Raw genomic sequence first — 113642 nt, forward strand, 5'->3', positions numbered from 1 at the left:
CGAGCAAGAGCCTGCCGGCGGATCTGCTGGAGCGGGCGATGACCGATGTCGACGGGCTGGTCGAACTGCCAGAGTGAAGAGCAAAAGATCGCAGCCTGCGGCAGCTCCTACAGGATGAATGCAAATCCCATGTAGGAGCTGCCGCAGGCTGCGATCTTTTGCTTTAAAGCGGCACATACCGACTCAACAACGCCCGCAACGCCGCCGGTTTCACTGGTTTGGCCAGATAATCCAGCCCTGCCGCATGCACCTGCGCCACCGTCTCCGGGCGGCCATCGGCGCTGATCACCACCCCCGGCACCGGCTCGCCTAACGTGGTGCGCAGCCACGCCATCAGCTCGGTTCCGGTATCGCCGTGGTCGAGATGATAGTCGACCAGTGCCAGTTGCGGTCGTACGCCATCGTTGAGCAACGCCGCGCATTCCTCGCGATTGCGCGCCGTCCACACCTGACAGCCCCAGCGGGTGAGCAGGCTGTTCATGCCAATCAGAATGCTGTCTTCGTTGTCGATGCACAGCACTTGCGCGCCGCTGAGCAACTTGCCGTTCAACTCCACCGCGGCGTTCTGCGGCAGCGCTTGCGTCCGGGCCAATGGCACGCTGACGCTGAACACGCTGCCGCGTCCCGGCCACGAACGTACGCGCAGGGTATGGCCAAGCACGCGACACAAACCGTCGGCAATCGCCAGGCCCAGGCCGAGGCCTTTTTCGGCGCGGGTCTGATGGCTGTCGAGGCGTTTGAATTCCTCGAAAATCACTTGTTGTTTGTCTTCCGGAATTCCCGGCCCGCGATCCCACACTTCCAGACACAGCTCACTGCCGCGTCGACGCACGCCCAGCAACACTGGCCCTTTGGCATAGCGGAAAGCGTTGGTCAGGAAGTTCTGCAAGATCCGTCGCAGCAGCTTGATGTCGCTGTCGATGCGCAAATGACTGCCGCGCACCCGGAACGTCAGCCCTTGTTCCTGCGCCAGCGCCTTGAATTCGGCGCCGAGGGTGTCGAACAGCTCGTTGACCGCGAACGGCTTGCGATCGGGGTTGATCTTGCCGTTTTCCAGGCGGGAAATATCCAGCAGGTCGCTGATCAAGTCTTCTGCCGAACGCAGCGAACTGTCGAGGTGTTGCACCAGTTTCTGTGCCTCGCTGCTCAAACCGTCGTCCTGATGGGACAGGGCGGCAGAGAACAGGCGCGCGGCGTTCAGCGGCTGCATCAGGTCATGGCTGACGGCGGCGAGAAAACGTGTTTTTGACTGATTCGCGGCCTCGGCATGGCCCTTGGCTTCGGTCAGTGCAACGTTGAGCTGCGACAGCTCTTGGGTGCGCTCGCTGACCCGTTGCTCCAAACCTTCGTTGGCCTCGGTCAGCGCCTGCTCGGCTTCGCGGAACGCGGTGATGTCGGTGAAACTCATGACGAAGCCGCCGCCGGGCATCGGGTTGCCGATCAGCTCGATCACCCGGCCGTTGGGGAACAAGCGTTCGGAGGTGTGCGCACGGCCCTGACGCATCCAGTGCAGGCGCCGGGCAACGTGGACCTCCGCCTCGCCGGGGCCGCACAAGCCGCGTTCGGCGTTGTAGCGAATGATGTCGGCAATCGGCCGGCCGACGCTGATCAAGCCGTCCGGGTAGTTGAATAGCTCCAGATAGCGCCGGTTCCAGGCCACCAGTTTCAGCGACTGGTCGACCACGCTGATGCCCTGGGTAATGTTTTCGATCGCGCCTTGCAGCAAGGCGCGGTTGAACTGCAGGACTTCCGAGGCTTCGTCAGCGATTCGGACGACGTCTTCCAGCTGCATTTCCCGACCTTCAATCGCGGCTTTTACTACCGCGCGCGTCGACGAAGCGCCGAGCACACCGGCCAGCAGACGTTCGGTGTGGGCGATCCATTCGCCGTCAGCATTCTGGTTCGGGTTGAAGCCCTTGCCCTGGCGGTAAGCGAAACGAATGAAGCTCTGCCGCGCACGCTCTTCACCGACAAAGCGTGCCGCCAGTTGCAGCAAATCATCAATCTGCACCGCAAGCATCGAGCGCGCACTCGGCCGAGCACTGATTTCCTGGCCGATGAAGCGCCCGGCCTGCCAGTGTTCCGAGACCCGCGTGCGCGACAACACCGAGACCCATGCAAACAGCGTGAAGTTGCCCGCCAGTGACAGCACCACGCCTTGGGTCAGCGGGGTGATCGGCAGGTTCAGCGGGTTACTGTGCAGCCACGAAAGGCCTGGGAACGTGCTCAGCGACCAGCCGAGGCTGTGGGCGGCAATCGGCAGGATCAGCGTGTAAAACCAGAGGAACGTACCGGCGGCCAGACCGGCGAACACCCCACGGCGGTTGGCCTGTTTCCAGTACAGCGCGCCGAGCATCGCCGGGGCCAGTTGGGTGACGGCGGCGAAGGCGATCTGGCCGATGGTTGCGAGGCTTGCGGTGGAGCCGAGCAATCGGTAACTGACGTAGGCCAGCAACAGAATCAGCACGATGCTCACGCGGCGCACCGAGAGCATCCACTGGCGGAACACTTCGAACGGGCGCTCGGCGTTGTTACGGCGCAGCAACCACGGCAAGAGCATGTCGTTGGAAACCATGGTCGACAGCGCCACACTGGCCACAATCACCATACCGGTGGCCGCTGACGCACCACCGATGAACGCCAGCAACGCCAGGGCCGGATGGGCCTGGGCCAGTGGCAGGCTGATCACGAACGAGTCCGGGAGTACGTGGCTCGGCAGCATCATCTGCCCGGCGAGGGCGATCGGCACCACGAACAGCGCGGCCAGCGCCAGATAAGCCGGGAACACCCATTTGGCCAGGCGCAGGTCTTGCGGGTCGATGTTCTCCACCACCGTGACATGAAACTGTCGTGGCAGGCAGATGATCGCCATCATCGCCACACCCGTTTGCACCACCATCGACGGCCAGTTGATGGTTTCTTTCCAGTATTGCTCCAGTCGTGGCGCGAGCATGGCCTGATTGAACAGGTCGTCGAAACCGTCATACAGGCCAAAGGTGACGAAGGCGCCGACAGCAAGAAAGGCGAACAGCTTGACCAGTGATTCAAAGGCAATCGCCAGCACCATGCCGCGGTGGTGCTCGGTGGCGTCGAGGTTGCGCGTGCCGAAGACGATAGTGAACAGCGCCAGCACCAGCGACACGATCAGCGCGGTGTCCTGGGCGCGGGTGCCCATGGCGTCGGCACCGGCGCCGATCAACAGGTTTACACCGAGGACGATGCCTTTGAGTTGCAGAGCGATATAAGGGAGAACGCCGACCAGACAGATCAGCGCGACCACCACTGCCAGCGATTGCGATTTGCCGTAGCGCGCGGCGATGAAGTCGGCAATCGAGGTGATGTTCTCCTGTTTGCTGATCATCACCATTTTCTGCAGGACCCACGGCGCGCCCAGCAACAAGAGGATCGGCCCGAGGTAGATCGGCAGGAATGACCACAGCTGTTCGGCGGCTTGGCCGACGGCGCCGAAGAACGTCCAACTGGTGCAATAAACCGCCAGCGACAGGCTGTATACCCACGCGCGCATCCGCGGCGGCAACGGCGTGCTGCGACGGTCGCCATAGAAGGCGATGGCGAACATGATGGCCATATAGGCCAGGGCGACGGCGGCGATCAGCCCGGTGGACAGCGACATGCAACACTCCCGACAAAAGACTCCCCGGCAATCCTGCCCGGGCGGACAGTCTCGCATGAGTGCGGCGGTTAGTCAGTGTCGACCAAGGTCGTGGCGTGGCGGGGTGTCGCAGGTTTGAAACCGGGTGGTTTCTCGGGTGACCGGTCGGGCCCCATCGCTGGCAAGCCAGCTCCCACAAGGAACTCCAGTGGGCACATATTTTGTGAACATCACAGACCCTGTGGGAGCTGGCTTGCCAGCGAAAGCGTCAGTCCTGTTTCAGCGCGATATCGATCAACCGATGCAGCTCATCCACCTCCAGCGCCGCCGCCGAAAACAGAATCCGGAACACCACCGGGGCCACCACCAGATTGATCAGATGATCAACGCTCGGCGCCGGCTCGTCAGGGTGACGCTCGATGATGGTCTGCAACTGCGCGCCAAGAATCGTCACGCAGTACCCCGGCGTGGCGCTGGCCTGCACGTCGCGCATCATGTTGCGCCCCGGCTCCGAACTCATTTCGTCCAGATATTGCTCGGCCCAGGCGCGGATATCACCGCGCAGGTCACCGGTCACCGCCGGTTCACTGTCCGGGCGCATGCGGGCGAGGGCGACGTCGGCGAGCAATGCTGCCAGATCACCCCAGCGCCGATAGATCGTCGACGGCGTGACCCCGGCGCGCGCCGCGATTTGCGGGACGGTCACGGTGCTGCGCTCCTGTTCTTGCAGAAGTGCGCGGACTGCCGAATGAATCGACTCTTGCACCCGGGCACTGCGGCCGCCGGGGCGTAAACCTTCTTTAATAGCCATGCGCCAGACCTTAACACAAAGAATTTGCTTTAAGCCAAAGCCGAGAGCACACTCCGCAAAAGCAAAAAATTAGCTTTTGCGGAGTGTGCCCATGACCAGCCTTGCTTCCAACCGTGGCAGCCTGATTTTTCTGGCGATCACCTTACTCAGTTTTCTCGCCGCTTCCACAGCGCCGACGCCGTTGTATCACCTGTATCAGGATCAACTGCATTTCTCGGCAGCGGTGCTGACCCTGATTTTCGGCGTGTATGCGCTGAGTCTGCTGGCGGCGCTGCTGACGGTCGGATCGCTGTCCGATCACCTGGGACGTAAACCGGTGATTTTCACTGCCGTGCTGCTCAATGCGCTAGCGATGTTGCTGTTTATCAGCGCCGACAGTGTTGCCTGCCTGATCAGTGCCCGCGTATTGCAGGGTTTTGCCACCGGCATGGCCACCGCTGTTTTGAGCGCGACGCTGCTCGACACCGACCGTCAGCAAGGGCCGTTGATCAACAGCGTCGCACCGTTGCTCGGCATGGCGCTGGGCAGCATGGGCTGCGGCTTGCTGGCCGAGTTCGCCCCGGCGCCGTTGCAACTGACTTACTGGCTGCTGCTGGCGCTGTTTGTGTTGCAGGCGGTGTATGTCTGGCGTCTGCCGGAAAGCGTCACTCCACAATCCGGGGCTTGGGCTTCACTGCGGCCGACCCTGCATGTGCCTGTTCAGGCGCGTTCGACCTTATGGCGTGTGCTACCGCTGAACACCGCAACCTGGGCCCTCGGCGGCTTTTTTGCCTCACTGGCACCGTCGCTGGTGCGCACTGCTACCGGTTCGACTTCGAACCTGATCGGCGGCGCTACCGTTTCGGCGTTGACCGTGACCGGTGCGCTGATGATCTTCACTTTGCGCAATCGTCCCGCCGGCAAAGCCCTGCAAATCGGCGCCAGTCTGCTGCCTGTCGGCGTGCTGCTGATTTTGCTCGGCGTGCACAGCGCCAGTCTGGCGCTGTTTTTCCTCGGCACACTGGTTGCCGGTTGCGGCTTTGGCTCGGGTTTCCTCGGCGCGGTGCGCAGCCTGGTGCCGTTGGCCCTGCCGCATGAACGGGCCGGTTTGATGTCGGCGTACTACGCGCTGAGTTATCTGGCGTTCTGCCTGCCGGCCTTGTTGGCCGGGCATTTGACCCGAGCCTATGGGTTGCTGGCGACCACCGACGGCTATGGCGCCGGATTGATCGTCCTGGCCGTCGCCGCGCTGTTGCTCAGCCTGCGCCCGCAAGCAGTGAAGGCTTGCAGCACTCCATAAACGTGATGGTTTCAGTTACCTTTGTCCGGCCTTCTTTTCACGGATCGACAGATGAAGATTATCCGCAGCAAGTCGTTCACCGCCGAGCGAGCCTGGGGCGCGCTGGACATCGCCAACATGAACGGCATCACCACGCGCCTGCACTGGACTGATCAGCCGTACAAATGGCACATCAACGACGGCGAGGAGGTGTTCGTGGTGCTCGACGGTCAAGTGCAGATGCACTATCGCGAACAGGGCGAAGAAAAGCAGGTGCTGCTGGAGGTCGGCGACATTTTCTACGCCTCGGTCGGCACTGAGCACGTTGCGCACCCGCAGGGGGTGGCGCGGATTCTGGTAATCGAAAGCGAAGGCAGTGTTTGACTGCTTATCTGCAAAGTAGATAACAGATAGAGAAATTACCCGTTATATAGATATTCGATTCGGTTCTACCATGGACTCAACCTCACCTGAGGACAGGAGTTCATGATGATTTGCCCCAACACTGCCAAACCCGGTATCAAGCCGTTCAGCCAGCTTCAGCATCCGCGTGAAGCGATCCGACAATTCACCCCGAACTGGTTCGCCGCAACCATGGGCACCGGCGTGCTGGCCCTGGCGCTGGCGCAACTGCCGGTGGCGATCCCCGGGTTGCACGCGGTGGCCGAAGGGTTGTGGCTGTTCAACATTCTGTTGTTCACCTTGTTTACCTTCGCCTATGCCGCGCGCTGGGTGCTGTTTTTCGATGAGGCGCGGCGAATTTTCGGTCACTCCACGGTATCGATGTTCTTCGGCACCATTCCCATGGGCCTGGCGACCATCATCAACGGCTTTCTGCTGTTCGGCCTGCCTCGCTGGGGCGATGGGGTGATTCATCTTGCCGAAGTGCTGTGGTGGCTCGATGTGGCGATGTCGCTGGCCTGCGGTGTGTTGATTCCGTACATGATGTTTACCCGTCAGGAACACAGCATCGACCAGATGACCGCCGTCTGGCTGTTGCCGGTGGTGGCGGCGGAAGTGGCGGCGGCCAGCGGCGGTTTGCTCGCGCCGCATCTGGCCGATGCTCACGCGCAACTGGTGGTGCTGATCACCAGCTACGTGCTTTGGGCATTCTCTCTGCCGGTGGCGTTCAGCATTCTGACCATCCTGTTGCTGCGCATGGCCCTGCATAAACTGCCTCACGAAAACATGGCCGCCTCGAGCTGGCTGGCCCTCGGCCCGATCGGCACTGGTGCGTTGGGCATGTTGCTGCTGGGCGCTGATGCACCAGCGATCTTCGCCGCCAACGGGCTGCCGGGTATCGGTGAAATCGCTGCAGGCGTAGGGCTTGTCGCCGGTATCACCCTGTGGGGCTTCGGCTTGTGGTGGATGTTGATGGCGCTGCTGATCACCGCGCGTTACCTGCGTAACGGCATCCCGTTCAACCTCGGCTGGTGGGGTTTTACCTTCCCGCTGGGTGTGTACTCGCTGGCGACCCTCAAGCTCGCCAGCACGCTGAACCTGGGTTTTTTCAGCGTGGTCGGCTGCGTGCTGGTGAGTCTGCTGGCGGTGATGTGGCTGATCGTCGGTAAACGCACCGTGCAAGGCGCGTGGCGCGGTGAGCTGTTTGTCTCACCTTGTATTGCAGGGTTGAAGAAATAACCTGAAAAGTTTAGGTAAGGTGTGGCCTGGATCGCGGATCGAGATTCCAATAAGCAGATCCAGGCCATTCTCTACCGACCTCAGGGAAACACGGAAGATGAGTCACCCCTCACAGTTCAACCTGCTTCGCACTCGGCGCTTTCTGCCGTTTTTCATCACCCAGTCACTGGGCGCGTTCAACGACAACGTGTTCAAGCAGTCGCTGATCCTCGCCATTCTGTATCGGCTGACCATCGAAGGTGACCGTTCGATCTGGGTCAACCTGTGTGCGCTGCTGTTTATCCTGCCGTTCTTCCTGTTCTCGGCGCTGGCCGGGCAGTTCGGGGAAAAATTCGCCAAGGACGCGCTGATCCGTCTGATCAAGCTCGCGGAAATCGCGATCATGGCCGTAGGATCGGTCGGTTTCCTCTTCGATCACCTGTCGCTGATGCTGGTGGCGCTGTTCGCCATGGGCACGCATTCGGCGCTGTTCGGGCCGGTGAAGTATTCGATCCTGCCGCAGGCGTTGCGTGAGGATGAACTGGTTGGCGGCAACGGGCTGGTGGAGATGGGCACGTTTCTGGCGATTCTCGCCGGGACCATCGGCGCCGGCATCATCATGTCCTCGACCCATTACGCGCCACTGGTGTCGACGGCGATTGTCGGCATTGCCGTGCTGGGTTATCTCGCCAGTCGCGGCATTCCACGCGCTGCCGCGGCGTCGCCGGAAATGCGCCTGAACTGGAACATCTTCAGCCAGTCCTGGGCCACCCTCAAACTCGGTCTGGGCCAGACGCCTGCGGTGTCGCGTTCGATTGTCGGCAACTCGTGGTTCTGGTTTGTCGGGGCGATTTACCTGACGCAGATCCCGGCCTACGCCAAGGAGTGGATGCACGGCGACGAAACCGTGGTGACGCTGATTCTCACGGTGTTTTCGGTAGGCATTGCGCTGGGTTCGATGCTGTGCGAGAAGCTCTCCGGGCGCAAGGTCGAGATCGGTCTGGTGCCGTTCGGTTCGTTCGGCCTGACCGTGTTTGGCCTGCTGCTGTGGTGGCATTCCGGTGGAATCCCGGAAAGCGTCAACGGCCACAGCTGGACCGAAGTGCTGGGCTTTGCGCATACCTGGGCGGTGCTGGTCGACATTCTCGGCCTCGGTATTTTTGGCGGCTTCTATATTGTGCCGCTGTACGCGTTGATCCAGTCGCGCACCGCCGAGAACGAGCGGGCGCGGGTGATTGCCGCCAACAACATTCTCAACGCTCTGTTCATGGTGGTGTCGGCGATCGTTTCGATCGTGTTGCTGAGTGTGGTCAAACTGTCGATTCCGCAGCTGTTCCTGGTGGTGTCGCTGTTGAACATCGGCGTCAACGCCTACATCTTCAAGATCGTCCCCGAGTTCAGCATGCGTTTCATGATCTGGCTGCTCAGCCATTCCATGTACCGCGTCGAGCACCGCAACCTTGAGGCGATCCCGGACGAGGGCGCGGCGCTGTTGGTGTGCAACCACGTGTCTTTCGTCGATGCGCTGCTGATTGGCGGCGCGGTGCGTCGGCCGATTCGCTTTGTCATGTATTACAAAATCTACAACCTGCCGGTGCTGAACTTTATCTTCCGCACGGCGGGGACGATTCCGATTGCCGGACGCAACGAAGACATCCAGATCTACGAAAAAGCCTTCACCCGGATTGCCCAGTATCTGAAGGACGGTGAGCTGGTGTGCATCTTCCCGGAAGGCAAGTTGACCACTGACGGCGAGATCAATGAGTTCAAGGGCGGGCTGACGCGGATTCTCGAAGAAACGCCGGTGCCGGTGATTCCGCTGGCGTTGCAGGGGTTGTGGGGGAGTTTCTTCAGCCGCGATCCGAACAAGGGACTGTTCAAGCGGTTGTGGTCGCGGGTGACGTTGGTGGCGGGTTCGGCGGTGGCGGTGGAATCTGCGGAGCCGGCGAAACTGCAGGGGTTGGTGGGGGCGTTGCGCGGGGCCGTCAAGTAGTTGTTGCCTGAATTGGCCCCATCGCTGGCAAGCCAGCTCCCACAGGTTTTATGGATTTACACAAGATTTGTGTTCACCGGAGATCTCTGTGGGAGCTGGCTTGCCAGCGATGGGGCCATTGGCTTAAGCGCTTACTTTAAGGCCAATCAACCCGGTAATGATCAACGCCACACTGGCCAGCCGAATCAATGCCATCGATTCACCAAACAGAATGATCCCGGCAATCACCGTGCCCACAGCGCCGACTCCGGTCCAGATCGCATAAGCCGTACCCAGCGGCAATTCCTTCATTGCGAGACCCAGCAGGCCAAGGCTGATGGCCATGGCCGCCACGGTCAGGACGGTGGGGAGCGGGCGGGTGAAGCCGTCGGTGTATTTCAGGCCGACGGCCCAGCCGACTTCGAACAGGCCGGCGAAAAACAGAATGATCCAGGACATGAGAGACCTCCATCGATTGATGGGGCCGTCCCCAGATTGATAACTCGATCGAGCCGCAGGGTCGTCCCCGCGTAGCGCAACAGTCTGCCGAGCATTAATCCGGGGATCAAGTTTCCCGGTCAGTCGGCCGGCTGCTGCGCCAGCGCCTCACGGTCTTGCTTCTCGCTCATGCGCCGGAACCAGGTCGAGAGCAACGCCCCGGAAATGTTGTGCCAGACGCTGAACAACGCGCTCGGCACCGCCGCCAGCGGCGAGAAGTGCGCACTCGCCAGCGCCGCGCCCAACCCCGAGTTCTGCATGCCGACCTCCAGCGCCAGCGACTTGCGCTGCGCCAGTGGCAACTTGAACAGACGTCCGGTGAAGTAACCCAGCAGGTAGCCGAAGCTGTTGTGCAGCATCACCACGGCCATGATCAGCAGGCCGGATTCGGCGATCTTCGCCTGACTGGCGGCCACCACGGCGGTGACGATAATCACGATGCTGACCACCGACACCAGTGGCAACACGTCCACCGCGTGGCGCACCTTGTCGCCGAGCACGCGTTGCGCGACCACGCCGAGCACGATCGGCAGCAACACCACTTGCAGGATTGACCAGAACAATTCCATGAACGAAACCGGCAACCACGCCGAAGCCAGCAGCCAGATCAGCGCCGGGGTCAGCAGCGGGGCGAGGAGGGTGGTGACGGCAGCAATCGCCACCGACAGCGCCAGATCGCCGCGGGCCAGCCAGGTCATGACGTTGGAGGAGGTGCCGCTTGGGCAGCAGCCGACCAGAATCACCCCGACCGCGATTTCCGGTGGCAGATGGAAGATCTGGCAGAGCAACCACGCCACACCGGGCATGATCACAAAATGTGCGACCACGCCCAACGCCACACGCCACGGATGGCGGGCGACGGCAGCAAAGTCGTCAAGTTTGAGGGTCAGACCCATGCCGAACATCACCAGCCCCAGCAGCGGCACGATCGCACCCTTGAGACCGAGAAACCACGCCGGTTGCAGGAACGCGATCACGGCGAAAATCAGAACCCAGTAAGCGAAAGTGTTGCCGACAAAGCGGCTGAGTGCAGCCAGTGCGCGCATGGCGTGTTCCTTATTATATGAAAGCGTTAGGAAGCTAAGCATACGGTGCCAGCAAAAAGATCGCAGCCTTCGGCAGCTCATACAGGAAAACACATTCCAAATGTAGGAGCTGCCGAAGGCTGCGATCTTTGCTTTTTCAGGCGCCCTCAATAAAGGAGGGCGCCGGAGAGAGGTTTAGATCCCCTGCGGAGTCTCTTCCCCACCCAACGCTTCCACCAGTGCCGGCAGGAAGTCGCCGAAGGTCAGCATCATCAGGGTGAAGCTGGCGTCCAGTTGGCCCAGAGCCTCGTCGCCACCGTCCTGTTCCGCCTGATCCTGCAGCAGGTCTTCGAACTTCAGGCGTTTGACGGTCATTTTGTCGTCAAGCATGAACGACAGCTTGTCCTGCCAGGCCAGCGACAATTGGGTGACCACTTTGCCGGTGCTCAGGTGCAGCTGGATTTCTTCGCTGGTCAGATCCTGACGCTTGCAACGCACGATGCCGCCGTCTTCGTGGGTATCGCGCAGCTCGCATTCGTCCAGTACGAAGAAGTCCGGTGCTGCTTGCTGGGTGGTGACCCACTCGGTCATCACCGCGGTCGGTGCGGTTTTCACGGTCAGCGGACGCACGGGCAGGGTGCCGAGCACTTCACGCATTGTGGAAAGCAGGTCTTCGGCACGTTTCGGGCTGGCCGAGTTGACCAGGATCAGGCCCTGTTTCGGCGCGATGGCAGCGAAGGTCGACGAACGACGGATAAAGGCGCGCGGCAGGAACGCCTGGATGATTTCATCCTTGATCTGATCGCGTTCCTTCTTGTAGACCTTGCGCATCTGCTCGGCTTCGATCTCTTCGACCTTTTCCTTGACCGCGTCGCGCACGACGCTGCCCGGCAGAATACGTTCTTCCTTACGCGCAGCGATCAGCAGGAAGTCGCCGCTGACGTGCACCAGTGGCGCATCTTCGCCTTTGCCGAATGGCGCGACGAAACCGTAGGTGGTCAACTCCTGGCTTGCACATGGACGCGCCAGTTTGGTGGCCAGTGCAGTTTCCAGCGCCTCGGCATCGACAGGCAGGTCTTGGGTCAGGCGATAGATCAGCAGGTTTTTGAACCACATGGGGTGAGTCTCTCCTTTATACAAAGGGGGGCATTATTGTCTTCGCCGTGGCATAGGCCAACCCTTCTCTAAGCCTTTGGAAGGCCTGAGAAAATTAATTAAAAAAGTGCTTGCCAGAGGTTGGGTCGCTCCGTAGAATGCGCGCCACACCGAAGCGAAGGGTGATTAGCTCAGCTGGGAGAGCGTCTGCCTTACAAGCAGAATGTCGGCGGTTCGATCCCGTCATCACCCACCATTCGTTTCAAGTGTTTAGCGCAGCGGTAGTTCAGTCGGTTAGAATACCGGCCTGTCACGCCGGGGGTCGCGGGTTCGAGTCCCGTCCGCTGCGCCATATTCGGTCACCTGGACCACTGAACGCCAGGTCACCACGGAAAAACCCGCTGAAGCGGGTTTTTTTCTGTCTCACGTTTGTACCTTGTTCCATCGGGTTTGTGTCGTTTCACCGGTTTTCGGATTTATTTGAAAAAAACTTCAATTAAATCAACACTTTACGAAAACTTGTGGCATAATGCGCCCCGTAACGAAGCGAAGGGTGATTAGCTCAGCTGGGAGAGCGTCTGCCTTACAAGCAGAATGTCGGCGGTTCGATCCCGTCATCACCCACCATTCGTTTCAAGCGTTTCGCGCAGCGGTAGTTCAGTCGGTTAGAATACCGGCCTGTCACGCCGGGGGTCGCGGGTTCGAGTCCCGTCCGCTGCGCCATATTCGGTCACCTGGACCCACTGAACGCCAGGTCACCACAGAAAGCCCGCCTAGTGCGGGCTTTTTGCTGTCTGCGATTTGTGAAATCACTCGATCTCCTCTGTAGGAGCTGCGGCACGCTGCGATCTTTTGATCTTGCTTTTAGAGATCAAAAGATCGCAGCCTCGTTTCACTCGACAGCTCCTACAGAGGAATTCTCACTATTCGGCATTGCGACTGTGCCGATAATCGCTCACCGCCTCATACACCGCTTTACGCAAGCGATTGATCCCGCCAATCGGCCGATGCGCCTCGATACCAAACCACGGATTGAACGACAGGTTGTCGCATGCCAGATTCAGCGCTGGCGTGTCGAAGTCCTGCGCCGGCAGGGTGATCCGTGCCACTGTTTCGAACCCTGAATCCTGCTCGCGCCACTCGATGCTGGTGTCCTCAATAGGCATGTACTTGTTCGCATCCTGACGCTGAATCTGCAGCACAAAACACGCCGGCACCCGATCTGTGGACAATTGCTGATTCAACGCACTGCGCAGGAAATTCGGCAGGTCGTGATTTTGCGCGGGCAGGGTGTAGGTTGGGCAGTTGTCTGGATCCGGCGCAACCCGAAACTTGGCATTGGCCTCGCCAAATTTGTAAGGCGATACCGAAAAGTAGGTGGTCGCGGTCGGGCTGTCCGGCGGCGGTGACAGGGTCGCCAGGGCGATGAACAGGTGGCGTAACTGCCAGGTGCGCGGATCCCAACCGGGGAAAAACGCCCTGATTTTTTTGCCGTCAGCCTGAGCTGCCACATTCTGACGGTACTCGGCGACATCGCTGACGAAGAAGTTCGGGTGGCTGAACATCACGAAGTCTTGTTCACGGCGCACCTGACGGTCGCCGAGCAGCTGCTTGCCGGGGACATCGAGCAGCTTGATCGCCATCCCCCGGGCGTCGCGGATGCTGTCGAACTGCGGGTAGGCGTTGCCATTGGACAAGCGAATCAACGCCTGCCAGGTTTTGCCCGGTTCGGTGAAAACACCTTGGCGCAGCGCTGGTGTCAGTTCCGGCAGCACCGTCATTTCAGCTTTCACGCAACCATGGGCCTTGGCATGCGCATCGCGCAGGTAGCGTGTGCCTTCGCGGTGCTGATCGACGATGCGCACGGCAGTCTGGATCACGTCCTGGGTCATGGCCGCTTCACCGGCGGGAATCTGTTCCTGCGCCGACACCGGACCTCTGTGTTGCCAGATGAACCACGCGCTCGCGATGGCCCAGCCCAGCAGGCCGACAATCAGCAGGGCCAGCAGGGTTTTGCCCAGCAGTCGTCCCAGCCACAGCCAGATGCGGGCGAGAAGGGAGGGTTTTTTGTACGAGTTGATCATCATGGCAGTTGCGCCTCCAAAGGCCCGCCCAGGACTTTCAGGTACTCCAGCAATGCCCAGCGTTCTTCGGGTTGCAGCAGGCGGCCGATAACCCCATTGCCACGCTCGCCGGCGCGGAATTCGTGGCCGCTGTTGTGGTTGCCGGTGATACGCGTATCGAACAAAAAGCCGTTGGTGAAGGCTTCGGTGCGATAACCCAGATGGCGCGGGTCATACTCGAACGAACCCTTATAGAAAGTCGTCGCGCGCTCATCCTGCGGCGACAGCAACTGGTAGAGGCTTGGCACCGAACCGTTGTGCAGAAACGGCGCGGTGGCCCAGACACCGGCCAGTGGTCTGGCCTTGTAGGCAACCTTTTCACGCACACCGATCGGCAGGCCGAAGCCGTCGAGTTGTGGCTTTTCCTCAGCGGTGACGCCGGCCTCGCGATAGGCGCGCTTCTCGACGAATGCGGTGACATAGGCCAGGCCCTTGGCCACCGATAGCTGGCTCAGATCCAGTGGTTCGGTGGGCGTCGGATGCAACTTCACATCCATTTGCTCAAGTTCTTTCGGGTCCCATTGCAGCGGCGTCAGGTCGAAACGGTGAGTGGCAATGTTGGTCGCGGCATTCGGGTCGGTGCCGATCACCTCCAGCGGCAACATGTGCAAGTGCTGCACCCAGCGCTCGCCCTCTTGAGTCTTGCGCGGCACGTGGCAACCGGCGCAGTTCTCGGCAAACAGCGTGCGGCCCTTGGCGGCCAACGGTTTGTCGATGGCGCCCAGGACATCTTCCGGCCAGGCTGGCGGTCGCAGGCGTTGCAGGGTTTCCTCGATTGTGTGCAGATCGCGTACGCGGACGCTTGAGGCATAACGCGCATCGCCTTGCAGCGGCTGGCCGTTGCTGTCGAAGAAATTCAGCGTGGCGCCGACGCCCAACGCCTCACCGATGTTACGCGCCATCGGTTGCTGCGCCGAGCCGTTCCACTGCACCCAGTCGAAAGTCCACATGTCCCACAGTTGCGGGTAGTCGACCGGGGCATTGGCCACGCGGTAGTTGGCGGGGGAAATCGCGTCGCCGAAGGTGGCGTTGGCAATGCGGCCGAACGCATCGGTGCGTCCAGGGCCTTCCTCGGTCGGGTAGAGGCCGCGATGGGTATCGTTCCAGGCGACTTTCAGGAAGGTGTTCAGCGATTGCTTGAAGTCTTTGCGCAGTTGCTCGCGGCGCAGCTCGTAGCCATCGCCCAGAACATTTCTGGCGAAGCGTTCGAATTTCCACGGGTTGTAGTAAGTCGAGGTCAGACTGGCGACCAATGCCTGCCCGAAACTGCCACCGCGCAACGTAGGAACGCTGGAAGGCAAAACATGCTGCGCCGACCCGCCGTCGATCCGCACGGCCTGGCCGTTGAAGCGCAATTCACCGGTGTGGCAGGCGGCGCAGGTGATATCGAGGTATTGCTCGGTGCCGCCTGGGTTCGGGTGGCGGGCGAAGCCGACCGGCAGATTGCCGGGGTTGTTTGGCGTGGCTTTTTGCTGCGGATCAACCAGAAAACCGAAGCGTGCAAGGTATTCCGGGGACGCGAAACGTTGCTGAGAGAAGGGCAGCTCGAGCGCCTGGAACCATTCATAGCGCAGGCCTTTGACCTGCGTCCCTTGCGGGGTGAAATAGTAAGTCTGGCGCTCCTCCTCGCTCCACTGTTGCAGGTAATGCACCTGTTGGGCCGGGGTATAGAAGGGCAGTTTTGGGTTGGCGACGTAGTACAGAATCACGGCCAGGACCAGGCCCAGCAGTACCACGATCAGAGTCAGCACACGGAATAAGAGGCGCAAGATAAACATCCTTGTCGAGTTGTTGCGCTGTTATGCCTCAGCTGCTGCGGGTGCGGCAAGTGGCCATTACGCCAACTGTCGTAGGAAGTCTCGTCAGCCCTTGTCAGGCCCAGATGACAGAAGCTTCATCGTCGCTTTGCCCGAATGCGTTTTAATCCCTGAACTTATCGGACGTTTCCTGCTCTCATGCCGGTAGCCATTGGTCGTGGCGGCCTGATAAGCTCGCGGCTTTACTCGATTGCCCTTTCGGCGCATGAACAAGGAAATAGCATGAAACAGCATCGGTTGGCGGCGGCGGTAGCCCTGGTTAGCCTGGTCCTCGCGGGTTGTGATTCGCAGACCAGCGTAGAGCTGAAAACCCCGGCGCAAAAAGCTTCCTACGGTATCGGCCTGAACATGGGCAAGAGCCTTGCTCAGGAAGGCATGGATGATCTGGACTCCAAAGCGGTAGCCCAGGGCATCGAAGATGCCGTCGGCAAGAAAGAACAGAAGCTGAAAGACGAAGAACTGGTCGAAGCGTTCGCCGCGCTGCAAAAGCGTGCCGAAGAGCGTATGGCCAAGATGAGCGAAGAGTCGGCAGCCGCCGGCAAGAAATTCCTCGAAGAAAACGGCAAGAAGCCTGGTGTCACCACCACCGCTTCCGGTCTGCAGTACGAAGTGGTCAAGAAAGCCGATGGCCCACAGCCCAAGCCGACCGACGTAGTGACTGTTCACTACACCGGCAAGCTGACCAACGGCACCGTGTTCGACAGCTCCGTGGAACGTGGCAGCCCGATCGATCTGCCGGTCAGCGGTGTGATCCCGGGATGGGTTGAAGGTCTGCAACTGATGCACGTTGGCGAGAAGTACAAACTGTACATCCCTAGCGATCTGGCCTACGGCGCGCAATCGCCAAGCCCGGCAATCCCGGCCAACTCGGTTCTGGTCTTCGACCTGGAACTGCTGGCCATCAAGGATCCAGCCAAAGAAGACGCCGCTGCCAAGTAACAGGCATCGGTAACGGCTTCGCCAACAACGCCTCGCTTATGCGGGGCGTTGTTGCATCTGAAGGATGGCGCAGTTAAACAGAGCGAACGGATGCCGCTGACAGCAGTCCTAGAGATTGAGGCCGCCGTGGGTAGACGTCCTGAGCCGCCAAGTCAATGAAATATTGGGATTTTTTATGTGAGTAAAAAACGCCCGATCTGAGCGAAGCCCTTATGAAACGGGGCTCTCAGCGCTGAAATGCAGCTCTGTTCACAAGGTTATCCACAATTTGTGTGGATAACATTTCAACGGGAGAAATAGATGAAAGCGCCGTGGAATTTCGCCCGGTTTCTGCCTCTGGCGGGACGCCTGCTGGCCCGTGGCCGCCTGCCGACTCTGCTGTTCGCCGTGGCGAGCAAGGGCGCTGCGCAAGGTAATCGCCTGGGCAAGCTCAAGGATGATCTGCGCTTGCTCCAGGCATTGTGTCTGGCTTACTGGCGCGGCGAGTACCGGGCGATCAGTCCGAAAGCCATCGTTTCGGTGGTGGCAGGGTTGATGTATTTCCTCAGCCCGGTGGACGCGATCCCGGATTTCATCCCCGTATTCGGCATGCTCGATGACATTGCTGTTCTCGCCTGGCTGATGAAAACCCTCGACGACGAACTCGCTGCCTTCCGGCTCTGGCGCAATCGACAACAGCCGAAAAAACTCGCAGTGGTCGAGCGTTTGCCCGATACCCCCGAGCAACTTCAACTGCAGGGTCCGAAAAAAACCTGATTCACCTCGCCTGCAGGCAGATTGATACCCCCCGCGACCTTGGCCGCTGTTAGGATTACACTTCTAGGGAAAAGTGCCGACTCGCTAAGTGTTGTTGTCCTACGGGGTAGTCATGGATATTCAGATAATTGCACGCGATGGCGAACCCGAATACGCGGTTCTGCCATGGGGCCAGTATCAGGCTCTATTGAAAGCAGCAGGCATCAACGACATACCGCAGCAGCAGGCGCCAGCGCCGGCCGCCGCAGCGCCAGACCCGATTCTTCCAGGTCTGGATCAACTACGCAGTCTGCGCGAAGGGAAGGGCATCGCCTTCGAGGCGCTGGCCCGCACGGTAGGCATCAGCCCGTCTTATCTGGCCATGATCGAAAGCGGCGAGCGTCAACCTGACGCCGCGATTCGCCGCAGCCTGGCCTGGGAACTGACGGTGCCGGGTTGGAGGGATGAATCGTGAGCGTACGCATCAGTCGTCAACATTGGGACGGATTGCTGGGGGAGCTGGATCAGGCGCGCAGGCAGCGCCATCTGTTGACCTATCGAGCCTTGCTCGAACGTTTGCAACTGCCGACGCCGGCGATGCAGACGCTGACTGCGGCACTTGAGCATCTGGCTGCACTGGACGCCAAGGCCGAGCAGCCATTGCGCAGCTCGCTGGTGATCAGCCAAGGGGCCAGCCGTTTGCCTCGAACCGGCTTTTTTGAGTGCGTTGAACGTCTCGGGCGTTTTTCCGGGCCATCCGATGGCGTTGCGGCTGCCTCTTGGCATGCGTCGGAAGTGGTCAGGGTTTTCGAATACGAGTACCCGGAATCGGCGGAGGCCTGAGTGTTCTTTCGACTCAAGGCGTCGACCAGTTACTGGTTGGCCCGCAGGCTGTTTCACTGGTCGTGGTTCGTACGCCAACCCAGAGGCTGGCGCTGGCTCGAAGGGCAGTTTGCGCGTATGGCCAATCTGGGCGATGTCGGCGCGCAAAGCTTTTATGGGCACATTCTGACGTTTCGCGGTGTTGGCCTGGGCGCCCGCGAAGAGGGTGTGCGACTGTTGCGTCTGGCGGCGCTCGCCGGCGATGGCAAAGCGGCTTATCAGGTCGGCGTGATCAGCCTGGCCGGTACTCCGGGCAAAGCGCCGGATCCGGCAGAAGCGGCGCGCTGGTGGACGCTGGCCGCCAAGGCCGGCCACCCGTTGGCCGAGCTCAAACTCAAAGAGTTGAGCGCTCGGGATTAAACCCAGTAAATCATTTTGTATCGTTGGATAAACGTGGCGTGAGGGAAACCTCACGCCACGTTTGCGTTTGTCGCCATACGTTTTGTAGTAATCAGTCCTTTGCAGAATAGTCCTACAGCAAAAGCCTACTCGCCTGACTTCTTTCCTGATTGATCCCCCGCAAAGTCCCCGCGCCTAATTTTTGCGCGAGGGAACGCTCATGTTTGACCCGGTTTTTCATTCCACCCCGCATCGTTGCGTGCGCTGATGGAAGCCGTCAGCCGTATCGAGCAGGAACTCGACAGCTTTCCCGACACCCTCAGCCTCTATCGCCAGCAGCTTGAACATTGGTTCAGCAGCGCGGCGGATCAGGTCAGCCACGCGGCGGACTTGCCGTCGCTGATGGGCATGGAGCGGATCATCCGTTTCGGTGATCGCATCACCGCTGTCAGCACAGGAGACAGTGAGTTTGCCTCCGGCGTCGTGCAGTGCCCGAAAAGCGGGTTGCTGACGATCGAGAGCAAATTCGAGTCGGTGTACGACATTCCGCTGGGCGACATCGTGGTCGATGTGGTGGCGGTGGATGATGGCCAAGTCCTCCCCGTCGGACTTGATGCGCAAGGCCTGGGAACATTCACCGGGACGCCCGGCAAGTTCTATCGCGTGCAGGTGCACAGCGACGTTACCTCGGCGCAGATCGAGGCGCTGTTCAAGTCCTACGACGGCTTGACCGGCAATCTGGAGGGCTGGCTGCGCAGCGAGTGGCAGGGGTTCAAGCCGCAGTGGTCACAGTCGGTGGCAACCGCGGCGGGCAACGGCATGCTCGCCGGGAGTTGGGCGGCGATTGAGGGCGTGTGGGACAGCATCGGCATGCTGTCGGAGATTCTGCAGGATCCAGGGGCGTTTGCCGAACGCCTTGGAAGTGGTGCGGCCGATCTGATCCGCCTCGCAGAATCAGCTCCGGATGTCATGCAAAAGCTGCAGTTGCTGGTCAGCGACGAGGCGGCGCTGTGTTTGCTGCTGCGCAGTGCGAGTCTCTGGCTGGAGATGCTGCCGCCCAACCAGATCGCCGGCAAAACCGCTGAAGTGGCGTCGATGATGATCGTGCAGGTGCTGATCGATGTTCTGATCGGCGTTGTGTTGACATTCGTCGGGGCTGGCGCAGGGATCGCTTATCTGACGCTACGCCTGGCGGATCGCGCCGCCCAGCTGCTCACGGTTGTGAAACGCTTGATAAAGGCGATGTTCGGCATCGTCAACACGTTCATCCATTACGTCGACCAGTACAAAACTGTCGCCGCGCGGGGCATTGCCGCCGGCGTTAAAAAGGGCCGCATGCAGTTGCGCTGGGATGCGAAGCGCAATGCCGCCCTGAAGAAAAACGAGCATCACGACGACTCGCCGGAACAAGCGAAAAACCCCAACGGCGACAGCGCCGATTGCGCGCCGCTGACCTGCACCAACGGTTGCCCGGTGTCGATGGTCACCGGCGAAGAACTGCTGACCCTGACCGATGGCACGCTCGATGGCTTGCTGCCGTTTGAGTTCACCCGGTTGTACCGCACCAGCGCGGTGGAGATCGATGTCGGGCTGGGGTTTGGCTGGAGCCATTCGCTGGCGCATAGGCTGGAGTTCGATGGCGAGGCGGTGGTCTGGGTCGATCACGAGAACCGGCGCACGCGGTTCCCATTGCCCAGTGTTGAACGGCCGCAGATCCACAACAGCCTGTCACGGGCGGCGATTTTTCTCGGCGATGAGCCCGAGGAACTGATCCTCGCGCTGGCGGGGGATGCGGCGCGGTTTTATCACTTTCGTGCCGGGCGACTGACGGCGGTCAGTGATGGGTATGGCAATCGTCTGACGGTGCATCGCGATCATTCCGAGCGTCTGCAGCGCCTGGATAACGGGGCCGGGCGCTCGCTGCTGTTGCGCTACGACCGGGCGCATCTGGTGGCAGTTGATTACCAGGTGTTTGAGGCGGGTGGCTGGCGCACCGAGCAAACGCTGGTCAGTTATTGCTTCGACGCCCGTCAGCGATTGTTGGCCGCGACCAATGCCGTCGGGGACAGCGAGCGTTACGACTACGACGATCAGCACGTCATCCTGCAGCGGCAACTGAGCGGCGGCGCGAGCTTTTTCTGGGAGTGGGAGCGTTCCGGCAAAGCCGCGCGTTGCGTGCGCCATTGGGCCTCCTTCGCGCAGATGAATACGCGGTATGTCTGGGACGACAGCGGCCGCGTCACGGTGCATTACGTTGATGGCACCGAAGAAACCTACGTCCACGACGACAGCGCACGGCTGGTGCGCAAGGTCGAGGCCGATGGTGGTGAGCACCTCAAGGCTTATGACGATCAGGGCCGGCTGATCGCCGAGCAGAATCCGCTGGGTGCGGTCACCGAATACCGCTACGACGATGTCGGACGGTTGATCGCGCTGCTTCCTCCGGACGAAGAGCCGACGTCCTACGAATACCGCAACGGTTTCCTGCACAGCCGTTCTCGCGGCGAGGCGGTGTGGACGTTTCGGCGCAACGCCGAGGGCGATGTCACCGAGGCGGTCGATCCCGACGGTCAGGTCACCTATTACTACTACGACACGCGCGGGCAGTTACTGTCGATCCGCTATCCGGACAGCAGTCGGCACAAGTTGTCGTGGAATGACCTCGGCCAACTCATCGAAGAAACCCTGCCCGACGGTGGTGTACGGCGCTTTTCCTACGATGCGCTGGGGCGACGGACGACCACTTGCGACGAACACGGTGCGATCACTCGCCAGCAGTGGGATGCCATTGGCCGACTGGTTCAGATGACTTTGCCTACAGGCGCCACCCGCGCCTACAGCTACGGCGCGTACGGCCAGGTCACGGCCGAGCGTGACGAACTCGGGCGCATCACCCGCTACGAGTATGACGACGACCTGCACCTGGTCTCGCGCAGGATCAATCCCGACGGCACGCGGGTGCAGTACCGCTACGACCATGCGCAACTGCTGCTGACAGAAATCGAGAACGAGTCCGGAGAAAAGTACCGCCTGGACTACACGCCCACCGGACTGATCCGACAGGAAACCGGCTTCGACGGCCGGCGCACCGCGTACGCCTACGACCGCAACGGGCACCTGCTGGAAAAAACCGAGTTCGGCGATGACGGCTCGACGCTGGTCACTGCCTACGCGCGTGATGCGGCCGGGCGTCTGCTGCTGAAAACCCTGCCGGACGGGGTTGAGGTGGCTTACACCTACGACCGCCTGAGCCGATTAACCGGGGTCGATGATGGCCAACAACATCCACTGGCCTTTGAATACGACCTGCAGGACCGGCTGATCACCGAGCATCAGGGCTGGGGCACCTTGCGTTATGCCTATGACGCCTGCGGCCAGCTCAAGCGCCAGCGTCTGCCGGACAACAGCACGCTCGACTATCACTACGCCAAGGGCGGCGCGCTGACCGCCATTGACCTTAATGGCACACGGCTGACCAGCCACGTCTATCAATCGGGTCGCGAACAACAACGCCAACAAGGCCTGTTGCTCAGCGAATATGCCTACGACGACCAGGGCCGTTTGCTGGCCCACGCTGTAGGTCATCAACACGCTTCGCTGTATCGGCGCGATTATGCCTACAGCGCCAACGGCAACCTCGAGCACATTGCCGACAGCCGTCACGGTCAGCGTACCTACGGCTACGATGCCCTCGACCGACTGATTCGCGTCCGCCACTCGCGCGACGAACTGCCCGAAGCCTTCGCCCACGACCCGGCCGGCAACCTGCTGATGCAGGACCGTCCCGGCCCCACGCGAATCAAGGGCAACCGCCTGCTGATGCAGGGCGACCGGCATTACGACTATGACGCCTTCGGCAACCTGATCCGCGAGCGTCGTGGCCGCGACCAGCAACTCGTCACCGAATACCGCTACGACTGCCAGCACCGCCTGATCGGCCTGACCCGCCCCGACGGCCAAACCGCGTCCTACCAATACGACGCCTTCGGCCGACGCATCCGCAAGACTGTCGACGGCCATGCCACCGAGTTCTTCTGGCAAGGCGACCACCTCGTCGCCGAAACCAGCAAAACCCACCACCGCAGCTACGTCTACGAACCCGGCACCTTCCGCCCGCTGGCGCTGCTCGACGGCAAAGGCCCGAAAAAGGCCTGCCCGTTCTACTACCAACTCGACCACCTCGGCACGCCGCAGGAACTGACCGACTACAGCGGCGAAATCGTCTGGTCGGCGCAGTACGACGCCTACGGCAAGGTGTCGGCGATCACCCTCGCGGGCGAGGACTACCTGGACCAGCCGCTGCGCTTCCAGGGGCAGTATTTCGATGCAGAAAGCGGGCTGCATTACAACCGGCATCGGTATTTCGACCCGAGGTTGGGGCGGTATCTGACGCCGGATCCGATCAAGTTGGCAGGTGGGTTGAATCAGTACCGGTATGTGCCGAATCCGACGGGGTGGGTGGATCCGTTGGGGTTGAACTCCAATTGTCCGCCGCCGAATAGGCCGGGCTGTGAGGTGCCGGGTGGGATTGGTGGGGCTACGGTTGATGAGGGGGAGCCAGCGCTGCCGAAGATGACGGCGCAGGAACGGAGGGCGAGGATTGATGAGTTGGCGGAGGAAAATGCGAAACGACGGGTAACTGAATATGAAGATCTTTATGACATGCATACTGTAAAAAAGCACAGTTCCGAAATTCCCGATCGAGCCCTAAAACAGCGAGCTATCAATGGCGCCGATCCTCACACTGGCGTCGTTCCAAGACCACCCAGAGGAAACCCAAGCTCACAATTTCATAATTGGCGAATGCATTTAGGTGCATTAAACAAGGCGATGACCAGGAATAAAGATGGCTTAATTATGCATACGGGGCAGGATCAGAATGACAATCCGATAGTCAGTTTCGAATTGCCTGGTGCAGGGCGAGGCTACAAACCGAACAGGAAAGATCCGCAAAATCCGATTCTGAATGCGAATATGAACTGGTTTGAATTTAAATTTGATAAGACAAACACGCAAGAGCCGTTTACAGGTTTTCCTTCGGAGAGAAAGTGATGTTGAAAGATCCGTATTTAAATAAGCCTTTCAATCCAAGATTTAGCTGGTTTGTTGGCGTTTTTGATGTCTATGACCGAGAGGATACTCGAGGTGTCGAACTCGGTGTATATAATCCCAATATTTCGGATGATAGAGAGGAGCTTATAAGGAGGTATTGTCTGAATCTGCCGTATCTATCATATAGGCATAAGCTGGTTTTATTTGAGGCTTTAGAGTCAGCGTTAGAAGATTCAAACTATGATTTCAGTAGATTGTTTGATATTGATGAGTGCGAAACATCCAGCTGGCCTAGGGGGGAATGGTACTCGTTAAACAGCCCTCGTTGTTTTTTTGAAGAGATCTACCGCTTGGCGAAAGAGGTTTGGGGGGAAGATCTTGAGAAGGCTGCTGGTGAGGATAGATCTACATGGTGAGGACGCTATTTTAATAGAAAATTGGCACTGTTGATTTTGCTTGTTGAACTAATATCAATTCGCTATTTAATCAACGTTGTCCGATTAGCTGCGGTCGATGAAGTTCGGAAGCACTGAGACTATCAATCACATGCACGCTATACCCCGGAACATTCTTCGCATGATGCTTCGCTTGCGAAGCCATTTCCGCGAGTTGGCTGGCATCCAGTTCTGTGCAGGCCTCGGGTTGCAGGTGGACGACGCCGATCGATAGCGAGAGCAGCGGAAACTCCTGCCGCACACCCTGGCGATTCGGCGCGATAAAGCATCCCGCTTCAAGGTGCTCCGGGCGATAGAAACGGCGGCATTGGCTCTGGAAGTCGTCGAGTAGTTGATTGAGGCGTTTGCGCCAGTCTTCCGGGCCGAGTACCAGCAGGAAGTCGTCGCCGCCGATGTGGCCGACGAAGTCGCGGGACGGGTCGACGCGTTCGTTCAGGCATTGCGCCAGGCACAGCAGGACTTCGTCGCCACGGCCGTAGCCGTAGATGTCGTTGAAGGGTTTGAAGCTGTCGATGTCGACGTAGCAGATGATCGATTCGCGGCCCTGTTGCAGCAGGCGGGTCAGGCATTGCTGGATCGGCACGTTGCCGGGCAGCAGGGTCAACGGGTTGGCGTAGCGCGCCTGCTGGATTTTCAGTTCGGTGATCAGTTTGAGCACGTCGATTACCCGACCGAGGCCGAGATAGCCGCCGTTGAGGGTGATGATGAAATCTTCTTCGATGCGCTGCCGGGCGCGACTGGTGATCAGGCGGCTGACCTGTTGCAGCGACTGGCTCATTTCCACGGCGAGGAAGTCATCATTCATCAGGCGGCTGATCGGTTTACGTGCGAACAGGTCGGTGGCGAACGGTTTGAGCAGCGCGTCGGACAACGAATGGCGATGGACGATGCCGCACGGCTGGCCCTGTTCGTCGAGCACTGCCAGTGAATTCAGATTGGCCTGGCGGCGGAAGGCTTCCAGTACGGTGGCAGTCGGTGTGTCGCGATGCACCGCCGGTTGCTCGTTGAGCAGGGCGCTGAGGTCGCTGCCTTCGTCGTTCAATGCGACGGTGCTGCTGTCGTGTTTCGGCATCAGGGCCCGGGCATCGCGGGGTGGATGCTCCTGCGGACGACCGAGCAGGTAACCCTGCACCAGATCGACGCCCATCTCGGTCAGCACCGCCAGTTCCTCTGGCAACTCGATCCCCTCGGCAATCACCTGTGCCCGTGACGCCTTGGCGATTTGCAGGATCGAGCCGACGAACTCGCGTTTCAATGCGTCCTGATGGATGCCGTCGATGAAGTGGCGGTCGATTTTCACATAGTCCGGACGCAGCTCCGACCACAGGCGCAAGCTCGAATAACCGGCACCTAGGTCATCCAGCGCAATCGAAAAGCCCATCGCCCGATAGTGATGCAGGGCAGTTTGCAGCAACTGGAAATCGTCGATCGGCGTCTGTTCGGTGAGTTCGATCACCACTTGACTCGGTGGGATGCCGAAGTCTTGCAGCAGTTGCAGGGTACGCCCCGGTTGGTGCGCGGCTTCGAGCAGGGATTCCGGTGAGACGTTGAGGAACAGCTTGCCCGGCAGTTGCTGCTCGTTGAAACGACGGCAGGCCGACTGGCGGCAGGCGATCTCCAGTTCGCTTAAACGCCCGGCCTGGCGCGCCACGGCGAACAACGCAATAGGCGAATGCAGTGGGCTGTTGGATGGGCCTCGGGTAAGGGCTTCGTAGCCGAGAATGCGACGCTCGGAGAGACAGATGATCGGCTGGAACAGGCTGTGCAAACCGCTTTGAGTCAGGATCGAGCTCAAGGCACTCAGCTGTTCGGTCGTGGTCATGGCAATCTCTGGCGATAAAAAAAGGACTGGGAGCGCTCTTGCTTGAAGAGGCGCTCCCAGTCCTTTATTTCACGACAGAATGATGACTGTTTGATGACGCTCCGGGGAGCCTCACCATTAAATTGCCATCATCTTACTTCTTGGCCACCTGATTGCTCAGCTTCAGGTAATCCAGCAGCACGCGCCCGGTTTCGCTCAGGTAGGCGTCGTCTTCCGGTTTGACCTTGTCCGGCTCGGCTGCAGCCAGCGCGTCTTCGTCTTCTTTCTTCAGCTCTTTGAGCGGTTCTTCGCCTTTGGCTTTGCGACGGATGTTTTCCATCGCCAGTTGCTTGGCATCGATGTCCGCGTGCTGGGCACGGCGGTCGGCTTCGTTAAGGCTGACGGTTTTTTCTTCCATCAGCTTCTGCGCCAGGGCCAGCTTGTCGCGGATGAACACGAACTCGGCGTCTTTGGCGCTGCGTGCGTCGTGCTCGGACTTGAGCTGCGCGAGGAACGGTTTGAACGGATCGGAGGCCGGCTTGATTGCCGCCTTGATGGTGTCCCACGGCATGGCTTCCGGCAGGGCACTTTCGCCGATTTCCTTGGTGTCGATGATCGACGGGTAGTCGATGTCCGGCAGTACGCCCTGATGCTGGGTGCTCTGCCCGGACACCCGGTAGAACTTGGCCAGCGTCAGTTTCAGTTCGCCATGGTTCAGCGGCTGAATGGTCTGTACGGTGCCTTTGCCGAAGGTCTGGCCACCGATGATCAGTGCGCGATGGTAGTCCTGCATGGCGCCGGCGAAAATCTCCGAAGCCGACGCGGACAGGCGGTTGACTAGCAGTGCCATCGGGCCTTTGTAGAACGCGCCCGGGTTTTCATCTTCGAGGACATCAACTCGGCCATCGGCGTTACGCACGAGTACGGTCGGGCCCTTGTCGATGAACAGGCTGGTCAGCTCGGTGGCTTCCTGCAGAGAACCGCCGCCGTTGTTGCGCAGGTCGATGACCACGCCGTCGACTTTCTCTTTCTGCAGTTCGGTCAGCAGTTTCTTGACGTCACGGGTGGTGCTCTTGTAATCCGGATCACCGGCACGGAACGCCTTGAAGTCGAGGTAGAAAGCCGGGATCTCAATGACGCCGAGCTTGTAGTCCTTGCCGTCCTGTTTCAGGTTCAGCACGGACTTTTTCACCGCCTGGTCTTCAAGCTTCACCGCTTCGCGAGTGATCGGCACGATCTTGCTGGTCTGGTCGTTCGGCGCATTGCTCGCCGGAATCACTTCCAGGCGCACCACGGTGCCTTTCGGGCCGCGGATCAGCTTGACCACTTCGTCCAGACGCCAGCCCACCACGTCGACCATCTCTTTGTTGCCCTGGGCAACGCCGATGATCTTGTCGGCCGGTGCGACCTGTTTGGTCTTGTCGGCCGGGCCTGCCGGCACCAGACGCACGACTTTCACTTGATCGTTGTCGCTCTGCAACACGGCGCCGATGCCCTCGAGGGACAGGCTCATGTTGATGTCGAAGTTCTCCGCGTTATCCGGCGACAGATAGTTGGTGTGCGGGTCGTAGGACATGGCGAAGGTGTTGATGTACGCCTGGAAAATGTCTTCCGCGCGAGTCTGATCGAGGCGCGCCAACTGGTTCTTGTAGCGCTTGGTCAGGGTTTCCTGGATCTGCTTGGAATCCTTGCCGGCAATCTTCTGCCGCAGCACTTCGTCCTTGACGCGTTTGCGCCACAGGTCGTCGAGTTCAGCGGTGGATTTGAGCCAAGGGGCGTCCTTGCGATCGATCAGCAAGGTCTCCTTGGTGGTGAAGTCCATCTTGTCGACGCCCTTGTTCAGCTCCGCAATGGCGAAGTCCAGACGCGCCTTGACGCGGTCCAGATAGCGCTTGTAGATGGTGAACCCGGCGTTGAGGTCGCCGCTCTTGAGGAAGTCGTCGAACTGGGTCTTCCATTTGTCGAATTCGGCGATGTCGCTGGCCATGAAATAGCTGCGCGACGGGTCCAGCAGCTTGATGTAGCTGTCGTAGATGATCACCGAGCGCGCATCGTCGAGCGGCGGCTTGCTGTAGTGGTGACGCTTGAGCAACTCGACGACGTTGAGACTGGCGATCACTTCGTCGCGATCAGGCTGCAAGTTGTCCCAGCTGTTGGCTGCGAAGGTTTTGCCCGACATCGGCAACAAGCCGATACCGATGAAAAGAGCGAGGGCGGTGCTGGGGAGCAAATGCTTCATGCTGATTCGACGCGGGGACAATTGATAACGCATATTAGGCCGTCTTTGAAGTCGCCGGTTCTACGAGAGCCGGTCGCATAATGCAAAAAGCCCGGCGCTACAGCTTCGGGCTCAGTCCAGACTCACTATGGAGGCACTGTGAAGGCATTGCAAGGCGTTGAAGGTCAAGTGGCATGGGTTGAAGAGCCGAGTCCGGCATGTGATGTAGGACAAGTGCGCATTCGTGTGGCGGCAGCCGGCCTCAATCGCGCCGATTTATTACAGAAAGCCGGGCTTTATCCACCGCCGCCCGGTGCCAGTCAGGTGCTCGGTCTTGAGTGCTCCGGGGTGATCAGCGAAGTTGGCGCCGGCTCGTCGTGGCAGGTCGGCGACCGGGTCTGCGCGTTGCTGGCCGGGGGCGCAATGGCTGAAGAGGTGGTCGTCGACGGACGGCACGTGCTGCCGGTGCCCGAAGGTGTTTCGTTGATCGAGGCCGCAGCATTACCCGAGGTTTATGCAACGGTCTGGCTCAACGTGTTTCAACTGGCGGCGTTGAAACCGGGCGAGAAGGTTCTGCTGCATGCTGGCGCGAGTGGAATTGGTTCAGCCGCCATTCAGCTGTGCAAGGCGTTCGGCAATCCTTGTTGGGTCAGCGTTGGCTCGGCCGAGCGTCTGGCCTACTGTGAAGCGCTGGGCGCCCAGGGCGGAGTGGTGCGCAGCGATGACCTGGAGAGTCTGCGCGACTTCGGTCCGTTTGACGTGATCCTCGATCCGGTCGGCGGTAATTACGCCGCGCTCAACCTCAAGCTGACGGCGCTGGACGGTCGTTGGGTGCTGATCGGCCTGATGGGCGGGCGTGAGGCGAAACTGGACCTGGCGCAGGTTCTGGCCAAGCGAGTGCAGTTGCTTGGTTCGACGTTGCGCAGTCGCGATGATCAGTTCAAGGCCGATCTGTTCAGCGACTTGAGCCAGCATGTGTGGCCCCTGTTTGCCGAGGGGCGGTTGAGTCCGCAACTGGCGAAAACCTTTCCGGTGAAAGACGCCGAGGCGGCGTTTGCCGAGCTGGCGAGCAATACGGTTTCGGGGAAAGTGGTGCTGGTGATTGACGACAGTCTGAGCTGATTGGAAGGGCAAGATCAAAAGATCGCAGCCTGCGGCAGCTCCTACAGTGGGAGGGTGTACACCCTGTAGGAGCTGCCGCAGGCTGCGATCGTTGTTTTTACTTCCAGAGATGGATCGGCCAGCCGGCTTTTTCGGCGTGCTCCAGCAACACCGGATCCGGATTCACCACATGCGGGAAATCGACCTTCAGCAGCAACGGCAGATCATTGCGTGAATCTGAATAGAAACTCGCGCCTTCCAGGTTCTCTTCCTCAGCATCCAGCCATTCCAGCAGGCGGGTGATCTTGCCTTCGCGGTAGGTCAGGGTGCCGACGGTCTGGCCAGTGTAAACGCCGTGCGCGACGTCCAGTTCGATGCCGAGAATTTCATCGATGCCCAGGCGTTCGGCAATCGGTTTGACCAGGTGCGTGCCCGAGGCCGAGATCACCAGAATCCGGTCACCGGCCTTGCGATGGGCGGCGATGGTTTTGGTCGCGTCGCTGAAGATGATCGGTTCGATAAAGTCTTCGACCCATGGGCCGACCAGGTGCTCGAGCTCTTCCGGGGTACGCCCGATCATCGGCTCGAGGCTGAACGCCATGAATTCTTCCATGCGCAATTTGCCATGGCTGTAGGCGTCCATCAGCTCGTTGTTCTTGCGCATGAACGACTCGGGATCGACCCAGCCCAGGCGCCCCATCTGCTCGCTCCAGAGGGTGGCGCAGTCGCCGTGGATCAGGGTTTCGTCCAGATCAAAAATTGCCAGGGCCATCAGTGCAGTTCTCTCTTCAACGTCAGCAAAGTCATCAGGCTACCTCACACAGGGCCGTCGGATCGATGGAAAGCGCCAGACGCTGACCGTCGGGATGCAGATCCGCCGCCGAGCGGTTGAGCACGTCGACCAGCAGTTCCACGCCGCGTGCTTCGACCCGGTAGCGGATCACGTTGCCGAGCAGGCTGTGGCTGCGGATCTGCGCGTCGAGTTCGCCATTGAGGCTCAGTTCGATGGCTTCCGGGCGAATCGCGATGCGGTGGCTGATCGGCCGTTGCAACAGCTTTGAGGCACTGTCGGCGTCGAGCAGGTTGTAGTTGCCGATGAAGCCGGCGGCGAACACATCGACCGGTGCGGTGTAGAGGGTTTCGGCGTCTCCGCTTTGCACGATCTTTCCCTGGTTCATCAGGAAAATCCGGTCGGACATGGTCAGCGCTTCTTCCTGGTCGTGGGTGACGAAGATGGTGGTCAGGCCGAGTTCGCGCTGGATCTGGCGGATCTGTTCGCGCAGGTGTTTGCGGATTCGCGCATCCAGCGCCGACAACGGTTCATCCAGCAGCAGTAAGCGTGGGCGAGTCACCAGCGAGCGGGCGAGGGCGACTCGCTGGCATTGGCCACCGGACAACTGATGCGGATAGCGGCTGGCGAAGTCGTGCAGTTCAACCAGTTTCAACACTTCGCTGACGCGTTTGTGACTGTCGTCAGGATTGACCTTCTGCATGCGCAGGCCGAAGGCGACGTTCTGCTCGACGGTCATGTTGGGGAACAGCGCGTAGCTCTGGAATACCATGCCGATCCCGCGTTTCTGCGGGCTCAGCGGCACGATGTCGACGCCATCAAGCAGGATCTTGCCGCCATCCACCGGCGTCAGCCCGGCGATACAACGCAGCAGGGTGGACTTGCCGCAACCGGACGGGCCGAGCAGGGTGACGAACTCGCCCTTGTTGATCTCGCAGTTGATGTCGCTGAACACCGTGGTGCCCGCGTAGTTTTTCTGCAGGTGTTGGACGCTGACATAGCTCATTCGCTTTTGTCCTTGTTCAAGATGTTGGCGATCCAGGTCAGGACCAGCACGAAAAAGAAGTACGAGATCACCAGCGCACTGGTGAAGTGGCCGCTGCTGTTGCGCATGTTGTTCAGGTACACCTGCAGGGTTTCGTAGCGCGTGCCGACGAGGATGTTGGCGAACACGAACTCACCGAACAGGAACGAGAACGACAGCAGCAACGCGACCATCAGGCCTTTGCGCAGGTTCGGCAGCACCACCAGAAACGCCGCCTGAAAGGTGCTGGCGCCGAGCAGTTGCGCGGCGTCCATCAGGTCGCGCAGGTTGATCGCCTGCAGGTTGTTGGTGATCGCCCGGTACATGAACGGCAGCGCCACGGTGAAGTAGCAACCGATCAGGATCCACGGCGTACCGACCATCGCCAGCGGCCCCGAACCGTACAGTTGCAACAGGCCTACCGACGACACCACTGGCGGCACCGCGAAGGGCAGCAGGATCAGGATGTTCATCAGCGCATCGAGTTTCGGGAAGTGGTAATGCACCACGAACAGCAACGGCAGGATCAGCACCACCGACAGCACCAGCGCGCCCACGCACACCAGCAGCGACTGGCCGAAAGCATGCAGAAAGCGCGGATCGCTCCACAGCTGGAGGTACCACTTGAAGGTGAAACCGCTGGGCAGGATGGTCGCCGACCAGCTGCTGGCGATCGAATAGATCAGCGTGCCCACCAGCGGCAGCAGCAGGATCGCGAACAGCAAATAAACCACGACGCGGTGGTAGACGCCGGCCGGGCCGGATTCAGCGCGAGACATGGTAGCTCCTCTTCAGCAGCAATTGATGCACGACGGTGACGAGGGTCATCAACGCCACCAGCACCACGGCCAGGGCGCTGGCCAGATTCGGATCGAGGGAAATATCCCCGGAAACCATTGCCGCGATGCGGATCGGCAGCACGTTGAAGTTACCGGTGGTCAAGGCGTACACCGTGGCGTAGGCGCCGAGAGCGTTGGCCAGCAGGATCACAAACGTACCGAGCAGTGCCGGGGTCAGCACCGGCAGACCAATATGCCGCCAGAACTGCCAGCCGTTGGCGCCGAGCAGCGCAGCGGATTCGCGCCAGTCTTCACGCAAGGCGTCGAAGGCCGGGTAGAGCAGCAGCACGCCGAGGGGAATCTGGAAGTAGGTATAGAGAATGATCAGGCCGGTTTTCGAGTACAGGTTGAAGTCCTGAATGATCCCGGCCTGCTTGAGCATGATGGTGATGCTGCCGTTGAAACCGAGCAGGATGATGAACGCGAAGGCCAGGGGCACGCCGGCGAAGTTGCTGGTCATGTTGGCGAAGGCATTCACGAAGTTGCGCAGTTTCGAGTCGACCCGGCGCAGGGAATACGCACCGAGCACGGCGATGATGATGCCGAATACGCTCGACCAGAAACTGATCTCCAGGCTGTACTGAATCGCCTGCAGATAGAACTTGGAACTGAAGATCTTGCTGAAGTTGGCGAAGCCCCAGCCGAATTCTTCCGATTGCAGGCTATTGATCATCACCCAGACCAGCGGGGCGATTTCGAACATGATAAAGAACAGGGCGAACGGCACCAGGCACAGGGCTGCCAGCCATTTGCCGCGAGTCATGGCATTCACTTGAGCAGCTCCCGGCATACAGGTTTGTCGTGGGGGGCGCCGAGCAGTTCGCAGACGGTGCCGCAGATCTCGGTTTGTTTCGGCGCGGCATCAATATTGAAGCTGAAGGCGTCACCGAGAACGAACAGCGGCACCTGGCGTTCTTCCGGCAGCAGGCCGTTGTGCGAGCGGTCGTTGTTCATGCCGTGGTCGGCGGTGACCAGCACCTGATAGCCCGCATCGAGCCAGCCTTGCAGGTAGTCGGCGAGGATGATGTCCGCCGAACGTGCGCTGTTGCGGTATTGCGTGGAGTCGAGGCCGTGCTTGTGGCCGGCGTCGTCGATGTTCATCGGGTGAATCAGCAGAAAGTTCGGCGCATGGCGCAGGCGCAGGTTTTCCGCGTCGGCAAACAGGTGCGAATCCGGGTAGTGATCACTCCAGTAGAAGTGGCCGTGCTGGATCGGCAATGACAGGTTTTCGGTGTGCCGGTCGCGGGCCACGACGAACGGCGAGCGGTTATACAGCTCGCTGACCCAGTGATAGGCCGCTGCGGCGGTTTTCAGACCGGCGTCGCGGGCGTAGTGATAGATGCTGCGCTGGTTGGACAGACGCGCGACGTTGTTGTGGACGATGCCACTGTCGATCGGCGGCACGCCAGTAAGGATGCATTCGTAAAGCGGTCGGGACAGGGCCGGCAACTCGCACTCCAACTGATAGAGTGCGGCGCGTCCTGCGCCAACGTAAGCCTGCAGATGCCCCATGGCGTGACGCGCGACCTCGTAGTTGAGACCGTCGAGCACGACAAGGATGACGTTGTGCTTCATAGGGGCAAAAACTCCGAAAACAAAACTTGGATCGTTCAATGTAGGAGCTGCCGCAGGCTGCGATCTTTTGACTCTGCCTTTTAAAAGCAAGATCAAAAGATCGCAGCCTGCGGCAGCTCCTACAGATGAAGGATTACTTCATCTCGACGATGACTTCTTCGTTCCACTTCTGCGGCAGGGCCTTGGAGGTTTTTTCCCACGCGTCGGCGTCCTTGATTGGCGTGACCTTCTTGTACTGCTCGTTTGGCAGCAGCTTGGCCTTCACGTCTTCCGGCAGTTGCAGATGTTCGGCACGGATCGGACGGGCGTTGCCGCGCGCCAGGTTGGTCTGGCCGGCGTCGCTGAAGATGTATTCGCGGGTCAGCTTGGCGGCGTTCGGGTTTTTTGCGTACTTGTTGATGATGGTGGTGTAGCCGGAAATCACCGAGCCGTCGGACGGGATCAGCACCACGTAGTCATCCGGGTTGGCCATCTTGGCCTTATAACTCAGGCCGTTGAAGTCCCAGACCACGCCGACTTCGATCTCGCCTTTTTCCATGGTGGCGATGGTCGGATTGGCCATCGACAGGCGACCTTGCTTGGCGATGTCTGCAAACAGCAGCAGGGCCGGCTGGAGGTTCTTCTCGTCGCCACCGTTGGCCAGGGCAGCGGCCAGTACGCCGTTGGCGGCTTGCGCGGCGGTGCTCACGTCACCGATGGAAACCTTGTATTTGCCACCCTTGAGGTCAGCCCATTTGGTCGGTACTTCGGAACCGTGCAGCAGCTTCTTGTTGACGATGAAGGCGATGGTGCCGGTGTAGGCCAATGCCCAGTTGCCGTCCTTGTCCTTGGCCCAGGCCGGCACCTGATCCCAAGTGCTCGGTTTGTACGGTTGCACCACGCCCTGCTTGACCGCGATCGGGCCGAAGGCGGCGCCGACGTCGCCGATGTCGGCGGTGGCGTTGTCTTTTTCAGCGGCGAACTTGGCGATTTCCTGGGCCGAGCTCATGTCGGTGTCAATGTGTTTCAGGCCGTAGGTCTTGGCCAGGTCTTCCCAGGTGCCTTTCCAGTTGGCCCAGTCATCGGGCATGCCGACGCTGTTGACGGCGCCTTCCGCTTTCGCAGCGGCTTCGAGGGTTTTCAGATCGGTGTCGGCCGCCATGGCGGCGGTGCACATTGCAATGGTCGAGCCTAACAGTGTTGCCAGGAAAAGCTGTTTCATTCCGAAGCTCCTTGGTCGTGTTCAACGCTGCGATTGCGGTTTGTGTTGGTCTAGGTCAGCAATACCTGAGCCAATTTAAGCGGGCTGGATGACACTTTGATGTCGGCGGTCGCCCGGCAGGCCTTTTATTTGCCCGGTTTCGGCGCTTGCCCGCTAAGCGTAGACCAAGGTCAAAGCCCCGGCAGACAAGGCACTTGGCCGATGTATTGCAAGTCATGAAGGCGACCGTCGGGCGGGTTTGTCATCTCTCGGTCATCTGCACTGCCTAGGCTTGCAAGACATGGAAACGGCTTGCAGGCCGTACGGTTTTTGCCCCGAAACAGTGCTGGTCTAGTCCAGATAGGTAACGTTGATGCGCGATGAGGCAACAAAAGCGGTGACAGCCATCGGCCAGGTGCTGCAGGAGCAGTTCGATCATGGCCTGTTGGCGCCGGGCAGCAAGCTGCCGGCCGAGCGCAAGCTCAGTGAGTTGTTCGGCACCACGCGCATCACGGTGCGTGAGGCGTTGTTGCAGCTGGAGGCGCAGGGGCAGATTTATCGCGAGGAGCGCCGTGGCTGGTTCGTTTCGCCGCCGCGTCTGGCGTACAACCTGATGCAGCGCAGTCACTTTCACGCGATGGTCAGTGCGCAGGGGCGGGAGCCGTCGACCGAGGTGATTTCCGCGCGGTTGCAGCCGGCGTCGGTGGCGGTGTGTGCGTTGTTGCAGTTGCCTGCCTTGTCGAGCGTGATTCAGATTTGCCGGTCGCGGCGCATCGACGGGCGGCTAGTGTTGTATGTGGAGCATTATCTGAATCCGCAGTATTTTCCGGGGATTCTGGGGTTTGATTTGAATCAGTCGATGACCGAGTTGTATGCGCGGCATTACGATTTGCGCTATGGGCGGGTGCGGTTCGAGATTGTGCCGACGTCGTTGTCGGTGGATGCGGCGGCGGCTTTGCGGGTTTCTGTCGGGAGTCCGGGGTTACGGATTGCTCGGGTCAATTATGATCAGCATGAGCGGTTGATTGATTGTGATCTGGAGTTTTGGCGGCATGATGCGATTCATGTGGGGGTTGATGTGGTTTGACCTTGGCGGCCTTTGGGCCGACCAGGCTGTTGGGTTCTGTGTGAATATCCGTTGCTTCGGGTGCTGCCGCTGACGGTTTCGCTCTTACAGCGAGTCCCTTTGGCAAACGCCCCAAAGGAACCAAAGGTCTGTGCCCTGACGTTCGGCCCGCTCGCTAAAGCTCGGGGTTCCTTCGCTCCGGTATCGATCCGGGCGCATCGCCTCCGGTTTGCTTCGCTGCACCTCCTCTCGATGTGTTCGACTTCGTCGAACGGTCGCTTCGCTCCCACCCCCGGATCAATCCCTCCGCTCAGCCTGCCGACGGGCCGGTGAGTCAAGATCAAGAGCTTTCGGCGAGCTGACACTCGGCCATTGAGTGGTGAAGAGCCTGCGGTCGGCTTTTGCTTTGCTGTAGGGGGTGAGCCTGCTCGCGATGGCGGCCTGAAAGCCGACCAATCACCAACTGCCTGCACTCAATCCAACTGTGGGAGCTGGCCTGCCAGTGGTGGTGACCTCCCAGCCGACCAACTCCAACAGCCCACACCCAATCCACTGTGGGAGCGAGCTTGCTCGCGAAGGCGGCCTGACAGCCGACCAATCTCCAACTGCCTGCACTCAATCCAACTGTGGGAGCTGGCTTGCCAGTGATGGCGGCCTGACAGCCGACCAATCTCTAACTGCCTGCACCCAATCTCTCTGTGGGAGCTGGCCTGCCAGTGATGGTGACCTCCCAGCCGACCAATCTCCAACTGCCTGCACTCAATCCAACTGTGGGAGCTGGCTTGCCAGCGATGGCGGCCTGACAGCCGACCAATCTCTAACTGCCTGCACCCAATCTCTCTGTGGGAGCTGGCCGGCCAGTGATGGTGACCTCCCAGCCGACCAATCTCCAACTGCCTGCACTCAATCCCACTGTGGGAGCTGGCTTGCCAGCGATGGCGGCCTGACAGCCGACCAATCTCTAACTGCCTGCACCCAATCTCTCTGTGGGAGCTGGCCTGCCAGTGATGGTGACCTCCCAGCCGACCAATCTCCAACTGCCTGCACTCAATCCAACTGGGGGAGCTGACTTGCCAGTGATGGCGGCCTGACAGCCGACCAATCTCCAACCGAATACATCCAATCAACTGTGGGAGCGAGCCTGCTCGCGAAGTCGCCCCCACAATCACTTCATCTCTATCTGGCCAGCTCAGCATTCCCATACAAATAATCCGTCGCCAGCGACGCCATCGTCCTCACCCCAACCACCAGCGCCGACTCATCCACAAAGAACCCCGGATTATGATTCGGCGCGGCCTTGCTCATATCCTGATCCCGTGGTGTCACGCCGAGAAATACGAACAACCCCGGCACTTCCTTGGCGAAGAACGAGAAGTCTTCCGCGCCGCCCACCAACGGTGCATTGACCACGTCATCCTTGGCTGCCCACTTCAACGTCGGCAGCATTTTTTCCGTCAGTGCCGGGTTGTTGATCGTGGGGTCGTATTTTTCGATGATGGTCACGTCGGCTTTCGCGCCGCCGCTTTCGGCGATTTTTTCGATGGTCTGGCGTACGTCGGCGTGGAGTTTCTGGCGGATGCCGTAGTCGTAGGAGCGGATGGTGCCGCTCATGTCCACGGACTCGGGGATGATGTTGTAGCGGGTGCCACCATTGATGGTGCCGATGCTGACCACCGACGGATAGGACGAAATATCGGTACGGCGGCTGACCACGGTTTGCAGGCCGACGATGGTTTGCGCGCCGACGGTGATCGGGTCGATGCCGTCCCACGGGCGGCCGGCGTGGGTTTGTTTGCCGAGGATTTTGATGCGCAGGTCGTCGGAGCTGGCCAGGGTGGCGCCGGGACGATAGGCGATCTGGCCGGCGGGGACGCCGGCCCAGACGTGCAGACCGAAGACGGCGTCGGGTTTGGGTGATTTCATCACGCCTTCCTGCACCATCATTTTCGCGCCCCAGGTGTTTTTGCCGTCGGGGATGAAGTCGCTCGGGCCTTCTTCGGCGGGCTGGAAGTAGAACACCACGGTGCCGGGCAGGGTGTCGCGCATGCCCGTGAGAATTTTCGCTGTGCTCAGCAGGATCGCGGTGTGGGCGTCGTGGCCGCAGGCGTGCATCACGTCGACTTCTTTGCCGAGGTAGGTGCCTTTGGCTTTCGAGGCGAAGGGCAGGTCGGCGACTTCCTTGACCGGCAATGCGTCCATGTCGGCGCGCAGGGCCACGGTCGGGCCGGGCAGGGCGCCTTTGAGGATGGCGACCACGCCGGTGCGGGCGACGTTGGTTTTGACCTCCAGGCCCATGGCCTTGAGCTGTTTGGCGACCAGTTCAGAGGTGCGTGTTTCGGTGTTGCCCAGTTCCGGATGCGCGTGGATGTCGCGGCGGGTTTCCAGCAGCTCCGGTTCAAGTGCCTTGGCTTGCGTGGCGATCTGTTCGCGGGTGCTGTCCAGGGTGGCGGCGCTGGCGGTGCCGGCCAGCAGGGTGAACAGAACGGTCTGGGCGATACGTGTCAGCTGCATCGGGTTTCTCCATGGTTGTTGTTTTTCTGGCTTCCCTGCCTGTGACCCGACTGTCTGCGCGAAGTGCTATTCCTTCGGCTGGCCACCGCCGGCAGTGATGACCTGCACACTCATGCGTGGCGTCGCCAGATCGAGTCCGGCTTCGTCCAGATGGCGTTTGAGCGACAGGTTGAACGCGCGGGAAACTTCCCATTGTTTGATCGGCGCGGTCTTGAACCGCGCGCGCAGAATCGCGCTGCCGGACTCGAAACTTTCCACGCCCTGAATCTCCAGCGGTGACCAGATGTTGCGCCGTTGCAGCGGGTCGGTGCGCATTTTCTGGCCGACTTCGCGCATCAGTTTGATCGCGTCGTCGATTTCCATGTTGTACGGCACCGCCACGCGGAAAATCGCGTAGCCGAACTCGCGGGAGTAGTTCTTGATGCTTTTGATTTCGCTGAACGGGATGGTGTGAACGATGCCGTCGATATCGCGCAGGCGCACGGTGCGGATGGTCAGGCCTTCGACGGTGCCGAGGTGGCCGCCGACATCCACGTAGTCATCAATGGCCAGCGAGTCTTCGATGATGATGAACAGGCCGGTGATCAAATCCGCCACCAGCGACTGCGCACCGAAACCGATGGCCAGACCGATCACACCGGCACCGGCCAGCAGTGGCGTAACGTTCATGCCCATGTTCGCCAGGGCGACGATCAGCGCAATGATGAAAATCGCCACGAACAGCACGTTGCGGATCAGCGGCATCATCGTCTGTGCGCGGGCATTCGCCAGGCCTTTGCGCGAGCGGGTGAGGGCGTGATGCACGGCGGTGTCGGCAAGGATCCAGATCAGCCAGGAGAAAATCAGCGTACCGATCAGGCTGAACAGTTTGACGCTGACGTCGTGCCCTTCGCCCTCGGCAAAACCGATCAGCGATTTGCCCCATACGCGCAGGCCGAGTTCGATGAAGGTCAGCCACACCAGCAGGTGGGCGAGGGTGTAGAAGAAGCTTTTCAGACGCTCCGAGTACAGCGCATGGCGCTTCGGCCCGCGTTGCGGTTTGAGTGAGTGCCGGCGCACGAGACCGTTGATCACCATGCACATCACCAGCAGCACCGTGCAGATCAGTGACTGGCGCAGGGCGGTGCTGGTGTCGCCGGCGGAGACGAAGGTGGCGAACAGCGAGATCCCGACCAGCACCAGCGCCGGCACGTACCAGAAGGTGCCGAGGATATCGATGGTGTCGCTGAGGGCGCGGCGGGTCAGGCGACGGGACAACGGCTGATTGCGGATCAGATGGGCGATTGGCCGGCGGAAACGCAGGATGAACAGCCCGGTGAACAGCGCCGCCAGGACATTGGTGACGGTCGCGGTGGTGTGCGCCAAATGCACGCCGAGGCTTTCCACCAGGCGCGGATCGTTAAGCGCTTCACCGAACGCGGCGAAGCTGCCGATCAGCCACAGCGGACGGAAGGCCTGATGCCGCAGGATGTACAGCGCCCGATGCCGGTGCGGGCCGTCGAGCAGCGAGAAGGCGATCACGCAGATCGCCGAGAAACAGGTGCCGACCACCAGCGCATACGCCAGCACCATCGCCAGGCTCTTGCCCAATGACGAGGGCAGCGCGTAGCTCATGTAAACGGTGATGACCAACGCGATCAACCATGGCCCGAGCTTGCGCAGGGCGAAGCGCAGCATGTCGAGGGCCTTGGGGTGCTGCGGCAGTTCTTCGGTCAGGCCGAAGCGCATGCGCACCCGGTGACCGAGCCAGATCAGCGCGGCGGCGAGCAGGCTCCAGACCATCAGGATCACTGCGAAGCCGAAGATGATCGGCAGCCACTCGCTGGCCGGCAACATCAGGTTATCGAGTTCGTCCCTGGCCAGATCGAACTCGTCGGACCAGCGGGTCAGCGGACTGTCGTCGCCGGAGAACTGCTTCTCGAAACTGGCCAGCGTGCCGCCAATCAGGCCCAGCACGCCTTCTTCCGGTGAAACCTGGGCTTTCTTGGTGGCGTCGCGCAGCTTTTTCAGATCGCTCAGCAACTGTGCGCGTTGCTTGTCGTTTTCCAGCGACTTGATGACTTCATCCAGCGACTGTCCCAACGGTTCCTGCGCCTCGGGCTGCGCCTTGGTGGAGTTGAGCAGCCCCGGCAAGCCGACCGCGTGGGCAGGGGCCAGCGGCAGCAGCGTCATCAGGCAGACAAGGAACAGGCAGGGCAGAGCAAACAGACGAGCGAACACTAGGCGGTCAACCTCGCAAAGGGGCGAATTGAGCGAGTGTACGAGGCAGTCAGAATCAATGCGAGCCGGGCGCGGATTTATTCGTTGAGTTTGGCGAGGATCTTGTAGACCACGGTCGCCAGGATCATAAGCATGCCGATCCACATGGCGAAGACGCCGGCGTTCTTGTCGCGGAAGTTGAAGCCGATGGCCAGCAGGATCATCCCGCTCAGGATCGGGACGAGCATGGCGTGGAACGAAGACATCGAGATCATGGAGACTGCCTTGTCGAAGGGGATGATGTAAGTCTAGGTCGGTTTCTTTGAAACTGTATTGATCTGTCTAGGAGCTGCCGCAGGCTGCGATCTTTTGATCTTGCTTTTGAACTGCAAAAAACAAGATCAAAAGATCGCAGCCTGCGGCAGCTCCTGCAGGGATTTGTGATCATCCCGAAAGATGATCGTTTAGCGATTACGGCAACTCGCGGGAGGCGTAGAACGCGCTCAGCACTTTGACCAGGTGTGCCAGGTCATGGCTGCCGCACAGTTCGCGGATCGAGTGCATGGCGAAGGTCGGCAGACCGATATCGACGGTGCGCACGCCCAGATGGCTGGCGGTGATCGGGCCGATGGTCGAACCGCAACCCATGTCGCTGCGCACCACGAAGCTCTGTACCGGCACTTCTTCGGCCATGCACAGGTGGCGGAAGAATCCGGCGGTTTCGCTGTTGGTGGCGTAGCGCTGGTTGCTGTTGACCTTGATCACCGGGCCGGCGTTGAGTTTCGGGCCGTGGTTGGCGTCGTGCTTCTCGGCGTAGTTGGGGTGTACGCCGTGGGCGTTGTCGGCCGAGACCAGCAGCGATTTTTGAATGGTGCGCACGAACTCGTCGCCTTCCGGCAGCAGGCGGCGCAGGGTCTGTTCGAGCATCGGGCCATCGGCACCGCACGCCGAGCAGGAGCCGACTTCTTCGTGGTCGTTGCACACCAGCACGCAGGTTTCTTCGGTGTCGGCGCTGAGCAGGGCTTGCAGGCCGGCGTAGCACGACAGCAGATTGTCGAGGCGCGCGCCGGCGATGAAGTCGCCATGCAGGCCGATGACCGCCGCGCTCTGGGTGTCGTAGAAACTCAGCTCGTAATCCAGCACCACGTCGGCGTTCAGGCCGTGTTCGCGAGCCAGTTGATCGGTCAGTACCGCACGGAAGTCGACGCGCTCGTCACCGGCAAACTGCGCGAGGATCGGCGGCAGCTCGGTCTGTGCGTTGATCGCCCAGCCTTGGTTGGCTTCACGGTTGAGGTGAATCGCCAGGTTGGGAATGATCGCGATCGGCGCCTTGAAGTCGATCAACTGGCTTTCGACCTTGCCGTCGCGACGGAAGGTGACGCGACCGGCCAGCGACAGATCGCGGTCGAACCACGGCGCCAGCAGTGCGCCGCCGTAGACTTCAACGCCCAGTTGCCAGAAGCCCTGACGTTGCAGTTCCGGTTGCGGCTTGACCCGCAGGCACGGGCTGTCGGTGTGGGCGCCGACCAGGCGGATACCGTCGTGCAGCGGCGAGTTGCGGCCCATTTTGATCGCGACGATCGAGGAGTCGTTACGGGTGACGTAATAGCGGCCGTTGACCTCGGTGGTCCATGGCTCGCGCTCGTCGAGGCGCACGTAACCGGCGGCCTCCAGACGCTGAACAAGGCTGGCGGTGGCGTGGAACGGGGTAGGGGAGGCCTTGAGGAAGTCGATCAGGCCTTGGTTCAACTCTTCGCGCATAAGAAGCTCCAGACAGCAATGGGCGCGAGTTTAACGCATCGGCCGGGGAATTGAATCCGAACCGGATCCCTGTGGGAGCGAGCCTGCTCGCGAAAGCGCTATGACATTCAACATTGGTGCTGACTGATCAATTGCTTTCGCGAGCAGGCTCGCTCCCACATGGGTTCGGCGGTGCTTGTCAGAACGGCGCAGGGCACTCGAAGCGCAGACGCTCGCCGGTTTGCGGATGGGTGAAGCTGAGCATGCTGGCGTGCAGGCACAGGCGCGGCCAGGCGGCGAGGGCCTGTTCGTGGGCGTAGAGCCCGTCGCCCAGCAACGGGTGCCCGATGGACAGCATGTGCACGCGCAACTGATGCGAGCGCCCGGTGATTGGCGTCAGTTCGACGCGGCACCAGTCGCCGCAACGTTCCAGTACGCGCCAGAAGGTCAGTGCGTGTTTGCCGAATTCGTGGTCGACCACGTGGCGCGGTTTGGTCGGTGGGTCGTAGCGCAGCGGCAAATCGATGCTGCCGCTGTCCAGTTCCGGCTGACCCCAGGCCAGGGCGGTGTAGGCCTTTTCGGTTTCGCGGTCGTGAAACTGCCGCGACAATTCGCGGTGGGTGTCGGCGTCACGGGCCAGCAGAATGATGCCGGAGGTTTCCCAGTCCAGACGATGGACGATACGCGCTTCCGGGTAGCCGTTTTCCTGCAGGCGGGTGATCAGGCAGTCCTTGTTGTCGTCGGCACGACCGGGCACCGAGAGCAGCAAGGTCGGCTTGTCGACCACAAGGACAGCGGCGTCGTGATGGATGATGCGGATGTTGGACAGCGGCATTAAAACAGCCTCGTAACAAATGCCAACGGCGGCTCAGACTGCTGATAACCCTGTAGGAGCTGCCGAAGGCTGCGATCTTTTGACGTTGAAGATCAAAAGATCGCAGCCTTCGGCAGCTCCTACACGAGCATCAGCAGCCCGAGCCGCCGTAGCGACTGCCGGATCGACTCAGCGATCAGGCAGGGTGATGTTGAGTTCCAGAATCGAGCAACTGCCCTGGCTTTCCAGTGCAACATGTACGTCGTCGTTGCCGATGTTGACGTACTTGCGGATCACGTCGACCAGTTCCTTCTGCAAGGCTGGCAGGTAATCCGGCGTGCTGCGCTGGCCGCGCTCATGCGCCACGATGATCTGTAGACGCTCTTTCGCTACCGAGGCGGTACTTGGCTTTTTGTTGGCACGAAAGAAGTCAAAAAGGTTCATTACCTACCTCCAAACAGGCGCTCGAAGAATCCCTTCTTCGTAACATCGAGGAAACGATGTTCTTTTTCTTTGCCCAGCAGACGATCAACGGCATCGCTGTAGGCCTGACCGGCATCGCTCTGGTCGTCGAGAATCACTGGAACGCCCGAGTTGGAAGCCTTCAGGACCGCCTGCGACTCAGGGATGACGCCCAGCAGGGTCACGGCCAGGATTTCCTTGACGTCTTCGACGCCCAGCATTTCGCCATCGCTGACGCGCTGCGGGTTGTAACGGGTCAGCAGGAGGTGTTCCTTGATCGGCTCTTCGCCGAGTTCGGCACGACGCGATTTGCTGGCCAGCAGGCCGAGCATGCGGTCGGAGTCACGTACCGAGGACACTTCCGGGTTGGTCACGATGATCGCTTCGTCGGCGAAGTACATCGCCAGGTGTGCGCCTTTCTCGATGCCTGCCGGGGAGTCGCAGACCACGAAGTCGAAGTCTTCCTTCAACTGCATCAGGACTTTTTCCACGCCTTCCTGGGTCAGCGCGTCTTTGTCGCGGGTCTGGCTGGCGGCCAGCACGTAGAGGTTTTCCAGGCGCTTGTCTTTGATCAGGGCCTGCTGCAGGTTGGCTTCGCCGTTGACCACGTTGACGAAGTCATACACCACGCGACGCTCGCAACCCATGATCAGGTCGAGGTTACGCAGGCCCACGTCGAAGTCGACGATCACTGTTTTGTGGCCGCGCAGAGCGAGGCCGGTACCGATAGCGGCGCTGGTGGTGGTCTTACCCACACCACCCTTGCCGGATGTAACCACGAGAATCTTGGCCAAGGTGTTTCACCCCTAAGGAAGAAGGACTGTTTAGCCCCTGAAAAACATCTCTTGAAAACTACTGCAGTCGGACAGCCTTGGCTGGAATTCGGCGCAAGTCGCAATTGCCGGGGGCAAACGCTCCTTGATCCTTTTTCCTACTTCGTTTGAGCCGTTTTCGCTACGTTTTAGAGATGCTTGGAAAATGCGGCAGTATCCGTTAAAGCCGAATGATGTTCAACACGTCGGCCGACAGGCTGACCTGGACGCCGGAGCCCCACAGTGGATCGCGGCGCAAATCTTCGGAAACCTTGTAATGCCCGGCGATGGAGATCAGTTCAGCGCTCAATTGCTGACAGAAAATCCGGGCCTTGGTGTCGCCTTTGACGCCGGCCAGTGCGCGACCGCGCATCGGGCCGTATACATGGATGTTGCCATCGGCCAGAAGTTCCGCCCCCGGACTGACCGAGGACACCACCACCAGATCGCCACCCTGGGCATATATCTGTTGGCCACCACGTACTGGCGTGGTGATGACGCGGGTCGGTTTGACCGTCGGCTCCGGCGGCTTTTCCGGCTTCTTTTTGACTTCCGGTTCCGGCGCTTCCAGCGGTCGCTCGCGGGCGCCGGACGGCGGCAGCACCGGGATGTCGATGGCGATGGCGGCAGCGATGTCTTCGATACGGCTGGCGCGGATTGCCAGGGTGCGCAGGCCATGTTGGCGGCACACGCGCATCAGCCCGGGCAGATCGACCGCGCCTTCGCCGGGTGGCAGTTTGTCCAGCGCCAGGACCAACGGTGCATTGCTGAAGAAATTCGGTGCCTGGGCGACTTTGGCGGCCAGTTGCCGATCAAGGCTGTCGAGGTCGTTGCGGGACAGTTCCAGCACCGTGATGGCCAGCATGCTGCCCTTCAACTGGAACACGGGATCTCGGTCTGGCGATTCGTTTTGGCTCATATCGGCATACAACGGCTTGTCACTAAAAGTGCCGAGACTTATAACGAGAACGCCCGCGAGCCGCAAGCCGGGTCGAACGATGTAGAATGCGCGGCCACTGAATTTACGGAAGCTTTAATGGATCGCCCGCGTTTTCGAAGAGCCTATCTTTCTCCCCGCTTCTGGCCGCTCTGGTGCGGTCTGGCGCTGTTGTGGCTGGTCGTGCAGTTGCCCTATGCGGTCTTACTGACGATCGGTCGTGTGCTGGGCGCATTGATGTATCGCGTGGCCGGCGACCGGCGGCGCATCGCCAAGCGTAATCTGGAGCTGTGCTTCCCGGAAAAATCCGCTGCCGAGCGCAAACGCCTGCTCAAAGAAAACTTCGCCTCCACCGGCATCGCCTTCTTTGAAATGGCGATGAGCTGGTGGTGGTCCCGTGAGCGTCTGGCCAAACTGGCCCACGTCGAAGGCCTGGAGCATCTGCAAAAAGCCCAGCGCGAAGGCAAGGGCGTGATCCTCATGGCCGCGCATTTCACTACCCTGGAAATCGGTGCGGCACTGCTCGGCCAGCAGCACACCATCGACGGCATGTACCGCGAGCACAAAAACCCGTTGTTCGACTTCGTCCAACGTCGCGGCCGCGAGCGGCACAACCTCGATTCGCTGGCGGTGGAGCGTGACGACGTGCGCGGCATGCTCAAGCTGCTGCGTTCGGGCCGGGCGATCTGGTACGCACCGGATCAGGACTATGGCGCCAAGCAAAGCATCTTCGTACCGCTGTTCGGTATTCAGGCAGCGACCGTGACCGCGACCACCAAGTTTGCCCGTTTGGGTAAAGCGCTGGTGGTGCCGTTCACTCAGGAGCGTCTGGCCGACGGCAGCGGTTACAAGCTGGTGATTCATCCGCCGCTGGAAGACTTTCCGGGTGAAACCGAAGAGGCCGACTGCATCCGCATCAACCAGTGGGTGGAAAGCGCCTTGCGCGCCTGCCCTGAGCAATACTTGTGGGCGCACCGCCGCTTCAAGAGCCGTCCACCGGGCGAGCCGAAGCTTTACCCGAAACGGCGCGGCTGATTCACTCACCCTTTCAAGCACCACGGAGCGTTGCGATGAGCCCAGCTGAACCGGTCACAGGTTTGATTCTTTCCGGCGGCGGGGCTCGGGCGGCGTATCAGGTGGGGGTGCTGGCGGCGATTGCCGAATTGCTGCCGCTGGGCGCGGACAATCCGTTTCCGGTGATCGTCGGCACTTCGGCCGGGGCGATCAATGCGGTTAGCCTGGCCAGCGGCGCCACCGATTTTCGCGCGGCCATCGAACGTCTCACTCTGTTCTGGCAAGGCTTTCGCAGTCATCGGGTGCTGCGCAGCGATTGGCCCGGGGTGATCCGTCAGGCCAGCCGCTTTGTCAGTCACAGTTTGCTCGGCATCGGTCGGCAACTGCCGGTGGCGCTGCTCAACAGTTCGCCGCTGCGCGACCTGCTCAATGAAAAACTACACATGCCCGGCATCGCCGAATCCATCGCCCGCAAGCAATTGCATGCGGTGGCGGTGACCGCGTTCGGCTACGAGTCGGGGCAGGCGGTGACCTTCTATCAGGGCGGCGGCAAGATCGATGCGTGGTTGCGCCATCGACGGATCGGCGTGCCGGCGCAATTGTCGGTGGACCATTTGCTGGCCAGTTCGGCGATCCCGTTGCTGTTTGCCCCGGTGAAAATCGGTGAGGAATATTTCGGCGACGGCGCGGTACGTCAATCGGCACCGATCAGTCCGGCGCTGCACCTGGGCGCGAGTCGGGTGCTGGTGGTGGGTGTGAGCGGCAACCCGCGCGGTTTTGATCCGCAGCAGCCGCTGGAGCGTGCCTACACCGGGCAGCAGCCGACGCTGGCGCAGATCGGCGGGCACATGCTCAACAGCACGTTCATTGACAGTCTGGAAAGCGACATCGAGTTGCTCCAGCGTCTGAACCAGTTCAGTCGACTGATGCCCGATGGCGTGCCGACTCGTGAGTTGGGCGTGGCGCCAGTGGACGTGCTGGTGATTTCGCCGAGTCAGCCGATCGACGAGATCGCGGCGCGGCATCGCCAGGAGTTGCCGGCGGCGTTGCGTTTGTTCTTGCGCGGCCCGGGGGCGACGAAAACGAGTGGGGCAGGGGTGCTAAGTTATCTGCTGTTCGAGGCGGGGTATTGCAGCGAGCTGATCGACCTGGGACGGCGCGATGCGTTGGCCAAGCGTGAGGAATTGTGCCGGTTTCTCGGACTATCCGAGTCGGTGGTTACAGCCTGAGATTTGCGGTGAAGCCTTCGCGAGCAGGCTCGCTCCCACATTGGAACTCGGTCGAATGTGGGAGCGAGCCTGCTCGCGAAGCTTTTAAGATCAGAAGTGGAACTTCACCAGGAAGCTGGTCACGTTCTGATTGGTGGTGAAGCCACGGGTGTCGTCGATCCCGTACTTGTCTTTCCAGTAGTCGTATTCCACACCGACGTACAGCTGCTTCTCGCCGAAATGCAGCGCCTTGCCCAGGTCGTATTTGACCTGTGGGTTGAAGTGCAGGTTGGCGTGGTATTCGCCTTTGCTGTTGACGTCGTTGTCGACCACCCAGTCCATGTAACCGTCGATCAGCACGTTCGAGCTGCCGACCGGGATGGTGTAGGACCAGACCGGCGTGATCTGCCAGACGTTATCACCCGGACGCGAGCCGTCGGTGTGGCGCTGGTAGAAGTTCAGCTGGAAGTAGTCGAAACCCGGGATCGCCAGGTCGAAGCCAGGACCGATCAGGTACGACTCGACGTCGCCTTCACCGAACTCGTAAGTCATCGCCAGCAGCACATCCTTGACCGGACCGAATTCGATCTTCTGGTCGAGGATCTTGCCCAGCGACAGGCGTGGGCTGAATTCGCCATAGTAAGTGTTGTTGCCGACGCCGCCATCCGGCTTGCCGTTGTAGAAGATCTTGTCGACGAACAGGAAGTTGTCCCCGTACTTCCAGGCATCGGCGTGCTCGAAGGTGACGGTCTGCTGGATCGCCGGGTTGACCTTGAAGTCTTTGCCGTAGAGATAGGTCAGGCTGTTGTTCTGCCATTGCAGCAGGCCGTCGGCCATGGCCTGGCCGCCGGCCAGCATCGATCCCGCGAGCATCAGGCTGGTGCACATACGTTTCATTCGGTTGCTCCCAAAGTAGGTGTTCCACGTTTATTTTTTTAAGATCGGCGCTCTGGTGTGGCGCCTTTTTTCGTTGCTGCAAAAGTCATCCGATCGGTCAGCTTCGCTGGTGATAGCAAGAGCTGGGCCAACGCTTTCGAAAAGCAAAAAAACGCCCGTTCGGCTGCTGAAAAACAGTCGATTGCGCGTGTTTTCGGGATGCCTCGGTACTGACCGGGGCCGGGATAAGTTGGCCCGTCGGTCAGGAATTAAATCCGGGCTTTTTTTTAGACCGAATTCAAGAGGCCGCGGAGAATACTGACTCCTCGGCCAGCTCTCAAGTGCCCCGCAACAGAGCACCGACGACAGGTATGGGGCACGGTTGCGGGCCATCTCAGAAGTGCACCTTCACCAGCAGGCTGGCGGTGTTCTGGTTGGTGTCGAGGTTGTGACTGCTTTCGACGCCATATTTGTTCTTCCAGTAGCTGTATTCGGTGCCGACGTACAGCTGCTTCTGGCTCCAGCCCAAGGCTTTGCCGAGGTCGTATTTGATCTGCGGATTGATGTGCAGGTTGGCGTGGTAAGTGCCGCGCGAGTTCTGATCGTTATCGACCACCCAGTCCAGATAGCCATCGATCAGCAGGTCGGAGTTGCCCAGCGGCACGCTGTACGACCAGCCCGGAGTGATCTGCCACACGCCGTCGCCAGGGCGCGGGCCTTCGGTCTGGCGGCGGAAAATGTTCAGGGTCACGTAGTTGAAACCGGGCACTTTCAGGTCGAAGCCGGGGCCGATCAGGTAGGCTTCGCTGTCGCCTTCGCCGTACTCGTAGGTCATCGCCAGCAGCACGTCCTTGATCGGCCCGAACTCGATTTTCCGGTCGAAGATCTTGCCGAACGAGAAGCGCGGAGTGAATTCGCCGTAGAAGGTGTGCGGGCCTTTGTTGCGGTCTTCCTGGCCGTTGTAGAAGATCTTGTCGACGAACAGGAAGTTGTCGCCGTACTTCCACTTGTCGGCGTGCTCGAACGTCACCGTCTGCTGGATCGACGGGTTGATCGCGAAGTTCTTGCCGTACAGGTAACTCAGGCTGTTGGTCTGCCACAGCAGTAAATCGCCGGCCATGGCCTGACTCGCGGCCAGCAGGCCGCCACTCAACAGAACGTTGGTTTGCGTGCGAATCATCTGTTGCTCCCTCTTGTTTTTATTGTTGAGGCAGGGTGTTGCACAATCCCTGTGGGAGCGAGCTTGCTCGCGAAGAGGGCGTGTCAGTCGCCATCACTGTTGAATGACACAACGCTTTCGCGAGCAGGCTCGCTCCCACAAGGTTTTGTGGTGACTTGGTTAATGCTGGTGTGCGTGGCAGTCGTTGATCGCGGCGCGTTCGGCGCCGCCGAGGATGTTGAACAGCAGATTCAACGTCAGCGCGCTGAGCGTGGCCATGGCGATGCCACTGTGGGTGATCGGGCTCATCCACAGCGGCAGATGCGCGAAGAACTCCGGACGCACCACCGGGATCAGGCCCATGCCGATGCTCACCGCCACCAGCAATTGATTACGCCGGTCGCCGATGTCGGCTTCTTGCAGGATCTTGATCCCGGTGGCAGCAACCATGCCGAACATCGCGATCGCCGCACCGCCCAACACCGCCGGCGGAATCGACGCCACCAGGAATGCGGCTTTCGGCAGCAGGCTGAGCACGATCAGCAGGCCACCGGCAACGATGGTCACCGAACGGCAACGCACGCCGGTCATCTGCACCAGGCCGATGTTCTGCGCGAACGAGGAGTGAGTGAAGGTGTTGAAGAAACCGGCGACGAACGAGGCGCCGGCATCGCACAGCAGGCCGCGACGCAGCATCCGTGGGCAGACTTCCTGACCGGTGATTTTGCCCAGCGCGAGGAACATCCCGGTGGACTCGACGAAGATGATCACCACCACCAGGCACATCGACAGAATTGGCGCCAGTTCGAATTTCGGCATGCCGAAGTGCAGCGGGGTGACGAACTGAACCCATGGCGCGTTGGCCATGCCGCTGAGGTCGACCATGCCGATGGCGCCGCAGAGCACGTAGCCCAGGCACATGCCGATCAGCACGGAAATATTGACCCAGAAGCCGCGCATGAAGCGGTGGATCAACAAAATGGTCGCCAGCACCAGCGCGGCGATGGCCAGATAAATCGGTGAGCCGAACTGCGCCGCAGCGGCCCCGCCACCGGCCCAGTTCACGGCCACGGGGAACAGCGACAGACCGATCGAAGTGATGACCGTGCCAGTCACCAACGGCGGGAAGAAGCGCACGACCTTGGACATGAACGGCGCGATGAGCATGCCGAAGAATCCGGCGGCGATGGTCGCACCGAAGATCCCTTGCAGACCGATACCGGGCATGCCGGCCATGGCGACCATGCTGCCGACCGCCGCGAAACTGGCGCCCATCATCACCGGCATGCGGATGCCCATCGGGCCGATCCCGAGCGACTGGACGATGGTGGCGATACCGGCGACCAGCAGGTCGGCGTTGATCAGGAAGGCGATTTCTTCACGACTCAGGCCAGCGGCCTGTCCGATGATCAACGGCACCGCGATGGCACCGCCGTACATCAGCAGAACATGTTGCAAACCGATCAGGATCAGTTGCAAAAGGGGCAAACGCTGAATGGCGGGTGCGTCGGGGATGCGCGCTTTGGACAGCTCGGACATGCAACACCTCGGATCTTTTTATTCTTGTGATTAACAGCTGTCGGGTTGCTCACAGCTGTTTCTTTGCATCATTCATATGCCTGGCTGGAGGCATTTTGTGGCGAGGGGATTTATCCCCGATGGGCTACGAAGTAGCCCCAAAACCTGCAACCGCGTACATCAGGCAGATTGCGATTGCCAGGTTTGCGACGGCTGCGCCGCCGATCGGGGATAAATCCCCTCACCACAGGTAAATCCATCCACCTGAAAAGCCTGCTTTTACACAGACTTTTGTCTGGCTCAGTTTGTCTGGGCTCCCTGGGCGATCCATGCACCGATCAGGTCACGTTCCTGCTGGGTCATCTGCGTGATGTTGCCCAGTGGCATGATCTGCGTGGTGATGGCTTGCGCCTGGATCCGCGCGGCGTTCTGGCGGATCTGCTCGGGGGTGTCAAACATCACACCAGCCGGTGCCGCGCTGAACAACGGGCTGGTCGGTTTGGCCGAATGGCAGACCGCGCAGCGTTCCTGGATCACGTTGTGCACCTTGTCGAAGGCCGGACCTGCGCTGGACGCTTGCGCCGGTGCCGCAGCCGGGGCTGCTGCTGGCGCTGCAGGTGCCGCCGCTTCAGCCGGTTTCGCGCCACCACCCAGGGCCGTTTCCGGCAGCGGTTGGTACTCGATTTTCGCGGGTGCCTTGGCCACGTCCGGTGCGGTCGGCATCGGCGCCGGGCCGGTGACGTACGCCAGGGTGATCATGCCCACCGCTGCCACGGGCAGGGTCCAGGCAAACTTGTGGCTGTCGTGACGGGTGTTGAAGTAGTGACGTACCAACACCGCCAACACCGCGATCCCGGCCAGGATCAACCAGTTGTACTGGCTGCCATAAGTGCTCGGGAAGTGGTTGCTGATCATGATGAACAGCACCGGCAGGGTGAAGTAGTTGTTGTGACGCGAACGCAGCAGGCCTTTGGCCGGCAGCGCCGGGTCCGGCGTACGGTTCTCGGCAATCGCCGCCACCAGTGCACGCTGCGCCGGAATGATGATGCGGAACACGTTGCCGACCATGATGGTGCCGATGATCGCGCCGACGTGCAGGTACGCACCACGACCGCTGAACACCTTGCTGAAGCCATACGCCGCGCCGATGATCAGCACGAACAGGATGAAGCCGAGCAGGGCGGGTTTCTTGCCCAGAGCCGAATCGCAAAGGAAGTCGTAGATGAACCAGCCGGCGATCAGCGAACCGATGCCGATGGCCACGCCTTCAGGGCCGGTCAGGCCGCTGCCGGGTGCCACGAGGTAGAGCACGGGATTGGAGTAGAACACCACGCACAGCAGCGCGATCCCCGACATCCAGGTGAAGTAGGCTTCCCATTTGAACCAGTGCAGGTTCTCCGGCATCGACGGTGGGGCCAGTTTGTATTTTTCCAGGTGATAGATACCGCCGCCGTGGATTGCCCACAGATCACCGGCCAGACCGGTTTTCGGGTTGACGCGGTTGAGGTTGTTCTCCAGCCAGACGAAGTAGAACGACGCGCCGATCCAGGCCACGCCAGTGATCATGTGAACCCAGCGCACGCTCAGGTTCAGCCATTCCAACAGAAGTGCTTCCACAGTCTTTACCTCTCGCCTGTCACTCTTGTTGTCGAGTGATCAGACCTTCTCTTATTGGTGGGGGGCGAGGATCAAACGCTCATCCTCTTTGAAAAAATGCTCATCGCAGTTATTGCCTGTGCCACTGCGATCAACCACCAGGAAGTCATCCCGCTTTTCGATCGTCAGCACCGGGTGGTGCCAGACGCCGCGATGGTAATTGATGCCCTGCCTGCCGTTGGTGACGAAGGCGCGGACCAAGCCTGATACAGGTACATCGCCAAGTGGCGCGACCACGATCAGAAAGGGGTTGCCGAGCAGCGGGATGAAAGCCTGGCTGCCCAGCGGATGGCGTTCCAGCATGCTCACGGTCAGCGGCATGTCCTGCGCGTCGGCGCGGAAGATGCTGATGATCGCGTTGTCCTCAGGCGTAGCGGTTTCGACCGTCGCCAGTTTGTGGAAGCGCATGGTCGAACCGTTGTTGATCATGAAGTGGTCGCTGCCGTCGGTTTCGATCACGTCACCGAAGGGGGCGAAGGCTTCTTTGGTCAGCGGTTCAATCTGTAGTGTGCGCATGCTGTTCTTTTCCGAATTCTGTGTTGTTCAACTTTTAAGTGCGTCTTGCGCGATCCCTGTAGGAGCTGGCGAAGCCTGCGATCTTTTGATTTTGCTTTTAAGATCAAGATCAAGAGATCGCAGCCTGCGGCAGCTCCTACAGGCTCAGCATTACTTCGCGACCTTGCCGAGTACGCGCAGGCGACTCACACCACCATCCGGGAACACGTTCAGGCGGATGTGGGTGATTGGGCCCAGTGCCTTGATCTGCTCGACGAAGGTGTGTTCGGCGTGCATTTCCAGCTTCTGGCTCGGCAGCAGTTCGCGCCAGAACAGCGACTGGGTTTCGATCTGGCTGTCGGTGCCGCCCTTGACGAACGCGCCCTGGATCGAGCAGGTGTCCGGGTAGTTGCCCTTGAAGTGCAGGGTGTCGACGATGATTTTTTCGATCTCGCCCGGATGGCCCAACGCGACGATCACCCAGTCATTGCCCGGGGTGCGACGACGTGCGGTTTCCCAGCCGTCGCCCATGTTGATGCCACGGCCTGGGTTGAGGATGTTGCTCATGCGGCCGAAGTGTTCGTCGGAGCAGGCGAGGGCGCGGCCGCCGTTGAGGGCTGCAGCCAGATCGACTTGCTCGTTGTCGCCCACCGCGGACCAGTCGCGGAACGGAATACCGTACACGCGCAGACGGGCCACACCACCGTCCGGGAAGATGTTGAAGCGCAGGTGACTGAACGCTTTGTCGTTGCTGATTTCATGGTAGTGGTGGCTGTTGCCCTGCAGCTCGACGGCCGACAGGACTTCAGTCCACTGGGTGTTTTCGTCTGGCTCGCCCGAGGCCAGGAAGCATGCTTCCAGCGAGGCCGATGGCGGGAAGTTGCCGGTGAAGAATGAAGTGTCGATGTCCACGCCTTTGATCGAACCTGGTACACCCAGGCGGATTACCGCGCTGTCGTAGCCTTCGAAGCGCTTGCGGCGCGATTCCCAGCCATCCATCCACTTGCCGTTGTCGTCGAACACACCCTCCTTCCACACGGCCGGGGTCGGCTGAAACAGACGATTGGCGTCTGCGAACCAGTCATCGGTGACCGAGATGATTTTGGTGCCCAGACGGGCATCGGCCAGGTTGACGAACTTCTCGAAAGGTACGGCGTAAGCTTTCATTCTTCTTGTCTGCCTTTAATAAGTTGGCTGGGGATGCTTGCAAGGCCCTGGGTGCTCTCCGCGTTTGACGCACTCGGGCCAGGCTTCGCTAGAGAGTCAGTAAACGGAACAGGGCGATCTTGTTGATCTCCGCCAGCGCGCATTTGAATTCGGTGTCGACCGAGTTGTGAATGCGCGTTTCGAACGCCGCGAGGATCTGATGCCGGTTGCTGCCTTTTACCGCCATGATGAAGGGAAACTTGAACTTGGCCTTGTAGGCGTCGTTCAGCTCGGTGAAGCGCTGGAACTCTTCGGCCGTGCATTGGTGAATACCGGCGCCAGCCTGTTCATTGGTGCTGGCTTCGGTCAGTTGGCCCTGGACGGCGGCTTTGCCGGCCAGGTCCGGGTGAGCATTGATCAGTGCCAGTTGACTGGCGTGATCGGCGCTCAACAAGATGTCGCTCATGCGCTGGTGCAGGGTTTCGATCTCGTCGATCGAGGCGTCCGCTCCCAGGTCGTAGGCCTTCTCGGCTACCCATGGCGAATGTTCGTAGATGTCGGCGAAAGCGTTGACGAAAGCGTCGCGACTCAGGGTCGACGGTTGCAGGGTTTGAAAGCGGCTCATTTGGCGGCCCCTTGATACGGATGGGTTTCGTGCCAGTGGCGCGCGATGTCGACGCGACGGCTGAACCACACCTGTTCATGACTTTTGGCGTATTCGATGAAGCGCTTGAGCGACGCCAGACGCGCCGGACGGCCGATCAGGCGGCAGTGCAGACCGATCGAAAGCATCTTCGGCGCTTCGGCGCCCTCGGCGTAGAGCACGTCGAACGCGTCTTTGAGGTATTCGAAGAAATCGTCGCCCTTGTTGAAACCCTGCACCTGGGTGAAGCGCATGTCATTGGTGTCGAGGGTGTACGGGATCACCAGGTGCGGCTTGCCGGTCGGGTTGTTCGGTTCCCAGTAGGGCAGGTCGTCGTCGTAGGTGTCGCAGTCGTAAAGGAAACCGCCTTCTTCCATCACCAGGCGCCGGGTGTTCGGGCCGGTGCGGCCGGTGTACCAGCCCAGTGGGCGTTCGCCAGTGAGTTCGGTGAGGATGCGGATCGCTTCGAGCATGTGCTCGCGCTCCTGCGCCTCATCCATGTACTGGTAGTCGATCCAGCGGTAGCCGTGGCTGCAGATCTCGTGACCGGCTTCGACCATCGCGCGGATCACATCCGGGTGGCGCTGGGCGGCCATGGCCACGGCGAAGATGGTCAGCGGAATGTCGAATTCCTTGAACAGTTTCAGGATCCGCCAGACGCCGGCGCGGCTGCCATACTCGTAAAGCGATTCCATGCTCATGTTGCGCGCGCCTTGCAGCGGCTGAGCAGCAACCATTTCGGAAAGAAAGGCTTCGGATTCTTTGTCGCCGTGCAGGATGTTGCGCTCGCCGCCTTCTTCGTAATTGAGCACGAAGGACAGGGCGATGCGCGCGTTGCCCGGCCAGTGTGGGTGAGGAGGGTTACTGCCGTAACCGATCAGGTCGCGTGGGTAGTCAGCGCTCACTGCAGTCTTCCTTCTTATTCGTTGACAGGTTTGTGTAACGGCCTGCGCAGGCTGGCGTCACAGCGATGGGCTGATTGTATACAACTTTATTCGCAATTTGTAAGCCTGAATTTTCGCATTTTTCACCGACTGTCATCTTTTGCTGCTAATGGCGTAAGCCTGCAAGAAACCTGCCTGATCAGTCAGCTAATGGCTGTGAGGTTCAATACTCATGCGCCTGAGGAGCAGATCAAGGTGAAACACCCGAATGGCGGGGGTGGTGCGAAAAATGTCGTTTTTATTGTGTACAATTTTTTTGAAAAGTGTCTTAATCAGTCGCTCGCCGCAGCTTTTCGTGCTCCGAATCGGTGCGGTCTCCTTATTACCTGACTTCGGGAGGCGCGAAGTCTGACTGCTCTTTGCGGCCAGGCGCGCAGAATCAATGGGACGTTTGACAACACACGTTTTGGACGCTGCACACGGTTGCCCGGGCAGCTCGATCAAGGTCGAGCTGTACCGCGTTGAAGGTTCGCACCTGGAATTGGTCGCCAGTGCCGTTACCAACAGCGATGGTCGGGTCGATGCGCCGCTGCTGCAAGGCGATGACTACCGCACGGGGGTTTATCAAGTGCAGTTCCACGCCGGCGATTACTACCGCGCCCGTGGTGTGCAACTGCCGGAACCGGCGTTTCTGGACGTGGTGGTGCTGCGTTTTGGCATCTCCGCCGAGCAGGATCACTACCACGTGCCACTGCTGATCTCGCCTTACAGCTATTCCACCTACCGGGGCAGCTGACCCCCAAGCAGCAGCCCCCACCGGGAAGCGACTGCGCATATAGCTTCTTTGGTCTTTCGCCCGCTCACACTGCGGGCTTTTTTTTCGTCTGCCTTAAAGTCAAAAGATCGCAGCCTGCGGCAGCTCCTACAGTTTGGAATGCAATCCCCTGTAGGAGCTGCCGCAGGCTGCGATCTTTTGCTCTTTAACGGCTCAACAGCGACGCAGCGCCCGCACCACTGAACAACCCGGCACTCACCCGGTTGAACCAGCTCTGCCCCTTGCCGCTACGCAGATAGCGCGCCGCACCATGCGCACCCAGCCCGTAAGCCAGTTTGCAGCACAGGTCGAGCACCACCCAGGTCGCGATCATGATCAGCAGTTGCGGCAGGAACGGTTGTTGCGCGCTGAGGAACTGCGGCAGAAACGCGGCGAAAAACAGAATGTCCTTTGGATTGCTGGCGCCCAAGACGAAGGCCCGGCCAAACAGGGTGCGGAAACGTGGCACCGGTGCGGCCTGCGGCACTTCGGCGCCCACCGCTGGCTGACGCGATTGCTGCCAGCTCTGCCAGGCGAGGTAGAACAGGTACAGCGCACCGACGATTTTCAAGGCGCTGAACAACTGTTCTGACGCCAGCAACAGGGCGCCCAACCCCAGCGCCGACGCACTGAGCAGGCAGATCGAGGCGATCACGCCGCCGAGAAACGCCGGATAAGAGCGGCGCAAGCCGTAATTCAGACTGTTGCTGATCATCAGCAAAGACAGCGGCCCCGGAATCAGGATCACCACCAATGCAGCGCCACTGAACAGCAGCCAGGTTTCCAGACTCATCACTTTGCTCCTTTTTTTGTTGTACTCAAGAATGTGCAAAGCCCCACCCGCGAGGGTGAGGCTGGTTTGACGCTTGAACCGCGTGACGCTTACAAGAAGATGAACTTGGCGATGAAGATCGCGCAGAGCACCCACAGGCTGACGGAAATTTCCTTGTACTTGCCGGTACCGGCTTTCAACGCCACGTAGGTGATGAAGCCCAGCGCAATGCCGTCGGCGACCGAGAAGGTCAGCGGCATCATGATCGCGGTGACGATCGCCGGGATGGCGTCAGTGGCTTCATCCCATTCGATGTGCGCCATGCCGCCCATCATCAGCATCGCGACGTAAATCAGTGCACCGGCGGTGGCATAGGCCGGAATCATCCCGGCCAGTGGTGCGAAAAACATCGCGGCTATAAATAGCACACCCACGGTGACTGCGGTAAGACCAGTCCGACCACCAGCGGCTACGCCAGCGGCACTTTCCACATAGCTGGTAACAGGAGGAACACCGACCACCGCGCCGAAAACACTGGAGGCACTGTCGGCTTTCATCGCGCGGGAGAGGTTTTCGATACGCCCGTCAGCGTTGACCAGATTGGCCCGCTGGGCGACGCCCATCAGCGTGCCGGCGGTGTCGAACATGTGTACGAAGAGGAAAGCCAGGACCACGCTGATCATGCTGACGTTGAACACGCCCGCGACGTTCATTGCCATGAAGGTCGGCGCCAGGCTCGGCGGGGTCGACATGATGCCGGAGTAGTGCACGATGCCCAGGCCCCAACCGGCCAGGGTCACGGTGATGATGCTGATGAGGATCGCGCCGAACACCTTGTGGTAGCTGAGGATCGCGATCATCAGGAAGCAGATCGCCGCCAGCAGCGGGCCGGGTTCACGCAGGGAGCCGAGCTTGATCAGCGTCGCCGGGCTGTCGACGACGATACCGGCGGTTTTCAGACCGATCAGCCCGAGGAACAGACCGACACCGGCGCCCATCGCAAAGCGCAGGCTGACCGGGATGCTGTTGAGCAGCCATTCGCGAATCCGCGAGAAGGTCAGGATCATGAACAGTACACCGGAAACGAACACCGCACCGAGCGCGGTTTCCCAGTTGTAGCCCATGGTGCCGACCACGGTGTAAGTGAAAAATGCATTGAGGCCCATGCCCGGTGCCAGGCCCACCGGCCAGTTGGCGTACAGGCCCATCAGCAGGCAGCCGAGTGCGGCGGCGATGCAGGTGGCGACGAAGGCTGCACCGTGATCGATCCCGGCATCGGCCATGATGTTCGGGTTGACGAAGATGATGTAAGCCATGGTGATGAAGGTTGTCAGACCGGCAATCAGCTCGGTCTTCACCGTGGTGCCATGCAAGCTGAGTTTGAAGATGCGCTCCAGCACGCCTGTGCGTAAGGGCGGCGAGAGTTCCAGCGTCGATGCTTCGGATTTGCGGCTTTCCACAGCGAGTACTCCTCAAGAGTTTTATTGTTATTTCCAGGGCCGGACCCATGAGGGGTGGCAGCAGCCCTTTGAGGCATACGCGAATTTGTTGACCATGCGGTCAGGAACTCGCGCGCAGTGGATTATGCTTTTGTGTACAAATAAAGCAAGTATTGTTTTTGGTTTTGTTTACGAAAGGTCAGGCGATAGGGATATATCGCCCTCAGAGGCCCCATCGATGGCAAGCCAGCTCCCACAGGTTTTGTGTACGCTGCCGATCACTGTGGGAGCTGGCTTGCCAGCGATCAGGCCGGATCAGTCAATCAAGATGTGACTGAGTGCTCCCAAGCGCCATATTCACCGCCAACCACCCATTCACCGCCGCCTCCCCAGCCTCGGCAAACACCCGCTCAAGCAACTTCACCTGCTCACGGCGCAACGCCTGCTCAAACTTCTCACCTTCAATAGTCAGCTCCAGCAAGCGCTTACGCTTGTCCGCCTCCGACGCCACGCTGTCCACCAAGTGCATTTCCTGCAGCTGGCGCAACGGCATGTTCAGCGCCTGCTTGCTCACGCCGAGCAAACCCAGTAATTCCTTCACGCTCAAATTCGGATAACGCGCGATGAAAAACACAATCCGCTGATGCACCCGGGACAGGCCGCGACGTTCGAGCATTTCGTCGGCCTTGGCGGTGAACGCCTGATAGCCGAAGAAAAACGCTTCCATCGCCTGCTGCTGGCTGGCGGGGTTTTTAAGGTCAAGCATGTTGACGTACTCGCTCAAGCTGTCGTAGTTTCAGTCAACCAGTTTGACTCATTTTTCCCAGGCCTCGCTACCGGTGACTCCCATGGCTTTTTCCGAACGTGTTTCGCGCCTTAAAAGTTCTCTGATCCGTGAAATCCTCGCCGCCGCCCAGCGTCCGGAGGTGATGTCGTTTGCCGGTGGCCTGCCCGCCGAAGCCATGCTGCCGAAAGTCGAATGGGCCGACATGCCGCTGTCCCTCGGCCAATACGGCATGAGCGAAGGCGAGCCGGCGCTGCGTGAAGCGCTGGCGGCGCAGGCGCGAGCGTTGGGTCTGGCGTGCACGGCGAGTCAGGTGCTGGTGGTCAGCGGTTCCCAGCAGACCCTCGATCTGGCCGCCAAGTTGTACATCGACAGGGGTACCGAAATTCTTCTGGAAGCCCCGACCTACCTGGCCGCGTTGCAGATCTTCCAGCTGTTCGGCGCCGATTGCCTGACCGTGCCGCAAGAGTCCGACGGCCCGAACCTGGCGCAACTGCGCAGTCGACTTGAGCAACATCGCCCGGCGTTCATCTACCTGATCCCGACGTTCCAGAACCCCTCCGCCGTGCGCTACAGCGAAGCCAAGCGCGCCGCCGTCGCCGCATTGCTCGATGAATTCGGCGTGACCCTGATCGAAGACGAGCCGTATCGCGAACTGACGTTCGATGGCGGCAGCGCCAAACCGATTGCCGGGCGTTTGAAGAAAGCCAGCTGGATCTACACCGGCACTGTGTCGAAAACCTTGCTCCCGGGTTTGCGCGTCGGCTACCTGATCGCCAGCCCGGACCTGTTTCCGCACCTGCTCAAACTCAAGCAATCGGCGGATCTGCACACCAACCGCATCGGCCAGTGGCAGGCGCTGCAATGGATTGGCAGTGAAAAATATCAGCAGCACCTGAGCGAGTTGCGCGGCTTTTACCGGCAGCGGCGGGATGCTTTCCAGTCAGCGCTGGAAACGCACTTTGCCGATCTGGCGAATTGGAACATGCCGCAGGGCGGGCTGTTCTTCTGGCTGACGCTGAAGCAACCGCTGGATACGCGGACGTTGCTTAACGAGGCGCTGGCCAATGATGTGGCGTTCATGCCGGGCGAGCCGTTCTTTCCCGAGCCGGATAAAAACCTCGGGCACCTGCGTTTGAATTTCAGCCACATCGACCCGGCGCGACTGGATGAAGGGTTGAAGCGACTGGCGGCGGTGGTGAGACAGGCGCAACTAGACAAAGCAGCCTGAAAAAAATAAACCGGCTCGAGGGCCGGTTTATTTTTGTCTGAGTAATGTGTTGTTCTTGCGGGCCTCATCGCTGGCAAGCCAGCTCCCACAGGTTATGTGAACGCTACAGATCACTGTGGGAGCTGGCTTGCCAGCGATGGGGCCATAAGCAACACAACATCAATATCAGACTGCAGCAAACCGCTTATCCAGATAATCAATAATCACCTTGGACTCATACATCCAGGTCGTCTGCCCATTCTCTTCAATGCGCAGGCACGGCACCTTGATCTTGCCGCCCTGATTCAGCAGGGTCTGGCGATCCTGTTCGTTGTTCTTCGCGTCCTTCAGTGCGACCGGCACATTCAGGCGACGCAGGGTGCGGCGGGTTTTCACGCAGAACGGGCAGGCGTGGAACTGATACAGGGTCAGGCCTTTGGCGGCGGCGTTGACTTGTGCCTGTACTTCGGCCGGGCGCTGCTTCTTGCCCGGGCGAGTGATGAAGTCGATGAAGATGATCAGTTGGCCAAGGCCGACACGAAGCGCTTTTACGAACACGTTGAAAGCCTCACGGTGCAAAGAGAGAAGGGCGCGCAGCTTACCCGATTTTTCACGGACGAAAAAAAACCGGCGATCAACGCCGGTTTTTTTCTGCTGCCGATTACTTGATCAGGCTGAGGAACTCGCTGCGAGTCGCCGCGTTTTCGCGGAACTCACCGAGCATCACCGAAGTGATCATCGACGAATTCTGTTTCTCGACACCGCGCATCATCATGCACATGTGCTTGGCCTCGATGACCACGGCCACGCCCAGCGCACCGGTGACTTGTTGCACCGCGTCGGCGATCTGACGGCTGAGGTTTTCCTGGATCTGCAGGCGGCGGGCGTACATGTCGACGATTCGCGCAACCTTCGACAGGCCCAGCACTTTGCCGCTCGGGATGTACGCAACGTGGGCCTTGCCGATGAACGGCAGCAGGTGGTGTTCGCACAACGAGTACAGCTCGATGTCCTTGACCAGCACCATTTCGCTGTTGTCGGAGCTGAACAGGGCACCGTTGGTGACCTCTTCGAGCGTCTGTTCATAACCGCGGCAGAGGTACTGCATGGCTTTGGCGGCACGCTTTGGCGTGTCGAGCAGGCCCTCGCGGGAGACGTCCTCGCCCAGTTGGCCGAGAATCGCGGTGTAATTCTGTTCCAGGGACATGAAACTACCTGTGGGGATTTTCGCAAAGGGCAAGGGTACGGTGGCGGACACAACCCTGCAAGTTCGGTGTAACGCGATTATTCGTCGCGGCCTTCCATCATGGTGCGTTTGAGCATCACGTACACCGCACCGGCACCGCCGTGTTTTGCCTGACATGAGCAGAAACCGAGCACTTGCGGATGCTGGCGCAGCCACGTGTTGACGTGGCTTTTGATCATCGGCCGCTTGCCGTCCAGGCGCACGGCCTTGCCGTGGGTGACGCGCACGCAGCGGATTTCGAATCGGGTTGCTTCGGCGAGAAACGCCCAAAGCGTCTCGCGGGCCTTTTCCACGTTCATGCCGTGCAGGTCGAGGCTGCCTTCGAACGGGATCTGCCCGATCTTGAGCTTGCGCATCTGGCTTTCCTGCACCCCGTCGCGGGCCCACATCAACTCGTCTTCGGGGCCGACGTCGATCACGAACTGATCGGACAGGCCATCCACGGTGGTGTTGTCGGTGCGCACGGTGGCGGACTGGCGCAGCTTGGCGATTTGCGCGCGGTCAGCCTTGGGTTTGCCGGTGTCGGCGCGGTCGTGCTTGATCGGCTTGACGCCTTGGATCGCACTTTTGAACAGGGAAAAATCGTCGTCTTGCATGTCAGCCTCCGCGAAGGGCGGCCAGTTTACCCAAGTCGAAACAAAACGGCCCGGCAAAAAGCCAGGCCGTGCAGTCAGTCGTGTTTTTTCATCAGGTGCGGGGACATGTTCAGTTCCCGCGATTGCCGGGCGCGACGCCGGCATCGACGCCACAGGGCCACGCCGAAGTACAGGAACAACAAGCCGACCGCGAGAATGATCGCCGAACCCATCGGCGTGGCATTCAAGTCGCCGAGCGCCGGCGGGCGTCCCAGCAGGCTGGCGGCACCGGCCATCGCCAGCAGCACACCGAACGTCGCCAGAATGGCGGCGATCGCTGCGCCGAATCGAAAACGCCAGTTGCTTTGGCCTTTGGGCCGCAAGCGGCGTGCGTCAAATCCATCGGATAACTTCATTCCGACCTTCCTCAATGGGTATCGGCCCTTCGACCGGGAGTTGACCGGGTTGTTCCTGAGGCTAAGGCAATTGAAGCAAATGCGAGGCTTTTGCGGATGAGCGGCGCGGTGAGCCGCTCATTCGCAGAGATCAGATCAGATCTTGAGTCAGGGCGAGGGTGGCGAAGTTGTCGGCCATGATCGCCATTTCCGCTTCCTGTACCACGGCGGCGCTGAGCACGCGGCCCTTGAACGGCAGGTCGCGGGTGGCGCATGCATCTTCGACCAGCGTGCAACGGAAACCCAGGTTCTTCGCCGCACGCACGGTGGTGCTGACGCTGGAGTGGCTCATGAAGCCGCAAACGATCAGGTCCAGCGAGCCGAGGTTCTGCAGACGGTCCAGCAGTTCGGTACCGTGAAACGCACTCGGCAGCAGTTTGCCGATGATGGTTTCATCGCCCTGTGGTTCAAGGCCGGGGATGAATTCGCCACGTTCGCCCTGTGGGTCGAACAGGCCACCGACGGTGCCGAGATGACGCACGTGCACGATCGGCCGACCGGCTGCACGGGCCGCAGCGACCAGTTGTTTGATGTTCGCGACGGCCGCGTCCATGCCGCTCAGGGCCAGCGGGCCACTGAGGTACTCTTTCTGGGCATCGATGATGACCACGGTGGCATGGCTCAGTGTGGCCGCTGCGTAACCGCGGCCGCTGAGTTGAAACATCGTTTTTGGAACGGACATTCGGGGCTCCTTGGGGTGGGGCTTTTGCGGCATTGTCCTCTGGCTGAGCGGTTCTGTGAACCGCTACCATCGTAGGCGCCGTCGTTACTGGCCTGCAGCCTTGTCAAGTTACACGTTCTGTTCAATAGCTGATGCAAAAATCAGAAAGGTCCTACTGTCGCTCCGCTGATTTTCCTGCGTCGTCGGCGGACGTTTTGGCTGGTAGAATCGCCAGTCGTTTTTTCTGGAGTTCTGCCCCGTGATCACTTCCCGACTTCGTACCCTGCGCGACCACATCCGTTGGGCCGTCAGCCGCTTCCATGGGGAGGATCTGTTTTTCGGCCATGGCACCGACAATGCCTGGGACGAAGCCCGGCAGTTGGTCCTCGGTGCCTTGCACCTGCCGTGGGAGATCGCCGACAGCTACCTCGACTGTGCGCTGGAAGACGACGAGCTGGTCAACCTGCAACGCCTGCTCAAGCGCCGCATCGAAGAGCGTATTCCGACCGCGTACCTGCTGGGCGAAGCTTGGTTCTGTGGCATGTCGTTCATCGTCGATGAGCGCGTGCTGATCCCGCGTTCACCGATTGGCGAGCTGATCGAAAACCGTTTTGCCCCATGGATCGGTGACGAACCTGCGCGGATTCTCGACCTGTGCACCGGCTCCGGCTGCATCGGCATCGCCTGCGCCTACGAGTTCCAGAACGCTGAAGTGGTGCTGGCCGATCTGTCGTTCGAAGCGCTGGAAGTGGCCAACCAGAACATCGAGCGCCACGGCGTCGATGAGCGCGTGTACACCGTGCAGGGCGATGGGTTTGACGGGTTGCCAGGTCAGCGTTTCGATCTGATCGTGTCGAACCCGCCGTACGTTGATGCCGAAGATTTCGCCGACATGCCGGACGAATACCAGCACGAACCGGAGCTGGGCCTGGCCTGTGGTGATGACGGCTTGAACCTGGTGCGACGGATGCTCGCCGAGGCGGCGGATCACCTGACCGAGAAGGGTTTGCTGATCGTTGAGGTGGGCAACAGCCAGGTGCACGTCGAAGCGCTGTACCCGGAAGTCGACTTCGCCTGGCTCGATTTCGAGCGCGGCGGGCATGGCGTGTTCATGCTGACCGCAGAGCAGTGCCGTGCTCATCAGGCCCTGTTCGCCTCCCGCGTTTAAGGGCGAAAAGCAAAAGATCGCAGGCTTCGCCAGCTCCTACACGGATCCCCTGTAGGAGCTGCCGCAGGCTGCGATCTTTTGATCTACCGGTGCGTAGCAATCCAGATCAACAACCCCGCCTGAAACACCGCAAACGCCACCAGACAGGTAATGGTAAAGCGCAAACCAGCATCTTCACGCTTGAACTTGCTGACCTTCTCTTCCTGCTTCTTCAGCTTCACTTCCTGCTCGGCCAGGTTCTGCTCGGCCTGTTGCAGCATCTGCGCCGCTTCGAGAATCTCGACGATCTGCAGCTTCTCGCTGTTCCAGTCGCCCAGCAAGTCACCGACCTGCACCTCTTTGACGCTGCCCTTCAAATGCTGGGCGTCGGCGTAGACCACGTCAAAGCCATGCACGCGCAAGAAGTGATCGCGACGCAGGCGGGTGTCTTCGTTCAGCGCGTCCTTGTTGTTCAGGTCCATGCCGTCGACGGTGTAGGCGGGCCAGCGTCTTTTCGCCCAATTGATGCCTTGCGCGGCCAGGAAGCGACCGATGCCACGGTTCAGCGGTTCGATCTGCAAGCCGCTGTCTGGGCCGAAATGCACACGCTTGCTGGTGTGATTGACCCACACATCGAGATGGTTCTGCTCTTTGCGCACGCGCTGGCCGGGCAGTTTGATCGCCATGCGCATCAGGCTGTGCTCTTTGCTGTTGCGCTCGGCATAGCCGAATTCGACAAAACGCAACGGCCGGCCACCGGTGTGACGGTCAGTCTGCAGCGGGGCCAGGCGGAGCATCTTGTGGTGCTCGACGCTGACGTCCGCCCATGGCAGCTCGACCGCTGGCGGTGCGTCTTTTTCAGCGGTGGTGTCGGGTGAAGTCGGGGTATCAGTCATAACGGCGAGATCCTGTCCAAGCCCTGCTTGTCGCCAGCCGGTACGCTGGCGACAAAGGCTTATCGGCCGTTTTTTTCAGGACTGGAGGGTAAACACCGTTTAACGGCTGCGAAGTCCGTCAATAAATTCGATGAGTTTGCCGCCCAGCTCCGCCGCCAGTGGCAAATTCGGGTCCTTGTAGGAGGCCAATTGCCGCTTCACATCGGCAGCGACGATGCGCATGACGTGGTTCATGCCGTCGATTACCACCAATTCGGCATTGGGATTGGCCGCTTTGAGCGCCTGTGCATCGCCGACGCCGACCTGCATGTCGTTGCTGCCCTGAACGATCAGCGTAGGCATCTTCAGTTGTGCAAATGCCTTGGCCGGATCCTGACGGAACAGCGAAATCAGATACGGCTGCACGCTCGGGCGGAAGATCGGTTGCAACGGCGCCGGCACGTCGGCATCGGTGTGACCGGCCTTGAGGCTGTCGAGAATCTGGTTGCTGCGCAACATCAACGGTGGCGGCAGGCTGCGCGCCAGTTGCTCGCGGATCACCTGATCCACCGGGCGCGCGCTGCCGGACAGCGAAATCAGCGCAGCGGCGTCGGCACGCGGGGCGGCGAGGGTGGCAATCAGTGCACCTTCGCTGTGACCGAGCAGAATCAACGGGCCGAAACGCGGATCACTTTTCAGCTTCTGGCTCCAGGCCACAGCATCGTTGACGTAGGCCTCCACCGACAGATTGCGCTCGTCAGGCGTGGCCGCGAAGCTCGCAGCGACACCGCGCTTGTCGTAGCGCACGCTGGCAATGTTGTGTTTGGCCAGCACCCAGGCCAGCCGTTTGAGACTGTCATTGCGCCCGCCATCGGGGTTATTGCCGTCGCGATCTGTGGGACCGGAGCCGGCAAGGATCAGGACAACCGGCACCGGGCTGTCGGATTTTGGCAGCAACAGCGAGCCGAAAAGTTCACCGTTGCCGGTGTCCAGAGAGATCGGGCGCTGCAGGACAGTCGCGTGGGCAAAGCCGGTAAACAGGGTAAGACTCAAGATCAGAACTCGCAGCATCATCACGCCATCATTCGCCAAGGTGCCGGTTGGACTCACCAACACCACTAAGGTTCGAGGATGAACTACTCGGTTAGCCTGCGTATACTGGCGCGCATCACGAATTCGGGTTTGATTTCACGGAGCGTCCTGCATGTCCGGCAATACCTACGGCAAGTTGTTCACTGTCACCACCGCTGGCGAGAGCCATGGTCCGGCGTTGGTCGCCATTGTCGACGGCTGCCCGCCGGGCCTGGAGATCTCCCTCGAAGACCTGCAGCGCGACCTCGATCGCCGCAAGCCGGGCACCAGCCGCCACACCACCCAGCGCCAGGAAGCCGACGAAGTCGAAATCCTCTCCGGCGTGTTCGAAGGGCGCACCACAGGTTGCTCGATCGGCCTGTTGATCCGCAACACCGACCAGAAGTCCAAGGACTACTCGGCGATCAAGGATCTGTTCCGCCCGGCGCACGCCGACTACACCTACCACCACAAATACGGTGAGCGCGATTATCGCGGCGGCGGACGCAGCTCGGCGCGCGAAACCGCCATGCGCGTGGCGGCCGGGGCGATTGCGAAGAAATTCCTCGCCACCCAAGGCATTGTCATCCGTGGCTACATGAGCCAGCTCGGTCCGATCGAAATCCCGTTCAAGACCTGGGATTCGGTGGAACAGAACGCGTTCTTCAGCCCGGACCCGGACAAGGTGCCGGAGCTGGAAGCTTACATGGACCAATTGCGCCGCGATCAGGACTCGGTCGGGGCGAAGATCACCGTGGTTGCGGAGGGCGTGATGCCGGGCCTGGGCGAGCCGATTTTCGATCGCCTCGACGCTGAACTGGCGCACGCACTGATGAGCATCAACGCGGTGAAAGGCGTGGAAATAGGCGCCGGTTTCGCCTGCGTCGCTCAGCGCGGCACCGAGCATCGTGATGAACTGACCCCGGAAGGTTTCCTCAGCAATAACGCTGGCGGCATTCTTGGCGGGATCTCGTCCGGTCAGCCGATTGTGGCTCACTTGGCGTTGAAGCCAACATCGAGCATCACCACCCCGGGCCGTTCGATCGACATCCACGGCAACCCGGTGGACGTGATTACCAAGGGCCGCCATGACCCGTGCGTCGGCATCCGCGCCACGCCCATTGCCGAAGCGATGATGGCCATCGTGTTGATGGACCACCTGCTGCGTCACCGTGGGCAGAACGCCGACGTGCGCGTCAGCACCCCGGTGCTGGGTCAGCTTTGATGGTTGATCGCCAAGCCGTCGCGGCCTGACCGTGGCGGCGCTCCCGTACTGGCGGCTGTCCAGTTTCTATCTGTTCTATTTCGCCTTGCTCGGTTCGACAGCGCCGTTTCTGGCGCTGTACTTCGATCACCTCGGCTTCAGCCCCGCGCGCATCGGCGAACTGGTGGCGATCCCGATGCTGATGCGCTGTGTGGCGCCGAACATCTGGGGCTGGCTCGGTGACTACACCGGCAAACGCCTGGCCATCGTGCGCTTTGGCGCCGTGTGCACGCTGCTGACGTTCTCGCTGATTTTCGTCAGCAAGACCTACGCCTGGCTGGCGATGGTCATGGCGCTGCATGCGTTCTTCTGGCATGCGGTATTGCCGCAATTCGAAGTCATCACCCTTGCGCATTTGCAGGGACAAACCTCGCGCTACAGCCAGATTCGCCTGTGGGGTTCGATCGGTTTCATCATCACCGTGGTCGCGCTGGGCCGTTTGTTCGAATGGCTCAGTCTCGATATCTACCCGGCCGCGCTGGTGCTGATCATGGCCGGCATCGTCCTCAGCAGCCTGTGGGTGCCGAACGCGCAACCCCCGCAAGGTAACCGGCCAAGCGGCGAAGGTTTCCTCAAGCAGCTGCGCAGCCCTGGTGTGCTGGCGTTTTACGCCTGCGTCGCGCTGATGCAGATGAGCCACGGCCCGTATTACACGTTTCTGACTTTGCACCTTGAGCGACTCGGTTATAGCCGTGGTGTGATCGGTATGCTGTGGGCCGTCGGTGTAGTGGCGGAAGTGCTGATGTTCATGGCCATGAGCCGGATTCTCGCGCGGTTTTCCTTGCGTCGGGTGCTGATGGTGAGTTTTCTGCTGGCGGCGCTGCGCTGGTTGCTGCTAGGTTCGTTCGCCGAATTCCTGTGGCTGCTGTTGTTTGCGCAAGTGCTGCACGCGGCGACCTTCGGCAGCTTTCATGCGGCTGCCATCGCGTTCGTGCAACGTAGCTTCGGTGCGCGTCAGCAAGGTCAGGGTCAGGCGCTTTACGCCGCGCTGGCCGGCACCGGTGGCGCGCTCGGTGCGTTGTATTCCGGTTACAGCTGGAATGCCCTCGGCGCGACATTGACCTTTAGTATTGCCAGTCTCGCGGCGCTCGCTGCTGCCGTTATCATTGCCACACGTATGCAAGAGGACAGGCCATGAGCCTTACGCGTGAACAGCTCGCCCAGCAAATCGTCGACGCCGGGCGTTTTCTTTATGGTCGCGGCTGGTCGCCGGCCACCAGCAGCAATTACTCGACGCGCCTGTCGCCGAGCGAAGCGCTGCTGACCGTGTCCGGCAAGCACAAGGGCCAGTTGGGCCTGGACGATGTGCTCGCCACGGATTTGTCCGGCAACAGCCTGGAACCGGGCAAAAAGCCCTCGGCCGAAACCCTGCTCCACACTCAGCTCTACAGCTGGCGCGCGGAAATCGGTGCGGTGCTGCACACCCATTCGGTGAACGCCACGGTCCTGTCGCGGCTGACACCGCAAGACTTTATCGAGTTCGAAGACTACGAACTGCAAAAAGCCTTCAGCGGCATCTCCACCCACGAATCCCGGGTGCGCGTGCCGATCTTCGACAACGATCAGGACATTGCGCGCCTCGCGGCCAAGGTGCAGCCTTGGCTCGACGCCCATCCCGATTGCGTCGGTTACCTGATTCGCGGCCACGGCCTCTACACCTGGGGTGCGCAGATGAGCGATGCCCTGCGGCAGATCGAGGCTTTTGAATTTCTGTTTGAATGCGAGTTGAAAACCCGCAGCGTCATGAACCGCCAAGGCTGACTTCACCAGAAGCCGCCCATTTGCCTGATGAAATGCACTGCCCGACCGGTCTGCAAGAACCGGACGGCAAGGCCGTTACCGAGGAATTGCCCATGAGCAGCCTGTCCGTTTATCACGTATCCAGCCCCGAGATTCCGAACAAGGTGCTGACCCATTTCGAAGACATCGCCTCGACGCTCGCCGAGCAGGGCGTACGCTTCGACCGCTGGCAAGCCGCGACGAAGATCCAGCCCGGTGCCAGCCAGGAAGAGGTGATCAGCGCCTATCAGGAGCAGATCGACAAGCTGATGACCGAGCGCGGTTACATCACCGTCGATGTGATCAGCCTCAACAGCGATCACCCGCAAAAAGCCGAACTGCGCGCCAAGTTCCTTGAAGAACACCGCCATGGCGAGGACGAAGTGCGCTTTTTCGTCGCCGGTCGGGGCCTGTTTACTTTGCACATCGACGATTACGTGTACGCGGTGCTGTGCGAGAAGAACGACCTGATCTCGGTGCCGGCCGGCACCAAACACTGGTTCGACATGGGCGAGCACCCGCATTTCGTGGCGATTCGCCTGTTCAACAACCCGGAAGGCTGGGTCGCCAACTTCACCGGCGAAGACATCGCCGGGCGCTTCCCGCGTCTGGAGGACTGAGCCGATGTCGATCAAAGTCATCCTCACCGACATTGAAGGCACCACCAGCGCGGTGAGTTTCGTTTTTGATGTGCTGTTCCCGTATGCGGCCAAACACCTGCCGGACTTCGTGCGGCAGAATGCCGAGCGCGCCGATGTCGCCGAGCAGATCGCCGCCGTGCGCCGCGACAACAACGAGCCGCAGGCCGATGTTGAACGGGTGGTGGAAATCCTCCTGAGCTGGATCGCCGAAGACCGCAAGGCCACGCCGCTCAAAGCGCTGCAAGGCATGGTCTGGGCGCAGGGCTATCAAGCCGGGCAGTTGAAAGGCCACGTCTACCCGGATGCCGTTGAAGCGCTCAAGCGCTGGCATCAGGCCGGTTATCAACTGTTTGTGTATTCGTCGGGTTCGATCCAGGCGCAGAAGCTGATTTTCGGCTGCTCCGAGGCGGGGGATCTGACACCGCTGTTCAGCGGTTACTTCGACACCACGTCGGGGCCTAAACGCGAAGAACAGTCCTATCGCAACATCCAACAGGCAATTGGCGTCGAGCCGGGGGAGATTCTGTTTCTGTCGGACATCGTCGAGGAACTGGATGCCGCGCAGGCTGCCGGTTTGCAGACCTGCGGCCTGGCTCGCGAGGGTGGGGAGCTGGGAAGCCATATCACCGTCGACAGCTTCACCGGCATCGAACCCGAAGCCTTCTAACCACACACAACCCCTGTAGGAGCTGCCGAAGGCTGCGATCTTTTGATCTTGATTTGGTATTAAAGATCAAGATCAAAAGATCGCAGCCTTCGGCAGCTCCTACATAAGCATTGCGTACAAACAAAAGGCCGTGGAGCAGATGCTTCACGGCCTTTTTTGTTTAATGCGTTTACATTTTTACAGCGAGTGATACGTCGGCAGGGCAAAACGCTGCTGGCTTTGCAGCATTGCAATCTGCGGCAGTTCACTGGCTTCTTCTGCCAGGTCACGACGGATGGCGCTGATTGCCCATGACAGTTGGTCGGCGTTGTGCATTTGCTGGTAGGTCAAGGCGCGCTTGAACACTTTGCCTTCGCTGCTGCGCAAGGTCAGCAAAATCCCGCCATCAGGACGCGGTGCAGTGGTGACGTTGAAGTTGGAGAACAGGGAGGTAAATTTTTCTTGAATCAGGCTCATGTCTTTCAGCTCCGTATGCACTTGAAGGGCAAGCATGCAGAGGAGGTTGCAGCGATTGTGCCAGTATTTGAAAAATAAAAAATCCTTTAAAATCAATGGTTTGAAAATCATGAAATTTGCACGGGTCGTGCAAACTGCATGAATGGCCATCGTGCATCCTGCATTTTGCGGGATTCTCTTCAGTTGGACGGAACCAAATGGCAAAGGCGCAATCTCCGCTGCCAGGCATGAGCGGGCGGATACAAAACATTGCAAAAACCGCGTGTACAGCTTGAGAAGCGCTGTCGTATTTTCGATCCCGACCTTGCCCGCAACGCAGGTCATGCCACGGCCCGAACAATAAGAAACCGGCCAGCCAGGTCGAACGGGGAACTGCCATGAGTCACGCGCCGAGCGACACGATTACCTGGAGCATGATGCTCCGCAAACTGCCGACAATCGCCAAAGCCATCCCGCGGGTGGTCAAGGGCATGAAAGTCGCCAACGTCACGGATCCGACCCAAACGTGTGGCCTCGGCTGGACCTTCGAGCAGGCAACCCTGCGTAACCCTGAAGGCCTGGCGATCCTGCAGGACAACGTCTTGCTGACCTACGCGCAGGTCAACCAATGGGCCAATCGCATCGCCCACTATTTGAGTGCGCAGGGCATCGGCAAGGGCGATGTGGTCGCGGTGTTCATCGAAAACCGCCCGGAACTGCTGGTGGCCATTCTGGCCTTGGCCAAACTCGGTGCCGTTAGCGCATTGCTCAACACCTCGCAGACTCGCGATACGCTGATTCACAGCATCAATCTGGTGGCGCCAGTGGCGATCGTGCTCGGTGAAGAACTGCAGCCGGCGTTTGCCGCGATCCGCGAGCAGGTGTCGATCCCGGCGCAGCGCACCTGGTTTATCGCTGACCGCGACACCTACAGCCACCCGGGCATTGCGCCCGAGGGCTACCTCAACCTGATCAGTGCCAGTGCCGATGCGTCCGGTGACAACCCGCCCAGCAGCGGCGAAGTGTTCTTCAACGATCCGTGTTTTTACATCTACACCTCCGGCACCACCGGCCTGCCCAAGGCCGGGGTGTTCAAGCACGGTCGCTGGATGCGCAGTTCGGCCAGCTTCGGCATGATCGCCCTGAACATTACGCCCGACGACGTCGTCTATTGCACTTTGCCGCTGTACCACGCCACGGGGCTCTGCGTGTGCTGGGGCTCGGCGATCAACGGTGCTTCCGGGTTCGCCATCCGCCGCAAGTTCAGCGCCAGCCAGTTCTGGCCGGACGTGCGTCGCTATAACGCGACCACCCTCGGGTATGTCGGCGAATTGTGCCGCTATCTGGTCGATCAACCACCCAGCGCCGATGACAGCCGTCACGCCGTGCGCAAGATGATCGGCAACGGCTTGCGTCCCGGCGCCTGGGCCGAGTTCAAGACCCGGTTTGCCGTCGAGCACATCTGCGAGCTGTACGCGGCGAGTGACGGCAATATCGGCTTCAGCAACATTCTCAACTTCGACAACACCATTGGTTTCTCGCTGATGGCCTGGGAACTGGTGGCATACGACCACGACAGCGGGCAGCCGCTGCGCAGCGCCAACGGCTTCATGCGCAAGGTCGGCAAGGGCGAGCAGGGCTTGCTGCTGGCACGGATCGATGAAAAGGCCCCGCTGGACGGTTACACCGACCCAGAGAAAACCGCCAGAGTGGTGCTACATGATGTGTTCAGCAAGGGCGACCGCTTCTTCAATACCGGCGACTTGCTGCGCAATATCGGTTTCGGCCATGCGCAGTTTGTCGATCGCCTCGGCGATACCTACCGCTGGAAGGGCGAAAACGTCTCGACCACGGAAGTGGAAAACCTGTTGTTGCAGCATCCGCACATTTCCGAGGCGGTGGCCTACGGTGTGGAAGTGCGCAACACCAACGGTCGCGCCGGGATGGCCGCCATTACGCCCGCCGAGTCACTGGCGACCCTGGATTTCACTGAATTGCTCGCATTCGCCCGTCAGCGCATGCCGGCCTATGCGGTGCCGCTGTTCCTGCGGGTGAAGGTGAAAATGGAAACCACCGGGACGTTCAAATACCAGAAGACCCGTTTGAAAAACGAGGGCTTCGACCCCGCCCAGACGGGGGATGACCCAATCTATGCCTGGTTGCCCGGCACTCAGACTTACGTGCAGGTGACGGATCAGGTGCTGACCGATATTCATCAGGGCAAGTACCGCTATTGAGATTGGCTATGGCCGGACTTGAGAAAAAGGGGGTGACAGCTATCGTCGCGCTCGGGAAACTGTCGGCTTTGCGAATAACCGAAAGTGGAGTTGCCCATGTCTGACCAAAGCCGCCAGATGACCCCTGAAGAAGCTGCCGAATTCACCGAGCAGGTTTTCAACAAGGCGCGCGAAGGTGATGCGCTGATGCTTGATCGGCTGATCAGCGCCGGTTTGCCGGTGAACCTGAAAAACAGCAAGGGCGACACGCTCTTGATGCTCGCCAGTTACTACGGCCACGTCGACGCGGTGCAGGTGCTGCTCAAGCACAAGGCCGACCCGGAAATGCGCAACGGCAACGGCCAGAGCCCGATTGCCGGTGCCGCGTTCAAAGGCGATCTGGCGGTGGTCAAGGCGCTGGTGGAAGCGGGGGCCGAGATCGAAGGCTCGTCCTTTGACGGACGCACGGCGTTGATGATGGCGGCGATGTTCAACCGCGTTGAAATCGTCGATTACCTGCTCGGCAAAGGCGCGGATCCGCAAGCCAAAGATGCCAATGGCATCACCGCGCTGGATGCGGCGCGGACCATGGGGGCGGTCGATACCACGGCGCAGCTGGAAAAGCTGTTGGGCTGATAAGGTCAAAAGATCGCAGCCTGCGGCAGCTCCTACAGGTCTCACATTCGTTCGCCAAATGGGCGCGGAACTTGTAGGAGCTGCCGCAGGCTGCGATCTTTTGCTTTGTGCGCTATCCTCCGCGCCCTCAAATTCAACCTTCCACAGGATCCGCCCTCATGAAAGCCGCACTCGTCGAACTCATTAGCAAAATCAGCTCCGGCTGCATGGGCGAGGACGAGATCCTGAACGTGGCCGACGAAGCGGCGCAGGCCTACGCCGATGCCGATGCGTTCCTCGCGGCCAACCCGGACATCAACTACGACGACACCTTCCCGATTCCGCTGGGTGAGTGGGTGGTGGTCGGCAGCCTGCCGGACACCGTGCTGTTCCAGGCCGACACCTACGTTGACCTGTTCGCGCAGATCGTCGCCTCGTTCGGCCCGGGCGTCGAATTCAACCTCAAGCCCAAGCAACTGGCCAAGACCGAGGCACTGACCGCACTCAACCGCATTCAGGTGCAGATGAGCAGCCTGAACAAGGAAAACGGCGGTTACACGCTGATGAACTTCAGTCAGCTGCTCGATGACGAGCTGCAAGTGGTGCTGGTCTACGGCAACGACGTGCCACGAGTGCTGGAGCTGTGTGCCGAAGTCGGCATCGCGGCGGCGCCGTCCCTGGAAGCGCTGAAAGTCGCCGTTCACGTCTGAACGCAATAAAAGGGAACCCTGCGCGCGACCGTCTATCCTAAAAGTGCATGCCACTAATCTGGAGTGACACCATGGGTTCCACGTTCAACGGGCTGATTGGCCTGATCATTCTTGCCCTCGACATCTGGGCCATTATCAACGTACTGAAAAGCGGTGCCGAGACCGGGATGAAAATCCTCTGGGTCCTGCTGATTATCCTCCTGCCGGTGCTGGGTCTGATCATCTGGGCGATTGCCGGGCCGCGGGGCAATGTGCGGGTCTGAAGAACACTGTAATACCCCTGTAGGAGCTGCCGAAGGCTGCGATCTTTTGACTTTGTTTTTTTTAAAACAGAGATCAAAAGATCGCAGCCTTCGGCAGCTCCTACATGGATTGTGGATTGTCGATAAACAGAGGTTCGACCTGTCATCTTCGGCAACGTAGAATGCGCGCCTTTCCCGGGCAATCGTCCCCCACGATTGGCGCCCGCGCATTCATCGGAGCACTTGACCATGACCGTCACCAAGACCAGCGAGTACCTGGAAACCCTCTACGAAGGCTACGGCCAGCGTTTTCGCATGGAAAAACTGCTGCACGAAGTGCGCACCGAACATCAACACCTGGTGATCTTCCAGAACCCGCGCATGGGTCGGGTGATGGCGCTGGACGGAGTGATCCAGACCACCGAAGCCGACGAATTCATCTACCACGAAATGCTCACCCACGTGCCGATCCTCGCCCACGGCACAGCCAAGCGCGTGCTGATCATCGGCGGCGGTGACGGTGGCATGCTGCGCGAAGTGACCAAGCACGCCAGCGTCGAGCACATCACCATGGTCGAGATCGACGGCACCGTGGTCGACATGTGCAAGGAATTTCTGCCGAACCACTCCAAGGGCGCCTATGACGATCCACGCCTGAATCTGGTGATCGACGACGGCATGCGTTTCGTCGCCACCACCACAGAAAAATTCGACGTGATCATCTCCGACTCCACCGACCCGATCGGTCCGGGCGAAGTGCTGTTCTCGGAGAACTTCTACCAGGCCTGTCACCGTTGCCTGAACGAAGGCGGAATCCTCGTGACCCAGAACGGCACGCCGTTCATGCAGATCGATGAAGTCAAAACCACCGCCGGTCGCCTGCGCAGCCTGTTCCCGGACTGGCACTTCTATCAAGCGGCCGTGCCGACCTACATTGGCGGTTCGATGACCTTCGCCTGGGGCTCGACCAACCCGGCCTACCGCAAACTGAGCCGTGAAACCTTGCAGCAGCGCTTCATCGGCAGCGGCATCGTCACCCGCTACTACAACCCGGAAATCCACATCGGCGCGTTCGCGCTGCCACAGTACGTGCTGCAGGCGATCAACAAGCCGAGCAACGACTGACGCACTATTCCCGGATCGGTGATAGATCCCCTGTGGTGAGGGGATTTATCCCCGACCGGCTGCGCAGCAGTCGGAAAATCGGCAGACGCGTTGGAACTGACACTATGCGTTCGCTGAATTCAGGGACGCTTCGCGCCCATCGGGGATGAATCCCCTCGCCACACAAGCCTGTTTCCCCATCGGTTAATTTTTTTTCATGTTCGTGCGCTGCAATCCTTTTGAACGATCAATCTCGCCAAAAGTCGAGATAGTAGTAAGCCCATTTGCGGGTTTGATCGAGGAGGCACCGATGCAAAAGTGGAAAGTCACTTTCGTGGACGATCATGGTGAAATTGTCGATGAGGTGTTCGAGCGCGCGGAATGCCCCAGTGACGACGAGGCTGCACGCCTGATCAAGGAACGGCTCCTGCCGGTGGCCGCCAAACTGGATCTGAACGATCTGGAAGGGCGAACCCCTGATGCTGGCGTCAAAAGCCTCGAAACCCAGAACAGCATCAAGATCCGCAGCATCACTCCAATCTGAAAATCTTCCTTTCATCCGCAACAACCAGGCCTTGGCAGCAGCTCTATCTTGGGGCTACTCTGCAAGCGAGATCAGCGAACGAATCGCTAAGGTCTGGTCTTGTCAGCTACATGCTTGTTTCCCGCCGGCAACCGGTTTGCCGATGTACTTCTGGCCTGTAAGGCCCGGGGCGGGAATACGGAAAGTCTATCCATCTATCCGAGGGGGACGTTTCATGAGCACAGCCTATCAAGAAGACATCAGCAGCAACGTACTGCGCCGCATGAAAGAAGGCGGTTTCGACTTTTCCCGGTTCCATCCCATCGAGTTCTACGCCATTTTTCCGGACGAGGAGCGGGCGCGCAGGGCGGCGGGCAAATTTCGCGGTGAATCCATCAATGCCCAGGTCAGTGCGCGCGAAGATGGCGCGTGGTCACTGGAACTGAGCAAAGTGATGCACGCGACCTATGACGACATTGGCGATTTCGAGCAGGGCTTTTCTGCCGTGGTCGAGCCGCTGGGCGGCATCATCGAAGGCTGGGGCGTCAAGCAGGAGGTGCGCAACCGCCATCGTCTGAACTGATCTCTGGATTCAGGTATTGAGCAACGGCTGACCTTCGGGTTGGCCGTTGTCGTTTTCAAAGATCAAAAGATCGCAGCCTCCGGCAGCTTCTGCACCAATCACCTGCAGGAGCTGCTGGAGGCTGCGATCTTTTGCTTTTTACTTTCAAAACATTTCAGAAAGGCAAAAAAAAGCCACCGGAGAGGGTGGCTAAAAGGGAAGACCGATAAGGAGAGGAAACCGGTCAGGGTTACGGCCTGCGGGGACTGCGCGGGCAGTCCGGATCAGTGGAGCTGAAGCCTTCAGTGGGGAAGTTTTCAGCGAATGCGCCGATTATCCGCAGCCCGGCGCAAGCAGTGAAATCAACTCTGACTATGCTGGTGATAGGCGATGCAGTGCGTCGCAATGAAGCGGGGGCAATCCTGTTGGAGCATTTGCCGCACAGGAATGGTGCGGTGCTTGCGGCTTGATTATCCAACCGATTGAAATCAAAGCGTTTATGCCGATGGCACGGGCCTTGCGAAGGCCTGTAGGTCCGGGTGACAAGGAGTACGGCATGATCCGCACCTATTTTGATGAAATGTACGATGCCGGCGGCCAGGTTCGCCCGCATTACCGGGAGTTCGCCCGCTGGCTTGCCGACACGCCTGACGAGTTGCTGGCGCAACGGCGGCGCGAGGCCGACCTGCTGTTCCACCGGGCCGGGATCACCTTCACGCTCTATGGCGACGAGCAGGGCACCGAGCGCCTGATTCCGTTCGACACCATTCCGCGCAGCATTCCCGCCAGCGAGTGGCGGATCGTCGAGCGTGGCTGTATCCAGCGGGTCAAGGCGCTGAACATGTTCCTTGCCGACCTCTATCACGAGCAGCGCATCATCAAGGCCGGGATCATTCCCGCCGAACAGGTGCTGGCCAACGAGCAGTACCAGTTGGCGATGCAGGGCCTGGACCTGCACCGCGATATCTATTCGCATATTTCCGGCGTTGATCTGGTGCGCGACGGCGACGGCACCTACTACGTGCTCGAAGACAACCTGCGTACCCCGAGCGGCGTCAGCTACATGCTTGAAGACCGCAAGATGATGATGCGCCTGTTTCCGGAGCTGTTCGCCGCCCAGCGCATCGCGCCTATCGATCACTACCCGAACCTGTTGCTCGACACCCTGAAAAGCTCCAGCCCGATCGACGACCCGAGCGTGGTGGTACTGACGCCGGGGCGCTTCAACAGTGCGTTCTTCGAACACGCCTTTCTGGCACGGGAAATGGGCGTCGAGCTGGTGGAGGGCGCGGATCTGTTCGTGCGTGACGACAAGGTCTTCATGCGCACCACCGACGGGCCGAAAGCGGTGGACGTGATTTACCGGCGTCTCGACGACGCTTTCCTCGACCCGCTGGCGTTCCGCCCGGACTCAATGCTCGGCGTACCGGGACTGCTGTCCTCCTATCGCTCGGGCAACGTGGTGCTGGCCAACGCTATAGGCACCGGCGTGGCGGACGACAAGTCGGTGTACCCGTTTGTCACCGACATGATCCGCTTTTACCTCGACGAAGAGCCGATCCTGAAGAACGTGCCGACCTGGCAGTGCCGCAATCCCTCGGAACTTTCCCATGTACTGGCCAATCTGCCGGATCTGGTGGTCAAGGAAACCCAAGGCTCCGGCGGTTACGGAATGCTGGTGGGGCCGGCGGCGACGGCGGCGGAAATCGATGCATTCCGCGACCGGATCAAAGCTAAACCCCACGCGTACATCGCGCAGCCGACGTTGTCACTGTCGACCTGTCCGACCTTTGTCGAAAACGGCATTGCGCCGCGCCATATCGACCTGCGTCCGTTTGTACTGTCTGGCCGCGAAACCCGGGTCGTGCCCGGCGGTTTGACCCGTGTCGCCCTGCGTGAAGGCTCCCTGGTGGTGAATTCCTCCCAGGGTGGCGGAACCAAGGACACCTGGGTGGTCGAGGATTGAAGGAAGCTTGCCATGTTAAGTAGAACTGCCTCGGATCTGTACTGGATGTCGCGTTACCTGGAGCGGGCGGAAAACCTCGCGCGGATGCTCGATGTCAGTTATTCGCTGTCGCTGATGCCGCAGGACGGTCGCGGCGACGGTCTGCACGAGCTGGCCATGCCGCTGCTGATTACCGGCACCCTCGACGATTACCTTGAGCGTCACGGCGAACTGCATGCCGAACGCTTGCTGCATTTTTTCGCCCTCGATGCGGCCAACCCGGCGAGCATCTACAGCTGTCTCGGCGCGGCGCGGGCCAGTGCGCACGCGGTGCGTGGACGAATCACCGCAGACATGTGGGAGAACATCAACGCCACCTGGCTGGAGATTCGCGGCATTGCCGAGCAGGGCCTCAGCCGTTACGGCATGAGCCGTTTCTGCGAGTGGATCAAGGAGCGCTCGCACCTGTTCCGTGGCGCGTCCTACGGCACGATCATGCGCAACGATGCGTTCCGCTTCATTCGCCTGGGCACCTTCATCGAGCGTGCAGACAACACGCTGCGCCTGCTCGATGCGCGCTACGAAATGGCTGGCGATCAGGCCGAGGCCGTCAGTGACGGCACCGCCCACGCTTACTATCAATGGAGTGCGCTGCTGCGGGCGCTGTCGTCTTTCGAGGCCTACACCGAGATCTACCGCGACGCCCCCGGCGCCCGGCATGTCGCCGAGCTGCTGCTGTTGCGCGCCGATGTCCCGCGTTCGTTGCGTGCCTGCACCGAGGAAATCGACCAGATCCTCGCCCAGTTGCCAGGGGCCAACGGCCGTCCGGCGCAACGTCTGGCCGCTGAGATGGACGCGCGTCTGCGCTACACCGGCATCAACGAAATCCTTGCCGAAGGCCTGCACGCCTGGCTCACCGAATTCATCCCGCTGGTGCGCCAGTTGGGCAACGCGATTCACAGTTCATACCTGGAGGCTGCATGAGACTTTCCATTAGCCACGAGACCACCTATCACTATGAAGATCAGGTGCGGGCGAGCATCCAGTATCTGCGCCTGACCCCGCACGACAGCGAGCGTCAGCACGTGTTGAGCTGGCAGCTCGACCTGCCGCGACCGGTGCGCGCGCAGCTCGATCCGTTCGGCAATATTCTGCATGTGCTGACCATGGATGAACCGCACGAAGCGATCATCATCGGCGCCCGCGGCCAGGTAGATATCGACGAGTTGCGCGAGGCCGAGCATGAGAGTCAGTCGGCGCTGCCGTTCCTGCGCTTCACTCGCCTGACCGAGGCGGACGAAGCGTTGCGTACGTTTGCCGACAAATCCTGCAAGCAGCGACGTGACCGCACCGCCCTGATCGATCTGATGCACGGCTTGAATCAGCACATGACCTACACGCCGGGCTCCACCGAAGTCGACACCAGTGCCGCCGAAGCCTTCGCCGGGCGCGCCGGGGTTTGCCAGGACCACACTCATGCCTTTCTCGCCTGTGCACGCAGCCTGGGGATCCCGTCTCGCTACGTTTCCGGCTATCTGTACAGCGAAGACGCCGAGCACCTGGCCAGCCATGCCTGGGCCGAAGCATGGCTGGATGACGCCTGGTACAGCTTTGACGTGACCAACCAATTGGCCCGCCCGGAGCGGCACCTGAAACTGGCGGTGGGCCTGGATTATCTGGACGCCTGCCCGGTGCGCGGCATGCGCCGGGGCGGGGGGAGCGAGCAGATGCATGCGAAGGTGTTGGTGTCGCCGACGCCAGTCATTTCCGTGCAGCAACAGTAGATCCGGGATACCGCTATCGCTGGCAAGCCAGCTCCCACAGGTTATGCGCTGACTCTGAATCCGCGGTAATCCTGTGGGAGCTGGCTTGCCAGCGAAGAGGCCGGTGATATCACCGCAACGCTTATGGCTTGATCTTCCGCCCAGCCATGTGCTGCAAATAGCCAATCAACAACTGCAAATCCCCCTCCGGCAACACCTCCGCCGAAAACCCCGGCATCTTCGCCTGTGGCCACTGGCGCAAACTCTGTGGATCACGAATGTAGCGCTTGAGGAAGTCCGCGCCGAAATACTCGGTCGGGTTGTACGGAATGTTCAGGTCCGGCCCGAACTGCGCATCGCCCGCACCGTTCAAGCGGTGGCAGGCCAGGCAGTTCTTCTGGAACAGCGCAAAACCCTGATTCACCGGGTCATTCGCTTTCAGCGCGGGATCCGGCAACAGGGCAGGGAAACGTTCGGCCACTGGCGCCATGCGCTTGATGCTTGCCACCTGGAACGGCCATTGTTCCGGGCTGATATTGCCGGCCTGCGGGTCGGTCCATACCAGATAAAACGGCCCTGCGCTGTGCTTGCCTTCGGACAGCGGCGGCCACGGCTGCGCCGGGTCTTCGATCGCCAGCCAGGCCCGTGCGCCTTTGGTATTGAGCAACGGTGCAGCGCTCAGCTCGGCGGCAAAGCCGTCCAGCGCCACCGCTTGCAGATGATCGTCCGGTTTGATGCCCGTGAGCAGCGCCGCGACCGGGACGGCGCGATAAATCATGTCCTTCTTGTAAGACACATCATTGTTGATGGTCAGGGTTTGTACCTGAGGGTGCTTGAGCAATTCCTCGGTCTGCCAGGTGTGACGAGTTGCGCCCAGCTGCAGATCCAGCTGTGCGGCAGACAAGGGCATGCTCAGCAGCAAGGCCCAGAACATAATGAGCGTTTTCAAATGATCGCCGTCCATGTCGTAGGAGTGCGCAAAGGTTGGCACAGCCACGCTGGCCCGGGAAGCGGGCCAGTCACATTGTTGATGGCAATGAAATGCACCGGCCGGCGAGTCAGCCGATGACCTTGGTCAGGTTCGGCAAAATAAGCAACAGCGTGGTGGCGAAAAGAATGAGCCCGGCTTGACGAACTTTCGGTTGTTTGAACATGGCTTGACCGCCTTTATTGTTATTTCCTGATGTTTGCCTGCATATCCATGACGGCAAACGCTGCACTTCCTGTAGAAGAACGTCGGCCCCGGCAAAACCCGACGACCCTGACGTACATTTACTACCTTAGAGCCCGCGTCACGCGCGGCTTAGATCCATTTCGTATGTATTTGCTGCTGCTGGCAATAAAAAAGACATGAGGCGTATTGCCAGCTTCTGCGCCGACCGCTTGCTAGACAACTCGCCGACCTGAACCGGTTCACCTGAGGGTGGATGACCGTCCGTCTGAGCGTGCGCGTCAACATCATTGAGCGCTGTGGTCATTGAATCCTCGACGGCGCGGGACAACAGTGAGACCACGAAATTCACTCACCGCACAGGTTCGAGGACGTCATGACCCAAGCTTTGATTTTCGATGCGCTACGTACGCCCCGTGGCAAAGGCAAGGCCGATGGCGCGCTGCACAGCGTCAAACCGGTGAATCTGGTCGCGGGGCTGTTGACCGCGCTGCAGAGCCGTACCGCGCTGGACACCAGCCAGGTCGATGACGTGGTACTCGGTTGCGTCACGCCGATTGGCGATCAAGGTTCCGATATCGCCAAAACCTCGGTGCAGGTGGCGGATTGGGACGTCAGCGTCGCCGGTGTGCAGATCAACCGCTTCTGCGCCTCCGGTCTGGAAGCGGTGAATCTCGGCGCGATGAAAGTCCGCTCCGGTTTCGAAGACCTGGTGGTGGTCGGTGGCGTCGAGTCGATGTCGCGGGTGCCGATGGGCAGCGACGGCGGCGCCTGGGCGCTGGATCCGCAGACCAACCTGCACAGCCACTTCACCCCGCAGGGCGTTGGCGCGGATCTGATCGCCACCCTTGAGGGCTTCAGCCGTGAGGATGTCGATGCCTATGCGTTGCACTCGCAGCAAAAAGCTGCACGTGCCCGGGCCGACGGTTCGTTCAACAAGTCGTTGGTGCCGGTGCAGGACCAGAACGGCATTATCCTGCTCGACCACGACGAATTCATTCGCGCCGAATCGACGATGGAAGGCCTGGGCAAACTCAAGCCAAGTTTCGAAATGATCGGCCAGATGGGCTTCGATGCCACCGCGCTGCGGGTTTACAGCCACGTCGAGCGAATCAACCACGTACACACGCCGGGCAACAGCTCCGGGATCGTCGACGGTGCGGCGCTGATGTTGATCGGTTCCGAAGCCAAGGGCCGTGCGCTGGGTTTGCAGCCTCGGGCGCGTATCGTCGCCACGGCGGTGACCAGTACTGACCCGACGATCATGCTCACCGGCCCGGCGCCGGCCACCCGCAAGGCGCTGGCCAAGGCCGGTTTGCGCGTGGAAGACATCGACCTGTTCGAGGTCAACGAGGCGTTTGCTTCGGTGGTGCTCAAGTTCATCAAGGACATGGCGGTCGACCCGGACAAGGTCAACGTCAACGGCGGCTCGATCGCCATGGGCCATCCGCTGGGCGCAACCGGTTGCGCGATCCTCGGCACCTTGCTCGATGAGCTGGAAACCCGGGGTCTGCGTTACGGCCTGGCGACGCTGTGCGTCGGCGGCGGCATGGGCATTGCCACCATCATCGAACGCCTTTGAGCCCCGAATTCAAGGAATCTTGTTATGAGCGAAGCCATTCGTTACGAAAAAGGTCAGGACGCCATCGTCGTGCTGACCATCGACATGCCGGGCCAGAGCGCCAACACCATGAACGCCGTATACCGCCAGGCCATGGGCGCCTGCGTCGCGCGGCTGGTGGCGGAAAAGGACAGCATTGCCGGGGTCATCATCACCTCGGCGAAGAAAACCTTCTTTGCCGGCGGCGACCTCAATGAGCTGATCAAAGTCGGTAAACCCGAGGCCAAAGCGTTCTATGACATGGTGCTGAGCCTCAAGGGGCAATTGCGCACCCTGGAAACCCTCGGCAAACCGGTGGTCGCAGCGATCAACGGTGCCGCACTCGGCGGAGGCTGGGAAATCTGTCTGGCGTGCCATCACCGGGTGGCGCTGGACGATGCGGCGGTGCAACTCGGTCTGCCGGAAGTGACCCTCGGACTGTTGCCGGGCGGCGGCGGGGTGGTGCGTATGGTGCGTATGCTGGGGATCGAAAAGGCGCTGCCGTATCTGCTCGAAGGCAAGAAGATCCGCCCACAGCAGGCGTTGCAGGCCGGTCTGATCGATGAGTTGGCGGCGGATCGTGACGAGTTGCTGGCCAAGGCGCGCGCCTGGATTGTCGCCAACCCGAGCGCGATGCAGCGCTGGGATGTGAAGGGCTACCAGATTCCCGGCGGCACGCCGTCGAATCCGAAGGTCGCGCAGATGCTGGCGATTGCGCCGTCAATCCTGCGCAGCAAGACTCAGGGCACGCTGCCCGCGCCGGAGAAAATCCTCTGCGCGGCGGTGGAGGGTGCGCAGGTCGATTTCGACACCGCGCACCTGATCGAAACCCGTTACTTCACCGAACTGACCACCGGGCAGATCTCGAAAAACCTGATCGGCACCTTCTGGTTTCAGCTCAACGAAATCAATGCCGGCGGTTCGCGGCCGCAGGGCTTTGAGCCCTATGTCACGCGCAAGGTCGGTGTGCTCGGCGCAGGCATGATGGGCGCCGGTATCGCCTTCGTCAGTGCTTCGGCCGGTATCGACGTGGTACTCAAGGACATCAACCTGGCGGCGGCCGAGAAGGGCAAGGCCCACTCGGCGGCATTGCTGGACAAGAAAGTCGCCCGTGGGCAGATGACGGCTGAAAAACGCGAGGCGGTGCTGGCGCGGATCCAGGCCAGCGAGAGCGATGCCGATCTGGCGGGTTGCGATCTGATCATCGAGGCGGTGTTCGAAGACCGTGAACTGAAGGCCAACGTTTCCTCTGCAGCGCAAAAGATTGTCGGTGCTGACGCGGTGATTGCCTCCAACACATCAACGTTGCCGATCACCGGACTGGCGACGGCAGTACCCGATCAGAGCAAGTTCATCGGTCTGCATTTCTTCAGCCCGGTGGACAAAATGCCGCTGGTGGAAATCATCAAGGGTGCGCAGACCAGTGCTGAAACCCTGGCGCGCGGTTTCGACTTCGTCCTGCAGATCAAGAAAACCCCGATCGTGGTCAATGACAGTCGTGGCTTCTTTACCTCGCGGGTGTTCGGCACCTTCACCAACGAAGGCATCGCCATGCTCGGCGAGGGTGTGAGTGCGCCGATGATCGAGACCGAAGCGCGCAAGGCCGGGATGCCGGTCGGGCCGCTGGCGATCTCCGACGAAGTCTCCCTTAGCCTGATGAACCATATCCATCAGCAAACGGCCAAGGACCTGCAAGCGGAAGGGAAACCGCTGACAGAGCATCCGGCGTTCGCTGTGATTGACTTGCTGCTCAACGAATACAAGCGCCCGGGTAAAGCCGCCGGCGGGGGCTTCTACGATTACCCGGCGGGTGGTCAGAAGCATCTGTGGCCGGAGCTGAAGACGCGTTTCGAGAAGGCTGACGGGCAGATTTCACCGAAGGATGTGCGTGATCGTCTGCTGTTCGTGCAGGCTCTGGAAACCGTGCGCTGCGTGGAGGAGGGTGTACTGACTTCGACGGCAGATGCCAACGTCGGCTCGATCTTCGGCATTGGATTTGCCCCATGGACCGGCGGCGCATTGCAATTTATCAATCAGTACGGCGTGCAGGACTTCGTCGCACGCGCGCAGTATCTGGCTGAGCAGTACGGCGAGCGCTTTGCGCCACCGGCGTTGTTGCTGGAAAAAGCCGCGAAAGGCGAGTTGTTTTAAGTGATCGGCTGAGCGCTGCGGGGCTTGCCTTGCCGGGGTGTTTCAAGGCAGGCTCTGGGTGTTCATTATTCCCATCACGTGTCAGGTATTTTTTATGTCGCTACGCATCTGCATTCTGGAAACCGACATCCTGCGTCCGGAACTGGTCGATCAATATCAGGGTTACGGGCAGATGTTCCAGCGCCTGTTCTCGCAGCAACCGATTGCCGCCGAGTTCACCGTGTACAACGTGATGCAGGGTGAATACCCAAGCGACGACCTGACCTTCGATGCGTACCTGATCACCGGCAGCAAGGCCGATTCGTTCGGCACCGACCCGTGGATCCAGACTCTCAAGCAATACCTGCTGACTCGCTACGAGCGTGGCGACAAGCTGCTCGGCGTGTGCTTCGGCCACCAACTGCTGGCGCTGTTGCTCGGTGGCAAGAGTGAGCGCGCCACTCAGGGCTGGGGTGTCGGCACCCACAACTACAAACTGGCGGCCAAGGCGCCGTGGATGAGCCCGGTGCGGGAAGAGTTAACGTTGCTGATCAGCCACCAGGATCAGGTCACGGCGTTGCCGGAAAACGCCACGGTCATTGCCTCCAGCGATTTCTGCCCGTTTGCCGCGTATCACATCAACGATCAGGTGCTGTGCTTCCAGGGCCACCCGGAATTTATCCACGACTATTCGCGGGCGCTGCTGGATCTGCGCCAGGACGCGCTGGGGTCACAGATCTATTCCAAAGGCGTGGCCAGCCTGGAGCAGGAGCACCATGGCACGACCGTGGCGGAATGGATGATGCGGTTTGTGGCGCACAAGCCAGAAGCTGCTTGATAGCAGATCAAAAGATCGCAGCCTGCGGCAGCTCCTACAGGGTGTACACCATCCCAATGTAGGAGCTGCCGCAGGCTGCGATCTTTTGCTTTTGCTTCCCTACAACCACCCCGACCTCTTGAAACTCGCCCACAAACTCACGCACCCCACCGTGATAAACCCCAGCACGGCGAAATAGCCGTAATGCCAGCTCAGCTCCGGCATGTTCTGGAAGTTCATCCCGTAAATTCCCGCCACCGCCGTCGGGAACGCCAGAATCGCCGCCCACGCAGCAAATTTGCGTTGCACCACACTTTGCCGTGACGCCTCCAGCAACACGCCGATCTCGATGGTCTGACTGGCAATGTCCGCCAGCGTCGTCAGGTCTTCCATCTGCCGCGTGACGTGAATCTGCACATCGCGGAAGTACGGGCGCATGTTCTTGTCGATGAACGGGAAACTCAGTTTCTGCAGCTCCTCGCCGATCTCTACCATCGGCGCTGCATAACGGCGCAGGCGCAACACATCGCGGCGCAGGCCGTGAAGTTTCTGGATGTCATGCTCGTTCAACGCACTGCACAGCACGTTGCGCTCCAATTCATCAATCTCGGCATGAATCGCTTCGCCGACTGGCTGGTAGTTTTCGATCACGAAATCCAGCAGTGCATAGAGGACGAAATCTTCGCCGTGCTCGAGCAACAGCGGCCGCGCCTCACAGCGCTGGCGGACATGCGCATAGGACGCCGAGTGGCCGTTGCGGGCGGTGATGATGTAGCCCTTGCCAGCGAAGATATGCGTTTCGATGAACTGCAAAATCCCATGCTCGCGGATCGGCGAGTAGGTGACGATAAACAAGGCGTCACCAAAGGTTTCCAGCTTTGGCCGGCTGTGTTTTTCCAGGGCATCTTCGATGGCCAGTTCGTGCAGGTTGAACTGGCGTTGCAGATTGGCCAGCTCCTGAGCGTCCGGCTCTTCCAGGCCGATCCAGACAAAATGCCCGGTTTTGCGGCCCAGGCGGCGCCTTCGTCAAGCGTGATATTGGTGACTTTCTTACCGGCGCTGTAAACCGCAGCAGCAACAACTCGACCCATGGTGGTGGTTCACTTCTTCTTGGCAGATGGCAGGGAATACAAGGCTTCAGCTTAGCCGTGTCGCTGCTTGAGAGTCAGTGAAATCTGCACAGTTCACCCGGCAAAAGAAAACCCGCACGAGGCGGGTTGGTTTTTCACGCAGCTTGCAGCTGCTGATCCATCGCGGCGATGCACTCGCGCATCTGTTCGCGGCATTGGGACATGAGCATGGGCATGTCATCCATGGTCAGCCCGGCTGTAGGAATCGCCGGCAGCGAGCGTATGAGAATTTTCCCGCTGCGCCAGCGGTTCAGGCGCATGTGCTTGATGTAGCTGCTGACGCACACCGGCACAATCGGCACACCGGCGGCGATCGCCATCTGGAACGCGCCTTTCTTGAATGGCAGCAGTTCTTCACCGAGGTTGCGCGTGCCTTCCGGGAACACCCAGATCGACGTGTCTTCGTGTTGCAAGGTGTGGGTGGTGGTGAGCATCGACTTGCGCGCCTTGTGCGCGTTCCCGCGATCGATCAACACGTTGCCTGCCAGCCAGAACAGTTGCCCGAACAGCGGCACCCATTTCAGGCTCTTCTTGCCGATGCACACAGTCCGGCGGGGTACCACGTTGCCGAACACGAACAGGTCGTAGTTGGACTGATGGTTGGCCACGATCACGCAGCTGTCGGGCTTGTTCATCAACGGGCCGACTTCAGCCTTCACACGCAAACGCAAAATACACATGGCCGGTAGCGCGTAGAGGCGGGCGCACAGTCGGCTGTTGTCCGGATTGAACGGACGGCACAGCCCGAGGATCACCCCCAACACGCCGGCCAGAATAAAGTGCAGGCCCATCAATAACATACGAAACACAAACAGCATTTTCAGGCCCCACCGGGACAAAAGGTGGCGCAGTGTACGGATGTGCACTGTTTTCGGCAATTGCTGCTATAGAGTCCGGAGATAGGCGATGTTTAAGCGCATGTTTCCAAGTTGATCGTCAGACGCGTCCTAGAGCTGTCGGCAGATGACCAACCGAACGCGCAAGAAAAAGCCCGACACGACGGTCGGGCTTTTCTTCGGCTCGGGAAGCGTGGGTTTAACCCAGATGCTCCTGATCCTGAATGATCGCGTTGTCGAGGGCTTCGAGCAGTGCCTTGCGCACTTTGAGCTTGGTGTTCTTGTGCGCGTTCATGTTGATCTTCTTCAGCTGACGCGCCGCTGCCAGGGCTGCACCTTGCAGCTCTTCGGCAGCCACCACCTTGTCGAGGAAACCGGCATCCACCGCGCTTTTCGGATCAAACATCTCGCCGTTGATCACCGAACGGTGGAACGCCGAGCGACGCAGGCGATCACGGGCCAGCTCAATGCCGGCGTGGTGCATGGTCATGCCGATCTGCACTTCGTTCAGGCCGATGCTGAACGGGCCACCGACGCCGATGCGGTAATCGGCAGACAACAGCAGGAACGCGCCTTTGGCCACAGCGTGACCAGGGCAGGCGACAATCACCGGGAACGGATGAGAGAGCAGGCGGCGGGCGAGGGTCGAGCCAGCAGTGACCAGTGCCACGGCTTCTTTAGGCCCGGCGGTCATCACCTTCAAGTCGTAGCCGCCCGACAGAATTCCCGGCTGACCGGTAATGATCACGATGGCACGATCAGTCTTCGCCTGATCCAGCGCCGCGTTGAACGCCGCAATCACGTCCGGGGAAATGGCATTGACCTTGCCGTTGTTCAAGGTCAGGGTCGCGATACCGTCTTCGAGGTGGTAGGCAATCAACTCACTCATGACGCTATTCCTTGTAAGAAAGATGGGCAGACGTTACCCACCGCCGCAGGCCAGGTAAAGCGCCGTGACTGACCCGCCAGTCACCGTTTCCGGCCGCGCCCGGCGTAGCACACCGTTCTGCTTCTATATAAAAGGGTGGCCGTCACCAGAGATTGTCCGGTTTGCCATCGCCCAGGGTGGGTCGAAACGCCTTTATGCCTTAAGCGCATGAAAATTCTGAAAAAAAGTTTGCCATCAGAAAAGCTTTCGACTACATTAGCGCGCCTCGACAGACAGAACATGTTTGAAGAGATACGGTGAAGTGTCCGAGTGGCTTAAGGAGCACGCCTGGAAAGTGTGTATACAGGAAACTGTATCGAGAGTTCGAATCTCTCCTTCACCGCCACATTCAATACACAAAACCCCTGATTTCGAAAGAGATCAGGGGTTTTGTGGTTTCTGGCGTCTGGATTTTAATCCGCCGCGCAAGTTGCGCTGGCAGTGCTCGGCCAGGATGGCCATAGCACATTACAATCGCCACTTTATCCGCTGAAAAAGGACGGTTCCCATGATCATCTCCACCACCCACGCCATCGAAGGCCGCCAGATCACCGCGTACCTGGACATTGTCAGCGCGGAGTCGGTGCAGGGCGTCAATGTGATTCGTGACCTGTTTGCCGGCATGCGCGACTTTTTCGGTGGGCGCTCGCAGACGCTGGAGCGGGCGTTGAAAGAGGCGCGGGTTCAGGCGACGGACGAGATCAAGGAGCGGGCTCGAGCGTTGCAGGCGGATGCGGTGGTCGGGCTGGATTTCGAGATCAGTATGCCGGCGGGCAAGGGCGGCATGGTTGTGGTGTTCGCGACCGGCACAGCGGTCAAGTTGCGTTGAGGTTGTGCAGGTCAGCGCCATGGCTTGGATCCCACAAGCTTCAGGGCGTCTTCGGGTAATGGGATGTTGAAGAGGTGTAGGCCATTCGTCGGGCATCGGTCGAACTGAACCGCAAGTCCAGTAATGACCGACTAGTCTCAAAAGCCTTGGAGGTCGATATTTTTTCGGGCAAAAGGGCTTTGCCAGTGTCGATCTATTGCAAAGGGGAGAGGCTATGACTGATCCGTATATCGAAGACGATGGAGCTGAGTTTTCATTCAATAACTGTGTCCGTTGCGGCCAGACGGAGTATCAATCGGGCTTTGGCGAGGACCCGGTGCAGACCGGCAAGATCAAGTCCACCGTGCCCAAGGGGCCGAAAGCCAAATTCCTTCCGAAGGTTTCGGCCCGGTCAAGAAAGTAAGGTGAGACCAAACAACCCCGTCTATGAACGGGGTTTTTTATGCCTGATGTTTATGAAAGGAAATCTCCTACAAGTGATCGGGCAGATTCGGTTTTTTTTCACAAACTTTTCACGTCCACGGACGTAGGGTGAAGCCATCCGTTAGAAAGCAAGTCTCCAGCCCGTCTCCCCAGCGGGCTTTTTTTTGCCTGCGATAAAACCTTTTGCCAAATCGCTGTCCAATCGGCGCCAAGTGCTCGGCGGCAGCTGATTTTTCTAGACTTCAGCGCGTCGGCAGCTTTCAATCTCGGCCCCTTTTGATCTCCCTATTTTTGAGGTTTTTGTCATGCGTCTAACATTGCCCGCTCTGGTTCTGGGGCTTCTGGTTGCTCAAGGTGCGGTGGCTGGTGAAGGCACTGCGGCACTCGGCGGCGGTCTGGGTGGCGCGCTGGGTAATGTGGTCGGCCAGAAAATGGGCGGCAGCACCGGCGCGGCGATTGGTGCCGGTGTTGCAGGCGCGGCCGGCAGTGCGATGGCCGCCGGCAAAGGCAGCCGCACCAAGGCGGCTATCGGCGGTGGTGTCGGCGCGGCCGGTGGTTCGGTGATCGGCAACAGCCTGGGCGGCCGAAATGGCGCGACCATTGGCGCCGGCCTGGGTGGCGCGGCCGGTGGTGCCGTCGGCGCCAACCTGTCCAAAGGTCACAAGCGTCACTGATTGCGAACGTTTGTCAGAAAAAGCCCGGCTCGACGCCGGGCTTTTTCATGGCTGAACGTTTTTCCGAAAAATGTCTCCAATCTGACATAGGCCCTGTGGGCATACCGTCCCGATTCGGGAACTGTGAGGTTCAAATGCGTTTGTCATTATCTGCACTGTTTTTCGGATTACTGGTCGCCCAAGGTGCGATGGCCGCCGGCGATGGTAGCGCCGCCGTCGGTGGCGGACTGGGCGGTGTGCTCGGTAACGTGGTCGGTGGCCAGCTCGGCGGCAGCACCGGTGCCGCGGTTGGCGCGGGCGTCGGTGGCGCGGCGGGCAGCGCGGTCGGAGCAAATAAACACAATCGCACCGAAGCCGCCATCGGCGGTGGTCTCGGCGCCGCCGGCGGCTCGGTGGTTGGTAATAGTCTGGGCGGCTCCACCGGCTCCGCCATCGGTGCCGGTTTGGGCGGTGCAGCGGGTGGTGCGGTGGGCAACAACCTGGGTGACGACGGTGGAAGCGGGCATTCCGGCGGGGGTCACAAGCACAACAAGTACAAACACAAAAACCGCCATCATTGATTGAATATTCGAAAGGAAACCCGGCCTGGTGCCGGGTTTTTCGTGTCTGGCGGTCGGACACTGGAACGATTGGCTGTAGGGCTTTTCGAACGTTATACAACCCACCAGACGTAGAGGTTTGCCATGACGCCCGAAACCGAAGGCAAGGAAGAAAAAGGCCCGAGCGGTCTGCCGTTTATCAATGATCCTGGGAACGAGGATCCGGGGTCGCTGATGGATGATGCGACGGTGCCGTTGAATGATGCGGATGAGGCTTTGGACGATTATGAAGAGGAGGAGGACGAGCAGTGATTGCTTGCCTTTCCAATGAGGAATAGCTCGGCTTCTCAGTCGCGCACTCGAAAAAAGTGCGCGGACTTTGCGGGGATCACGAGGTAAAAAAATCGGGAAATCAGGCGTTATCTGTAGGGCATTTCGCTAAACATCAGCGAGTCATTCCGCAGATCGTAAACATTGCCCGTTGCTCAATCTCTGCTGGCCTCGCTATGCTGCTGAACCCATTAATCAGATCCAAGCAGCGGCGCCAGCTGGGCCGCCCGGGATGTTTTTGATAACGGATCCGATGATGAATGCACCGATGAAGACGTTTGGCCCGATCAAGGCCGTGATTTTCGACATGGACGGTTTGCTGCTGGACACCGAAGGCATCTACACCGAGGTCACCTCGCTCATTGCCGAGCGCTATGGGCGGACCTTCGACTGGAGCGTTAAACAGAACATCATCGGTCGCGGCGCCAATGACTTGGCGAACTACGTGGTGCAGGCGCTGGATCTGCCGATCAGCGCTGAAGAGTTTCTGGTGATCCGCGAGCCGCTGATGCGTGAACGCTTTCCCAGGGCCCAGGCGATGCCGGGCGCGGAGGAGCTGATTCGCCACCTCAAGGCACACAACATTCCGATCGCCGTGGGCACCAGTTCGTCGCGGCAGTCGTTCGGCCAGAAAACCACCTTGCACCGCGACTGGTTTGCGCTGTTCGACTTCATTGTGACGGCGGACGACCCGGAAGTCGGCGCAGCCAAGCCAGCGCCGGACATCTTCCTCACTGCGGCCCGGCGTCTGGGTGTCGCGCCTGAGGATTGCCTGGTGTTCGAGGATTCACCATTTGGCGTTACCGCGGCGAAAGCGGCGGGGATGACGGCCATCGCGATCCCCGACGCGGCCATGGCTGATGAAAAATACGCTCACGCCGACGGGATTCTGCGCACGCTCAAGGCGTTCACCCCGAGTGCCTGCGGTTTGCCGGCGCTGGAGTGGGCTTGATCAGCCAATAAGCGCCGATAAAAAACGCCGCCCTCTGCAAAGAGGTGCGGCGTTTTTTGTATCCGGGATTCAGCGCAATCAGGCGCCGAAACCACCGTCGATGGTCAGGCTGGCACCGGTGATGTAACCGGCTTCCGGGCCCACCAGATAGGCGACGAAACCGGCGATTTCATCGGCAGTGCCGTAACGGCCCACCGCCATCAGCGGGATCAGGCTTTCAGCGAAATCACCGTGCGCGGGGTTCATGTCGGTGTCGACCGGGCCGGGTTGCACGTTGTTGATGGTGATGCCGCGCGGGCCGAGGTCGCGGGCCAGGCCTTTGGTCAGACCGACCAGTGCTGATTTGCTCATCGCGTACACACCGCCACCGCCGAAGGGCATGCGGTCAGCGTTGGTGCTGCCGATGTTGACGATGCGCGAGCCTTCGCTCATGTGCTTGGCGGCTTCCTGAGACGCGATGAACACGCTGCGTACGTTGATCGCCAGCGTCTGGTCGAAGTCTTCCAGTTTGAAGTCTTCCAGCGGCGCGATGGCCAGGACGCCGGCGTTGTTCACCAGAATATCCAGGCGGCCAAAGGCTTCGACGGTGGCGCTGACGGCGTTGCGGATAGCACCTTCGTCGGCGCTGTCGGCCTTGATCGCCAACGCTTTGCCGCCGTTGGCGGTGATGCTGTGCTGCAACTCTTCGGCCTTGGCGGTGGAGCTGACGTAGGTGAAGGCGACAGCGGCGCCTTCGGCGGCCAGACGTTTGACGATGGCGGCGCCGATACCACGGGAACCGCCTTGAATCAGAGCGACTTTGCCGCTGAGGTGTTGAGTGGTCATGTTCGATCTCCAGAAAATTCAAGGCGGGGTGCCTTGTTGTTGGAGCCGAGTATCGGCCTCGCATCGACAACCGTGTAGACCATGATTGCTATAGTCTGTGTAAACCAGAAGTTTATAGTGGCGATCATGGAAACTTTCAGCAGTATCGAATGCTTCGTGCGCAGCGCCGAAGTCGGCAGCTTTGCCGAAGCCGCCCGGCGCTTGAGCCTGACCCCGGCCGCCGTCGGCAAGAGTGTGGCGAAGCTCGAGGTGCGGCTCGGTGTACGGCTGTTCCAGCGTAGTACACGCAGCCTGACCCTGACCGAGGCCGGCCAGCTGTTTTTGAGTCAGGTCAGTGGCAGTCTGACGACGATTCAGAATGCGGTGGCCAATCTGTCGAGTGTGGAAGGACTGCCGGCGGGGACGTTGAAAGTCAGCATGGGCACGGTATTCGGGCGTTTGTACATCGTGCCGTTGCTGCAAGAGTTTTTACGTCGGTTTCCGGCGATCAACCCTGACTGGCATTTTGATAACCGTCAGGTCGACTTGATTGGGCAGGGTTTCGATGCGGCGATTGGCGGGGGCTTTGAATTGCCCCAAGGCGTGGTCGCACGCAGATTGGCACCCGCGCATCGTGTGTTGGTGGCGTCTGCTGACTACTTGCAAAAGCACGAGGCGATTGCCGAACCGGACGATCTGCAACGTCACGATGGCATCCTGATTCGTTCGCCGCAAACCGGTCGTGTGCGCTCCTGGCAGTTGATCAGTAGCGGCAGTCAGCTCTGTCAGCCCTTGACCCTGAAGACGCGAATGACCATGAGCGACTCCGAAGCCGCCTGCGCCACGGCAGCGCAGGGGCTGGGGATCGCGCTGGTTAGCATGCCGTTTGCCGTGGGGTATCTGGAGGCTGGCACATTGCAGCGCGTACTGCCGGACTGGTACATCGATGACGGCAACATTTCGATCTACTACGCCGAGCATAAATTGTTGCCAGGCAAGACTCGGGCGTTTGTCGATTTTGTGATTGAGCAGTTTGCGCAGCAGGGGTTGGCTCGGCGGTTCAGTGCTGTTTGAGCAGGACTTTGGGACCGAGGTGTGGCCATCGCGGGCAAGCCACGCTCCCACAGGTTCTTCGTCGTTCACATGATGGTGATACAACGCGAAACCTGTGGGCGCGAGGCTTGCCCGCGATGAACGATAACGCGGTCTACCGGGCAAACCGCTCCGCCCAGCCTATGATCTGCTTCGGCCGGGGCGTCGCATAAGTCCGCACCTTGGACGTCGACAACCCCAGTCGCACCAGCGATTCAGCAATGGTCACCGCCGCCGTCACGCCATCCACCACCGGTACCCCGGTACGGCGGCGGATCTGTTCGTCCAGCCCGGCCATGCCGCCGCAACCCAGGCAAATCACTTCGGCCTTGTCCTGGGTGACTGCCAGTTCCGCCTGTTGCACGATGGCTTCCAGCGCCCGTTGTGGCTCGTGCTCCAGTTCCAGCACCGCCAGACCGCTGGCCCGCACCGATGCACAGCGATCCCACAAGCCGGACAGTTTCAGCCGATCCTCGATCAGCGGCACAGTGCGATCCAGCGTCGTGACCACCGAATAGGCGTGGCCGAGAAACATCGCAGTGCTGGCGGCGGCGTCGGTGATGTCCACCACCGGCACGTTGAGCAGTTCCTGCAAACCTTCGCGACCGTGTTCGCCGTAACCCGCTTGAATCACCGCGTCGAAAGGCTGGTCGTAGGACATCACCCGATCCATCACGGCGATGGCCGCCAGATAACTTTCGAAATTGCCTTCCACCGAGTCGGCGCCGAAGAACGGCGTCAAGCCGACGATTTCCGTGCCGGGAGACGCGACCGTCTGCGCCGAGCGGGCGATGGCCTGGGTGATGGATTCGGTGGTGTTGACGTTGACCACAAGAATACGCATGAGAAGTCCTTATTGCGGGCAGTTCAGCGGCCCAAACCCGGGCCGCAAGGAAGTTAATGGCTGACGTTGTCGACGGCGATCGATTCGCCGCTGACGTCGGCGTAGTGCGGCTGACGTTTGGCGATGATCAGATAGAGCATCGCGGCAATGCCGGCACCCACCAGCCAGGAGAACGGCGAAATGCTGTGGAAACCCGGCACCAGCGCCAGGACAATGGCGATCAACGCTGCTGGAATGAACGCCGCCACCGCGCGGAAATTCACTCCGTGGCTGTAGTAATAAGCGCCGTTGGGATCTTCGCTGTACAACTGCGGGACGTTGATCCGGCCTTTGCGGATCAGCCAGTAGTCGACCATGATCACCCCGTACAGCGGGCCGAGCAGGGCGCCGAGACCTGAGAGGAAATACACGATCACCAGCGGGCTGTTGTAGAGGTTCCACGGCAGGATCAGCACGGCGATGGTCGCGCTGATCAGCCCGGCGCGGCGGAAGGTCAGGTACTTCGGCGCCAGGTTGCTGAGGACGAAGGCCGGGGCGACGAAGTTGGCCATGATGTTCACCGCAACGGTGACGATCAGGAACGCCAGGCAACCGAGCACCAGAAAGAACGTATTTGGAATCGAGGCGATGATTTCGGTCGGGCTTTCGATGATCCGCCCGTTGATCTGAAATTGCGCACCGCAGAGCAGGACGGTGATGGCAGCGAACACCAGAATATTCACCGGCAGGCCCCAGAAATTGCCGACCTTGATGGTCTTGCGGCATGGCGAGGAGCGGGCGAAGTCGCAGAAATTGAGGATCAGCGTGCCGTAGATCGCCAGCCACAGGGCGCCGCCGGCAAAGATATTGCGCCACATCTCGCCACCGGTCAGCGGGTCGCGGATCGACCAGGCAATGGTCGCGTTGGCCTGGGTGTACATCCACGCAGCGAGCGCCGCAACGGTCAGCAGAATCACCGGGCCGGCAAAAGCTTCGTAGCGACGGACCATTTCCATGCCGTAAGCGAGGATCGCCAGCTGCACGAACCAGATCGCCACAAAACACACCCAGCCGAGGGTCGACAGGCCGAGGATCGAGTTGTGGTCGTAATCGGCGAAACCGGGATGAATCGCCGTCAGCAGCACGCGAAACACCACCGACGCCAGATACGTCTGAATGCCGAACCAGGCGATGGCGATCACCGCGCGAATCAACGCCGGAATCTGCGCGCCGTGAATGCCGAAACTGATCCGGCTGATCACCGGAAACGGCACCCCGGTTTTCTGCCCCATGTAGCCGGACAGGTTCATGAAGAAGTACACCAGCGCCGCACCGATACCCAGCGACAACAGAATCTGCCAGCCGCCCAGGCCCAACGCATACAGGCCGATGGCGAACGAGTAGTTGGCGATGTTGTGCACATCGTTGGTCCACAGGGCGAAGATGCTGTACTTGCCCCAGCGCCGCCCTTCGGCCCGGGTCGGTGCGAGGTCGCTGTTGTGCAGGCGTGGGCTCAGTTGACACGGGTCGGCCAGACCCGCGTCGGGCGATGGCTGGTCGAGGGCAGAGGCGGGCAGATTCAACGCGATGTTGTTGGAGAGACTTGTACGCATTCCGGCAGGCTCCTGATGGGCGGGGCCGCGATGACTGTGCATGAGCTCAGGGCTCGACAAATCTTCGTCGCGGCCAGCAGACATCACTGGTTACGGGGCATCTGCAGCCTGTACGGGATAGGGCGCTTCAGGCTTGCGGATCGAAAGTGTGGATAGATGTTTTGCAGTTTTGTATACAAAACATGTATGCACCAAAGCCAGATCTGTGCCAGTTAGCGATCTATGGAGCGCTGCGCTCATTTCGAAAAGTTATCGATAAGCGCTAAGTGGTTGAAAATATTTGGTTATAAATTGACCGATTGAACAGCTATTTATTTTTTGCGGAGGATTTTGCGGAGGTGGCAAGACAGAGGCGCTTTGCCAAGGGATGTAACTTTTCAGGGCGTGAAAGCAAAAAGTGCACACATAAATGGCACCGATGGTGACAATCGTGTGTACACATTTTTTCATGGCACCACGAAGCAAATGAGGGAGCGAGCTTGCTCGCGAAGGCGTCTTTCCAGTCAACAAATCCGGTGACTGTCAGAACGCTTTCGCGAGCAAGCTCGCTCCCACAGGGGGCATCATTGAGGCAGAGATTTACGCCTTGCTGATGATATTCCCCGCATGCAGCCCGCACTCTTTCTGCGTGGCTTCTTCCCACCACCAGCGGCCTTCGCGTTCGTGCTGGTTCGGCAGGACCGGGCGGGTGCACGGTTCGCAGCCGATGCTGATGAAGCCGCGCTCATGCAGGCTGTTGTAGGGCAGCTCAAGCATGCGGATGTAACCCCAGATCTCTTCGCTGGTCATTTGCGCCAGCGGGTTGAATTTGTACAGGGTGCGTTCGGGCGTGGAGAACGCGGTGTCGATCTCCAGCACCGCCACGGCGCTGCGGGTGCCCGGGCTCTGATCGCGGCGCTGGCCGGTGGCCCAGGCTTTGACGCCAGACAGTTTGCGGCGCAGCGGCTCGATCTTGCGGATGCCGCAGCATTCGCCATGACCGTCCTTGTAGAAACTGAACAGGCCTTTTTCCTTCACGAACGGTTCGAGTTTCGTGTAGTCCGGCGACACCAGTTCGATGTCGATCTTGTAGTGCTCGCGCACCTGATCGATGAAGCGATAGGTTTCCGGATGCAGGCGGCCGGTATCGAGGCTGAACACCTTGACGTTCTTGTTCAGCTTCCAGGCCATGTCCACCAGCACCACATCCTCGGCGCCACTGAAGGAGATCCACAGTTCATCACCGAACCCGGCGAACGCGAGTTTCAGGATGTCCTGGGCGGATTTGTTGGCATAGGTCGTGGCGAGTTCCACGACATCGAACGTTGGGCTCATCAGGGCGGCTTCCTACAGGTCGGTGGCGCTGGGCGCTCTATATGGCGCCGATGGTAACAAAAAGCGGCGGAGTAAGGGGCGCCCGCTGCGTTGCGCGGTCGCGGGGGAGTCGCTAGAGTTCGGGCTCGCTCGACTCGATAATCACTACAAACGGGAGTGTCTTGTGGAAATTGCTTGCCTGGATCTTGAAGGGGTACTGGTACCCGAAATCTGGATCGCCTTCGCCGAAAAAACCGGAATCGAATCCCTCAAGGCCACCACCCGGGACATTCCCGATTATGACGTGCTGATGAAGCAGCGTCTGCGCATCCTCGACGAGCACGGCCTGAAACTCTCGGACATTCAGGAAGTGATCGCCACCCTCAAGCCGCTGGATGGCGCGGTGGAGTTCGTTGACTGGCTGCGCGAGCGCTTTCAGGTGGTGATTCTCTCGGACACCTTTTACGAATTCTCCCAGCCGCTGATGCGCCAACTGGGCTTCCCGACCTTGCTCTGCCACCGCCTGATCACTGATGACAGTGGGCGGGTGACCAGCTATCAACTGCGTCAGAAAGACCCCAAGCGTCAGTCGGTGCTGGCATTCAAGAGCCTGTACTACCGAGTGATTGCGGCGGGCGATTCGTATAACGACACGAGCATGCTCGGCGAGGCGGACGCGGGGATTCTGTTCCATGCGCCGGACAACGTGATTCGCGAGTTCCCGCAGTTCCCGGCGGTGCATACGTTTGCCGAGTTGAAGCAGGAGTTCCTCAAGGCTTCGAACCGCGACCTGTCCCTGTAACCCTCAATCCCTCTGTAGGAGCTGCCGAAGGCTGCGATCTTTTGATCTTGATTGTTTAAAAACAGGATCAAAAGATCGCAGCCTTCGGCAGCTCCTACAGGGGTTGCGTCATTCAGAGGTTTTGCAGGGTTTCGAGGAGGATTCGGACCTTGGTAATCGACTCCTGATACTCCGCCTGCCAATCCGAATCAGCCACGATCCCGCCACCCCCCCAGCAACACACCTGCCCATCCTTGACCAACAGACTGCGAATCGCGATGGAGCTGTCCATCTCGCCGCGTACGTCCAGGTACAGCAGCGAGCCGCAATACAACCCGCGTCGCGTCGGCTCCAGTTCGTCGATGATCTGCATCGCGCGGATCTTCGGCGCGCCGGTGATCGAGCCGCCGGGGAAGCTGCCGGCGATCAGGTCGAGTGCGTCGCGGTCATCCGCCAGTTCCCCGGTCACGCTGCTGACCAGGTGATGCACGTTCGGATAGCTTTCCAGGCTGAACAGCTCCGGTACCCGCACCGAGCCGATGCGGCAGGTGCGGCCGAGGTCGTTGCGCAGCAGGTCGACAATCATCAGGTTTTCTGCGCGATCCTTGGGGCTGGCCAGCAGTTCGGCGGCGTTGGCCGCGTCTTCGGCAGGCGTCAGACCGCGCGGCCGAGTGCCTTTGATCGGGCGGGTTTCCACTTGGCGCTGGCTGACTTTGACGAAACGCTCTGGCGACAGACTCAACACCGCGTCGCCGTCGGGCAGGCTCTGGAAACCGGAAAACGGTGTCGGGCAAGCCTCGCGCAACGCGCAGTAGGCCAGCCATGGATCGCCTTGGCAGGTTGCGCGGAAACGCTGGGCGAAGTTGACCTGATAACAGTCGCCGGCCTGGATGTATTGATGAATGCGCTCCAGCGCCTGGCGATAGTCGTCCGGCGAAAGATCGGCAGTCATCGGCGTGTGCAACTTGAACGGCATCAGAGGCGCTGAGGTCGGTTGGCTGAACAGCGCGATCAGCCGTTGCCGCTCGCTGTCGGCCAGGGACGGGTGAAACACCAATTGACTGGTGGCGGTCTGGTGATCGCTGATCAGCGCCCAGTCATACAGGCCGAACCGCGCGTCGGGCAGTTGCAGATCGTCCCGGGCCAGGCTCGGCAGATTCTCCAGATGTCGGCCGAAGTCGTAGCTCAGATAGCCGATCAGGCCGCCGGCGAAAGGCAGGTCATATTCGGCAGGCAGTTGCGCTTCGCCCAGGCGAGTCAGATTATCCCGCAGGCGTTGCAGGAATACGTCGCCGCTTTCATCAGGCAACACCGCCAGTTGTGCCAGCGGCCAGGCGCTGAGCAGGTCATAACGGCCACGGTCGGCACTCGGCCGGCCGCTGTCGAGCAGCACCGCACCGGGCGCATGGCGGATGGCCGCGAAGTAATCGGCGGGGTTGGCACGGTAGGGCAGCGGGTGTACGGAACAGGTCAACATGGGCGGGGCAGATCGGCCATCGAGGCGGGGTGGGGATTGTAGTCCTCTGCGGGAATTGCTCCTAGAGGGGATGTCGGGGATTGGCAGGTTGGGGGCCGAGTTGAAACCTGCGGTGACCGGCAGTCCGCCTTCGCGAGCAGGCTCGCTCCCACATTGGAACGCAATTTCCTGTGGGAGCGAGCCTGCTCGCGAAGGCGGCGACTCGGTACTGGATCAGCCCTCGACCGCCGGAATATGCCCAAACATTTCCTGAGTAAACGCCACCCGCTCTTCAACCGACTCGGTCACACCACGCGCCTTCAGCGCCTCCAGATGTGCCTCGACCGCATGCGTACGCTGAGTCAGCCCGCAGTCGTTGGCTATCTGGATATTCAGCCCCGGCCGCGCATTCAGCTCCAGAATCAGCGGGCCTTTTTCCTGGTCCAGCACCATGTCCACACCGATGTAGCCCAGGCCGCACAGTTCATAACAGCCGGCGGCGAGTTTCATGAAACCGTCCCAGTAGGGCAGTTGCACGCCATCCACCGCGTTGGTGGTGTCGGGGTGTTTGTTGATGATGTTGTTCAGCCAGGTACCGCGCAGGGTCAGGCCGGTGGCGAGATCGACACCGACGCCGATGGCGCCCTGGTGCAGGTTGGCCTTGCCGCCGGACTGACGGGTTGGCAGGCGCAGCATGGCCATCACTGGATAGCCCATCAACACGATGATGCGGATGTCCGGCACGCCTTCGTAGCTGATGCTCTTGAAGATCTGATCCGGGGTCACCCGGTATTCGATCAGTGCACGGTCGCGGTGACCGCCCAGCGAATACAGGCCGGTGAGAATGCTTGAGATGTGGTGCTCGAGCTCTTCGTGGGCAAGGATCTTGCCCGAGACCGTGCGATAGCGGCCTTCGAAGCGGTCGGCGATGACGATGATGCCGTCACCGCCCGCACCTTGAGCCGGCTTGATCACGAAATCGTTGCGCCCGCCGATGATCGCGTCGAGCTTGTCGATTTCCTTCTCCGTGGAGATCACGCCATACAGCTCCGGCACATGAATGCCGGCCTCGATCGCGCGCTCCTTGGTGATGATCTTGTCATCGACGATCGGGTACAGGCTGCGCTTGTTGTACTTGAGCACGTAGTCGGCGTTACGCCGATTGATGCCCATGATGCCCCGCGCCTCCAGAGCCTTCCAGGTCTTCCAGAAACCGAACATCAGGCGTCAGCCTTCTTCAGGAAAGCCTTGAAGCGCACCAGTTCGGTCAGGCGGTAACCGCGATAGCGACCCATCGCCAGCATGAAACCGACCAGAATCAGCAGGATCGCCGGGAAGGTAAACACGAAGTACACCAGCTCCGGCACAGTCATGATCAAGTGCGCCAGGGACGCCGCGAACAGCGTGCCGATCGCCACTTTCATGGCATGGCTGGCGCCGCGTTCTTCCCAGGTGATCGACAGGCGTTCGATGGTCATGGTCAGAATCACCATCGGGAACAGCGCCACCGACAAGCCACGCTCCAGCCCCAGCTTGTGGCTGAACAGGCTGATGGCGGCAATCAGCACCACCACGAAGGTCAACACCACCGACAGGCGCGGCAGCATCTGCAGCTTCAGGTGTTCCAGGTACGACCGTAAGGACAGCCCCAGCGCGGTGATCACGGTAAACAGCAGGATGCCGAAGCCCAGTTGCGTTTCGCGGAAGGCCAGGGCGATCAGCACCGGGGTAAAGGTGCCGAGGGTTTGCAGGCCGATCAGGTTGCGCAGGATCAGGATCACCAGCACGCCGATCGGGATCATCACCATGATCATGAACGTCTGCTGGGTCTGCAGCGGCAGGCCGTACAACGAGTATTCGAGGAAGTTGGCATCGGTGTTTTCGTCGGTCAGCTTGGCCAGACGAATCGCGTTCATCTCGCTGTTGTTCAGGCTGAAGGTCACGTTGGCTTTCTTCGCGCCGTCGACGGTGATCAGGTTTTCATCACCGGTCCACCACAGCAGACGGTCGGTCGGCAGGCCTTGCTCACCGGTTTCCGGATTGAAGTACAGCCAGTCGTTGCCATTGAAGCTGCGCAGCCACAACTCCGGGGTTTGCGGTTGATCGGCAACGAGGCGGATGGTGTGGACTTTTTCTACCGGTACGTGGGCGATCGACAACAGCAGTTCGACGATCTTCGCCTTGTGCGGCGTCGACGGATCGCCGGCCAGCAGCAGTTTGACGTTGTCGTCGTTGACGTTGTTGACGCGTTTGATCGCTTCGCCGATGAAGGTCTCGACGTCGGCCGAGTGCTGGCGGATCGGTGCGAGCAGGGCTTCGGCAGCGATTTTTTCCGGGCCTTCGATGGCGATGCTGTCGCGGAAGGTCGGGCCTTTGATCTTGGATTTTTCTGCGGTATAGCGTTTGGTCAGCACCAGACGGTAATAAAGCGTCTGGTTGCCCTTGGCCCGGCGCGCGGACCAGGTGACCTTGCGGTTGCCGTCGACGCGGTTGACCGCCACGCCGTAATTATTGGAGATAAAGCTTTCGTTGAGGCTGACGTAATCGCGGCTCAGCGGCGGCACGAACATCTGGACTTTCACCGGATCCTTGGTGCTGGCGACGAACTCGACTTTGGCGTCGATGTTCCACAGGTCGTCGGTGGCATCTTCGGTCACCGGTATGCCGAGCACGAAAATCTGATAGGCCGTAACCGAAACGCCCAGGAGCACCAGAATGGTGATCAGGATTTTCAGGTGGAAGGTTAGAGAACGCATGGAAATTACTCGGCGGTATGAGCGGCGATGGTGCAGGCGGGTTTGCCGGCAGCGTATTTAAGACTGGGGTCGACCAGCGCGTCGAAGCGTTTCAGCGCTTCGGAGCCGATCAAAAGCGGATATTGGAACGCACTACGGTCGGTCAGGTTCACTTCGATGCTGCGCAGCGCCGTGCCCATGCAGATGTCCAGCTCGATCACCGGACGCGCGGTGTACTTCTTGCCTTCTTCCGGGTCGTAGTCGCCGGCACGGCGCTTGATCTTGCTGACCCGGGCCAGCGGCCGTTCGATCGGATGCGAATGCGCAGCGTCGATCGCCAGGTAGAAACGCACCCAGGACTCGCCGTTGCGTTTGAAGCGTTTGATGTCGCGGGCACTCAGTGAGGCGGTTTTGGCGCCGGTGTCGAGTTTGGCCGCGACTTGCAGATTGATGCCGTCAAGCGATGCATATTCGTTGAGGCCGTACACGGTTTTTTCCCCCGCCGCGGCGAGGCCGGGCAGGCAAAACAGCGCAAAAAATGTGGGGAAGGGCTTGAGTCTCATAAATCCTGGTGCGCAGCGTTCCGTTTTCGGTTCAGGTTCCTGGCAAAACTTGCGCAAGCGCCTGCGTGTGCCTATCAGCTTTTTATGACAAGCCGTACAAATGGCCAGCAAATGCGGGCGGCATTCTAGCACGGTGGTTTTATGGCGCCAGCGCTCGCGCCGGTCTATAACCCTTGGGGTTGTTGGAGAGGGTTATTAGACGATTGTCGACAATGTAGATTTATCCTTTGACTGATGCGGGCTAATTGGCTAGTTTTTGCCGCATTGGATTTGAAGGTGTCGACAATCATGCTGGATCAACTCGATCCCCCGGTCATCAGCGGCGACGATTCCGAGACGCTCTCGGAAAACGTCTTCCGGCGCATCCAGGCGGCCATCGTCAAAGGTGAGATCGCCCCCGGCAGCAAAATCTCCGAGCCGGAGCTGGCGCGCACCTACGGCATCAGTCGCGGGCCGCTGCGCGAGGCCATTCATCGGCTCGAAGGCCAACGCCTGCTGGTGCGCGTACCGCATGTCGGCGCGCGGGTGGTGTCGCTCAGCCACGCCGAATTGCTCGAACTCTACGAAATCCGCGAATCCCTTGAAGGCATGGCCTGTCGGCTGGCGGCCGAGCGCATGAGCGTCGAAGACATCGACGAACTGCGCCGGGTGCTGGAAACCCACGAGCGCGACGCGGCGTTTCAGGCCGGCGTCGGCTATTACCAGCAGGAAGGCGATTTCGACTTTCACTATCGAATCATTCAGGGCAGCGGCAATCGCACCCTGACCCAGATGCTCTGCGGCGAGTTGTATCAACTGGTGCGCATGTACCGCATCCAGTTTTCCACCACGCCCAATCGGCCACGTCAGGCCTTTGCCGAACACCACCGGATTCTCGATGCCATCGCCGACCGTGACGGCGAGCTCGCGGAATTGTTGATGCGTCGCCACATCGGCGCCTCGAAACGCAACATCGCCCGTCATTACCAGGACGGCGCCGACAATAAGACAGCCACTGAACGAGGTGAGTCATGAGTTCCAAGCAGAACACTCCAGGCCAGCGTTTCCGCGATGCGGTCGCCAGCGAGCATCCATTGCAGGTGGTCGGCGCGATCAACGCCAACCATGCGCTGCTGGCCAAGCGTGCCGGTTTCAAGGCGATCTACCTGTCCGGTGGCGGGGTGGCCGCAGGCTCGCTCGGCGTGCCGGACCTGGGCATCACCGGCCTGGATGACGTGCTGACCGACGTGCGGCGCATTACCGACGTCTGCGACTTGCCGCTGCTGGTGGACGTCGACACCGGTTTCGGCGCCTCGGCGTTCAACGTGGCGCGCACCGTGAAGTCGATGATCAAGTTCGGCGCGGCGGCGATTCACATCGAGGACCAGGTCGGCGCCAAGCGCTGCGGCCACCGACCGAACAAGGAAATCGTCACCCAGCAGGAAATGGTCGACCGCATCAAGGCCGCAGTCGATGCCCGTACCGATGACAGCTTCGTGATCATGGCCCGCACTGACGCGCTGGCGGTTGAAGGTCTGGAGTCGGCACTGGATCGCGCCGCCGCGTGCATCGAGGCCGGCGCCGACATGATCTTCCCGGAAGCCATCACCGAACTTGAGATGTACAAGCTGTTCGCCAACCGGGTGAAGGCACCGATCCTCGCCAACATCACCGAGTTCGGTTCGACGCCGCTGTACACCACCGAGCAACTGGCTGGCGCCGATGTGTCGCTGGTGCTGTATCCGCTGTCGGCGTTCCGCGCTATGAACAAGGCAGCGGAAAACGTCTACACCGCGATCCGCCGCGACGGCACCCAGCAGAATGTCATCGACACCATGCAGACGCGCATGGAGCTTTACGATCGCATCGATTACCACACCTTCGAGCAGAAGCTCGATGCGTTGTTTGCCGCTAAAAAATAAAGGCGAAGATCAAAAGATCGCAGCCTCGTTTCACTCGACAGCTCCTACAGGAACGCGGTCGATGTAGGAGCTGCCGAAGGCTGCGATCTTTTGCCAACAACACCGTAATTGCAGATTCCCTAACAAATTCAAGATTGGAGACAGCAATGGCCGAAGCAAAAGTACTCAGTGGCGCCGGGCTCAGGGGCCAGGTGGCCGGGCAAACCGCACTGTCCACCGTGGGCCAGGCCGGTGCCGGGCTGACCTATCGCGGCTACGACGTGCGTGAACTGGCAGCCGACGCGCAGTTCGAAGAGGTGGCGTACCTGCTGCTGTACGGCGAACTGCCGACCCAGGCGCAACTCGACGCTTACCAGCAAAAGCTGAGCAAGCTGCGCGACCTGCCGCAGGCACTGAAAGAAGTGCTCGAACGCATCCCTGCCGACGCTCACCCGATGGACGTCATGCGCACCGGTTGCTCGTTCCTCGGCAACCTCGAACCGGAGAAAGACTTCTCCGAGCAGCGCGACAAGACCGACCGTCTGCTCGCCGCTTTCCCGGCGATCATGTGCTACTGGTATCGCTTCAGTCACGACGGCAAACGCATCAACTGCGTCAGTGATGAGCCATCGATTGGCGGCCACTTCTTGCACCTGTTGCACGACAAGAAGCCGAGCGAACTGCACGTCAAAGTGATGAACGTGTCGCTGATTCTGTACGCCGAACACGAATTCAACGCCTCGACGTTTACCGCTCGCGTTTGTGCATCGACCCTGTCCGACCTGTATTCCTGCGTTACCGCGGCCATCGGTTCGTTGCGCGGCCCGCTGCACGGTGGCGCCAACGAAGCGGCGATGGAAATGATCGAGCGCTTCTCGTCGCCGGAAGAGGCGATCAAGGGCACCCTCGGCATGCTCGAGCGCAAGGACAAGATCATGGGCTTCGGCCACGCAATCTATAAGGACAGCGATCCGCGCAACGAGGTGATCAAGGGCTGGTCGAAAAAACTCGCCGACGAGGTCGGTGACAAGGTGTTGTTCGCGGTTTCCGAAGCCATCGACAAGACCATGTGGGAGCAGAAAAAACTGTTCCCCAATGCCGACTTCTACCATGCCTCGGCGTACCACTTCATGGGCATCCCGACCAAGCTGTTCACGCCGATCTTCGTCTGCTCGCGCCTGACCGGCTGGGCCGCGCACGTGTTCGAACAGCGCGCCAACAACCGCATCATCCGTCCAAGCGCCGAGTACATCGGCGTCGAACAGCGCAAGTTCGTGCCAATCGAACGTCGCTGAATGGTGAGTACTGAACACTGATCCAGAGGTTCACCGAGGACCCTGTGGGAGCTGGCTTGCCAGCGATGACTGAGTCACATCCAACCTTGATGTCGACTGACCCACCGCTATCGCTGGCAAGCCAGCTCCCACAGGGTTTGGTGTGAACTTCAAGATCAGTGTCCAGCTCACCCTTTGAAACCACCGTGACCCGAGTCCTGACCCGATGAACACAGCATTCCGCAAAAACCTGCCCGGCAGTTCCCTGGATTATTTCGACGTCCGTGCGGCGGTCGAGGCGATTCAGCCCGGCAGTTACGACACCCTGCCGTACACCTCACGCGTGCTGGCGGAAAACCTGGTGCGTCGCTGCGACCCGGCCACGCTCACCGATTCCCTCAAGCAACTGATCGAACGCAAACGCGACCTCGACTTCCCGTGGTTCCCGGCGCGCGTGGTCTGCCACGACATTCTCGGCCAGACCGCGCTCGTGGACCTCGCCGGCCTGCGTGACGCGATTGCCCAGCAGGGTGGCGACCCGGCGCAGGTCAACCCGGTGGTGCCGACGCAACTGATCGTCGACCACTCGCTAGCGGTGGAGGCCGGCGGTTTCGACAAGCAGGCGTTCGAGAAGAACCGCGCCATCGAAGACCGGCGCAACGAAGACCGTTTTCACTTCATCAACTGGACCAAAAAGGCCTTCAAGAACGTCGACGTGATCCCGCCGGGCAACGGCATCATGCACCAGATCAACCTGGAGAAAATGTCCCCGGTGATTCAGGTGCGCGACGGCGTGGCGTTCCCCGACACCTGCGTCGGCACCGACAGCCACACCCCGCACGTCGATGCGCTGGGCGTGATCGCCATCGGCGTCGGTGGCCTCGAAGCCGAGAGCGTGATGCTCGGCCGCGCCTCGTGGATGCGCCTGCCGGAGAGCGTCGGCGTCGAACTGACCGGCAAGCTGCAACCGGGCATCACCGCCACCGACATGGTGCTGGCGTTGACCGAATACCTGCGCAAACAGAAAGTCGTCGGTGCCTGGCTGGAGTTCTTCGGCGAAGGCGCCTCGGCGCTGACCCTCGGCGACCGCGCAACCATCTCCAACATGGCCCCGGAGTACGGCGCCACCGCCGCGATGTTCTACATCGACCAGCAGACCATCGACTACCTGAAACTCACCGGTCGCGAAGACCAGCAAGTGCAGCTCGTCGAGCAGTACGCCAGACTCAACGGCTTGTGGGCCGACAGCCTGAAAGGCGCGCAATACGAGCGTGGCCTGACTTTCGATCTGTCGTCGGTGGTGCGCAACATGGCCGGCCCGAGTAACCCGCACGCCCGCGTCGCGGTGTCGGATCTGGCGGCCAAAGGCATTTCCGGGCAGTGGGATGACGTGCCGGGGCAAATGCCCGATGGCGCGGTGATCATCGCGGCCATCACCAGCTGCACCAACACCAGCAACCCGCGCAACGTGATCGCCGCCGGCCTCTTGGCGCGCAACGCCAATAAGCTGGGGCTGACCCGCAAGCCGTGGGTCAAATCCTCGCTGGCACCGGGGTCGAAAACCGTGGCGCTGTATCTCGATGAGGCGGGGCTGACCACGGAGCTGGAGCAACTCGGTTTCGGCGTCGTCGCGTTTGCCTGCACCACTTGCAACGGCATGTCTGGCGCCCTCGATCTGGTGATCCAGCAAGAGATCATCGACCGCGATCTGTATGCGACGGCCGTGCTCTCCGGCAACCGCAACTTCGACGGCCGCATTCACCCGTACGCCAAGCAGGCGTTCCTCGCTTCGCCGCCGCTGGTGGTCGCTTACGCCATCGCCGGGACCATCCGTTTCGACATTGAAAAAGACGTGCTCGGCGTGGTCGATGGCAAGGAAATCCGCCTGAAAGACATCTGGCCGAGCGACGAAGAAATCGACGCCGTGGTGAAGTCGTCGGTCAAGCCGGAGCAATTCCGTCAGGTCTACATTCCGATGTTCGCCATCCACGAAGACACCGGCCCGAAAGTCGCGCCGCTGTACGACTGGCGCGAGATGAGCACCTACATCCGCCGGCCGCCATACTGGGAAGGCGCGCTGGCCGGCGCCCGTCCGTTGAAGGGCATGCGCCCGCTGGCGGTGCTGCCGGACAACATCACCACCGATCACCTGTCGCCATCGAACGCGATCATGCTCGACAGCGCCGCCGGCGAATACCTGGCGAAAATGGGCCTGCCGGAAGAGGACTTCAACTCGTACGCCACGCACCGTGGCGACCACCTGACCGCGCAGCGTGCAACCTTCGCCAACCCGAAACTGTTCAACGAAATGGTTCAGGAAAACGGCAAGGTCAAGCAAGGCTCGCTGGCCCGCGTTGAGCCGGAAGGCAAGGTGATGCGCATGTGGGAAGCCATCGAAACCTACATGGAGCGCAAGCAGCCGTTGATCATCATTGCCGGCGCCGACTACGGCCAGGGCTCGTCCCGCGACTGGGCGGCGAAAGGCGTGCGTCTGGCAGGCGTGGAAGCGATCGTCGCCGAAGGCTTCGAGCGTATCCACCGCACCAACCTGGTGGGTATGGGCGTGTTGCCGCTGGAATTCAAACCGGGCACCGACCGCAAGACCCTTGGCATCGACGGCAGCGAAACCTACGACGTGATCGGCGCCCGCACACCGCGCGCCGACCTGACGCTGGTGATCCATCGCAAGAACGGTGAGCGCGTCGAAGTGCCGGTGACCTGCCGCCTCGACACCGCCGAAGAAGTGTCGATCTACGAGGCCGGCGGCGTGCTGCAACGCTTCGCTCAGGACTTCCTCGAAGAGTCGGCGGTTGCCGTTTAAATCAACTGATGTGGGCATGGGACTTCAAGTCCCATGCCTTCGTTAAGGAGCACCATGGCTCACGCAGCTAAGTTCGCACCGCAGATCAAAATACCCGCCACCTACATGCGCGGCGGCACCAGCAAAGGCGTGTTTTTCAGCCTCAAGGATCTTCCCGAAGCCGCGCAGATTCCCGGCCCGGCCCGCGATGCCTTGCTGCTGCGGGTAATCGGCAGCCCCGACCCGTACGACAAGCAGATCGACGGCATGGGCGGCGCCACCTCGAGCACCAGCAAAACCGTGATCCTGTCGAAAAGCATCAAGGCCGATCACGACGTCGATTACCTGTTCGGTCAGGTCTCCATCGACAAACCGTTCGTGGACTGGAGCGGCAACTGCGGCAACCTCTCGGCAGCGGTCGGTTCGTTCGCCATCAGCAATGGTCTGGTGGAGGCCAGCCGCATTCCGCACAACGGCGTCGCGGTGGTGCGCGTGTGGCAGGCCAACATCGGCAAGACCATCATCGCCCATGTGCCGATCACCAACGGCGAAGTGCAGGAGACCGGTGATTTCGAACTCGACGGCGTGACCTTTCCGGCCGCCGAAGTGCAGGTCGAATTCATGGACCCGGCGGCGGAAGAAGAGGGCGGCGGCGGTTCGATGTTCCCCACCGGCAACCTGATCGATCAGCTGGAGGTGCCGGGAGTCGGCACGTTCCAGGCAACCATGATCAACGCCGGGATCCCGACGATTTTCGTCAACGCCGCAGACATCGGCTACACCGGCACCGAGCTGCAAGGCGCGATCAACAGCGACCCGAAAGCACTGCAGATGTTCGAGACCATCCGCGCTTACGGTGCGTTGCGCATGGGCCTGATTTCGAGTCTGGATGAAGCGGCCAAGCGGCAGCACACGCCGAAAGTCGCGTTTGTCGCCAAGCCTGCGGATTACGTCGCGTCCAGCGGCAAATCGATTGCTGCCGCTGATGTCGATCTGCTGGTGCGTGCGTTGTCGATGGGCAAACTGCACCACGCGATGATGGGCACGGCAGCGGTGGCGATCGGCACGGCGGCGGCGATTTCCGGGACGCTGGTCAACCTTGCGGCGGGCGGTGTCGAGCGCAACGCTGTGCGCTTCGGCCATCCGTCCGGCACCCTGCGCGTGGGGGCCGAGGCCAGTCTGGAAAACGGTGAGTGGGTGGTGAAAAAAGCCATCATGAGCCGCAGTGCGCGGGTGCTGATGGAAGGCTTCGTCCGCATCCCCGGCGACTCCTTCTGAATCCAGCACCGAACAGAACTGTAGGAGCTGCCGCAGGCTGCGATCTTTTGATTTTGCTTTTCAAGATCAAGATCAAAAGATCGCAGCCTGCGGCAGCTCCTACAGAGATTGCTTTTCAAAAATAAAAATCCATCGCCTGAACCGAGGTCCCATCAACGAACCACTGCCAGAGTGAATCGAACATGAGCGCCAACGTCGACCTGAACAACCGCCCCGACTACGACCGTGTCCTGCAGGACATTGCCGATTACGTCCTCACCTTCAATATCGAATCTGCCGAAGCCCTCGACACCGCCCGCAACTGCCTGATGGACACCCTGGGCTGTGGCCTGCTGGCGCTGCGTTTTCCCGAATGCACCAAACACCTCGGCCCCATCGTCGAGGGCACCGTGGTGCCATTCGGGGCGCGCGTGCCTGGCACTCCCTATCGCCTGGACCCGGTGAAAGCCGCGTGGGACATCGGCTGCATCGTGCGCTGGCTTGATTACAACGACACCTGGCTCGCGGCCGAATGGGGGCATCCGTCGGACAACCTCGGCGGGATTCTCGCGGTGGCTGATCACCTGTCGCAGAAACGTATCGCCAACGGCGAAGCGCCACTGACCGTGCGCGACGTGCTCGAAGCGATGATCATGGCCCACGAGATTCAAGGCGTGATCGCTCTGGAAAATTCGTTCAACCGCGTCGGCCTCGACCACGTTCTACTGGTGAAAGTCGCTTCGACCGCCGTCACCGCCAAATTGATGGGCGCCCGTCGCGAACAACTGCTGTCGGCGTTGTCCCATGCGTTCGCCGATGGTCAGGCGCTGCGCACTTATCGTCATGCGCCGAACGCCGGGTCGCGCAAGTCCTGGGCGGCGGGGGATGCGACCAGCCGCGGCGTGCGTCTGGCCGACATCGCGCTACGCGGCGAGATGGGCATTCCCGGGGTGTTGACGGCCAAACAGTGGGGCTTCTACGACGTATCGTTCAGCCACACCAACCACGATCTGGCGCTCAAGCCGGAGCGCAAGCGCATCTTCAGCTTCTCGCGGCCCTACGGCAGTTACGTGATGGAAAACGTACTGTTCAAGATCAGCTTCCCCGCCGAATTCCACGCGCAAACGGCCTGCGAAGCGGCGGTGACCTTGCATCCGTTGGTGCGCAACCGCTTGCATGAAATCGACCGCATCGTCATCACCACCCATGAGTCGGCGATTCGCATCATCTCCAAGGTCGGGCCGCTGGCCAACGCCGCCGACCGCGATCACTGCCTGCAGTACATGACCGCCGTGCCGCTGGCGTTCGGCAACCTGCTGGCCGAGCAGTACGAGGACGACTTCCACGCCGCGCACCCGATCATCGATGTACTGCGCGAGAAGATGGTCATCGTCGAAGATCCGCGTTTCACCCGCGAATACCTGGAGGCTGACAAGCGCTCGATTGCCAACGCGGTGCAGGTGTTTTTCAAGGACGGGACGAGCACCGAAAACGT

At 60.3% G+C, this 113642-nt stretch carries 104 protein-coding genes, 5 tRNA genes and 1 pseudogene (2 of these 110 running past the window's edge); 56 read left to right on the forward strand and 54 right to left on the reverse strand.

Translation table 11 applies throughout. The annotated features are described in order from the left end of the window. Nucleotides 1–77: the final stretch of a DNA recombination protein RmuC gene (locus ACYZUM_RS05085; RefSeq protein WP_473061353.1), read on the forward strand. 1288 nt of this gene lie to the left of the window's left edge; the window shows 77 of its 1365 coding nt (coding positions 1289–1365); the start codon falls outside the window, past its left edge; its stop codon occupies nt 75–77. A gap of 86 nt (nt 78–163) precedes the next feature. Here the strand turns inward: ACYZUM_RS05085 and ACYZUM_RS05090 are convergent, their stop codons facing one another. Together ACYZUM_RS05090 and ACYZUM_RS05095 are read right to left on the reverse strand one after the other, a co-directional pair. After that, nucleotides 164–3634, reverse strand: coding sequence for a hybrid sensor histidine kinase/response regulator (locus ACYZUM_RS05090; protein WP_108182098.1), 3471 nt, complete (start codon nt 3632–3634; stop codon nt 164–166). Nucleotides 3635–3881: 247 nt separating this feature from the next. After that, a complete protein-coding gene (locus ACYZUM_RS05095; RefSeq protein ID WP_108182099.1) occupies nt 3882–4424 on the reverse strand; it encodes a TetR/AcrR family transcriptional regulator in 543 nt (180 codons plus the stop codon). A 91-nt stretch (nt 4425–4515) separates the two neighbouring features. Here ACYZUM_RS05095 and ACYZUM_RS05100 point away from each other — a divergent pair, with 91 nt between their 5' ends. The 4 genes from ACYZUM_RS05100 to ACYZUM_RS05115 all read left to right on the forward strand — a co-directional run bounded on the left by ACYZUM_RS05100 (nt 4516) and on the right by ACYZUM_RS05115 (nt 9295). Then, nucleotides 4516–5703, forward strand: coding sequence for an MFS transporter (locus tag ACYZUM_RS05100; RefSeq protein WP_108182100.1), 1188 nt, complete (start codon nt 4516–4518; stop codon nt 5701–5703). Nucleotides 5704–5754: 51 nt separating this feature from the next. Beyond that, nucleotides 5755–6066 carry a cupin domain-containing protein gene (locus ACYZUM_RS05105; RefSeq protein WP_108182101.1) on the forward strand — a complete coding sequence of 104 codons (312 nt, stop codon included), beginning with the start codon at nt 5755–5757 and terminating at the stop codon, nt 6064–6066. A 105-nt stretch (nt 6067–6171) separates the two neighbouring features. Then, nucleotides 6172–7323 (forward strand): TDT family transporter, encoded by a 1152-nt coding sequence (locus ACYZUM_RS05110; RefSeq protein ID WP_108182102.1) that lies wholly within the window; start codon nt 6172–6174, stop codon nt 7321–7323. Between the two features lie 97 nt (nt 7324–7420). After that, the gene (locus ACYZUM_RS05115) at nt 7421–9295 is read left to right on the forward strand and encodes an MFS transporter (protein WP_108182103.1); all 1875 of its coding nucleotides are present in this window, start codon (nt 7421–7423) and stop codon (nt 9293–9295) included. Nucleotides 9296–9418: 123 nt separating this feature from the next. Here ACYZUM_RS05115 and sugE read toward each other — a convergent pair whose 3' ends face one another. From sugE to rdgC, 3 genes are all read right to left on the reverse strand, one after another. Beyond that, nucleotides 9419–9733 carry a quaternary ammonium compound efflux SMR transporter SugE gene (sugE, locus tag ACYZUM_RS05120; RefSeq protein ID WP_003223093.1) on the reverse strand — a complete coding sequence of 105 codons (315 nt, stop codon included), beginning with the start codon at nt 9731–9733 and terminating at the stop codon, nt 9419–9421. A 119-nt stretch (nt 9734–9852) separates the two neighbouring features. Further along, nucleotides 9853–10818, reverse strand: coding sequence for a bile acid:sodium symporter family protein (locus ACYZUM_RS05125; RefSeq protein ID WP_047292912.1), 966 nt, complete (start codon nt 10816–10818; stop codon nt 9853–9855). 174 nt (nt 10819–10992) lie between these two features. Then, complete coding sequence (gene rdgC / locus ACYZUM_RS05130) at nt 10993–11913, reverse strand: recombination-associated protein RdgC (protein ID WP_003223096.1); 921 nt, start codon at nt 11911–11913, stop codon at nt 10993–10995. A 159-nt stretch (nt 11914–12072) separates the two neighbouring features. Between rdgC and ACYZUM_RS05135 the strand changes: the two genes are divergently transcribed. From ACYZUM_RS05135 to ACYZUM_RS05150, 4 genes are all read left to right on the forward strand, one after another. After that, nucleotides 12073–12148: transfer RNA gene (locus ACYZUM_RS05135), tRNA-Val, on the forward strand. 19 nt (nt 12149–12167) lie between these two features. After that, a tRNA-Asp gene (locus ACYZUM_RS05140) sits at nt 12168–12244 on the forward strand. Nucleotides 12245–12443: 199 nt separating this feature from the next. Continuing rightward, nucleotides 12444–12519: transfer RNA gene (locus ACYZUM_RS05145), tRNA-Val, on the forward strand. A 19-nt stretch (nt 12520–12538) separates the two neighbouring features. Further along, nucleotides 12539–12615 (forward strand) — tRNA-Asp (locus tag ACYZUM_RS05150). A gap of 200 nt (nt 12616–12815) precedes the next feature. Here ACYZUM_RS05150 and ACYZUM_RS05155 read toward each other — a convergent pair. After that, nucleotides 12816–13979, reverse strand: a complete 1164-nt coding sequence (locus ACYZUM_RS05155) for a catalase family protein (RefSeq protein WP_108182104.1) — start codon at nt 13977–13979, stop codon at nt 12816–12818. Continuing rightward, complete coding sequence (locus ACYZUM_RS05160) at nt 13976–15784, reverse strand: di-heme-cytochrome C peroxidase (RefSeq protein WP_108182105.1); 1809 nt, start codon at nt 15782–15784, stop codon at nt 13976–13978. Before ACYZUM_RS05160 ends, ACYZUM_RS05155 begins: the two co-directional genes overlap by 4 nt. A gap of 270 nt (nt 15785–16054) precedes the next feature. On the opposite strand from ACYZUM_RS05160, the gene ACYZUM_RS05165 reads away from it, so the two are divergent. The 7 genes from ACYZUM_RS05165 to ACYZUM_RS05195 all read left to right on the forward strand — a co-directional run bounded on the left by ACYZUM_RS05165 (nt 16055) and on the right by ACYZUM_RS05195 (nt 24195). Then, nucleotides 16055–16771 carry an FKBP-type peptidyl-prolyl cis-trans isomerase gene (locus ACYZUM_RS05165; RefSeq protein ID WP_007966725.1) on the forward strand — a complete coding sequence of 239 codons (717 nt, stop codon included), beginning with the start codon at nt 16055–16057 and terminating at the stop codon, nt 16769–16771. Between the two features lie 300 nt (nt 16772–17071). Further along, nucleotides 17072–17527 (forward strand): YkvA family protein, encoded by a 456-nt coding sequence (locus tag ACYZUM_RS05170; protein ID WP_108182106.1) that lies wholly within the window; start codon nt 17072–17074, stop codon nt 17525–17527. 112 nt (nt 17528–17639) lie between these two features. Next, nucleotides 17640–17981, forward strand: coding sequence for a helix-turn-helix domain-containing protein (locus ACYZUM_RS05175; RefSeq protein ID WP_108182107.1), 342 nt, complete (start codon nt 17640–17642; stop codon nt 17979–17981). Beyond that, nucleotides 17978–18349: a hypothetical protein gene (locus tag ACYZUM_RS05180; protein WP_003223109.1), complete on the forward strand. Its 372-nt coding sequence runs from the start codon at nt 17978–17980 to the stop codon at nt 18347–18349. Before ACYZUM_RS05175 ends, ACYZUM_RS05180 begins: the two co-directional genes overlap by 4 nt. Then, complete coding sequence (locus ACYZUM_RS05185; RefSeq protein WP_108182108.1) at nt 18350–18748, forward strand: SEL1-like repeat protein; 399 nt, start codon at nt 18350–18352, stop codon at nt 18746–18748. Between the two features lie 246 nt (nt 18749–18994). Next, the gene (locus ACYZUM_RS05190; RefSeq protein ID WP_108182109.1) at nt 18995–23779 is read left to right on the forward strand and encodes an RHS repeat-associated core domain-containing protein; all 4785 of its coding nucleotides are present in this window, start codon (nt 18995–18997) and stop codon (nt 23777–23779) included. Beyond that, on the forward strand, nt 23779–24195 hold the full coding sequence (locus ACYZUM_RS05195) for a hypothetical protein (protein ID WP_473061300.1): 417 nt from the start codon (nt 23779–23781) through the stop codon (nt 24193–24195). Before ACYZUM_RS05190 ends, ACYZUM_RS05195 begins: the two co-directional genes overlap by 1 nt. A gap of 70 nt (nt 24196–24265) precedes the next feature. On the opposite strand, the gene ACYZUM_RS05200 is transcribed toward ACYZUM_RS05195, so the two are convergent. Both ACYZUM_RS05200 and ACYZUM_RS05205 read right to left on the reverse strand, forming a co-directional pair. Continuing rightward, nucleotides 24266–26056, reverse strand: a complete 1791-nt coding sequence (locus tag ACYZUM_RS05200) for a bifunctional diguanylate cyclase/phosphodiesterase (protein ID WP_108182111.1) — start codon at nt 26054–26056, stop codon at nt 24266–24268. Between the two features lie 133 nt (nt 26057–26189). Further along, nucleotides 26190–28274, reverse strand: a complete 2085-nt coding sequence (locus ACYZUM_RS05205; protein WP_161794910.1) for a carboxy terminal-processing peptidase — start codon at nt 28272–28274, stop codon at nt 26190–26192. A gap of 138 nt (nt 28275–28412) precedes the next feature. Between ACYZUM_RS05205 and ACYZUM_RS05210 the strand changes: the two genes are divergently transcribed. Further along, complete coding sequence (locus ACYZUM_RS05210; RefSeq protein ID WP_095667121.1) at nt 28413–29375, forward strand: zinc-binding dehydrogenase; 963 nt, start codon at nt 28413–28415, stop codon at nt 29373–29375. A gap of 97 nt (nt 29376–29472) precedes the next feature. On the opposite strand, the gene ACYZUM_RS05215 is transcribed toward ACYZUM_RS05210, so the two are convergent. The 6 genes from ACYZUM_RS05215 to ACYZUM_RS05240 form a co-directional block, all read right to left on the reverse strand. Further along, a complete protein-coding gene (locus ACYZUM_RS05215; RefSeq protein ID WP_108182112.1) occupies nt 29473–30126 on the reverse strand; it encodes an HAD family hydrolase in 654 nt (217 codons plus the stop codon). Nucleotides 30127–30160: 34 nt separating this feature from the next. Further along, the gene (locus ACYZUM_RS05220; protein ID WP_108182113.1) at nt 30161–31150 is read right to left on the reverse strand and encodes an ABC transporter ATP-binding protein; all 990 of its coding nucleotides are present in this window, start codon (nt 31148–31150) and stop codon (nt 30161–30163) included. Continuing rightward, on the reverse strand, nt 31147–31947 hold the full coding sequence (locus ACYZUM_RS05225; RefSeq protein WP_007965346.1) for an ABC transporter permease: 801 nt from the start codon (nt 31945–31947) through the stop codon (nt 31147–31149). Before ACYZUM_RS05225 ends, ACYZUM_RS05220 begins: the two co-directional genes overlap by 4 nt. Further along, complete coding sequence (locus tag ACYZUM_RS05230; RefSeq protein ID WP_473061354.1) at nt 31934–32770, reverse strand: ABC transporter permease; 837 nt, start codon at nt 32768–32770, stop codon at nt 31934–31936. The genes ACYZUM_RS05225 and ACYZUM_RS05230 overlap by 14 nt, the downstream gene beginning before the upstream one ends. A gap of 5 nt (nt 32771–32775) precedes the next feature. Beyond that, complete coding sequence (locus ACYZUM_RS05235) at nt 32776–33582, reverse strand: alkaline phosphatase family protein (RefSeq protein ID WP_041071912.1); 807 nt, start codon at nt 33580–33582, stop codon at nt 32776–32778. Between the two features lie 133 nt (nt 33583–33715). Continuing rightward, entirely contained in the window at nt 33716–34783 is a 1068-nt protein-coding gene (locus tag ACYZUM_RS05240) for an ABC transporter substrate-binding protein (protein WP_041071914.1), read from the reverse strand. 352 nt (nt 34784–35135) lie between these two features. Between ACYZUM_RS05240 and ACYZUM_RS05245 the strand changes: the two genes are divergently transcribed. Next, a complete protein-coding gene (locus ACYZUM_RS05245; protein WP_473061301.1) occupies nt 35136–35849 on the forward strand; it encodes a UTRA domain-containing protein in 714 nt (237 codons plus the stop codon). A gap of 1155 nt (nt 35850–37004) precedes the next feature. Here ACYZUM_RS05245 and ACYZUM_RS05250 read toward each other — a convergent pair. From ACYZUM_RS05250 to minC, 8 genes are all read right to left on the reverse strand, one after another. Beyond that, nucleotides 37005–38339: an amidohydrolase gene (locus ACYZUM_RS05250; RefSeq protein WP_108182116.1), complete on the reverse strand. Its 1335-nt coding sequence runs from the start codon at nt 38337–38339 to the stop codon at nt 37005–37007. Nucleotides 38340–38405: 66 nt separating this feature from the next. Then, nucleotides 38406–40559, reverse strand: coding sequence for a mechanosensitive ion channel family protein (locus ACYZUM_RS05255; protein ID WP_108182117.1), 2154 nt, complete (start codon nt 40557–40559; stop codon nt 38406–38408). A gap of 77 nt (nt 40560–40636) precedes the next feature. Then, the gene (locus ACYZUM_RS05260; RefSeq protein ID WP_177327380.1) at nt 40637–40813 is read right to left on the reverse strand and encodes a hypothetical protein; all 177 of its coding nucleotides are present in this window, start codon (nt 40811–40813) and stop codon (nt 40637–40639) included. A 196-nt stretch (nt 40814–41009) separates the two neighbouring features. Further along, nucleotides 41010–42299, reverse strand: coding sequence for a M18 family aminopeptidase (locus tag ACYZUM_RS05265; RefSeq protein ID WP_108182118.1), 1290 nt, complete (start codon nt 42297–42299; stop codon nt 41010–41012). Between the two features lie 178 nt (nt 42300–42477). After that, nucleotides 42478–43113 carry an RluA family pseudouridine synthase gene (locus ACYZUM_RS05270; RefSeq protein ID WP_108182119.1) on the reverse strand — a complete coding sequence of 212 codons (636 nt, stop codon included), beginning with the start codon at nt 43111–43113 and terminating at the stop codon, nt 42478–42480. 168 nt (nt 43114–43281) lie between these two features. After that, nucleotides 43282–43536: a cell division topological specificity factor MinE gene (gene minE, locus ACYZUM_RS05275; protein WP_003223146.1), complete on the reverse strand. Its 255-nt coding sequence runs from the start codon at nt 43534–43536 to the stop codon at nt 43282–43284. Continuing rightward, nucleotides 43536–44348, reverse strand: a complete 813-nt coding sequence (minD, locus tag ACYZUM_RS05280) for a septum site-determining protein MinD (protein ID WP_007960626.1) — start codon at nt 44346–44348, stop codon at nt 43536–43538. The genes minE and minD overlap by 1 nt, the downstream gene beginning before the upstream one ends. A gap of 199 nt (nt 44349–44547) precedes the next feature. Then, a complete protein-coding gene (gene minC, locus ACYZUM_RS05285) occupies nt 44548–45285 on the reverse strand; it encodes a septum site-determining protein MinC (RefSeq protein WP_027613349.1) in 738 nt (245 codons plus the stop codon). A 117-nt stretch (nt 45286–45402) separates the two neighbouring features. Between minC and ACYZUM_RS05290 the strand changes: the two genes are divergently transcribed. Continuing rightward, nucleotides 45403–46338: a lipid A biosynthesis lauroyl acyltransferase gene (locus ACYZUM_RS05290; protein WP_108182120.1), complete on the forward strand. Its 936-nt coding sequence runs from the start codon at nt 45403–45405 to the stop codon at nt 46336–46338. A 35-nt stretch (nt 46339–46373) separates the two neighbouring features. Then, nucleotides 46374–47546 carry a patatin-like phospholipase family protein gene (locus ACYZUM_RS05295; RefSeq protein ID WP_108182121.1) on the forward strand — a complete coding sequence of 391 codons (1173 nt, stop codon included), beginning with the start codon at nt 46374–46376 and terminating at the stop codon, nt 47544–47546. A gap of 90 nt (nt 47547–47636) precedes the next feature. Here the strand turns inward: ACYZUM_RS05295 and ACYZUM_RS05300 are convergent, their stop codons facing one another. The 8 genes from ACYZUM_RS05300 to puuE all read right to left on the reverse strand — a co-directional run bounded on the left by ACYZUM_RS05300 (nt 47637) and on the right by puuE (nt 55923). Further along, nucleotides 47637–48422, reverse strand: coding sequence for an outer membrane protein OmpK (locus ACYZUM_RS05300; protein ID WP_108182122.1), 786 nt, complete (start codon nt 48420–48422; stop codon nt 47637–47639). 373 nt (nt 48423–48795) lie between these two features. Next, complete coding sequence (locus tag ACYZUM_RS05305) at nt 48796–49581, reverse strand: outer membrane protein OmpK (protein WP_086794739.1); 786 nt, start codon at nt 49579–49581, stop codon at nt 48796–48798. 159 nt (nt 49582–49740) lie between these two features. Continuing rightward, nucleotides 49741–51099 carry a nucleobase:cation symporter-2 family protein gene (locus ACYZUM_RS05310; RefSeq protein ID WP_108182123.1) on the reverse strand — a complete coding sequence of 453 codons (1359 nt, stop codon included), beginning with the start codon at nt 51097–51099 and terminating at the stop codon, nt 49741–49743. 279 nt (nt 51100–51378) lie between these two features. Beyond that, nucleotides 51379–52695, reverse strand: a complete 1317-nt coding sequence (locus ACYZUM_RS05315; RefSeq protein ID WP_473061302.1) for a urate hydroxylase PuuD — start codon at nt 52693–52695, stop codon at nt 51379–51381. 51 nt (nt 52696–52746) lie between these two features. Further along, a complete protein-coding gene (locus ACYZUM_RS05320; RefSeq protein ID WP_041068829.1) occupies nt 52747–53250 on the reverse strand; it encodes an ureidoglycolate lyase in 504 nt (167 codons plus the stop codon). 150 nt (nt 53251–53400) lie between these two features. After that, nucleotides 53401–54396, reverse strand: a complete 996-nt coding sequence (gene alc / locus ACYZUM_RS05325; protein WP_108182125.1) for an allantoicase — start codon at nt 54394–54396, stop codon at nt 53401–53403. Between the two features lie 88 nt (nt 54397–54484). Then, complete coding sequence (gene uraD / locus ACYZUM_RS05330; protein WP_047292945.1) at nt 54485–55000, reverse strand: 2-oxo-4-hydroxy-4-carboxy-5-ureidoimidazoline decarboxylase; 516 nt, start codon at nt 54998–55000, stop codon at nt 54485–54487. Continuing rightward, complete coding sequence (puuE, locus tag ACYZUM_RS05335) at nt 54997–55923, reverse strand: allantoinase PuuE (RefSeq protein WP_039769896.1); 927 nt, start codon at nt 55921–55923, stop codon at nt 54997–54999. Before puuE ends, uraD begins: the two co-directional genes overlap by 4 nt. 421 nt (nt 55924–56344) lie before the next feature. Here puuE and uraH point away from each other — a divergent pair, with 421 nt between their 5' ends. Then, the gene (gene uraH, locus ACYZUM_RS05340) at nt 56345–56698 is read left to right on the forward strand and encodes a hydroxyisourate hydrolase (RefSeq protein ID WP_007913983.1); all 354 of its coding nucleotides are present in this window, start codon (nt 56345–56347) and stop codon (nt 56696–56698) included. A gap of 184 nt (nt 56699–56882) precedes the next feature. On the opposite strand, the gene ACYZUM_RS05345 is transcribed toward uraH, so the two are convergent. The 3 genes from ACYZUM_RS05345 to ACYZUM_RS05355 form a co-directional block, all read right to left on the reverse strand. Then, a complete protein-coding gene (locus ACYZUM_RS05345) occupies nt 56883–57509 on the reverse strand; it encodes a LysE family translocator (RefSeq protein WP_003223174.1) in 627 nt (208 codons plus the stop codon). An 89-nt stretch (nt 57510–57598) separates the two neighbouring features. Further along, complete coding sequence (locus ACYZUM_RS05350) at nt 57599–58948, reverse strand: NCS2 family permease (RefSeq protein ID WP_041068843.1); 1350 nt, start codon at nt 58946–58948, stop codon at nt 57599–57601. A gap of 298 nt (nt 58949–59246) precedes the next feature. Beyond that, entirely contained in the window at nt 59247–59693 is a 447-nt protein-coding gene (locus tag ACYZUM_RS05355) for a MarR family winged helix-turn-helix transcriptional regulator (RefSeq protein ID WP_108184370.1), read from the reverse strand. An 82-nt stretch (nt 59694–59775) separates the two neighbouring features. Here ACYZUM_RS05355 and ACYZUM_RS05360 point away from each other — a divergent pair, with 82 nt between their 5' ends. After that, entirely contained in the window at nt 59776–60942 is a 1167-nt protein-coding gene (locus ACYZUM_RS05360) for an aminotransferase-like domain-containing protein (RefSeq protein ID WP_108182127.1), read from the forward strand. 165 nt (nt 60943–61107) lie between these two features. Here ACYZUM_RS05360 and ACYZUM_RS05365 read toward each other — a convergent pair whose 3' ends face one another. The 5 genes from ACYZUM_RS05365 to ACYZUM_RS05385 all read right to left on the reverse strand — a co-directional run bounded on the left by ACYZUM_RS05365 (nt 61108) and on the right by ACYZUM_RS05385 (nt 63879). Next, complete coding sequence (locus ACYZUM_RS05365) at nt 61108–61479, reverse strand: glutathione S-transferase N-terminal domain-containing protein (protein ID WP_108184371.1); 372 nt, start codon at nt 61477–61479, stop codon at nt 61108–61110. Between the two features lie 103 nt (nt 61480–61582). Continuing rightward, nucleotides 61583–62128 carry a GTP cyclohydrolase I FolE gene (gene folE, locus ACYZUM_RS05370; RefSeq protein WP_003204506.1) on the reverse strand — a complete coding sequence of 182 codons (546 nt, stop codon included), beginning with the start codon at nt 62126–62128 and terminating at the stop codon, nt 61583–61585. Nucleotides 62129–62205: 77 nt separating this feature from the next. After that, nucleotides 62206–62763: a Smr/MutS family protein gene (locus ACYZUM_RS05375; RefSeq protein ID WP_108182128.1), complete on the reverse strand. Its 558-nt coding sequence runs from the start codon at nt 62761–62763 to the stop codon at nt 62206–62208. A 74-nt stretch (nt 62764–62837) separates the two neighbouring features. Next, nucleotides 62838–63158 (reverse strand): hypothetical protein, encoded by a 321-nt coding sequence (locus tag ACYZUM_RS05380; protein WP_007914024.1) that lies wholly within the window; start codon nt 63156–63158, stop codon nt 62838–62840. A 130-nt stretch (nt 63159–63288) separates the two neighbouring features. After that, nucleotides 63289–63879, reverse strand: a complete 591-nt coding sequence (locus ACYZUM_RS05385; protein WP_003223193.1) for a cysteine hydrolase family protein — start codon at nt 63877–63879, stop codon at nt 63289–63291. A gap of 238 nt (nt 63880–64117) precedes the next feature. Here ACYZUM_RS05385 and prmB point away from each other — a divergent pair, with 238 nt between their 5' ends. Continuing rightward, complete coding sequence (prmB, locus tag ACYZUM_RS05390; protein WP_047292951.1) at nt 64118–65026, forward strand: 50S ribosomal protein L3 N(5)-glutamine methyltransferase; 909 nt, start codon at nt 64118–64120, stop codon at nt 65024–65026. Nucleotides 65027–65109: 83 nt separating this feature from the next. Here the strand turns inward: prmB and ACYZUM_RS05395 are convergent, their stop codons facing one another. Together ACYZUM_RS05395 and ACYZUM_RS05400 are read right to left on the reverse strand one after the other, a co-directional pair. After that, nucleotides 65110–65901 (reverse strand): hypothetical protein, encoded by a 792-nt coding sequence (locus tag ACYZUM_RS05395; RefSeq protein WP_108182129.1) that lies wholly within the window; start codon nt 65899–65901, stop codon nt 65110–65112. Between the two features lie 99 nt (nt 65902–66000). Then, on the reverse strand, nt 66001–66954 hold the full coding sequence (locus ACYZUM_RS05400; protein ID WP_108184372.1) for an alpha/beta hydrolase: 954 nt from the start codon (nt 66952–66954) through the stop codon (nt 66001–66003). A gap of 130 nt (nt 66955–67084) precedes the next feature. Between ACYZUM_RS05400 and aroC the strand changes: the two genes are divergently transcribed. The 5 genes from aroC (at nt 67085) to mtnC (ending at nt 71302) form a co-directional block, all read left to right on the forward strand. Beyond that, a complete protein-coding gene (aroC, locus tag ACYZUM_RS05405) occupies nt 67085–68176 on the forward strand; it encodes a chorismate synthase (RefSeq protein WP_041068866.1) in 1092 nt (363 codons plus the stop codon). A 31-nt stretch (nt 68177–68207) separates the two neighbouring features. Next, complete coding sequence (locus tag ACYZUM_RS05410; RefSeq protein ID WP_108182130.1) at nt 68208–69353, forward strand: MFS transporter; 1146 nt, start codon at nt 68208–68210, stop codon at nt 69351–69353. Beyond that, on the forward strand, nt 69350–69976 hold the full coding sequence (locus ACYZUM_RS05415) for a methylthioribulose 1-phosphate dehydratase (protein WP_041068872.1): 627 nt from the start codon (nt 69350–69352) through the stop codon (nt 69974–69976). The genes ACYZUM_RS05410 and ACYZUM_RS05415 overlap by 4 nt, the downstream gene beginning before the upstream one ends. Nucleotides 69977–70068: 92 nt before the next feature. Then, nucleotides 70069–70614, forward strand: coding sequence for a 1,2-dihydroxy-3-keto-5-methylthiopentene dioxygenase (locus tag ACYZUM_RS05420; protein ID WP_047293056.1), 546 nt, complete (start codon nt 70069–70071; stop codon nt 70612–70614). 4 nt (nt 70615–70618) lie between these two features. Next, nucleotides 70619–71302 carry an acireductone synthase gene (gene mtnC / locus ACYZUM_RS05425; RefSeq protein ID WP_108182131.1) on the forward strand — a complete coding sequence of 228 codons (684 nt, stop codon included), beginning with the start codon at nt 70619–70621 and terminating at the stop codon, nt 71300–71302. A gap of 177 nt (nt 71303–71479) precedes the next feature. Here the strand turns inward: mtnC and ACYZUM_RS05430 are convergent, their stop codons facing one another. Continuing rightward, nucleotides 71480–71758 carry a DUF3509 domain-containing protein gene (locus ACYZUM_RS05430; RefSeq protein WP_027613327.1) on the reverse strand — a complete coding sequence of 93 codons (279 nt, stop codon included), beginning with the start codon at nt 71756–71758 and terminating at the stop codon, nt 71480–71482. 377 nt (nt 71759–72135) lie between these two features. On the opposite strand from ACYZUM_RS05430, the gene ACYZUM_RS05435 reads away from it, so the two are divergent. From ACYZUM_RS05435 to ACYZUM_RS05480, 10 genes are all read left to right on the forward strand, one after another. Further along, entirely contained in the window at nt 72136–73974 is a 1839-nt protein-coding gene (locus ACYZUM_RS05435; RefSeq protein ID WP_142580004.1) for a long-chain-acyl-CoA synthetase, read from the forward strand. Nucleotides 73975–74070: 96 nt separating this feature from the next. Then, the gene (locus ACYZUM_RS05440) at nt 74071–74589 is read left to right on the forward strand and encodes an ankyrin repeat domain-containing protein (protein WP_108182133.1); all 519 of its coding nucleotides are present in this window, start codon (nt 74071–74073) and stop codon (nt 74587–74589) included. 158 nt (nt 74590–74747) lie between these two features. Continuing rightward, a complete protein-coding gene (locus ACYZUM_RS05445) occupies nt 74748–75278 on the forward strand; it encodes a hypothetical protein (protein WP_047292960.1) in 531 nt (176 codons plus the stop codon). A 71-nt stretch (nt 75279–75349) separates the two neighbouring features. Next, on the forward strand, nt 75350–75541 hold the full coding sequence (locus ACYZUM_RS05450; protein WP_007960694.1) for a PLDc N-terminal domain-containing protein: 192 nt from the start codon (nt 75350–75352) through the stop codon (nt 75539–75541). Nucleotides 75542–75769: 228 nt separating this feature from the next. After that, the gene (speE, locus tag ACYZUM_RS05455; RefSeq protein WP_041068886.1) at nt 75770–76645 is read left to right on the forward strand and encodes a polyamine aminopropyltransferase; all 876 of its coding nucleotides are present in this window, start codon (nt 75770–75772) and stop codon (nt 76643–76645) included. A gap of 289 nt (nt 76646–76934) precedes the next feature. Beyond that, nucleotides 76935–77168, forward strand: coding sequence for a hypothetical protein (locus tag ACYZUM_RS05460; protein ID WP_041068889.1), 234 nt, complete (start codon nt 76935–76937; stop codon nt 77166–77168). Between the two features lie 214 nt (nt 77169–77382). After that, nucleotides 77383–77730 carry a ribonuclease E inhibitor RraB gene (locus tag ACYZUM_RS05465; protein WP_041068892.1) on the forward strand — a complete coding sequence of 116 codons (348 nt, stop codon included), beginning with the start codon at nt 77383–77385 and terminating at the stop codon, nt 77728–77730. Nucleotides 77731–78265: 535 nt separating this feature from the next. Continuing rightward, a complete protein-coding gene (locus tag ACYZUM_RS05470; RefSeq protein WP_108182135.1) occupies nt 78266–79675 on the forward strand; it encodes a circularly permuted type 2 ATP-grasp protein in 1410 nt (469 codons plus the stop codon). Nucleotides 79676–79687: 12 nt separating this feature from the next. Beyond that, a complete protein-coding gene (locus ACYZUM_RS05475; RefSeq protein WP_007960702.1) occupies nt 79688–80638 on the forward strand; it encodes an alpha-E domain-containing protein in 951 nt (316 codons plus the stop codon). Further along, nucleotides 80635–81438: a transglutaminase family protein gene (locus tag ACYZUM_RS05480; RefSeq protein WP_108182136.1), complete on the forward strand. Its 804-nt coding sequence runs from the start codon at nt 80635–80637 to the stop codon at nt 81436–81438. The genes ACYZUM_RS05475 and ACYZUM_RS05480 overlap by 4 nt, the downstream gene beginning before the upstream one ends. 121 nt (nt 81439–81559) lie before the next feature. On the opposite strand, the gene ACYZUM_RS05485 is transcribed toward ACYZUM_RS05480, so the two are convergent. Then, complete coding sequence (locus ACYZUM_RS05485; RefSeq protein WP_108184373.1) at nt 81560–82381, reverse strand: c-type cytochrome; 822 nt, start codon at nt 82379–82381, stop codon at nt 81560–81562. Nucleotides 82382–82964: 583 nt separating this feature from the next. On the opposite strand from ACYZUM_RS05485, the gene ACYZUM_RS05490 reads away from it, so the two are divergent. From ACYZUM_RS05490 to ACYZUM_RS05500, 3 genes are all read left to right on the forward strand, one after another. Continuing rightward, nucleotides 82965–84170 carry an acetyl-CoA C-acetyltransferase gene (locus ACYZUM_RS05490; protein WP_108182137.1) on the forward strand — a complete coding sequence of 402 codons (1206 nt, stop codon included), beginning with the start codon at nt 82965–82967 and terminating at the stop codon, nt 84168–84170. Nucleotides 84171–84194: 24 nt separating this feature from the next. Next, nucleotides 84195–86339, forward strand: a complete 2145-nt coding sequence (locus ACYZUM_RS05495; RefSeq protein WP_108182138.1) for a 3-hydroxyacyl-CoA dehydrogenase NAD-binding domain-containing protein — start codon at nt 84195–84197, stop codon at nt 86337–86339. A gap of 94 nt (nt 86340–86433) precedes the next feature. Continuing rightward, nucleotides 86434–87156 carry an amidotransferase gene (locus tag ACYZUM_RS05500; protein WP_041068915.1) on the forward strand — a complete coding sequence of 241 codons (723 nt, stop codon included), beginning with the start codon at nt 86434–86436 and terminating at the stop codon, nt 87154–87156. 99 nt (nt 87157–87255) lie between these two features. Here ACYZUM_RS05500 and ACYZUM_RS05505 read toward each other — a convergent pair. The 3 genes and pseudogenes from ACYZUM_RS05505 to ACYZUM_RS05515 form a co-directional block, all read right to left on the reverse strand. Beyond that, nucleotides 87256–88226, reverse strand: a pseudogene (locus ACYZUM_RS05505) (magnesium and cobalt transport protein CorA). A 134-nt stretch (nt 88227–88360) separates the two neighbouring features. Further along, nucleotides 88361–89083, reverse strand: a complete 723-nt coding sequence (locus tag ACYZUM_RS05510) for a 1-acylglycerol-3-phosphate O-acyltransferase (RefSeq protein ID WP_108182139.1) — start codon at nt 89081–89083, stop codon at nt 88361–88363. Nucleotides 89084–89300: 217 nt separating this feature from the next. Beyond that, nucleotides 89301–89990, reverse strand: coding sequence for a crotonase/enoyl-CoA hydratase family protein (locus ACYZUM_RS05515; RefSeq protein WP_108182140.1), 690 nt, complete (start codon nt 89988–89990; stop codon nt 89301–89303). A gap of 295 nt (nt 89991–90285) precedes the next feature. Here ACYZUM_RS05515 and ACYZUM_RS05520 point away from each other — a divergent pair. The 7 genes from ACYZUM_RS05520 to ACYZUM_RS05550 all read left to right on the forward strand — a co-directional run bounded on the left by ACYZUM_RS05520 (nt 90286) and on the right by ACYZUM_RS05550 (nt 93776). Continuing rightward, nucleotides 90286–90375 (forward strand) — tRNA-Ser (locus ACYZUM_RS05520). Between the two features lie 162 nt (nt 90376–90537). After that, nucleotides 90538–90858, forward strand: a complete 321-nt coding sequence (locus tag ACYZUM_RS05525; RefSeq protein ID WP_007960724.1) for a YbjQ family protein — start codon at nt 90538–90540, stop codon at nt 90856–90858. A 214-nt stretch (nt 90859–91072) separates the two neighbouring features. Beyond that, nucleotides 91073–91261: a hypothetical protein gene (locus ACYZUM_RS05530; RefSeq protein ID WP_108182141.1), complete on the forward strand. Its 189-nt coding sequence runs from the start codon at nt 91073–91075 to the stop codon at nt 91259–91261. Nucleotides 91262–91586: 325 nt separating this feature from the next. Beyond that, nucleotides 91587–91955 (forward strand): glycine zipper domain-containing protein, encoded by a 369-nt coding sequence (locus ACYZUM_RS05535; protein ID WP_007960728.1) that lies wholly within the window; start codon nt 91587–91589, stop codon nt 91953–91955. Between the two features lie 134 nt (nt 91956–92089). Beyond that, nucleotides 92090–92515, forward strand: coding sequence for a YMGG-like glycine zipper-containing protein (locus ACYZUM_RS05540; RefSeq protein WP_041067599.1), 426 nt, complete (start codon nt 92090–92092; stop codon nt 92513–92515). A 123-nt stretch (nt 92516–92638) separates the two neighbouring features. Then, nucleotides 92639–92806, forward strand: a complete 168-nt coding sequence (locus ACYZUM_RS05545; RefSeq protein ID WP_174377150.1) for a hypothetical protein — start codon at nt 92639–92641, stop codon at nt 92804–92806. 274 nt (nt 92807–93080) lie between these two features. Then, entirely contained in the window at nt 93081–93776 is a 696-nt protein-coding gene (locus ACYZUM_RS05550; protein ID WP_108182142.1) for an HAD-IA family hydrolase, read from the forward strand. A gap of 78 nt (nt 93777–93854) precedes the next feature. Here ACYZUM_RS05550 and ACYZUM_RS05555 read toward each other — a convergent pair whose 3' ends face one another. Then, a complete protein-coding gene (locus ACYZUM_RS05555; RefSeq protein ID WP_086794940.1) occupies nt 93855–94601 on the reverse strand; it encodes a 3-oxoacyl-ACP reductase family protein in 747 nt (248 codons plus the stop codon). 126 nt (nt 94602–94727) lie between these two features. Between ACYZUM_RS05555 and ACYZUM_RS05560 the strand changes: the two genes are divergently transcribed. Continuing rightward, entirely contained in the window at nt 94728–95654 is a 927-nt protein-coding gene (locus tag ACYZUM_RS05560) for a LysR family transcriptional regulator (protein ID WP_041067885.1), read from the forward strand. A 133-nt stretch (nt 95655–95787) separates the two neighbouring features. Here ACYZUM_RS05560 and ACYZUM_RS05565 read toward each other — a convergent pair whose 3' ends face one another. From ACYZUM_RS05565 to ACYZUM_RS05575, 3 genes are all read right to left on the reverse strand, one after another. After that, on the reverse strand, nt 95788–96516 hold the full coding sequence (locus ACYZUM_RS05565; protein WP_041067608.1) for an aspartate/glutamate racemase family protein: 729 nt from the start codon (nt 96514–96516) through the stop codon (nt 95788–95790). A 53-nt stretch (nt 96517–96569) separates the two neighbouring features. Beyond that, nucleotides 96570–98108 carry an NCS1 family nucleobase:cation symporter-1 gene (locus ACYZUM_RS05570; protein ID WP_108182143.1) on the reverse strand — a complete coding sequence of 513 codons (1539 nt, stop codon included), beginning with the start codon at nt 98106–98108 and terminating at the stop codon, nt 96570–96572. Nucleotides 98109–98687: 579 nt separating this feature from the next. Continuing rightward, the gene (locus ACYZUM_RS05575; protein ID WP_108182144.1) at nt 98688–99422 is read right to left on the reverse strand and encodes a phosphoadenylyl-sulfate reductase; all 735 of its coding nucleotides are present in this window, start codon (nt 99420–99422) and stop codon (nt 98688–98690) included. Nucleotides 99423–99585: 163 nt separating this feature from the next. On the opposite strand from ACYZUM_RS05575, the gene thrH reads away from it, so the two are divergent. After that, the gene (gene thrH / locus ACYZUM_RS05580; protein ID WP_041067615.1) at nt 99586–100203 is read left to right on the forward strand and encodes a bifunctional phosphoserine phosphatase/homoserine phosphotransferase ThrH; all 618 of its coding nucleotides are present in this window, start codon (nt 99586–99588) and stop codon (nt 100201–100203) included. Nucleotides 100204–100315: 112 nt separating this feature from the next. On the opposite strand, the gene pabB is transcribed toward thrH, so the two are convergent. The 4 genes from pabB to rloA form a co-directional block, all read right to left on the reverse strand. After that, nucleotides 100316–101659 carry an aminodeoxychorismate synthase component I gene (gene pabB, locus ACYZUM_RS05585; RefSeq protein ID WP_108182145.1) on the reverse strand — a complete coding sequence of 448 codons (1344 nt, stop codon included), beginning with the start codon at nt 101657–101659 and terminating at the stop codon, nt 100316–100318. A gap of 213 nt (nt 101660–101872) precedes the next feature. Then, the gene (locus ACYZUM_RS05590) at nt 101873–102859 is read right to left on the reverse strand and encodes an alpha-L-glutamate ligase-like protein (protein WP_108182146.1); all 987 of its coding nucleotides are present in this window, start codon (nt 102857–102859) and stop codon (nt 101873–101875) included. Then, nucleotides 102859–104394 (reverse strand): osmotic stress tolerance membrane protein RloB, encoded by a 1536-nt coding sequence (gene rloB, locus ACYZUM_RS05595; RefSeq protein ID WP_041067624.1) that lies wholly within the window; start codon nt 104392–104394, stop codon nt 102859–102861. Before rloB ends, ACYZUM_RS05590 begins: the two co-directional genes overlap by 1 nt. 5 nt (nt 104395–104399) lie before the next feature. Next, entirely contained in the window at nt 104400–104936 is a 537-nt protein-coding gene (rloA, locus tag ACYZUM_RS05600) for a retropepsin-like aspartic peptidase RloA (RefSeq protein ID WP_025110318.1), read from the reverse strand. Nucleotides 104937–105227: 291 nt separating this feature from the next. On the opposite strand from rloA, the gene ACYZUM_RS05605 reads away from it, so the two are divergent. The 6 genes from ACYZUM_RS05605 to prpD all read left to right on the forward strand — a co-directional run. Further along, nucleotides 105228–105950: a GntR family transcriptional regulator gene (locus tag ACYZUM_RS05605; RefSeq protein ID WP_174377155.1), complete on the forward strand. Its 723-nt coding sequence runs from the start codon at nt 105228–105230 to the stop codon at nt 105948–105950. Next, nucleotides 105947–106837: a methylisocitrate lyase gene (gene prpB / locus ACYZUM_RS05610; RefSeq protein ID WP_041067638.1), complete on the forward strand. Its 891-nt coding sequence runs from the start codon at nt 105947–105949 to the stop codon at nt 106835–106837. The genes ACYZUM_RS05605 and prpB overlap by 4 nt, the downstream gene beginning before the upstream one ends. Before the next feature lie 146 nt (nt 106838–106983). After that, the gene (gene prpC, locus ACYZUM_RS05615; protein ID WP_108182147.1) at nt 106984–108111 is read left to right on the forward strand and encodes a bifunctional 2-methylcitrate synthase/citrate synthase; all 1128 of its coding nucleotides are present in this window, start codon (nt 106984–106986) and stop codon (nt 108109–108111) included. A gap of 205 nt (nt 108112–108316) precedes the next feature. Next, the gene (gene acnD, locus ACYZUM_RS05620; RefSeq protein ID WP_108182148.1) at nt 108317–110911 is read left to right on the forward strand and encodes a Fe/S-dependent 2-methylisocitrate dehydratase AcnD; all 2595 of its coding nucleotides are present in this window, start codon (nt 108317–108319) and stop codon (nt 110909–110911) included. A 54-nt stretch (nt 110912–110965) separates the two neighbouring features. Continuing rightward, nucleotides 110966–112168 (forward strand): 2-methylaconitate cis-trans isomerase PrpF, encoded by a 1203-nt coding sequence (gene prpF / locus ACYZUM_RS05625; protein ID WP_108182149.1) that lies wholly within the window; start codon nt 110966–110968, stop codon nt 112166–112168. Nucleotides 112169–112350: 182 nt separating this feature from the next. Continuing rightward, nucleotides 112351–113642: the 5' portion of a 2-methylcitrate dehydratase gene (prpD, locus tag ACYZUM_RS05630; RefSeq protein ID WP_142579803.1), read on the forward strand. The gene runs 193 nt beyond the window's last position; the window shows 1292 of its 1485 coding nt (coding positions 1–1292); its start codon is at nt 112351–112353; its stop codon lies off the right edge, out of view.

Source organism: Pseudomonas sp. m6p (assembly GCF_055760375.1).

Excerpts from the sequence above, each read along its gene's own strand:
- ACYZUM_RS05090 (WP_108182098.1), bottom strand. The coding sequence starts at position 3,634 with ATGTCGCTGTCCACCGGGCTGATCGCCGCCGTCGCCCTGGCCTATATG.
- ACYZUM_RS05095 (WP_108182099.1), bottom strand. The coding sequence starts at position 4,424 with ATGGCTATTAAAGAAGGTTTACGCCCCGGCGGCCGCAGTGCCCGGGTG.
- ACYZUM_RS05100 (WP_108182100.1), top strand. The coding sequence starts at position 4,516 with ATGACCAGCCTTGCTTCCAACCGTGGCAGCCTGATTTTTCTGGCGATC.
- ACYZUM_RS05105 (WP_108182101.1), top strand. The coding sequence starts at position 5,755 with ATGAAGATTATCCGCAGCAAGTCGTTCACCGCCGAGCGAGCCTGGGGC.
- ACYZUM_RS05110 (WP_108182102.1), top strand. The coding sequence starts at position 6,172 with ATGATTTGCCCCAACACTGCCAAACCCGGTATCAAGCCGTTCAGCCAG.
- ACYZUM_RS05115 (WP_108182103.1), top strand. The coding sequence starts at position 7,421 with ATGAGTCACCCCTCACAGTTCAACCTGCTTCGCACTCGGCGCTTTCTG.
- sugE (WP_003223093.1), bottom strand. The coding sequence starts at position 9,733 with ATGTCCTGGATCATTCTGTTTTTCGCCGGCCTGTTCGAAGTCGGCTGG.
- ACYZUM_RS05125 (WP_047292912.1), bottom strand. The coding sequence starts at position 10,818 with ATGCGCGCACTGGCTGCACTCAGCCGCTTTGTCGGCAACACTTTCGCT.
- rdgC (WP_003223096.1), bottom strand. The coding sequence starts at position 11,913 with ATGTGGTTCAAAAACCTGCTGATCTATCGCCTGACCCAAGACCTGCCT.
- ACYZUM_RS05155 (WP_108182104.1), bottom strand. The coding sequence starts at position 13,979 with ATGATGATCAACTCGTACAAAAAACCCTCCCTTCTCGCCCGCATCTGG.
- ACYZUM_RS05165 (WP_007966725.1), top strand. The coding sequence starts at position 16,055 with ATGAAACAGCATCGGTTGGCGGCGGCGGTAGCCCTGGTTAGCCTGGTC.
- ACYZUM_RS05170 (WP_108182106.1), top strand. The coding sequence starts at position 17,072 with ATGAAAGCGCCGTGGAATTTCGCCCGGTTTCTGCCTCTGGCGGGACGC.
- ACYZUM_RS05175 (WP_108182107.1), top strand. The coding sequence starts at position 17,640 with ATGGATATTCAGATAATTGCACGCGATGGCGAACCCGAATACGCGGTT.
- ACYZUM_RS05190 (WP_108182109.1), top strand. The coding sequence starts at position 18,995 with ATGGAAGCCGTCAGCCGTATCGAGCAGGAACTCGACAGCTTTCCCGAC.
- ACYZUM_RS05195 (WP_473061300.1), top strand. The coding sequence starts at position 23,779 with ATGTTGAAAGATCCGTATTTAAATAAGCCTTTCAATCCAAGATTTAGC.
- ACYZUM_RS05200 (WP_108182111.1), bottom strand. The coding sequence starts at position 26,056 with ATGACCACGACCGAACAGCTGAGTGCCTTGAGCTCGATCCTGACTCAA.
- ACYZUM_RS05205 (WP_161794910.1), bottom strand. The coding sequence starts at position 28,274 with ATGAAGCATTTGCTCCCCAGCACCGCCCTCGCTCTTTTCATCGGTATC.
- ACYZUM_RS05215 (WP_108182112.1), bottom strand. The coding sequence starts at position 30,126 with ATGGCCCTGGCAATTTTTGATCTGGACGAAACCCTGATCCACGGCGAC.
- ACYZUM_RS05220 (WP_108182113.1), bottom strand. The coding sequence starts at position 31,150 with ATGAGCTATGTCAGCGTCCAACACCTGCAGAAAAACTACGCGGGCACC.
- ACYZUM_RS05225 (WP_007965346.1), bottom strand. The coding sequence starts at position 31,947 with ATGTCTCGCGCTGAATCCGGCCCGGCCGGCGTCTACCACCGCGTCGTG.
- ACYZUM_RS05230 (WP_473061354.1), bottom strand. The coding sequence starts at position 32,770 with ATGACTCGCGGCAAATGGCTGGCAGCCCTGTGCCTGGTGCCGTTCGCC.
- ACYZUM_RS05235 (WP_041071912.1), bottom strand. The coding sequence starts at position 33,582 with ATGAAGCACAACGTCATCCTTGTCGTGCTCGACGGTCTCAACTACGAG.
- ACYZUM_RS05240 (WP_041071914.1), bottom strand. The coding sequence starts at position 34,783 with ATGAAACAGCTTTTCCTGGCAACACTGTTAGGCTCGACCATTGCAATG.
- ACYZUM_RS05245 (WP_473061301.1), top strand. The coding sequence starts at position 35,136 with ATGCGCGATGAGGCAACAAAAGCGGTGACAGCCATCGGCCAGGTGCTG.
- ACYZUM_RS05250 (WP_108182116.1), bottom strand. The coding sequence starts at position 38,339 with ATGCAGCTGACACGTATCGCCCAGACCGTTCTGTTCACCCTGCTGGCC.
- ACYZUM_RS05260 (WP_177327380.1), bottom strand. The coding sequence starts at position 40,813 with ATGATCTCGATGTCTTCGTTCCACGCCATGCTCGTCCCGATCCTGAGC.
- ACYZUM_RS05265 (WP_108182118.1), bottom strand. The coding sequence starts at position 42,299 with ATGCGCGAAGAGTTGAACCAAGGCCTGATCGACTTCCTCAAGGCCTCC.
- ACYZUM_RS05270 (WP_108182119.1), bottom strand. The coding sequence starts at position 43,113 with ATGCCGCTGTCCAACATCCGCATCATCCATCACGACGCCGCTGTCCTT.
- minE (WP_003223146.1), bottom strand. The coding sequence starts at position 43,536 with ATGAACCTTTTTGACTTCTTTCGTGCCAACAAAAAGCCAAGTACCGCC.
- minC (WP_027613349.1), bottom strand. The coding sequence starts at position 45,285 with ATGAGCCAAAACGAATCGCCAGACCGAGATCCCGTGTTCCAGTTGAAG.
- ACYZUM_RS05290 (WP_108182120.1), top strand. The coding sequence starts at position 45,403 with ATGGATCGCCCGCGTTTTCGAAGAGCCTATCTTTCTCCCCGCTTCTGG.
- ACYZUM_RS05295 (WP_108182121.1), top strand. The coding sequence starts at position 46,374 with ATGAGCCCAGCTGAACCGGTCACAGGTTTGATTCTTTCCGGCGGCGGG.
- ACYZUM_RS05300 (WP_108182122.1), bottom strand. The coding sequence starts at position 48,422 with ATGAAACGTATGTGCACCAGCCTGATGCTCGCGGGATCGATGCTGGCC.
- ACYZUM_RS05305 (WP_086794739.1), bottom strand. The coding sequence starts at position 49,581 with ATGATTCGCACGCAAACCAACGTTCTGTTGAGTGGCGGCCTGCTGGCC.
- ACYZUM_RS05310 (WP_108182123.1), bottom strand. The coding sequence starts at position 51,099 with ATGTCCGAGCTGTCCAAAGCGCGCATCCCCGACGCACCCGCCATTCAG.
- ACYZUM_RS05320 (WP_041068829.1), bottom strand. The coding sequence starts at position 53,250 with ATGCGCACACTACAGATTGAACCGCTGACCAAAGAAGCCTTCGCCCCC.
- alc (WP_108182125.1), bottom strand. The coding sequence starts at position 54,396 with ATGAAAGCTTACGCCGTACCTTTCGAGAAGTTCGTCAACCTGGCCGAT.
- uraD (WP_047292945.1), bottom strand. The coding sequence starts at position 55,000 with ATGAGCCGCTTTCAAACCCTGCAACCGTCGACCCTGAGTCGCGACGCT.
- uraH (WP_007913983.1), top strand. The coding sequence starts at position 56,345 with ATGGGACGTTTGACAACACACGTTTTGGACGCTGCACACGGTTGCCCG.
- ACYZUM_RS05345 (WP_003223174.1), bottom strand. The coding sequence starts at position 57,509 with ATGAGTCTGGAAACCTGGCTGCTGTTCAGTGGCGCTGCATTGGTGGTG.
- ACYZUM_RS05355 (WP_108184370.1), bottom strand. The coding sequence starts at position 59,693 with ATGCTTGACCTTAAAAACCCCGCCAGCCAGCAGCAGGCGATGGAAGCG.
- ACYZUM_RS05360 (WP_108182127.1), top strand. The coding sequence starts at position 59,776 with ATGGCTTTTTCCGAACGTGTTTCGCGCCTTAAAAGTTCTCTGATCCGT.
- folE (WP_003204506.1), bottom strand. The coding sequence starts at position 62,128 with ATGTCCCTGGAACAGAATTACACCGCGATTCTCGGCCAACTGGGCGAG.
- ACYZUM_RS05375 (WP_108182128.1), bottom strand. The coding sequence starts at position 62,763 with ATGCAAGACGACGATTTTTCCCTGTTCAAAAGTGCGATCCAAGGCGTC.
- ACYZUM_RS05380 (WP_007914024.1), bottom strand. The coding sequence starts at position 63,158 with ATGAAGTTATCCGATGGATTTGACGCACGCCGCTTGCGGCCCAAAGGC.
- ACYZUM_RS05385 (WP_003223193.1), bottom strand. The coding sequence starts at position 63,879 with ATGTCCGTTCCAAAAACGATGTTTCAACTCAGCGGCCGCGGTTACGCA.
- ACYZUM_RS05395 (WP_108182129.1), bottom strand. The coding sequence starts at position 65,901 with ATGACTGATACCCCGACTTCACCCGACACCACCGCTGAAAAAGACGCA.
- ACYZUM_RS05400 (WP_108184372.1), bottom strand. The coding sequence starts at position 66,954 with ATGATGCTGCGAGTTCTGATCTTGAGTCTTACCCTGTTTACCGGCTTT.
- aroC (WP_041068866.1), top strand. The coding sequence starts at position 67,085 with ATGTCCGGCAATACCTACGGCAAGTTGTTCACTGTCACCACCGCTGGC.
- ACYZUM_RS05415 (WP_041068872.1), top strand. The coding sequence starts at position 69,350 with ATGAGCCTTACGCGTGAACAGCTCGCCCAGCAAATCGTCGACGCCGGG.
- ACYZUM_RS05420 (WP_047293056.1), top strand. The coding sequence starts at position 70,069 with ATGAGCAGCCTGTCCGTTTATCACGTATCCAGCCCCGAGATTCCGAAC.
- mtnC (WP_108182131.1), top strand. The coding sequence starts at position 70,619 with ATGTCGATCAAAGTCATCCTCACCGACATTGAAGGCACCACCAGCGCG.
- ACYZUM_RS05430 (WP_027613327.1), bottom strand. The coding sequence starts at position 71,758 with ATGAGCCTGATTCAAGAAAAATTTACCTCCCTGTTCTCCAACTTCAAC.
- ACYZUM_RS05435 (WP_142580004.1), top strand. The coding sequence starts at position 72,136 with ATGAGTCACGCGCCGAGCGACACGATTACCTGGAGCATGATGCTCCGC.
- ACYZUM_RS05440 (WP_108182133.1), top strand. The coding sequence starts at position 74,071 with ATGTCTGACCAAAGCCGCCAGATGACCCCTGAAGAAGCTGCCGAATTC.
- ACYZUM_RS05445 (WP_047292960.1), top strand. The coding sequence starts at position 74,748 with ATGAAAGCCGCACTCGTCGAACTCATTAGCAAAATCAGCTCCGGCTGC.
- ACYZUM_RS05450 (WP_007960694.1), top strand. The coding sequence starts at position 75,350 with ATGGGTTCCACGTTCAACGGGCTGATTGGCCTGATCATTCTTGCCCTC.
- speE (WP_041068886.1), top strand. The coding sequence starts at position 75,770 with ATGACCGTCACCAAGACCAGCGAGTACCTGGAAACCCTCTACGAAGGC.
- ACYZUM_RS05460 (WP_041068889.1), top strand. The coding sequence starts at position 76,935 with ATGCAAAAGTGGAAAGTCACTTTCGTGGACGATCATGGTGAAATTGTC.
- ACYZUM_RS05465 (WP_041068892.1), top strand. The coding sequence starts at position 77,383 with ATGAGCACAGCCTATCAAGAAGACATCAGCAGCAACGTACTGCGCCGC.
- ACYZUM_RS05470 (WP_108182135.1), top strand. The coding sequence starts at position 78,266 with ATGATCCGCACCTATTTTGATGAAATGTACGATGCCGGCGGCCAGGTT.
- ACYZUM_RS05475 (WP_007960702.1), top strand. The coding sequence starts at position 79,688 with ATGTTAAGTAGAACTGCCTCGGATCTGTACTGGATGTCGCGTTACCTG.
- ACYZUM_RS05480 (WP_108182136.1), top strand. The coding sequence starts at position 80,635 with ATGAGACTTTCCATTAGCCACGAGACCACCTATCACTATGAAGATCAG.
- ACYZUM_RS05485 (WP_108184373.1), bottom strand. The coding sequence starts at position 82,381 with ATGGACGGCGATCATTTGAAAACGCTCATTATGTTCTGGGCCTTGCTG.
- ACYZUM_RS05490 (WP_108182137.1), top strand. The coding sequence starts at position 82,965 with ATGACCCAAGCTTTGATTTTCGATGCGCTACGTACGCCCCGTGGCAAA.
- ACYZUM_RS05495 (WP_108182138.1), top strand. The coding sequence starts at position 84,195 with ATGAGCGAAGCCATTCGTTACGAAAAAGGTCAGGACGCCATCGTCGTG.
- ACYZUM_RS05500 (WP_041068915.1), top strand. The coding sequence starts at position 86,434 with ATGTCGCTACGCATCTGCATTCTGGAAACCGACATCCTGCGTCCGGAA.
- ACYZUM_RS05510 (WP_108182139.1), bottom strand. The coding sequence starts at position 89,083 with ATGCTGTTTGTGTTTCGTATGTTATTGATGGGCCTGCACTTTATTCTG.
- ACYZUM_RS05515 (WP_108182140.1), bottom strand. The coding sequence starts at position 89,990 with ATGAGTGAGTTGATTGCCTACCACCTCGAAGACGGTATCGCGACCCTG.
- ACYZUM_RS05525 (WP_007960724.1), top strand. The coding sequence starts at position 90,538 with ATGATCATCTCCACCACCCACGCCATCGAAGGCCGCCAGATCACCGCG.
- ACYZUM_RS05530 (WP_108182141.1), top strand. The coding sequence starts at position 91,073 with ATGACTGATCCGTATATCGAAGACGATGGAGCTGAGTTTTCATTCAAT.
- ACYZUM_RS05535 (WP_007960728.1), top strand. The coding sequence starts at position 91,587 with ATGCGTCTAACATTGCCCGCTCTGGTTCTGGGGCTTCTGGTTGCTCAA.
- ACYZUM_RS05540 (WP_041067599.1), top strand. The coding sequence starts at position 92,090 with ATGCGTTTGTCATTATCTGCACTGTTTTTCGGATTACTGGTCGCCCAA.
- ACYZUM_RS05545 (WP_174377150.1), top strand. The coding sequence starts at position 92,639 with ATGACGCCCGAAACCGAAGGCAAGGAAGAAAAAGGCCCGAGCGGTCTG.
- ACYZUM_RS05550 (WP_108182142.1), top strand. The coding sequence starts at position 93,081 with ATGAATGCACCGATGAAGACGTTTGGCCCGATCAAGGCCGTGATTTTC.
- ACYZUM_RS05555 (WP_086794940.1), bottom strand. The coding sequence starts at position 94,601 with ATGACCACTCAACACCTCAGCGGCAAAGTCGCTCTGATTCAAGGCGGT.
- ACYZUM_RS05560 (WP_041067885.1), top strand. The coding sequence starts at position 94,728 with ATGGAAACTTTCAGCAGTATCGAATGCTTCGTGCGCAGCGCCGAAGTC.
- ACYZUM_RS05565 (WP_041067608.1), bottom strand. The coding sequence starts at position 96,516 with ATGCGTATTCTTGTGGTCAACGTCAACACCACCGAATCCATCACCCAG.
- ACYZUM_RS05570 (WP_108182143.1), bottom strand. The coding sequence starts at position 98,108 with ATGCGTACAAGTCTCTCCAACAACATCGCGTTGAATCTGCCCGCCTCT.
- ACYZUM_RS05575 (WP_108182144.1), bottom strand. The coding sequence starts at position 99,422 with ATGAGCCCAACGTTCGATGTCGTGGAACTCGCCACGACCTATGCCAAC.
- pabB (WP_108182145.1), bottom strand. The coding sequence starts at position 101,659 with ATGTTGACCTGTTCCGTACACCCGCTGCCCTACCGTGCCAACCCCGCC.
- ACYZUM_RS05590 (WP_108182146.1), bottom strand. The coding sequence starts at position 102,859 with ATGTTCGGTTTCTGGAAGACCTGGAAGGCTCTGGAGGCGCGGGGCATC.
- rloB (WP_041067624.1), bottom strand. The coding sequence starts at position 104,394 with ATGCGTTCTCTAACCTTCCACCTGAAAATCCTGATCACCATTCTGGTG.
- rloA (WP_025110318.1), bottom strand. The coding sequence starts at position 104,936 with ATGAGACTCAAGCCCTTCCCCACATTTTTTGCGCTGTTTTGCCTGCCC.
- prpB (WP_041067638.1), top strand. The coding sequence starts at position 105,947 with ATGAGTTCCAAGCAGAACACTCCAGGCCAGCGTTTCCGCGATGCGGTC.
- prpC (WP_108182147.1), top strand. The coding sequence starts at position 106,984 with ATGGCCGAAGCAAAAGTACTCAGTGGCGCCGGGCTCAGGGGCCAGGTG.
- acnD (WP_108182148.1), top strand. The coding sequence starts at position 108,317 with ATGAACACAGCATTCCGCAAAAACCTGCCCGGCAGTTCCCTGGATTAT.
- prpF (WP_108182149.1), top strand. The coding sequence starts at position 110,966 with ATGGCTCACGCAGCTAAGTTCGCACCGCAGATCAAAATACCCGCCACC.